Source organism: Acinetobacter johnsonii CIP 64.6, assembly GCF_000368045.1.
GTDB classification, from domain to species: domain Bacteria; phylum Pseudomonadota; class Gammaproteobacteria; order Pseudomonadales; family Moraxellaceae; genus Acinetobacter; species Acinetobacter johnsonii.
In genome coordinates this window covers 594,708-710,050 of record NZ_KB849235.1, presented here as the reverse complement: position 1 = coordinate 710,050, position 115,343 = coordinate 594,708, and the positions used below count along the sequence as shown (strand labels likewise).

Sequence of the window (115,343 nt, the reverse complement as noted above, 5' to 3'; positions counted from 1 at the left end):
TTATCATAATGGAGTACTTCAGAAAAATAACTTTTATGTGAGTATGACTCGTGCTAGAAGTCGTGTTTTAGTAATTTTATGATTCTTAAAAAATTAATAAACTCTAATTTTTAGATTCATATTTTAGCTAATCGAATCACAATAAGTTAACTTTCTTTATGAAACAGCTTTTTCAGCTTATTCACATAGCGTTTAAATGGCCAAGTAAACTGCTTCACAAAACTGTTTGGAATTTTATAGCCGACTGTGCCATATACACTGGCCAAATGATTAGGCATGTAAATCGATTTAAAAATCACGTCATAAAGTGGAATAAAGGCTGCATAATTTTTATCAATCGCAGGCTTTTCAGAAGAATGATGCCAGTGATGAAATTCAGGTGTTGCGATCAGCCAGCGCAGATAGGGAAAGCGAAAACGCACGTTGGAGTGAATAAAAATGGCATGGAAAGAAATAAAGACCAAATAAGCAAAGACAGCAGACGTATGAAAACCTAACAAGAAAATTGGTAAGGTTGCTATAAAACGGGTCATTAACACTTCAACGATGTGTAAGCGTGAAGAGGCTAGCCAGTCCATTTGTTCCGTTGAATGGTGAATGGCATGAAAGCGCCATAAAAAATTCACTTCATGCATCGCACGGTGTAACCAATAGGTGGTGAAGTCCACCACAATCAATAACTCAATAAACTGTAACCAAATCGGTTGTACCTGCACATAGGGCACAATCGGGTTATTGGGAATATGCGTGATCCAATACTGAATAGGCATGACCGTTAAAAACGAAAAAAGCTGAATGCCAATATGGCTAAACATGAAATATTTCATGTCTGTGACCCAGCCAACGCGTAGAATTTTCTGTTCAGTGTTCTTTGCAAAAAATCCTTCAAGTGGTATGAAAACTAAAGCAAGGATGATTAAGGTAATAACGAAATAATCAAAACCTGCATAAAACGGGAGTGCGGGCAATGTCGGTGCTTTGATCAGCCCACAGCCTAAAACAGCCGCTAAAATGGTGATACACAAACCATAAAAACCATATTTATTCTGTTTAATGATCGCACTATAGGTACCAAAAACAGCACTGAGGATGATACCGAACAGTAAGGTATAGTAGAAAACATTATAGTGTTTGCTATATAGCGGGCGTAGCTCTGGTGTGGTGAGCACAGTGGGGAATAAAAAACATAAAGCCGCAAAAATACCCAAAAAGCCTAAGGAAACAGAAAGAAATGCACTGATCTTGCCTTGCCCAGCATTGAGTTGTAGGTTTTCAAATTTTTTTCTAAGTTGATCTGTCATTTTAATTTAATTCTGAATTTTAGGAGTTTTGTCAGAGTTTGCTTGAGGGTGTGAGCATGCAAACAGAGGTTAAATTTTAGCGGTATTACAACTGTTCAGCAATCTTATCTAAAAAGATCAAGTAATCCTTCACGTTTACCTATTTGATTATAAATTCTGATGTTCTATTTCAGAATTTAAGGTTGCAATCATTAAAAAATTAACTAAGATATATCTTAATAATTTAAAGTTGTATCTTAGATATGTCTAGAACACAAAAAGTTGAATCCTTTACTCATTTGGAAATAGCGCCAGTGTTACGTAAACAGCGCCTATTTGAAGCGGGTCAGATGAAACTTTTAGCCTTACATCTCATTTCATTCGCACCTAAATATGGCTATGACCTTATTAAAGAAGTGAGTGAAATTGTGGGAGGGGGCTATTGCCCAAGTGCAGGAACGATCTATCCAACCTTGAATTATTTGGAAGAGCAGCAGTTTGTTCAGGTTGCGTTAGATGATGCTGAACGTAAGCAATACCGTATAACGGCCTTGGGTTTGAAGCATCTTGAGGTTGAGCAAGCAAATGTGGAAAAGATTTTATCTCGTTTCGATACGCGTAAAAAAATTCAAAATAATGAACAATATCTTGACATTAAACGTGCGATGGAAAACCTCAAAGCTTCCTTAAAGCTCAAGATACAACACAGTGAGCTGAGCACTGAACAAATTCGTGTTATTGCAGAACAAATTGATCAAGCAGCGGTGAATATTGCACGTCTCTAGGAAAAAAGAATGAAACAACATGCTTATGAAGTCACACTTAAACACATTGCAGATGCTCAAGGCAACCCGTCGACCTATACCGATATTTTGAGTTTTAACAGCTATAACCACGATGATATTTTTAAAGTGTTACAAGTGATTCAAAACAGTCAAATGCTGGATGATGAAGCAGCGAAATCATTTGCTGTTGGTTTAAAGCTCTTTAGTGAGGTGATGCTAGAGCATAAAAACCTTCCACTCTTTAAAGATTTTATGCCACATTTTGGGCAGTTTATGAAAACTTTAAAACAAACCGTTAAAACGCCAAGCCAAAGCTAATTTTTATTTACTCAGGTCGATTATGTTCAACACGCTCCCCAAAATTCATATCAAACACTTAAATTGGTTAATGCCTTTATTGCTTTCAGGTCTGATGAGTGGTTCTATTTCTGGTTTTAACTTGCTGCTAAATAAAGGCTTAGTGCATAATTTCTTCCATCTTTGGCTCAAAAGCTGGAGCTTATCTTGGTTGATTGCATTTCCTCTGATTATGGTGTTTTTGCCTTTGGTTCGTAAATTTCTAATGCAGTTTGTATCTTTGCCTGATCAGCCACGCAACTGAATACCTGTGTTTTTCATTTGGCCCGAATCGTTCTAAGTAATGCTTGAGAGGGATGTCGAGAGCAGTCGCAGCTTGCTTTTTTTATCAATGATCAGCGCTATCACGTAGCAAAATAGGCTTCACACTATACATAAGTACGGTGTTCTTCATTTCAATTTATTTCTATGATCAAATAGGTCTATGAAACTTGAAAAATATCGCAAGAGTTAGGAATAAATCATGTCACAAACAACGATGCAACAGGTCATTATTACAGAGCCGGGTGGTGTGGATAAGCTGGCATATGAAACAGTGACTATCCCTAAAGCAAAAGCAGATGAGGTCTTGGTTAAGGTCCATGCGTTTGGCATTAACCGTCCAGATATTTTACAGCGTCAAGGTTTATATCCAATGCCGCCTGGGGTAACACAAGTGCCGGGGCTTGAGGTTGCAGGTGAAGTCGTTGCAGTTGGAGCTGAAGTTACCCAGTTTAAATTAGGCGATAAAGTTTGTGGTTTGACCAATGGTGGTGGTTATGCCGAGTATTGTGTAGTTCCACAAAGTCAAACTTTACATATTCCAGAAAATGTAAGCTTTGTGGAAGCGGCGGCTATTCCTGAAACTTTTTTCACGGTCTGGGCCAATGTATTCCAAATGGGTAAAGCCAAAGCAGGGGAAGTGGTGTTAATACATGGTGGAACCAGTGGCATTGGCACCACGGCACTCATGCTATGTAAAGCATTGGGCATTAAAACCTTTGCAACCGTCGGCAGCGATGAAAAAGTACAAGCCATTGCGAATTTGACAGATGCCATCAATTATAAAACCCAAGACTTTGAACACCTGATCAATGAGAAAACGGATAATGCTGGTGTTGATGTCATTTTAGATATGGTGGGTGCACCGTATTTAGAAAAGAATTTGAACTTGCTCCGCCGCGATGGACGTTTGGTTTATATTGCCTTTTTAGGGGGTGCAAAAGCCAAAGAGGTTAAGTTGGGGCAAATTATGATGAAGCGCTTAACCATCACAGGTTCGACCATGCGTGCACGAAATACCGCTGAGAAGGCTGAGATTGCACAAGGTTTACAAGATCATGTGGCACCGTTATGGGCCAAAGGCGATTGCTTGCCGATGATTTATCAAACTTTTGAGTTTGATCAGATTCAAGCAGCGCATGCCTGCATGGACACGGGTGAGCACGTGGGTAAAGTTGTGGTAACAATCCTGTAATATTTCTAGAGTATAAAAAGTAGAGCTGACATCATGTCGGCTTTTCTTTTGCCTAAAATTTTTCCAAAAAATAAAAATAATGTACTGAAAACAGAAAATAATTTCACAAAAATTAAAAAATGATAACTGTTCGACACAACCTGTCAAAACCGTGGTGTAAATTTGAAACTAAATTTAAACCTGACAAATTTACGTGGTTTTAAATGAAAAATAAAACAGAAAAGAGGGTTGTCATGAAAATTTTATCGACATCATATACACATGCGCATGGTTTCCGTGCGCTCAAGCGCTTGCATAAGGCGGTTATCTATAATAGTGTTTTACCTGATGAGTTACATAAGCTATATAAAGCTTTAATTCATTTTGAGCGTTATATAGAGCGTTTAGCGCATCAGCAAACTGTAGTAAAGAAGAAGAAATCTAAAAAACATTGATCGATTTTTTTTTGATAAAAACATGACATAGCTTGAAAGCTGACCGTTTGTCTTTTACTTAATATTATTCAGTGACTTATATTGAATATAATGCTTAGGCATTTAACTATAAATAAAGACACAACATTGATTGTGCAGCGAGGGCAATATGAAGCGTAAAGCTTCAACACATGAACGCCTTGCGGAGCGTTTAGCGAATATTTTGACTAAATTAAATACTGGATATCAATTAGGGGTTGCAGAACTAGCACATGAATTTCAGGTGAGTACGCGAACGATAGAGCGAGATTTTGATCGTCTCAATACGTATTTGCCTTTACTTCAAGATGAATATACCAAGAAGTACTTTTTAGATCCTGTTTATCTTGGGCGCTTTAAGCTACAAGACATTCAGAACTTTGCACAGCTTTCTGGGATTGGTGAGCTCTATCCATCTCTAGATATGTCTTTTCTACGTGGCCTGCTTGATGAGCGTGCAAATCAAGTGTTCTCTGCCAAAGGTTATTATTATGAAAATGCACAGCAATTTGCTGAACATTTTCAGGTTTTTGCGGGCGCGATTCATAAGCGTCAAAAAATCAGTTTTATTTATAATGATCGTTTACGCCATGTTGACCCGTATCGTTTAATTCATCATCAGGGAAGTTGGTATTTGGCCGCAGCTGTAACTGATGAATTACGTGCTTATCGTTTAAGTAAAATAGATCAAGTGGTTGTACATGAGTCGGAGCTTTTCGAGCACCATTTAGAAGTTTTGACCCAATTAGAGCTCAGTGAGGGGATTTGGTTTGCAAAGCATAAGCAAACGGTGAAAATATCGGTGCGACCTGAAGTTGCCTTATATTTTAAGCAACGTCTATTATTGCCAGAGCAACAAATCGTACTAGAAGATGCATCAGGTGGTTTGTTAATTGATTGTCAAATTTGCCATGAAATGCAACTTTTACCTTTGGTGCGTTATTGGATTCCATACATTAAAATTATTGAGCCAGCTCATTTTCAAGAAAAATTAGAACAAGATCTGCAACATTACTTATTACCACCCTTATCGTGATAAACGAATGAGATATTATTTTTAAGAGAGTCAATGTGCTCTCTTTTTTTGTGCATTGCATTATGCTTTTTCTGTAGGCATAAAAAAACCAGCTTAACGCTGGGTTCTTTATATGCACCATACTTAGAAGTATAAGAATGGTGCCCGAGGCCAGACTCGAACTGGCACGCTTTGTGGGCGGGGGATTTTAAATCCCCTGTGTCTACCGATTTCACCACTCGGGCTTTAACAAGATGGAGGCGGAGGTCGGAATCGAACCGGCGTCCACGGAGTTGCAGTCCGCTGCATGACCACTCTGCCACCCCGCCGCGTCTTGTTGATGCGTATATTAGCAAGCTCTGAAAAAAAAACAATAGTGCTTTCATTCGTATGCGCATAAAAACAGCATATAGCGAAAAATATTTAAAATTATCATGTATTATGTGCAAAATTGATTCATATCAACACTTGGAGATGTGCCGTGGCATTAGTTTTAGATGGTCGTGCATTGGCAAAACAAATTGAAGCTGACTTGTTAACTCGCGTTGAAGCGCTCAAAGCAAAATCAGGTCGTACCCCAATTCTTGCGACTATTTTGGTGGGTGACGATGGTGCATCTGCAACTTATGTACGTATGAAAGGAAATGCCTGCCGTCGTGTTGGTATGGACTCACTTAAAGTTGAACTGCCAAAAGAGACCACCACTGAACAATTGTTGGCAGAAATTGAAAAACTGAATGCAAATCCTGATGTTCACGGTATTTTGCTTCAACATCCAGTGCCTGAACAAATTGATGAGCGTGCATGTTTTGATGCAATTTCTCTTGCAAAAGATGTGGATGGCGTAACGTGTCTTGGTTTTGGTCGTATGGCCATGGGTGAGGCAGCATATGGTTCTGCGACACCTGCCGGCATTATGACTATTTTGCAAGAAAACAATATCGAAATTGCTGGGAAGCATGCTGTCGTTGTAGGACGTTCTGCAATTTTAGGTAAGCCAATGGCTGCGATGTTACTTCAAGCCAATGCGACCGTAACGATCTGCCACTCACGTACTCAGAACTTAGCTCACTTTGTGAAACAAGCCGATATTATCGTGGGTGCGGTTGGTAAGGCAGAATTGATTCAAAAAGATTGGATCAAACAAAGTGCAGTGGTTGTTGATGCTGGTTTCCATCCACGTGATGGTGGTGGTGTAGGCGACATTCAGTTGGTCGGTATTGAAGAAGTCGCTTCTGCGTATACACCTGTTCCAGGTGGCGTAGGTCCAATGACCATTACCACGTTGATTCGTCAAACAGTTGAAGCGGCTGAGAAAGCTTTAGCTTAATTATTTTAAGTGGTCTAATGCTGCCTTGAAGCCAGTATTAGATACACGAAAACGTCATTCGCTGTTGTTTGAGTTAAGACTTTATTGTTTATTGAATGTTTCTGCGACTTTTTAAATAGATGGTGGTGTTTAACGAGTTCAGCGAATGACCATGGTTTTGCCTACTTTTGCCAAAACAAAAGTAGGTCTAGCCGAAGGCTAATTCCTCAATCCAAATCTTAGCTGCAAGATCCTGCAGTAAAAGCATAAAAATACTCAACAACTTATGAGCTGTACTTTCCAATTCCCCAAAGCCCCAGATCATTTACTTCAAGCCCTGCATGAGGTGATTCCACAGTGTGAATTGCTTGCGCAACAGCTTCCTGAAACATCTATTTCCCTGTGGCTCATTCCTCCCGTATTTCCAACCGATAAACTGGATGATGAAATCATTCGTCGCATTTGGAATGAAACGCCATATTGGATCTTTTGTTGGGCTTCAGGCCTAGCCATGGCGCAGTGGTTACTGGCAGAGCCTCATCATGTCAAAGATAAGGTGGTGTTGGATTTTGGCGCAGGTTCAGGTGTGGTGGCGATTGCAGCCAAAATAGCGGGTGCAAAACGTGTGATTTGTTGCGATATTGATGCAGTTAGTTTAGATGCTTGCCGTGCCAATGCAGAACTTAATAATGTAGAGCTAGAGTATTTGGATGACTTGTATCAATCTGAACAGGTCGATGTTCTATTGGCTGCCGATGTTTTATATGACCAATGTAATCGATTCTTTTTAGATGAATTTTTAAAGTTTGCACCTGATGTGTGGGTGGCAGATAGTCGTGTTAAAAATTTTAGTCATCCGCAATACATGAAGCTCGATGAGCGTAGTGCCACAACTTGGCCAGATCTAGATGAGTCACCAGAGTTTCGTAATGTGAGTTTTTATCGAACGTTAGATGCTCAAAAAGGGCACTAAGCCCTTTTTTATATTAGAAGGTCTTAAGAGCAGGTATAGCGTACAACATGGAGTGTGCTTGGACGTGCTTCAAGTGACTCACGTGTTGCAATGTTCTCACCTTGGTGTAAGTCTGGTGTGTTGCTTAAACCAAAAGTGGCACGAGTTTGACCAATTTGGCGGCCATATTCGGGAACATCCGCTGCAGTGTTAGGAATTTCATTAATACTTAAAATCGCCAATTTATAATTCTTTTGTGAACCTAAAACTTTTTGGCAAGCACGTTGTAATTTGTTTTCATCGAGTTGCTGATTTTTACGAGCAGCAAGCGTATAAGCAAGGGTAGCGCTCGACGCTGATTGATGTTCAATTTGATAGCCAACATTGCCATTGTATTGGCGAGGCGTGCTTTGACATGCAGATACTGCTAAAACGATACAGCTTAAGCCTAAAAGTTTATACGTATTTTTCATATAAAAAGTTCCTAACATTATTCTTGTTCTTAGTATGCCATACGCGGGTGTAATTCACGATATTTCAATCGATCAAGTTTCGGCAAAAAATTGATCAAACATAAAAAATGCCTTCATTCGAGAAGGCATTTTTATGTCTAGCTTATTAACTTACACACTTACTTTAAGCATCAATGATCGGTAATCATACTGTGCTTTTTGGTGTCTTTCATAAAGATGTAAGTCAGTAGAGATAAACCAATCATGAAGGTGATGTAGTAAAAGAAATAGTTTTCATGTCCTGCATTTTTAAAACTCAACGCTACAAGTTCTGCTGTGCCACCAAAGATGGTATTGGCAATCGCATAAGGTAGGGCAACCCCTAGTGCACGAATATGTGCTGGAAAGAGCTCTGCTTTGACTACAGCATTAATTGCGGTATAACCCGTTACAATCACCATACCACTCATACATAGCATAAATGCGGTTGTTGGACTGCTGGTTGAACCTAGACCGTTGAAAATTGGAATCGTGAACAGTACACCTAATACACCAAAAGTGATCATAATTGGTTTACGACCAATTTTGTCAGACAGTGCACCCACCACAGGTTGTAATAGCATGAAGACAAAGATTGCTGCTGTGGTGATCTCTGTTGCTGTAGTTTTCTCAAAACCTGAGGTGTTAACCAAGTATTTTTGTAAATACGTCGTAAAGGTGTTGAATGCCAGCGTTCCACCCGCAGTCAGCATAATCACAGTGAATGCTTGCTTTGGATATTTGGTAAATAAAGCAAGTGCACTAGATTTTGGGCCACCATTTTTAGCCTGTTCTTGTGCATCTTTTGAAGATTGGGTTTCAACCAAACCACGACGAATCCAGAACACCACAATGGCAAGTACAGCACCAATGAAGAAGGGAATACGCCAGCCCCATTCAGATAACTGTGCTTCGCTCATGGTGCGTTGTAAAATGATCAGCACACACAGCGCCAAGAGCTGACCTGAAATGAGAGTCACATACTGAAAACTAGAGAAGAAACCACGATGGTTTTTTCCAGCCATTTCCGTTAAATAGGTTGCGCTTGAACCGTACTCTCCACCGACACTTAAACCTTGCAATAAACGGGCAAAGAGTAATAAGGCAGGTGCGAGCATACCCACACTGGCATAGGTAGGTGCACAGGCAATAATCAAAGATCCCACACACATTAAAGATACAGACAGAGTAAGACCTGATTTACGTCCTTTACGGTCTGCATAAATGCCCATGATCCACGCGCCAATAGGACGCATCAGGAAGCCCAATGCAAAGACGGCTGCAGCTTGTAAGAGTTTTACCGTGTCATCCCCTTCAGGGAAAAACTGTGGCGCGAAATATAAGGTAAATGCGGCATAGACATACCAGTCATACCATTCAACTAAGTTGCCAGCTGAACCACCGAGAATCGATTTTAAACGGGTCTTTTTATCGATGCTTACTGGAGCAGTTTGGGGAGATAGATCAGTCACAAAAATTTCCCAAAGAGAAGTTCGGGAAATACATCTTTTAACTTTTTAAGTAGAAAAAGTTAAAACAATATATTTTAAGATTAAACAAAAAATTCTGTTTCGTTATACGCCCCTTATCCTTGGACTTCATTCGACTTTAGTCTAGGTGTTAGTATGATTTATATGCTGTTAAGTTTTTCTAATAAATATCTTTATTTTAATGGGAAATTATCATTTTACTTATCTAAAACAAAGTCTTGTAAATTTTTAATGTGTGAATAGTCAATTAAAATACAAGGGGTTATGACGCTTTTTCTTTTGTGAAGAATGTTGTTTTTTTAAAGAGAAAATTATTTTTTAGCTTGGAAATTGGTCGATTTTTCACTGAATAGTCAAAATAAACAATTAAATTGTAAAAACAGATGCGGTGATTAATTTATTTAAAGCAACGAATTTTCTCTGGTTTGACTGGCTTTGGAATATGACAAGGTTGGATTTTGATGTTAAGTTTAGCGTGAAGAACAAAAATAACACAATAACTCAATGAGAGAGGTGAATATGCAAGACACAGATGCCATTTATGATATTGCCGTTGTGGGCGCGGGCATCAATGGGGTGGGCATTGCAAATGATGCTGTAGGGCGCGGTTTAAGTGTTTTCGTCTGCGAAAAAGATGACTTAGCCAGTCATACGTCTTCAGCCAGTAGCAAGCTCATTCATGGTGGATTGCGTTATCTCGAACAAAAAGAATTTCGTTTGGTGCGTGAAGCGCTATTAGAGCGTGAAGTACTGTTAAAAAAAGCCCCACATTTGATTCATCCTATGCGTTTTATTATGCCGCATTTACCTTATTTACGTCCTGCATGGCTGATTCGTTCAGGCTTATTTATCTATGATTATTTGGCAAAACGAGAAACATTAGAGGGTTCAGAGCTTGTTCATTTTAATGTCGACAGCCCGTTAAAAGACACCATTAAGCGTGGTTTCGAATATTCAGACTGTATTGTGGATGATGCGCGTTTGGTGGTGGTTAATGCAATCCAAGCACATGAGCTAGGGGCTCAAATTCGGACACAAACGCGATGTGTTTCTGCAGTTCAGCAGGAGGGTGTGTGGTGTCTAACCTTAGAGCATCAAAAACAACACTACCAAATTAAAGCTCACAGCTTAGTCAATGCAACGGGTGCATGGGTCACAGATTTTATTCAAGAACAACTGTCCCAAACCCCAAAGGCAGGCATTCGATTGGTTCAGGGCAGTCATATTATCGTGAAGCGTTTATACCCGGAGCAGCATGCGTTTATTCTACAAAATGATGATCAACGCATTGTGTTTGTAATTCCTTATTTAGATGAATACAGCCTGATTGGTACCACGGACGTAGAGTTTGAGGGCGATGCAAATCATGTCTACATTACCGAGCAGGAAACTGCTTATTTGATTGATGTGATTAATGATCATTTCAAGCTTCAATTACAGCAAGCAGACGTAATCTCAAGCTTTGCAGGTGTAAGGGCGCTGTATGATGATGCAAGTGCACAAGCCTCTAAAGTGACACGTGATTATGTACTGTCGATGTCTAAACCTGTTGCGGATGAAGCGCCATTATTATCGGTTTATGGTGGAAAGTTAACGACTTATCGAAAGTTAGCGGAAGCGGCTTTGCTACAGTTGAAACGTTATTTTCCACATATGAAGGCGGAATGGACGGCTGAGGAAAAACTCCCAGGTGCGGAAGGTTTTAGTTCAGTCGAGGTTTTATGTGCAGAGTTGATGCATGAAATCAAAGGGCTAGAGTCTCAAACAGCGCATCGTTGGGCAAACAGTTATGGTCGTCGAGTGTGGCATATGCTCGGTGAGAACAAAGATGTACAAACTTTAGGGCAGTCTTTTGGTCATGGTTTGTATCAGCAAGAAGTGGATTATGTGGTGAAACGTGAGTGGGCCATCAGCAGTGAAGATATTTTAAAACGACGGACTAAACTGTATTTAAAATTTGATGCACTAGAAACTCAAGCTTTAGACATCTACTTGCAGGATTTACACCTACGTCGTATGCAAGGGGATGCTGCATAATGTTGATTGCGTTTCATGGTTACACTTGATTTCGTTTTATTAAAAAAGCCGCTATTGCGGCTTTTTTAGATTTAAATTTCGATTCCGCCAAGCGCTTTACAGTCTACAGGTGTCTTCCATTTTACAGCCGTTCCCCAAACGACTGGACGGACAATATGCCAAAGCGTTGGCTGGCATTGTAGTCAATGACGACGTAACACCGACTTGATTGTGCACGTTCAGCAAGACGCGGATAGAGTTCAACTACGCTGCCATAAGTGCTCTTGGCGACTTTGCTGAGCTTTTGATTTCAAAATTGAGTTGAATCGGAGGGGGCTTTGATCGAGTAAACATGAAGTGCTGGCTGAGTTGTTGCTACTTATTTTAGTCGCGATTGGTTGGATAAATTTTGTTGAGTTATAAAGTTTTAAAAGTATAAATAGATTAAAAAAAAGACCGCTTACGCGGTCTTTTTTTTGGCTTAATTTAAAGATTAAGCAGATTGCTTAACAGCATCTAAAAGTTCGTTTTGACGAGCTTTAAGTGCAGCTGGTAGGCGTTCACCAAGTTTGTCGAATAGTTCAGTATGGCTTTCAAGCTCTTTGATCCATTGATCTTTGTCTTGAGAAGTCACAAGGTCAAACTGAGCTTTAGTGAAGTCAGAACCTGTCCAGTTCAACTGTTCATACGTTGGAACTAAACCAATTGGTGTTTCAACTGCATCAGCACGGCCTTCACAACGGTCAATGATCCACTCAAGAACACGCATGTTTTGACCGAAACCAGGCCATACGAAGTTGCCTTCAGCATCACGACGGAACCAGTTCACGTTGTAGATGCCTGGAAGTTTGTTGCCCGCAGCTTTAGCTTTTGCTGCTACTTCTTCACCAAGCTCTAACCAGTGAGAGAAGTAATCCGCCATGTTGTAACCCGCAAATGGAAGCATTGCGAATGGGTCACGACGAACAATACCTTGTTGACCAACAGCAGCAGCAGTTGTTTCAGAGCCCATAGTTGCAGCTTTGTAAACACCATCTACCCAGTCAAATGCTTCTGAAATTAGAGGCACTGTGTCTGCACGGCGACCACCAAAGATGAACGCTGAAATTGGAACACCTGCTGGATTTTCCCAGTCAGCATCGATAGAAGGACATTGACCCGCTGAAACAGTAAAGCGCGCATTTGGATGAGCTGCTTTTTCACCAGCAACATGTGGTTGACCTTTCCAGTTGGTTAGGTTGGCAGGTGCTTCTTTAGTAAGACCTTCCCACCATACTTCACCGTTGTCAGTTACCGCAACGTTGGTATAGATGACATCTTTAGTCAATGTCGCCATGCAGTTCGGGTTGGTCTTGGTATTTGTACCAGGTGCTACACCGAAGAAACCTGCTTCTGGGTTGATTGCGTATAAGCGACCATCTTCACCTGGTTTGATCCAAGCAATATCGTCACCTACAGTTTCAATTTTCCAACCTTCGTAGCCAGCTGGTGGAATCAACATCGCGAAGTTTGTTTTACCACAAGCAGAAGGGAATGCCGCTGCGATGTAGTGTTTTTCGCCTTGAGGATTAGTCACACCAAGAATCAGCATGTGTTCTGCTAACCAACCTTGTTGACGACCCATAGAAGACGCAATACGTAAAGCTAAGCATTTTTTACCTAACAATGCGTTACCGCCGTAACCAGAACCGTAAGACCAGATTTCACGTGTTTCTGGGTAATGCACGATGTATTTTTCAGGGTTGCAAGGCCATGCAACATCTTTTTCGCCATCAGCAAGCGGCGCACCAACAGTATGTACGCAAGGAATAAATTCACCGTCTGTACCAAGAACGTCATAAACAGCTTTACCCATGCGAGCCATTTTAGACATGCTAACTGCTACATATGGAGAGTCAGTTAATTCGATACCAATATGCGCAATATGAGAACCTAATGGACCCATAGAGAACGGTACTACATATAAAGTACGACCTGCCATTGAACCGTCAAACAAACCATTTAGACGAGCACGCATTTCAGCAGGCTCTTCCCAGTTGTTTGTTGCACCAGCATCTTCTTGTTTTTCAGAGCAGATGTAAGTACGACCTTCAACACGAGCAACGTCAGAAGGATCAGAATTAGCAAGATAAGAACCAGGATGCGTTTCTTGGTTAAGCGCTTGCATTGTGCCGTTAGCGATCATCAAGTTGATATAACGTTGATATTCTTCTTCGCTGCCGTCACACCATTCAATTTTCGCTGGTTTTGTTAATTTTGCAATTTCTTCCACCCACGCAATAAGCTTAGGGTGACGAACGAATTCTGGTGCGTTCACTTGGGTCATGGTGAGGCCTATCTCAAATATGTACACGTTTGTACAAAGTACAATCTCAGCAATAAAATTTACTGCAGAGATGAAAAGATGAAAAAAAAGTGGCTGTATTAAAGCATAATTTGATAAAAAAAATAAGACCAAAGGCGTATCTAAATCATGAACAGTTCGATGGAGTTGCTTCATTTTAATTATTAAAAAACAATAGTTTGGTTAGATTTCTTGCTTTTATTTTGTGTATTTATTATATTTATGAGGATTATTCATTTAAGATATTAGTATTAAAATCATATGCTTGCATTTATTTTGTGATTGAGATTTATTATTGATTAAATAAATGGTAGTCATTTGAATTTTACATAACAAAACTGTTAAGTGTTGAATATTTGGACAAAAATAGAGCAATTACTTCAAGTTTAGGTGCAAAATGTCAGAGCAACTCAAACCTTTATCACTTATTTATAATAAAAAATCAGGTTTTCATGCTGCAAATAAAGATGAAGTGTATGAACAGTTGGTAGCAGATCTGAGTACCGCGGGTTTTGAAATACAGTCATTTGAGTTAAGTGAGTGCATGAACTTTGATCAGATGATGCAAGAGATTTTACTACGCCATCGTCAAGCGGAAAATGTAGGGGTCGTGGTTGCTGCGGGTGGCGATGGTACTTTAAATGCAGTTGCGTCTAAATTGATGGGAACGGATATTCCCATGGGAATCTTGCCTCTAGGTACATTTAACTATGTTGCGCGAGTGTTGAATATTCCGTTGGATTTATTAGACGCAGCCAAAGCCATTAGTGAAGGGCAGCCACGTTCTGTACATGTGGCGCAGCTGAATCAACATATCTATCTGAACAATGCTAGTTTAGGGCTTTATCCTTTATTTATTCAAAAAAGAGAACAGTTTAATAAGCATTTTGGACGTTTTCCATTGCATGCGTATACTTCGGCATTGGATGTTCTCATCCGCGACCGTAAAGAGTTAAAACTTGAAGTAGAAGTCGATGGACAGCGCTATCCAGTGAAAACGCCATTGATTTTCTTTGGCAATAATCAACTTCAACTGGCTGAAATGAAACTACGTATTGCCGAGGCGGCGGAAGCAGGCAAAGTGGCGGGCGTGGTAGTAGCAAAAAGTGATAAGCGGACTTTGTTCAAGACCTTATGGCAGTTGATTAAAGGCAATTTGGATCAGGCTTCCGATGTCTATAGCTTTGCAGCAGATGAAGTGATTGTTCATTCAAAGCGCAATAAGCTCACGGTTGCGGTAGATGGAGAAATTGTCACGATGACACCACCGCTGAAAATTACAGTACGTAAGCATGCGCTGAATATCATGGTTCCCGCATGATTTTACATTTGTCAGATTTACACTTTGGGACCGAACGCGAAGCCTGTTTACAGGCCATTCGTCAGTTATGTGAGGAACATTCTTTTGAAGCCGTAGTGGTCAGTGGGGACTTGACCCAACGTGCGCGGTTTATTCAGTTTTATGCTTGTCGGCAGTTTTTAGACAGTTTAAAGCTGCCGTATTTGGTGGTGCCGGGGAATCATGATATTCCGCTGTACCATGTGTGGAATCGTTTTTTCAGTCCCTTTGCACGTTATCAACTGTTTTTTGGGGGGGTGGAAAACACCTTAGAAACTGAACATTTTTATGTCATTGGAGTGAATAGTATTCGTCGGCGTTACCACACGCGAGGGCATATTTCACTGAACCAAATTCAAGAGATTGATCTAAAATTGCAGCAAGCACCTGCGCACAAAATTAAACTGATCGCCGCGCATCAGCCTTTTTATACTCCGCCAGACCATAGTCATGGTGTGAAAGACTGTCCGATGCTTGGTCGTATTGCATTGGAGCAATGGAGCCAACATGGTTTAAATGGACTTTTACATGGGCATTTACACCACGCTGCCGTTTATGATTTGAATCAGATTTATCAACTTGGGGTATCGCATCCAGTGCTGGATATCCATGCTGGAACGGCAACATCTTATCGTTTACATGCGGGTTTGCCCAATAGCCTGAATATTATTTTGCCGAATGCCGATGTACAACATTTGAGCTTTAACGCTGCAACCAATCGCTTCGAGTTGATGCAGCAAAGTATGTCAGATTGAATTGAGTGTCTGAACTTTGATGAGGTTTGCTTAAAAAGAGCACAAAAATATAAAAATATTTTGTGTTTGCCCTTGAAGCGTTTTATTCCATCCCCACAAAAGTGTCATATCAAAATTTTGTTGATGACCTAGGAATAAGAAGTCATCTTCACATCGTAAACAATGGCATTTTGAAAATGTCTATGGAGCTAGAAATGAGCAAAATTCGTCCTTTACATGACAACGTTGTGATTCGCCGCGTAGAAAAGGAAACTAAAACTGCGGGCGGTTTAATTTTGAGTACTTCTGCTGCTGAACAGCCAGCTCAAGGTGAAATTATTGCAGTAGGTAATGGAAAAATTACAGACAATGGCATTCGTGCTTTAGATGTAAAAGTGGGCGACAATGTACTGTTTGGTGCATATGCAGGCACTAAAGTTAAAGTTGAAGGCGAAGAACTTCTTGTGATGAAAGAGTCTGATATTTTAGCGGTTCTTGAAGGTTAATTCAGAACGTTCATTTGCTGTTTAAGCAATACAATTGATTAAAATTTAAGAATATTTGGAGTTTAGTATGTCAGCTAAAGACGTAAAATTTGGTGATTCAGCTCGTTCTAAAATGATTGCAGGCGTAAACGTGCTTGCAGATGCTGTAAAAGTAACTTTAGGTCCTAAAGGCCGTAATGTTGTGATCGACCGTTCTTTCGGTGCGCCGCACATCACTAAAGATGGTGTAACGGTTGCGAAAGAAATTTCTCTAAAAGACAAATTTGAGAACATGGGCGCTCAATTGGTTCGTGAAGTATCTTCTAAAACCAATGACATCGCTGGTGACGGTACAACAACTGCAACTGTACTAGCTCAAGCAATTTTAAATGAAGGCATCAAGTCTGTAACAGCGGGCATGAACCCAATGGACTTGAAACGCGGTATTGATCTGGCTGTTAAAGCATTGGTTGCTGAAATTAAAGCAACAGCAAAACCTGCTTCTGATACTAAAGCGATTGAACAAGTCGGTTCAATCTCTGCAAACTCTGACGAAACTGTAGGTAAACTCATTGCACAAGCAATGGAACGCGTAGGTAAAGAAGGCGTGATTACCGTTGAAGAAGGTTCAGGCTTTGAAGATGCTTTGGACGTTGTTGAAGGTATGCAGTTTGACCGTGGTTATATCAGCCCATACTTTGCAAACAAACAAGACACATTAACGGCTGAACTTGAAAATCCGTTCATCTTGCTTGTTGACAAAAAAATCAGCAACATCCGTGAATTAATTACTGTACTTGAAGCTGTAGCTAAAACAGGTAAACCACTTTTAATCATCGCTGAAGATGTTGAAGGTGAGGCCTTAGCTACACTTGTTGTTAACAACATGCGCGGAATTATCAAAGTATGTGCGGTTAAAGCACCTGGTTTTGGTGACCGTCGTAAAGCAATGCTTCAAGATATCGCAATCTTGACGGGCGCGACTGTAATTTCTGAAGAAGTAGGCATGACTTTAGAACAAGCTTCTCTTCAAGACTTAGGTACTGCGCACAAAATCACTGTGTCTAAAGAGAATACTGTGATTGTTGACGGTGCTGGTGATGCAGCTCAAATTGCTGAACGTGTTACGCAAATCCGCGCGCAAATTGAAGAATCATCTTCTGAATACGATAAAGAAAAACTTCAAGAACGTGTTGCTAAATTAGCAGGCGGTGTGGCTGTGATCAAAATTGGTGCAGCGACTGAAGTTGAAATGAAAGAGAAGAAAGACCGTGTGGACGATGCGCTTCATGCAACACGTGCTGCTGTTGAAGAAGGTGTGGTTGCTGGTGGTGGTGTTGCACTGGTACGTGCTGCAGCTGCACTTGACGGTGTAAATGGTGCGAATGACGACCAAAACGTAGGTATTAACATTTTACGTCGTGCGATTGAAGCGCCACTTCGTCAAATCGTTGCCAATGCGGGTGATGAGCCTTCAGTTGTGATCAATGCTGTGAAAAATGGTGAAGGTAACTTCGGTTATAACGCTGCTACTTCTGAGTATGGTGACATGCTAGAAATGGGTATTCTTGACCCTGCGAAAGTAACGCGTTCTGCACTTGAGCATGCTGCATCTGTAGCTGGTTTAATGTTGACAACTGAATGTATGATTACTGACGTTCCAGAAGACAAGCCTGCAATGCCTGATATGGGCGGCATGGGTGGTATGGGCGGAATGATGTAATCTATACCATATTATTTTAGATGTAAAAAGGCCGCTTAAATGCGGCCTTTTTATTTTTTGTTGATGTGGGATTACTTTGGTGCATAATGCTTAAAGTGGTTTAGTTAGGCTGTTTAAGTAAAATAATTGATTTTTTAGCCATTTTAATCTGAATAAATTTAAGAATTATCATGCTTTGATATTGATATTATGGTTCTATTTATTGAACATTTATATTTGATTTTTATTTATAAGTTATTGAAATTAAAATTATATTATATATTTGTTAGAGTGTTTTGTGCATTTTTTCAGATTTATTTATGGCTATTTAAGCCATTTTAATATTATATCGTTGCGATATTTTTAGGAATGTAATCAAATAGATTAACAATAAAAAACATAAATTATCATTCAAATATGGAAGTAACTAGATTAGAATTCGGGCCAATTTGTATAAATGACCACATTCTAAAATTAAATAATAAATCTCTTATGTCTAACAATATTTATGCTGCATTAGAGCAACTTGGACTGACAGCACAGAAACGTGCGATCCATGTTCAATTCTCAAATACGTCTCTAAATAATCAAGTTTTCCTACAACGTATTGATGGGATGCATAGCCTCAATGAGGGTACTCATCTACAATTGATTTGTCTTTCGACCAACTCCAAAATTCCATTAAAGCAATTTATTGGCTGCCAAACTGCTGTTGATATTGTCACAGACAAATCTGAGTTAACTCGTGTTTCAGGTATTGTGGCCCAAGCAGATATAGGTGCGAGTGATGGTTCTCTTACAATTTATCGTTTGACTGTCAAAGATTCGACAGCCTTATGGAATCATCGTCGTAATAGTCGCGTGTTTATGAATAAGTCGGCTGTGGACGTGATCCAAATCGTGTTTCAAGAATGGGTGCAACGTAGTGCGCTCTTCGCTTTAAGTTTGACTTTGGATAAAAGTGGCTTAACCCAAGATTATGATATTCGTCCATTTATTATGCAGGCCTCGGAAAGCGATTTTGATTTTCTGACTCGGTTGATGAGAAGTGAAGGTATTAACTGGCTGATTGATGAAGCACAACTTAAAGTGCTTAGTTCTAGTGAACAGATACAGCCGCAAAGATTAAGATTAATTGATGATAATTCGCAATTTAACGTCTTAGACCGTCGCAGTATCCGCTTTCATCGCAGTAGTGCCGTAGAAAAAAGCGACTCTATTACTCATTTCGTAGGTCAGCGTTCAATCCAACCGACCTCAGTACATGTACAGCGTTGGCAAGCCGATGTGTTAGTAACTGAAGAAGGGGCGGGAAGTGTTCAAAGCAAGCATAACCATAGTGAAAATTATGACAATGCCAGTTTAGGTTTGGAGCAGGCATGGCATTTTAGCCCTGCATGGATACAGGACTTAAATGGTGAAGATGGTGCGACCAAATCAGGCAATGGTCAGATTGAAAAGTTTAATCAAACCTTAAGTCACTACTACAATGCACAAGCTAAACAATTTAGTGCAACCTCTACAGTACGTGATGCACATGTGGGTTATTGGTTTGAGTTCAATGAACACCCCGAAATAGATCAACACGCAGATGCAGACAAACAGTTTCTAATCACTGCTAAGACTTTTCAAAACCAAAATAATTTACCTAAAGACCTGAATGATCAAGTGGGTGCCTTGCTTCAACAAAGTAATTGGCAGGTAAGTAACATTGCAAACAATAATACAGATGAACGCCAAGCCAATACACTCACGCTTCAACGACGTAACATTGTTACTGTTCCAGAATACAATCCACTACAACATAGAGCGATAGCATCACCACAACGTGCTAAAGTTGTTGGCCCAAGTGGAGAAGAAATCTTTGTTGATGAATGGGGACGCATCAAAGTTCGATTCCTATTTACCCGTAACGAAGACAACACTCATGATGGTGGTGCTGGTTCCAATGATAACGATACGGATTCTGCTTGGGTAGATGTACTGACCCCATGGGCTGGTGAGGGCTATGGGGCAAGATTCTTACCACGCATTGGTGAGATCGTGGTCATTGATTTTTTTGATGGTGATATCGACCGACCATTTGTGGTGGGACGTATCCATGAAGCACAACGCCATCCAACCAAGTTCGACAACAAAGGTAAACTACCTGATACTAAAAAGTTAAGTGGTATTCGCTCCAAAGAAGTTGATGGTGAAGGATTTAACCAACTGCGATTTGATGATACTACCGGACAGATCAGTACCCAACTCCACAGCAGTCATGGTGCAACACAACTTAACCTAGGTAATTTGAGTCATCCTAAAGAAAGTGCGACCAGTGATGGTCGGGGTGAAGGGTTTGAGCTTAGAACAGATCAATGGGGTGCAGTACGAGCTGGAAATGGATTATTACTAAGTACATATCAACAAAACCAAGCCAAAGGTGAACATTTAGATAGTGAGATTGCCAAAAAGCAACTTGAAGGCAGCCAGACCAATAGTAAAGCCTTAAGTGATATTGCCAAGAATCAAAAGACCGATGAAATAGAATCCATTGAGCAACTAAAAGCTTTTGCCGAAGAAATTGAAAAAGATGTTGCCAAGTATAAAAAAGCCATCATGTTACTCAGTTCTGCTGATGGGATTGCCTTAAGTACCCCTGAAGATATCCATCTTTCAGCTACAGGCATCATTAACCATACTGCGGGCGATAGTATTAACCTTAGTACCCAAAAGAATATTTTGGGGCAAGCTTTAGGCAAAGTAAGTCTGTTTGCTGCGCAAGGCGGGATTAAAGCCATTGCAGCACAAGGTAAAGTTGAGATTCAAGCACAGTCAGATGCTTTAGATGTATTTGCCAAACTCGGCATCACGATTTCTTCTACAGAAGATCGGATAGAAATCAGTAGTCCCAAAGAAGTTTTGATTACGGGTGGTTCATCGCAGATTGCTCTGAATGGCTCAGGAATTTTTCCAAAAACGGGTGGGAAATTTGAGGTTAATGCTGGACAACATATGTTTAAAGGTGGAGCTAAAGTTCAGTCCATACTACCAAGTTTTAGTAGTTTAGCTATGAATAAAGAGAATTATTCGTTTACAAATCGCATAGACACTTTTGATGTTTTTAAAGATACTGACTTTTCTGAGGTAAAATATAGAGCCTTACTGAAAGGACAAAAAACTTACAAAGCTGGAGTGTTAGATGAATATGGTAGAACAGAACGTTTTGTAAGTATTGATAATAAACAGGAGGACATACAGGTTGTAGTAGATGAACCAATTTACGAGTGGTCAATTATTGATGAGGATTTTGAAGAACCAGAAAATAATGAGGTAGAAGGTTAAATTTATGAAATTTGAAGTTTTTTTTAAAGATAGAGCTGGGAATCCTGTTGATGGGTTACGCTATAAAGTATCAGTTTTAAATGATGAACAAAAAAAGACAAAAAGAAAACTAGTTGAGTTCACTACAAAGAATGGTAAAGGTAAGGGGGGCTCAATAGTTGGTATAGAGCAATTAGTTTTTGAAGTAATGGATTTTCCGACACCATATAAATCGTGGACGGAAATAGGTTATTTTTCATATAATAAGAGAATGGGTAGAGATGAGAAGAGAACAATAATAGTTAATGTCCCATCAATAATAATAAATACAAAAACATTTCAAAAGCAAGAAGTGGCGGGTAGCTATGAGCGGAGAACACAAGTTATAAACAAAAAATTAGATAAAAATATTTATTTATATCCAAGTATTATAAAACATACAGTTAAATCGGGTGAAAATTTAAATTTTATTGCAAAACAGCATGGTGTTTCTGTTAATGATATTAGTATGAGGAATAAAGGAATTAATGTTAATGCTATTAAAGTAGGGCAAATTATTATCATAAAAGATGAAATAGATGCTAAAAGAAAAGAATTAGCGGACCATAAAAAATATAAGAAGTATATAAAAGAAAAATTTCAAATATCCAAAAATAACTCTAAAGTTGTAGTGGAAATTGAAGTAGATGTGAAAGGGACTCAACTTATGTATGTAAATGTATCTGGAGCAATTGCTGCGGTTATTGGGGTGGGTGCTAGTATCCAAATTGGAGTGGCACGAACACCGAAAGGTCAGTGGGGAATATTTCTTGCTCCTGGGGTATCTGGTGTACAAGGAACTCCTTCTGTTTCTGTAGAAGGAGGTTATTTATTAAGTGAGGCTAAAAGTTTAGATGATTTAGCTGGTTTTGGATATTCTATGAATGTGAATACATATGCATTGGTTGGTGCTTCAACTGTTGCGGCTTCAGGTTTAACTCCAGAAAAAATATTTGATGGAGACTTTAATGAAGGAACCACAATGGGCGGGGGACTTGAAGCTGGAGTTGGTATGGGAGCTAATATTCAACATAACCTTAGTTATACATTTGTCATTCCTTTAACAAAATAGGACTCTTTTAAATGAAGTTTTTGTTTACTGCATTGATATTGACATTGAGCCTAACAGGTTGTGATGTTAATGCGGATAAAGCTAGCGCGGAAGGTCAATATATTGATTTATCTGAAATTGATGAAGTAATAAAGAGTCAAGATGATAATGAAAAGTTAAATTATTTCAATGCTTTATTAGCTAAGGCTGAAGATAATGATCCTATTGCGCAGAATTTAGTAGGGGTTGTCTTTGAGAATGGCTATTTAAATCAAAAGATGGACATTAAAAAAGCAGTTCATTGGTATGAAAAGGCAATTAAGAATAATAATGGGGTAGCTGAAAATAATATGGGGAGTTTATATGCTCATGGAAATGGAGTTAAACAGGACTATGAAAAAGCTTATACTTATTTTACAAAAGCAATGAATAAAAACGTGCCAGAGGCTATTAACTCAATTGGATTTATGTATTTTAACGGATTTTATTTTGAAAGGGATCTTAAAAAAGCATGTGAATATTATGAAAAATCAGCAAACTTAGACTACGGTTTGGGAGCTGCAAATACTGCTAATTGTTATTATGAGGGTTGGGGGGGGATAAAAGATAAACATAAATATTTTGAATACTCTTTAAAGGCTGCTGAAAAAAATTATGCACCTTCACAATTTAATGTTGCAGTTATGTATAAGAAAGGAGAGGTAATAGATAAGTCTATGACGAAAGCTGTCTACTGGTACGAAAAGGCAGTAGAGAATAATGAACCTCGTGCTGCTTATAATTTAGCCTCATTGTATGAAAAAGGTGATGGAGTAGAACAAAATTTTGACCTTGCATATGCTTATTATACTTTAGCGAATGAGTTCGGGTTAGAGATAGCTAGAAGCAAGTTGCTTGAGTTAGAGAGTAAAGTCGTTAAAGAAAATATTCGAATTTTAAAGAATGGCGAGAAAATACAAATTGTAATAGATGATCCTAATAGTAAATGGGAGATTAAGGATGAAGAGGAAGGAAAAAAGTAATAAAGTTGGAACTGTGAAGAATTGATAGTTGAAAAAGCAGCGATAGACGCAAACACCAACTACCAGCTTCAGTTGTGTATGACCAATATAGCGTTCCATTTGAAGGCTTTAGTGTCGTACCACATGATGATGGAAGTTTATTGCTGAATTTTGGTTCGAACTGGAATTTCTATTTTCATAGTTTTAATGCTGGAAAATATTATCATCTCGTTCAATAATTTAATGAGCAGACTGATGAAAAAGTGGTCTGGGTATCATCTGCGCAGTTTGGTCGAAACTAAGATGCATTGTATCAAATTATTAGGCGATAAACTCAGCGCTAGGAATTTTGACAGCTAAGTCAACGAGATTCATGCACGTGTGGCAGTCTTAAATAAATTTACAGAATTAGACCGAGCTCACACCCAAGTTGTCACTTAAATTTGAGTCGCTTAGGGGTATTTTATTTTTTAAATCTTTGTGCAAAAAATTATAGTAGTATCGATGACTATATTAAAAACATGGATGAAACATCAAAAGTAAGTAAAAGTTTAAAGTGGGGTGGAAGATTAGTTTTTGCTTGGGATATTTATGGCAGTGTAAATTCAGTGGCTTAGGTCTATGAAAAAGGTGTTCCAGATGGTACAAGGAAAGAAATTTTAAAACAAACTGGTAAAATTAATGGCGGTCTATTAGGTGCAAGAATTGGAGGGAGCATTGGAACAGCCATCGGTGGTGTAGTAATAGGCGTTGTTGGAGGAACTGTTGGCCTTCCTGTTCTGGCCGTTGTAGGAGTTATAGCAGTTGGAGGTACTCTTATCGGAGGATATGTTGGTGGAGTAACAGGTCAAGCAGTTGTAGAATATGGGTATGAAAGATTAAAATGAATATAAAAGATTTAATAGTTATTTCACTAATATTAAGTATTATCTTTTGGGCTATATTCCATCAAATGGCATCAAAATATATAAATAGTAATGAAATATTAAAGAAGAAAATTTTCGGTATAGATATTTATAAAAATAAATCTATGGATATATCTAATATTGAGTTGGTTATAACAGCAGTTATAATGATTAATGTAATAGATTTTTTTTCTAGAAATTCTTTAGAAAAATTTTTTAAAAATAGAAGTTTCTTAATATTTAGTAATATTAACTTGAAAACAAGTATATGTATTATAGATCACCATAAAAAACTATGGTATTACATTAAAGTATCTATGTTTTTTATGATCCTGATAATAATTTTTACAATTACTTTTTGGAATTACTAGCAATAGATTTTATAAAAAATTCACTTTGAATGAACATTTTTAACAAAATAGGACTCTTTTAAATGAAGTTTTTGTTTACTGCATGGCTTTGTTGCACAAAGATTTCATAACTATATGATTTTAAAAGTTTTGATTATTTTTTGATCCAAAATTAAATTTATTTAAATCAGATGCTTACATATTTATGCAACAAAGCCGACGTGCAGCCTTTATTACGGGTCAGTATCCGATTCGTTCAGGAATGACCACCGTAGGGCGTCCAGGTTCACCTTTAGGGATTAAAGCTGCAACGCCGACTTTGGCAGAAGTGCTAAAACCATTGGGTTATATGAATGGTCAGTTTGGTAAAAACCATTTAGGTGATCGCAACGATAGCTTACCGACGGTACACGGCTTTGATGAGTTTTTCGGTAATTTATATCATTTAAATACGGAAGAAGATTCGGAACAGTATGATTATCCAAAAGATCCTGAATTTGTGAATCAGTATGGAACGCGTGGTGTATTGCATTGTTATTCGTCTAACGATAATGATGAAACTATCGATCCTCGCTTTGGCGTAATGGGTAAACAAAAATGTAAAGACTCAGGTCCTTTAACCCGTAAGCGCATGGAAACGGTGGATGATGAGTTTATTGCAGCCAGTGTTGATTTTATGAAGCGCAGCAAGAAAGCAGATAAACCGTTTTTCGTTTGGTTAAACCCAAGTCGTATGCACATGTTTACCCATTTACGTGACTCACATCGTTATTTGGCGGCGAAAGCCACTTCAGAAGATGATTTATACGGCAGCGGTATGATCGAGCATGATATGCAAGTCGGTGCATTGTTGGACGATATGAAGAAGATGGGTGTGTTGGATAACACCATTATTGTTTATACCACCGACAATGGTCCTGAGCACAGTGCCAAAAATCATGGCGGAACCACGCCATTTCGTGGTGAGAAAATGACCACTTATGAAGGTGGTGTTCGTGTCCCTACAATGGTGCGTTGGCCGGGACATATTCCTGCTGGACAGGTGAAAACAGGGATTCAAGCCAATATGGATCTGTTCACAACATTGGCAGCCGCAGCGGGTGACTCAAATGTTGTAGAGGAAATGAAAACCAATCGTAAGCAAATTATTGATGGTGTAAACAATATCGACTATTGGACAGGCAAATCAAAAGAAAGTAAACGTGATAACTTCTTGTATTATCATGAGTCGACTTTGCGTGCAGTTCGTATTAATCAATGGAAAGTTCACTTCGAAACCAGTGAAAATTATTACGACCAGTATCAAAAGCAAAAGTTTCCAATTATGTACAACCTTCGTCAGGATCCATTTGAGTCTTTTGATAGTATTAGAGATCGTTCAGACATTATTCAAACCAAACAATGGATCAATGAGCCGATGCAGAAATTGCTTGGTTCGCATATCAAATCGTTAATGGATTATCCACCGGTACAAAAAGCAGCAACTTTTGACTTTAGTGAAGTGATCAAAAATATGCAGAACCAAAAGAAGTAAATTATGAAAAAAGGTAGCTGAAGTAATTTGGCTACCTTTTTTGATGCTTGGATGAAATTTATGCGGTGATATTTAAATAAGCAATTTAAATCATTCAGAATGTTGCGAGTGTCTATTCCAAGGATTTGGTGAGTTTAAAGTTGGACTCAGGTTGATCCGGTACTTGACCTTTATCGCCACGCATTTCAATAAATTGCGCACCAATATAATAAATACGGCTATCACCAGATGAGTCGAGCTGTATCAGTTGATCAGAGCCTGAACCGTACCGGGTTTGTCGGAGACTTTTTATTTAAGTTAGGCCACCTGACCTAACTGGTTAATTTTATCATAGTACATTGCTTCAAAATCAAAAGGTGATACATAATCTAGCGCACTATGTACACGTTCTTTATTGAACCAATCCACCCAGTTTAGTGTCGCAAGTTGTACATCTGCTAAACCTTGCCAATCTGCTTTTAAATATTCAATCACCTCTGTTTTGTATAAGCCATTCACCGTTTCAGCCAAAGCATTATCGTATGAATCACCAGTCGTACCGACTGATGCTCGTAAATTTGCTGCTTCTAAACGATTGGTATAGCGAATAGAAAGATATTGAACACCTCTGTCGGAATGATGAATCACATTCTTTGGCATGCCTCGATCATGCAATGCTTGCTCTAATGCATCGAGCACCATATCTGTATTCATCCGTGTAGATACTTTCCATCCAACAATTGCTCGTGAGAACACATCAATAACAAATGCGGTATATACCCAGCCTGAATGAGTTTGAATATACGTAAAGTCACCCACCCATAGTTGGTTTGGATGATCAGCATTAAAATTACGTTTCACTAAATCATCTGCCCGTTTTTGGTCATCTCGGCTACGGGTGGTTTGTTTGTTCTTACCACGCCAAACACCTTGTATACCTAGCTTTTGCATTAATCGAGCAACAGTACAGCGCGCAATAATATAGCCTTCACGTTTCAGTTTTTGCCAGACTTTACGTACACCATATCGACCTGAACTTTCCTTCCAAATTCGTTTAATTTGTTCAGCATGATGCTCATCATGTAGATCTCGTTTCGCTCGATGTTCTGGATTGTCAGCGAGATCTAAAGTCCGGTAATAGGTTGAAGCTGCAATCGGTAAAATTCTACAAATCGCTTCAACACCATATCGATCTTTATTGTTATGGATAAAATCCACCATTATTTGTGTGGGCGGTCGAGCTCCGCCTGGGCGAAAAAAGCGGCTGCTTTACGTAGAATTTCATTGGCACGCTTTAATTCTTTAATTTCACGTTCCATTTGCCTCATTTTTTCTTGATCAGATATCTGTTGTACTTTAATAGGATTTTGCTGATCTAAATGCTTTTGATGCCAGGCACGAAGTGTTTCAGGAGTACAACCAATCTTAGGCGCAATTGCTGTGATTGCAGCCCAAGTAGAAGGATAATCTTTTTCAGATTCAATCAATAATTGAACCGATCTTTCTCTGATTTCAGGGGTATATTTTAATTTTGTCATCGGGATAGTCTCTCAGAATATTGACTCTCCGACAAACCCGGTACGGTTCAGCCATTCACAAATTGAAATGAACCTTTCACTTCATTCACATAATTATTATTCGATTTGCCTAAAAATTTTTGTTTCAGCACAAAATGATGATCTAAGGTCAGTTCAAGTTCAGTGTCGATCCCAGAACAATCATGACAGGGTAGAATCCCTTGATATGTGCCTACCCAATCTAAGGCATTTGCTGTGTCTGGTGTATCCATCACGGTTGCGCTAGCACTGTCGTCCAGAGATGCCGTGACATTGTGATCTGGTGGAGGATTGTTTTCATTTGGCTTTGAGCATGCAGTTAACATGGTGAAAGATAGGCATAGTGCTAAAACAGTCTTTTGCATATACAGCACCCGATATTATTCATTGTTTAGTTTTACCTTACAGTAGTGCAAGAAATGAATCTGTGAAGATCTGTGAGTGCTTCTGTATCTTCAATAAAGAATACTATTCACGTATTTTTACCTTTAATCTCAAAGACCCTGTTTTTTCTTGAAATATTTGGAATTAAATAAAATATACGTTTATAGATTAATTGTTGTTTTATTGAGCGTCTCGCCGTGTATTTGATCAGCAGCATTGCTAGAATCGGCGCAGATTTTTAGTAATGTGGTATTTTTTGTGTTCGAAAAGCTTGCAGAACAAAGTTTAGCCTTAATGGGGTGGCAGATTGATAATCATTGGGATTTGAATATCGATCAATGTGTGATGATTGCAGCGCCACATACCAGCAATTGGGATGCGCTGTACGCTCGTTTGGCATTAAAGGCCTTAGGTGTGCATGTCCGTATCACTATTAAAGACAGCTATATGAAACTGCCATTTGGGCCATTTGTTCGTGCAATGGGCGGGATAGGTATTGACCGTCGTCCGAAGCATGAAGGTGAACCACGTCCAAGTATGGTACAACTCATGAGTGATCTTTTTAAAGAACACCCTAAGTTGGTGATGTTGGTCACCCCTGAAGGGACACGTGCCAAGCAGGAACAGTGGAAAACAGGTTTTTACCATGTTGCAGTTAGTGCAGGTGTTCCAATTGCGTTGGCCTATATGGACTATGCGAAGAAAAAAACTGGAGTGGGTAAAATTATTTATCCTACGGGTGATTATGAAAAAGATATGGCTGAAATTATGGCATTTTATGCACAAATTTCTGCTAAATTTCCTCAAGATTTCAGTGTCGATACTCGCTATCACAACGACTCAACTGTGTCTTAACTTCAAATTTAAGTCATATGAAATTAAAAAAGACAGCTTTCGAGCTGTCTTTTTTATTGCTAACCGTATTTTAAGGGCTTTGCTAGGGATTGGGTAAAACCCCACCTAGTGACTGGCATGCGGCCGTATAACTTTGTAGCTGTGTTTCAATCACTTCGGGCAGGGGCAGGTCAAAAATTTGATCGCCATGTTGATAGCTTTCTACATAGGATTGGGCTTTTTGTTTGCTGCTGGCAAGCACTTGTTCATGATAACTGGTCATGCTGCTGTGGTCTGCCTGATCGCGTTCTATATTTTGACAGTCAAAAGATTGGAGAAGTTTTTCGGCTTGTTTTATTTCTTTGGATGAGCTTATGGAGCAAGCACTGATAAAGCAAATACTCAGTAGTGCAAGAGGCAGTTTCATATATGGTGGGCGGTGGGTTTTAAGGTGCGCCAATTGTATAAAGATTTGTGAAGCTGGAGGAAGTCTAGTAGTGCCAAGCTGTTTAAAGATAAGCCTATTTTGACACAAAACACACAATTGCTGACCCAAGCCAATGCCAAAGTGCAGAGTCAGGTTTTTATAGCACTACAGAAAGCGATAGCTGATACATAGAAAACAGCCTGAACTAAATAATAAACCCAGTACCGTATGCTTGAACTGCCGCTCCGAAATCTTATAAAACAATTGCGCGCCGAGCATGGCCGGTAGACTCACACTCAAAAGTAAGATGCCCATATAGGGTAAATGTTGCAAGTTTAAATTTCCGCGGAGCAGATAGGTGAGTAAGGTGAATAGCTGAATGGCAAAATTAAAATGCCTTAAAATTGAGCGCTGTTGCTCTTTAGGAAGGTTTTTTAACATGACCCAAGCTGAAGGCAGTGAGCCACAAAAGCCTCCTAACCCACCCAATACACCTCCAAGAAAACCAATACTGCTATCGGCGTATTTTCCAGAGTTTTGAATGAAGTGAATCTGGGGATTAAGTAGCATCAATGGACACCAAAGAATCAGAAAAATTCCTAGAACCAGTTTAAAGGTATGTGCTTGAATGATGTCTAACAGATAGGTACCCAATGGAACGCCAATCAGACCTGCAAGGATATAAGGCGTAACAAGGCTTTTATCAAGTTGAAAGGCAGATTCCGACTTTAAGGAAATTAGGTGACTCCAGACTGAGGCGAACACCACCAAGGGCGCTGCGAGCTGAGGTGCCAAGATCCAGACCCAAAATGACATGGCAATTAAGGCAAATGCAAAGCCCGTGAGTCCCTGTACAAAACCCGCCACCATTGCACCTAAGATAAAGATCAACCAAGTCATATGCGATATATTTAAAATTTTAGCGAGTGTATGGTTTTTCGATCTGTCTACATAGTTTTAGACATGAAAAATGATTGAAACCTTAGCTTGATTTTGAATATGTATATTGATCTTCATACATAGCGTAGCTCAGAACCACACTAATATGCGCTAAGACCACTTTCTTTCGTGATGGTGTCAATCAAAAGGACATAAAAGTGTCTAGATTATGGGGAAACAACCACTTTCTTTTGATATAAACCTGCACGTACAGACCCAGCTTTGGTGTTCTTTATTTGAATCCAAGTGCTTGGAAGTTTTAACTGATTCAAATCTCGGTCGGCTTCCACATAAATATAGCCATTATTTTGAATCATCGGATCCGCCAAGAGGGCTAGTTCTTCCCATAGCTCTAGGCTATACGGCGGGTCTAAAAAGACCAAATCAAACTGTTCTTTTAAGGTAGGTAATGTTTGCTGTGCAGTCGCTACTTTTAACTGGGCACGAGACTTAGGGACTTTAAGGAGTTCCAAGTTTTTTGTTAAAAACTGTGCTTGATTGTGGTCAGGTTCAATTATCACTACTTTTGAGGCACCACGTGATAAGGCTTCAAATGCCAACGCCCCCGAACCTGCACAAATATCCAAAACATTGGTGTTTTGCACATCCCACATGAGCCAATTAAACAAAGTCTCACGTACACGATCAGGCGTAGGGCGTAAACCTTCAATACTGGCAAAAGGCAATTGGCGACGTTTCCAGTCCCCTCCAATGATGCGGAGTTGGTTTTTCATAATTAGTCTGACTCCACAGGTGCAGAAGGTGGTGTAGCTGAACGGCTTGTATTTGCCGTTGTTGAAGTGGGTGCTGTATTTGAAGTACTGGTTGGTGTAGCTGTATTTGTCCCAGTTGTGGTGGCTGGTGGAGTGCTACCACTTGGTAATTCACCCGGTTTAATCCCCGCCGTCATCAAGCCGCCACTAATTTGATGGTTTTGTGGACGAATTGGATTTTTATGACGTGTGAGCAGCCAGTAGTCTAAGATCGGACGAGCCAGCTGTGCCGCAGAACCACCGTGACGACCATTTTCCCACACTACTGCAATCGCAATTTCAGGGTTTTCCGCAGGTGCAAAGCCAACAAATAAACCGTGGTCGAGCTGACGTTCTGTTAAAAGTGCTTCGTTATAGCGTTTGCCTTGGGCAATACTTTTGACTTGTGCCGTACCAGTTTTACCTGCAATTTTATACATTGGTGTACGAATACCACGTCCTGTACCCGTTTCGATGACATCGACCATAGCATCACGCATTTTTATCCAGTCTTCATCTGTACCATTGAACTGAATTCGACCATCAGGTGCATTGAGGTTTTTATGTGGTTTTGCGCCTTTACTGGTTTGTAAAACATGTGGAATTACATGCGAACCATGATTCGCAGTAATGGCAGTTGCCATGGCTAATTGTAGGGGGGTTGCGGTAAAAGCACCTTGTCCAATACTGACAGAAATGGTTTCACCTTTAAGCCATTTGGCATCGCGAGTACGCATTTTCCATTCAGGGTTTGGATACAGACCTGTGCTTTCACTCGGTAAATCAACACCCGTTTTCTCACCAAAACCAAACTGACGCATCCATGTGTTCATTTTTTCAATGCCCATGCGGAAAGACAGAATGTAATAAAAGGTATCGCAAGAAACAACTTGAGCTTTATGTAAATTGACTACACCATGTCCTGACTTTTTCCAGTCACGGAATTTATGCGAATCGCCCGGAAGGGTAAAATAGCCATGATCGGAAATAGCAGTACCCCAATCAATTAAGCCATAATGAATACCACCTAAACCAAACATCGGTTTAATGGTTGAGCCGGGTGGGTAAGCGCCTTGTACAGCACGGTTATATAGCGGTTGATCGAGGTTATCGCGTAAACCGCTATAGTCGGTATGACTAATGCCGGTGACAAACAGGTTAGGGTTAAAACTTGGACTTGAGACCAAGGCAAGGATTTCACCTGTACGTGGATCCATCGCTACGATTGCACCACGACGACCTGCAAGCTGCTCTGAGGCAACCGTCTGCAAGCCATAATCGAGTGAAAGATATAAGTCATTCCCACGAACGGGTTCTTTGCGACCTAAATGACGTAGTACGTTACCATGCGCATCGGCTTCCACAGATTCATTTCCTGGTACACCATGCAGCAAATCTTCATAGGAATTTTCTACCCCAATTTTACCAATCAGGTTAGTGCCCGCATACAAATCTTTATTGATGCTTTTTAATTCTTTATCGTTAATCCGACCCACATAACCAATCACATGGGCAAACAGCTCACCATGTGGATAGTAGCGCGTCATCTGGGTTTCGATATTAACCCCAGGGAATTGATACTTAACTTCGCTAAAGCGAGCAATATCGTTTTCATTGAGATTAAGTTTAATGGAAACACGTTCAGTTTTACGTGAGGCTTTAATACGACTGTTAAAGCGCTCAATATCATCTGGTGTGAGTTCTAAGATTGGCGTTAAACGTTCAATCGTAGCATCAATATCCGTCACATCCGCTCGACTCATCGTCGCGGTAAAGACAGGATAGTTGTCCGCCAACAGCACACCATTGCGGTCATAAATATAACCACGTGCAGGGGCTAAAGGTTGTAGGCGGATACGGTTTTGATCGGATGCAGTTGAAAACTCGTCAAATTGAACCAGCTGCAAATAGGCATAGCGAGTGACTAAAATCAGCAAGAAGAAAACCACAATACCCATGGAAATAAAGGTACGATTTCGAAAAATGCGCTTTTCTTGTTGGACATTTTTTAAAGGAAAGTGCTGTTTCATACCAAATCGACTTAAACACATGGATAAAGAGGAAAATACCTGCGCGCTATTCTAACGCATGTCACACTGTTTTGATATTTGTTATCGCTGCTTCTGCTTTTCATTTTTGCCTAAATTTTGACTTTATAGACATCAAAAATATAAATTGCTGTATATAAGTGTTTTATAAATTCTGCTACAGTCAAAATCCTGTAAAAAGGGACCAATTACTAAAATAACATTACGGATAATGGTGACAATAATGACAAGAATTTATCCAGTGTTGGCACTTGTTGCCTGTGCAAACGTAGCCTACGCTCAAGATAATTCCTTTTTGCCAGATGCGAAAATTCCTGCTGGCAGTGCTCAAACGTGGAATGTAGGGGCTGGTGTAACGCAGAAATTACTGCACACCAATTTGGAGTGGGTGAATCCTTATGGCATTGCATACGCAAAAGCTGGGGTATTTATCAATGATGATTACCCTGTAGGTGGTCAGCTGGGTTTTAGATTTCCAGTTCATTTTACTGGTAAAGATAAAAATGGCTATTATCTCGGTGTTTACGCAGGGCATATTGACAGCAAGCAATTAGATGGCGAGTACGAATCTCGCCTTGGTGGTGGTGTAGATCTTGCTTATGTGTTACTTAGTCCTGAGCGAATCAGCACTTTCAGTGTGGGGATTGGCGCAGGGGAAAAACTCGAAGCCAAATCGGGCTATGTGGTTGCAGAAACTGAACCGAGACTACAATTTTCCTATACTCTAAGTTTCGGTTTATAGACACAATATCTTTTTTAAAACGCTATATAATTCAGTTAATAAAATTAAATATGGAAGTTATGCATGCTTGAGTACGTCAATCAGTTGTGGCAAACCTTTTTGAATCGACCTGATTTTTGGGCTGTACTCAGCATTATTCCTGTGACTGCTTTTGTGACTTGGGCACACGTTTGGATGGCCCTGAAAATGGTCTTTTACCCGATTACATTTTGGGGGTTTCATATTGGGCCTTTGCCTGTGGGTTGGCAGGGTATTGTGCCCAGAAAAGCGGGGCGTATTTCAGGCATCATTACGGATAACACCTTATCTAAACTTGGTTCTTTGCGTGAATTTTTAGATGCAATGGATCCTGAGGATATGGCGCGAATCATTGGTGAGCAAGTTGGTTTTGAACTTGAGCACCTGATTGATGAAGTCATGATTGACCGTAATGCTGTACTTTGGGAAAACTTACCTTATTCGATTAAGCGTCGAATTTATGCGCAGGCACACAAACAGCTTCCGGCTGTGCTCAGAGAATTAGTGACCGAACTGACCATGAACGTCGAGTCACTTGTGGATATGCGCGATATGGTGGTCAGCCAAATGGAAGGTGACCGCAGACTAATGGTGCGTATGTTCTTGAAAGTGGGTCAGAAAGAAATCAACTTTATTTGGCATATTAGTGCCCTCATTGGGATGTTCTTTGGTATCTTCCAAATGATTGTTTGGTTTGTGGTGCCATGGCATTGGACCGTGCCATTTTGGGCCGCGGTATGGGGCTTCTTAACCAACTGGATTGCGATTTGGATGGTGTTTAATCCAATTGAGCCACACTATGTTCGATACTTACAACTGACTGAATTAACAAAAGATCGTAAGTTTCCATGGATTAAACCTGTGATTCCGCGCATTGGGACTTATAATGTACAAGGAGCTTTCATGAAGCGCCAAGAAGAAGTGTCTGATGTGTTTGCAAGTGTAGTCACAGAAGACCTGATTACGTTAAAATCCATCATGACTGAAATGATGTATGGCAATAAAAAAGACAAGACCCGTCGTATTGTCAAACGTCATATTAATGAAATCATGGAAACGCCATTGGTGAGAACATCTTTGCAGCTGTCTTTGGGGCCACGTGAATACGCAAAACTCAAGACGGACTTGATTGATCGTTCAATTGAAATTACGATGGTGCCTGTATGCGACCCAGCGTTCAATGCGAGCCGTGCACAGAAAATCTATCAAATGTTTAGAGACCGTATTCGAGAGCTAACACCGAAAGAATTTCAAAACTTATTACGTCCTGCATTTCAGGAAGACGAATGGATTTTGATTTTATTGGGTGGGGTAACGGGCTTCATTGCGGGTACAATACATTTGTTTGTAGCTTTCTTATAATTAGATGCTAAAAATATGTCGAATTTGTCGGCATGTACTAAAGTGTCAAATACATTGTTTAAATGAGGATGTTTTTTTATGCGCATTATCTTACTCGGACCACCTGGAGCAGGTAAAGGTACACAAGCTCAGTTGATCTGTAAGCGCTACAATGTCCCACAAATTTCAACCGGTGATATGCTCCGTGCTGCAATTCGTGAAGGAACTGAACTCGGTCTACAAGCTAAAAGCGTGATGGACAATGGTGGTCTTGTATCTGATGAACTGATCATTGGTTTAGTGAAAGAACGTATTGCACAACCTGACTGTGTAAATGGCTGTATCTTTGATGGTTTCCCTCGTACCATTCCTCAAGCCGAAGCGCTTGAAAATGAAGGCATCAACATTGATCACGTGATTGAAATTGATGTTCCTGACGAAGAAATCGTACAACGTCTTTCTGGTCGTCGTCAGCACCCTGCATCGGGCCGTGTTTATCACATCGTTTACAACCCACCTAAAGTGGAAGGTAAGGACGACGAAACTGGTGAAGAGCTGGTACAACGTCCTGATGACCAAGAAGCAACAATTCGTAAACGTTTAGGTTCATACCACACTGAAACTGAACAGTTGGTTGGTTTCTACCAAGGTCGCGCAGCGTCTGGTGAAAATGCACCAACCTATAACAAGCTGAATGGCTTACGTCCAATTGACGAAGTACAAGCAGATTTGTTTGCGATTCTTGATCAAGACAAATAATTGCATGTTTTAAACATGGCAATGTTTTGACATTGAAAGAGCTCTAAGTCATATTAGGGCTCTTTTTCTTGATCCTGTTAAAATGGAGTCGCGTGTGGCACAAGTTGGAATCATTGTTTTAATTATTGTTGTTGCGGCGGTATTAGTAGGTCTGTTTTATATCAGCGTAAAAATGCTACGCGATGTCAGTAAGCAAGAAAAAATGTCGAAGACGCAGCCAGAACGTCAGTTACATCCGAAGTTGCAGCAAGACTTAAAAGATAAATCAAATCAACAATAAAAAAACTGAACTTTAATGTTCAGCTTCTATCGTCTTTGTGGTAATACGTGCTGCACCAAATTCAAAACGATCTGGCCAGTTACACACATCTGAAACAATACACTCATGGCATTTCGGTTTGCGTGCGATACAGCAGTATCGACCATGTAAAATGAGCCAATGATGCGAGTCAACAATAAATTCTTTCGGTATGACTTTCACTAAACGGTGTTCGACTTCAAGCACATTTTTGCCGACCGCTAATCCCGTACGATTGCCTAAACGAAAAATATGCGTATCGACCGCCATCGTCGGTTGTCCAAAAGCAGTATTTAACACCACATTGGCTGTTTTTCGTCCTACACCGGGCAAGGCTTCTAAATCGGCACGGTTGTTTGGCACGATGCTGTTATGTTTTTCAATCAGTATTTTACAGGCTTTGATCACATTCTCAGCCTTTGCATTATATAAGCCTATGGTTTTAATATAGGTTTTTAAACCATCTACCCCTAAGGCATAAATAGTTTCAGGTGTATTGGCGACTGGAAAGAGTTTATCTGTAGCTTTGTTGACACTCACATCCGTCGCCTGAGCAGACAAGGTCACAGCCACCAACAGCTCAAAAGGACTCGAATAATTCAATTCAGTTTTGGGATTTGGACGTTGTGCGCGTAAACGTTCAAAAAAGATTTGGATTTGCTTTTTGGTCATGTTTTTTACGGGTTTTCCGCTTGTCGTTAGCATGCTTTAAGCTCCCTGTAACTGATGAAGCTGTTGGGCTAAGTCATCTAACAACAGACGTTTTTTCGTATCTTCACGCACGCTGAGCTGCTTTTCTAGTTTTTTGATTTGTACACGTAATTTCGCCAACTCAATGGTGGATTTTGCATCGAGCTTTGCTGCCATTTCTGGCTCTTTGTCGAGTATTTGAATATCAGGTACAGCATCGTTCTGTGCTGAAAACTGCGCAAATAGCGCCGTATCAATTTCTGCACGAAACACTGGACCTTTACGGTGTAGACGCTGTTTTTCCTCACGTTGAATGTGTGCGTAATAGCGTTGTCTTAAACCATCTTGTTCAGCTTTACGCAAGATTTCCGTCGGTATGCCGTTTACATCTGGAATAAGGTCAATACAGTCGACAGGACAAGGCGGAATACACAGTTCACAGCCTGTACACAGATCAGTCAAAATACTGTGCATAAGTTTACCTGAGCCAATAATGGCATCTACAGGACAGGCACTAATACATTTGGTACAACCAATGCATTCATCCTCACGAATGATTGCTTTCATTCTCTGTGGGCGGCCATCGGCTTGAATAGGCCAAACACTTTCTTCTGCAATTAATGCTGGCCGATTGAGCAACTGAGCTAATGCATCGGCTACAGGCTGCCCGCCAGGTACACATTTATTGGCTGCTTCACCTTCGCTGATGGCTTGGGCATAAGGCAGACATCCATCACGATGTCCGCAGAGTCCACATTGGGTTTGGGGAAGGAGAGCATCGATATTTTGGATCAGGGAAATGTGCGAATTCATGCGTAAACCAATCCTGCAACTAAATTTGCAGAGATATTAGGAGAAATAGGTAGATCACTGAATTTTACCATGTTTTTTTTGATTAATCCTGTGTTCTAAAATGGTTCATTAACTGCATCATTTTTGAGCAAAAAAAGATTTTAAACCTGTGTTTTTATTGGTATTTTTTATAACCAATTTCTAGGTATATTTTATATAAATAATTGTTATATAAATGATAAATATGTTTTTTTATAGAAATGTGTTGTGAATTGTTGGTAAAAGATATTTAATTGTTTGCGCCAAAATTTAACATTGTTTATAAAATTTGACCAATTTTGATCCATTTTCTGCTGAGGATTAAGCGTTGAAATATAACAGCCTTAATGAGTTTTTAGATTACGTGAAAACACGTGATGAACATCAACCCGAGTTTCTACAAGCGGTAGAGGAAGTCATGACCAGCCTTTGGCCGTTCATTGAAAAAAATCCTCGTTATGCAGACCACGGCTTGCTAGAACGTTTAGTTGAGCCAGAGCGTGCGATTCAATTCCGTGTTTCATGGGTGGATGATCAAGGTCAAACCCATGTAAACCGTGCTTTCCGTGTTCAATACAACTCGGCAATTGGTCCATTTAAAGGCGGTATGCGTTTTCACCCATCGGTGAATTTATCGATCCTAAAATTTTTAGGCTTTGAGCAAACCTTTAAAAATGCGTTAACCACACTGCCAATGGGCGGTGGTAAAGGCGGTTCAGACTTTGATCCTAAAGGGAAGTCTGAAGGCGAAATTATGCGTTTCTGCCAAGCGCTAATGATTGAGCTATACCGTCACCTAGGTTCAAATACGGATATCCCTGCGGGTGATATTGGTGTGGGTGGCCGTGAAGTGGGTTATATGGCTGGCATGATGAAGAAGTTGAGTAATGACACTTCATCTGTGTTTACGGGTAAAGGTTTGACCTTTGGTGGTTCTTTGGCGCGTCCTGAAGCAACGGGCTACGGCACAGTGTATTTTGCTGAAGAAATGCTGAAAACACGTGGCGACTGCTTCCAAGGCAAAACAGTCACGATTTCTGGTTCTGGTAACGTAGCACAGTACGCTGCTGAAAAAGCAATGTATCTGGGTGCAAAAGTCGTTTCATTGTCTGACTCTGCGGGTACGGTATATGTAAAAGCAGGTTTTACCGATGCTTTACTTGCTGAAGTGATGGAATTGAAAAATGTGAAGCGCGGTCGTATTTCTGAGTTTGCGTCTAAGCATGGCTTTGAATACTTAGAAGGTCAGCGTCCATGGTCTATTCCATGTGATATTGCACTGCCATGTGCAACTCAAAATGAGTTAGATCAGGCAGATGCTGAAGTACTTCTTGCAAATGGAGTGATTTGTGTCGCTGAAGGGGCAAACATGCCTTCTACCTTAGATGCAGTCGAAAAATTCGTTGAAGCGAAAATTTTATACGCACCAGGTAAAGCATCCAATGCGGGTGGTGTTGCGACTTCTGGCTTAGAAATGTCACAAAATGCTTTGCGTTTGGGTTGGACTTTTGAAGAAGTCGATGAGCGCTTACATGCGATCATGAAAGAAATTCACCGTAACTGTGTGAAATACGGTACGCAACCAGACGGTACTGTGAACTATGTCAATGGTGCCAACATTGCAGGCTTTGTAAAAGTTGCCGATGCAATGCTCGCTCAAGGCATATTCTAAGTTTATATACACTTAGAAAAATCTCTATAAAAAACCGAGACGATAGCCTCGGTTTTTTTACAGGTCATTGAACGATTACAATAAACCTTTGACTGCTTCACGTTCAATAATCATGTCTTGAATATAAGCATATTTTGATTGGTCAGCCGCAGGGTTGGCAATTTCATAACGTTTAACACGCACGATTTGACGCTCTTTCGGATTGTGGGTGAAGCCATCAATGTGGTTATAGAATAAAGTCCAGTCTTTATCGACCTGTGTCTTTACGCCATTTTCAGCATATTTAATTTCACGAACTTGTAGGCATTCCATACGGGCAACACCTGCAGAACATGTTTTGGTTTCTGGTGAGATTTCTAAGAAAACAGTTTCACCTTGGCTTTGATATTTCGATTCAGCGGTTTGTTTACCCGTGAATACAATTTTTTCACCTTTTGCCGATACCACGGTCAGTGTTGGTGCATCAGGATCATTTAGGTTTAAAACAAATGGTGCTTTACGGTTGTCAAATAAATCTGCTGCGATGCCTTCCTGAGCCATGGCTTTTGGTTCACATGCCATTTGAGTCGCCATCAGGTTACCCGTCACGATTTGATTATTCTCAACTTTCCAACTGGTACCCATACTGTTACAACTGGTTGCAATGCCTAAGCGACCTGCTTGTTTGTCAAAGTTTAAAACCAAAGGTTTAGGCGCATCTGGGATATTCGCGCTCCAATGGTAGTTTGCGAGTGTTTGATCTGCATTTTGTTGTTGTAGTACAGACACAGCCAAATCTCCTACTTTTTGAATATCAGATGATTGGCAAGCAGCCAGTGCGAGTGGGAAAAGGACAATCGCTAAATATTTTAATTTCATGGCTTACAAGTTCTTGATTTAAAATAACAAGATACATGCTATCCGATGTTATTTTTAAAAGAATGGATACATTCAGTTCTTTTGGGTTTCAAAATGTATCCATAAATATTTTTTTGTTAATATATAAGTAAAATTTATACATTAATCAAAACGGTAAATGTCCATGCCCAGTGCACCCATGGTAAAGCTACTATGCACAATATTAAAACGATGACCTGTACCCATCGCAAAGAATATTGGGGCAAAGTGTTCTAACGTTGGGTGGTTACGACGGACAAAAGGAATCGATTCCCAGTCTAAAATGGCGTCAAAGTCCTGATGGCTAAGTTTCGCGACGACATGATTACGAAACGTCGATGCCCACTCAGGTACCGCTTGTGACTGACCATGCCAAGACAACTCGGCTAAGTTATGGGTAATACTCCCTGAGCCAATCAGCAAGACCTGCTGTTCGCGTAGTGGCGCAAGGGTTTGTCCAATTTTATAAATCTCCTCTGCCGACAGATTCATCGGGAGTGAAATTTCCACCACAGGAATGTCTGCATCTGGATACATATGGAGTAAAGGCATCCAAACGCCATGATCACGCGGACGGGTACTGTTTGCATGAGCTGAAAAACCCGCTTCTGCCAATAAATGTAGAATTTCTTCGGCTAGAACAGGTTGACCGGGTGCTGGGTAGCGAATGTCATAAAGCTCAGCAGGAAAGCCTCGAAAGTCATGCCATGTCTCAGGACGGGCTCCAGTACTTACTTCAAGTGAGTTACTTTCCCAGTGAGCGGACATAATCACAATTGCTTGTGGTGTCGGTAAGTTTAGACCCAAACGATGTAACGCAGGCCCAATTTGCTCTGGATTCAACGCAAGCATGGGAGAGCCATGAGAAATGAATAAGCCGGGTAGCGTTTGTAAGTTCATTGTGAAAGCCTAATAAGGGAAGATGAAAAGAATTTTGTCAGATTCTTATCATCTGTGTAATGGGGGAAATATCAACGTATTGTTCCAAAAATGGAACATTGCTTGAGCTTAACCTGCACGATGATAAGGGTGATTATGGTTAATACTCATCGCACGATAAAGCTGTTCAATCAGCATCACGCGAACCATCGGGTGTGGTAAGGTCAGTTTGGATAAAGACCAATGCCAAGCAGCTGCTTTGCGTACTGCTTCAGAGTGACCGTCAGGCCCACCAATAGCAAGCACAATATCATTGCCCTCAAGCATCCATCCTTTCATGGTTTCTGCCAGTTTTTCGGTGCTAAACTCACGACCGCCGACTTCTAAAGCAATCAGCACTTCGTTGCCTTTCAGTGCATTTAAAATGCTATCACCTTCAATTTGACGGTATTTCAAAATATCTGCTTCTGAATCATTTTTACCGCGTTTTGCCATTGGCAGTTCAATAATCTGCGTTTGCACAAAGGGTTGAATACGTTTGAAATAATCTTCAAAACCAGTCAGTACCCATGCAGGCATTTTTTGACCAATGGTCAGAATACGGATTTTCATAATGGGTCATGTATAAAGAGATGATTCATTATAACGGTGAAAGCAAGGCTTTGCAGTGAGACGAAACAAAATGCAATTGAATTCACTGAACTAATGTTGCTTAATTCAACAGATGAGAGGAATAAGAAATACTTGGAATAATAACAATGTGGCTCAAAACTTTAAAAAAACAGGCTTTTTTGTTGATTGTTGTACTGGGTACTTTCACAGGGCAGGTGTTTGCAAGCAACGTCAAAATGGCTGATGAACAAAATCTACAAGTTTATTTGGAGCAAGTGATTGGTCAGGGCAAAGCACGTAACTATAAAAACCTTGATGAACTAAACCGTGTCTCTGCATGGATCAAGGAACAAATGCGCTTATTGGGCGTTCCGTGTCACTATCAAAACTTTACAGCCAATCAGCAAATCTACCGAAATGTAGTGTGCAGTTTAAACGTCGGACGTGTAGACCGCGTGATTGTTGGGGCACATTATGACGTCTTTGGCGATCAAGATGGTGCAGATGACAATGCCTCTGGCGTTGCTGGTGTGATTGAAACGGCGCGTATTTTGGCAGAGCAAAAGTCTAAATTGCCCAACAATGTGGACTTTGTGTTCTATAGTTTAGAAGAACCACCGTTTTCTAAAACTGAACAAATGGGCAGCTATGTGCATGCGAAATCGGTTCAGTCACAAAAAGATAAGATTAAAGGCGTGTATATTTTAGAAATGATCGGGTTCTTTAGCGAACAACCCATCCAAAGCTATCCTGTGGGCTTAAAGTGGATTTATCCAACCCATGGTAATTTTATTGCGACAGTGAGTAATGTCAGTTCACGTGATTTAGGCGCAGGCTATTGTACAGCGATGCAGCAACTTGATCAGTTAGAATGTCAGCGTTTGGTTGCTCCGAGCTTTGCCAACGCTTTTGATTTTTCAGATCATTTGAATTATTGGGAGTTTGATATCCCTGCAGTGATGATTACCGATACGGCATTTTATCGAAATGGTCACTACCATACCAAAGCAGACCGCTTAGCGACGTTGAATTTGTCCAAAATGGCGAATGTGATCGATGGGCTGGTACAGCATTTATTGAAACCTTAATGTATTTTGAGCCATAAAAAACGCAGTTCCCAAGTAGCGAGAACTGCGATAAAAGGTCATCCGTCTGGAGAATCAGATGACCATGCAATTTCAAATCATCAATAAAAAGAAACATACAGCGCGTATCTGTTCTTATTATTTATATCGGGCTTTTTATCGATTTTTCAAGTCTGAGTCATGATTGCAGAAAAGGTTTAATACAAAAATTCAAACCAACTAAGCGAAAATTTGGAGTTTCATTCGTTTCACGTCATGGAATGTAGGCCAATCATATTTCCTTCGCTATCAAAGGCCAGCACAATAAAACCATATTCACCAATGGCCGTTTTTGCTTCATGAATTTTTCCGCCAGACTCAACAAGCTGGCTCGCTTCATTCGCACAATCATCACATGAAAAATAGATTAAGGTACTGTTTCCTCCTGCTGATAGGCCTGGCATTTTCACCAGTGCACCTGAAGCGCCATAGGCTTGCATGTCTGAGGGGAAAGCCCACATTTGCAGTGAATTATCATCCGCTGGTGGGGTTAATTCCGTTAATTGAATATTAAAAACAGATTCATAAAATTGTTTGGCACGAGATAAGTCATCCACATAAATTTCAAACCAGCCAATCGGGTTTTTCATTTTAGTTGTCCTACATGTATCCCTTGATCAAATTATTGTAGGAAATAAAAGCATAAAGATGTGTGGTGTTATCTACAGTAAATTGTAATAAAAAAGAGAGCCGAAGCTCTCTTTTTTTTAAGATGCAGAATTAGTGGCGTGCAGCTTTTTTGCCTTCGTCGACAGCTTTCACAATTGGTGCTTTGACCAAAGGTTCAGGCATAGAGGTCAACGCCAGTGGTAAAATCTCATCAATCGATTTCACCGCTTTAATCTCTAAACCTTCTTTAACATTGTCAGGGATTTCAGATAAATCACGGACGTTGTCTTGAGGAATGAAGACCAGCTTAATTCCACCACGGTGTGCAGCCAGTAGTTTCTCTTTCAAGCCACCAATGCGCATTGCACGACCACCGAGACTGGTTTCACCTGTCATGGCAATATCTGGACGAATTGGGATGCCTGTGAAAGCAGAAACCAATGCAGTTGTTAACGCTAAACCTGCAGAAGGGCCATCTTTCGGTGTTGCACCTTCTGGTAAGTGGACGTGAACATCGGTTTCTTCGAAACGTGTCGACTCGATACCCAATTCATCTGCACGGGTACGCACGACAGTCATAGCAGCGGTAATCGACTCTTTCATTACATCGCCGAGTGAACCCGTGGTAATGAATTTACCTTTACCTTTACCTTTGACCGCTGCAACTTCAATGGTCAACAACTCACCACCCACTGAAGTCCACGCTAAACCGTTAACACGACCGACTTGAGCTTCATCTTCCGCCATACCAAAGTCAAACTTATGTGGACCTAAGTAGTCTGGAAGATTGGCCGAAGTCACATCAACTTGCAGGTTTTTCGCTTTCTTGCTGACCGCTTCTTTTACAACTTTACGGGCAATTTTAGAGACTTCACGTTCTAAGCTACGTACACCAGCTTCACGTGTATAACGTTGCACGATGTCACGAATTGCTTCTTCATGAACAGTCAATTCTTTCGCACGTAGACCATTGTTCTTCATTGCTTTCGGAACAAGGTAACGCTCAGCAATATTGACTTTTTCATCTTCGGTATAACCCGGTAGACGAATCACTTCCATACGGTCAAGCAAGGCTTCAGGAATATTCATGCTGTTTGCAGTACAGATGAACATCACTTCAGACAAGTCCAGATCAAGATCTAAATAGTGATCGTTAAACTTGCTGTTCTGTGATGGATCGAGTACTTCAAGCAACGCAGAAGCAGGGTCGCCGCGGTAGTCTTGCGCCATCTTGTCGATTTCATCGAGCAAGAACAAAGGGTTCTTCACGCCGACCTTTGTTAAAGACTGCACAATTTTACCCGGCATCGCACCGATATAAGTACGACGGTGACCACGGATTTCCGCTTCGTCACGTACGCCACCGAGTGCCATACGTACAAACTCACGACCTGTCGCTTTCGCAACCGATTCACCCAGTGAAGTTTTACCTACACCTGGAGGGCCAACCAAACAAAGGATTGGGCCTTTGAGTTTTTTCACGCGAGATTGAACTGCGAGATATTCCACGATACGATCTTTCACGTCGTCTAAGCCGTAATGATCCGCATCGAGAATTTCTTGCGCTTTGCTTAAGTTAATGCTGACTTTGCTGGCTTTATTCCAAGGCGTATCTAAAATAGCCTCGATATAATTGCGCACCACAGCCGCTTCACTTGATGCAGGTTGCATTGCTTTGAGTTTACGGAATTCGCTTTCCGCTTTTTTACGCACATGTTCAGGCAAATCAGCTTCGGCAAGACGTTTTTCAATTTCAGCAACGTCATCTTCCGCGCCGCCATTCATGTCAGAAAGCTCACGCTGAATCACCTTCATCTTTTCATTGAGGAAGTATTCGCGTTGATTTTTCTCCATTTGACGCTTCACTGAGTCATGTAAAGTTTGCTCAATCTGTTGTTCTTCAGATTGCTGCAATAAATACGTCATCAGTTCTTGTAGATGTGCTTCAAACTCATCGTGTTCGAGGAATTTTTGCTTCACATCAATATTTAGTGGAACACGGGTCGCTACGAAGAATAACAATTGGAGTAAATCGTCAATCTTGTTCGCAGCAGCAACCAATTCACGCGCATTACGCAGTTTTGCTTCAGCATATTGAGCAAACAGAGCACGTAACTCTTGTACACGTGTTTCTTGCGTGGTTTCGTCAATGTGGACTGACATTGGGCTAAGCGCATGTTCTGCGGTTAGATAATCATTTTCATCAATGATTTTTTCTAGCTTTGAACGATGCAAGCCTTCAATTAATACTTTTATACAGTTTTCATCATTTTCATGATTCACAACTTGCACAATCTTCGCGACAGTACCGTATTGATATAAGTTGTCGTGATCAATTTCTTCTGAAAGAGAATCTTTTTGAGCAACTACAAATACTAGATTGTCACTGTTACGAGCCACATCAACTGCATTGATCGATTTTTCACGACCTACAAATAGCGCGATTTGCATGTGTGGATACACCACCACATCACGTAACGCTAAAAGTGGTAATACACTTGGAACCTGAGGCTCTAAGGTTTCTTGATTCATAATAATTTCAGACATGGGCACTCCTAATGAGTGACAACGGTGTTGCCATGTTTTTTATAGTGATGGGTATTTTAAAAAATACAAGGGCAGGTCAAAATAAATTGTATAAAAAATGACTAAACATGTGATTTTTAAGTATTCTCAACAGTCAAAAATGTCAATTTTAGCGCTTGAAGCGTAAATGCTGTTGAGGGGTCAGCAGCCCATCCAAAGGTTGATCCCATGTTTCTCGAATCAAGCGCTGTGGCACCAGTTGAAAGTGATGGGCCAAACCCAAACGAAATGGACGGTGATAGCGTGCAGAAGCCAGGGTTTTGTCGTAAAAACCTCCGCCCATGCCAATGCGTGTGCCATAAGGATCACAAGCCAATAAGGGCATGAGTAGCAGGTCTAAATGTGAAACGTGCTGGCCACGTGTTGCCATGGGCTCTTGCATACCCAGTGGATGGTGGGAAAAGCGTTTATTTTGAAATTGATGACGTGAAATTTTGACCCATGCTAAACGCTGGTTCATATTGCAAATCATCGGTAAATACACCGACTTTTTTTGATGAAAACAATATTCAATGATTTTATGGGTCTGAATTTCCCCAAAGGCATGTAGATAGATCCCGACACGGGTGGCATGTTTGAATTCGGGCACACGTCTTAAACGTTGTAAAATTTGCAATTCGGACTGCTGCTGTTGATAGGCGGAAACTTGTCTGCGTTGTTTGCGAAGCTGTTTTCTGAGTTGGGCAAGTTCAATCGACATGGTGAACGCAGTCCTGAGTATCGAAATAGTGAGTGTGAAAGTGATCGCCAAATTTAAAAGATGGTATCTGTTTATGGCGTAGTCGTTGAACCTTTTTTCAGTTCTTGCAAAATTGGGCAGCAACTGTCGGTGGTGGTTTTACATTCATCCACCCAGCTTGAAAGGCGTTGTTTCAAAGCATTCAGCTCTTGAATCCGTTGATCAATTTTTTCCAGTCGTTGCTGAATCACATCACGGACTTTTTCGCGATCATCCAGTTGCAAATGCAATAGATCTTGAATTTCGCTGAGCTGTAAGCCCGCATCTTTGCCTTTTTGTATAAAGCTTAAAGTTTCAATATCTTGCTGACTATAGTAGCGATAGTTTTGCGTGGTTTCAGGAATACGCATCAGACCGATCCGTTGATAATAACGAATCGTTTCCACATTCACCTGACAGTGTTTTGCCAGCTTGCCGATAGTGAGCATAAAATAATCTCCAAAAGGCTTGACTCAGTACCTAGGTACAGACTTTATGCTAACACAATCAAAAAATAAAAGGTGAGTCAGAATGAGTGAACAACACAAGACTTCTTGCTGTTCCAAACAGAAATTAGCGCCGATGGTGGTGAATATCGATCCTGTCTGTGGGATGACGGTCGCAGAGGACTCTCCTCATGTGTATGAGCATCAATCCGTTCGTTATTTGTTTTGTTGTTCAGGCTGTTTAAAGAAATTTTCGGCCAATCCAGAGGCTTACTTAACATCAGAAAGAGCGCCCAGTGTTTGTTGTAGTCAATCCAAAACAGATATAAGCGATGCTTCATCTCAGGGGAAAGAGGAAAGTGCTGTAGTTACTTCCAAAGGTTGTGGTTGCGGATCAAAACCTGTGTCAGATGCAGAGAAGACCACATTTATTGACCCTGTGTGTGGCATGACTGTAACTGATTTAACTAAACCGCATACCGAGTGGCAGGGACAGGACTACTATTTTTGTAGTGAAAAATGTTTGCAAAAGTTTATTGCAACCCCAGAGGCTTATGTAAAAACTGAAGATGCAGTATCGGTGTCTACTTCTACTGCGGGCTGTTGTGGTTCAACTCCGAAAGAGGCAGAGAAAAAAGCATCCTGTTGTGAGCCTAAGCCGCAAACAGAATCAGACAACAAAGCAAGTTGCTGTGGTGGAGGAAAGCATGAACATACTGCTCCATCTGGATCAGCTGAGTTTATTGACCCCGTATGTGGTATGTCAGTCGATCCTAATACAGAGTTAAAAACGGATTATCAGCAACAGATTTATTATTTCTGTAATCCTTCTTGCTTAGATAAGTTTAAAGGGGATCCTGAGTTTTATCTGATTCCACCCGATCAGCGTCCTGTACCTGAAGGGGCTGCGGATATGGACTATACCTGTCCGATGGACCCTGAAATTGTACAAAAGGGACCGGGGACGTGTCCGATTTGTGGTATGGCACTCGAGCCGATGCAACCGACTTTAGATGATGCACCCAACCCAGAGTTGGTGGACTTTAGCCATCGCTTTTGGATGACCTTGCCACTGACGTTGATCGTGTTTGTACTGGCGATGGGTTCACATATTCACAGTTTCATTTCACCGCATATTCAGCCGTGGATTGAGCTGGTCCTCGCGACCCCAGTGGTGTTGTGGGCAGGTAAACCCTTTATTGAACGTTGCTGGACTTCGTATAAAACCCGCAACTTAAATATGTGGAGCCTGATTGGTGTTGGGGTGTTAGCGGCCTATATTTATAGTGTGGTGGCAACGATTTTCCCAAGTGTGATTCCAATGGAAGCCAAAACTGGGCATGGCGTTGCAGTGTACTTTGAAGCAGCCTGTATGATCGTATCTTTAAGTTTGCTCGGTCAAATCATGGAGTTAAAGGCGCGTGCTAAGACCGCAGACTCACTCAAAGCCTTACTCAAACTGCAAGCCAACACAGCCAAGTTGGTTCAAAATGATCAAGTGGTTGAAGTTGATATTGGTATGGTCAAACAAGGCGATATTTTACAAATTTCCTCGGGCGAGCAGATCCCACTAGATGGTGTGGTGGTTGAAGGCAAAACCTATGTCGATGAAGCCATGATGACCGGTGAACCTGTGCCTGTGAAAAAGCAAGTGCATGACACGGTGATCGGCGGGACGGTCAATCAACAAGGCAGTATTCGTATTCAAACTACGGCGGTCGGGGCGAATACCACTTTGGCGAAAATGATTCAAACGGTAGCAGAAGCACAGCGTTCTAAAGCACCGTTACAACGTTTGGCCGATGTGTTTGCCAAGTACTTTGTCATCATTGTGCTATTGATTAGTGTGTTGACCTTTGCCGCTTGGATGGTGTTTGGTGGGGCGCAATTTGATCTGGCACTGATGTGTGCGGTGGCGGTCCTGATTATTGCCTGCCCATGTGCGCTGGGTTTAGCGACGCCAATGTCAGTAATGGCCACGACAGGGCGTGCAGCGCAGAAAGGGGTACTGTTTAAGGATGCAGAAGCGATTGAAGCTTTAAGTAAAGTGAATACCCTGATTGTCGATAAAACAGGGACTTTGACGGAAGGTAAACCAAGCCTGAAAGAAATTCAGTTGCTCAGCCCAAATGTGGAACAAGCGCAAGTGGAACAGTGGATTGCCTCGATTGAGCAGTATTCTAGTCATCCGATTGCCCAGACTTTGACACAGTTGGTCCCAGCGCAGCAATTGCTTAAAGTGGCAGACTTTGAGGATGTGACTGGTTTTGGCGTCAAAGGGCAAATTGGCGAGCAAACCCTCTATATTGGTAGCCAAAAGCTGCTTGAGCAACTCGGCATTACTTTGGATGATACTTTGCAAAGCCAGTTGAACCAGCAGCGTACGACAGGCAATGTGATCAGTTTCTTAAGCAATAGCCAAGAAGTGCTGGCTTATATTTCTATTCACGATGCGATTAAGGCCAATGCGCAGCAAGTCATTCAACAGCTGATTGATGATGGTGTTGAAGTGGTGATGGCAACAGGTGACCACGAACAAAATGCCCAGTTGGTGGCTAAGGAGTTGGGTATTCAACAAGTCTATGGCAACTGTACACCAACTGAAAAACTGGAGATCGTGAAGAAATATCAGGCTCAAGGTAAGATTGTCGCGATGGCGGGAGATGGCATTAACGATGCACCTGCTTTGGCACAAGCCAATGTCGGAATTGCCATGGGCAACGGAACTGATATCGCAAAACAAACCGCGCAAGTGACCTTGGTTAAAGGTGATATTCGTGGTGCAGCCGATGCGCTACATATGGCGAAACTGGGTGTGCGGAATATGAAACAGAACCTTGCTTTTTCCTTTGTGTATAACGGTTTGGGTGTACCTGTGGCAGCAGGAATTTTCTATCCATTAACAGGGTTATTACTCACCCCAATGTTCGCTGCGGTGGCGATGTCATTGAGCTCATTGTCCGTAGTCTTAAATGCTTTACGTTTACAGAAGAGTAAATAAGCGCTTTTAGATTTTTACACTCTCTTTTCAGTTGAGTTTAAAAAAGCATCTTTTTAACAAAGGTGCTTTTTTTATGATGATTCGTGCTGGAATGAAGCGCAGCACGAATAAATATTGCTTTTTACAAGTGTCTTTTTTGATTCAACTTGATTTAAAGAGCCTTGATCCGGTTAGACCGAGTAAGGTTGTAAAAGACGCAAAATTGATGTATTTGGGCAAGGCATAGCGCTTGAATGAGCGTCATCTCGTAAGACATTTTGAAATTATATAAAACAGGAACTTAAAAAATAGGGGGAACTGCCGTACTATAAGCGGGATGGAGTAAAGGCAGGGTTCAGGGTGAATTTAAAAAATCTAGAAGCATTTTATTGGGTTGTGACTTTAAATAGTTTCAATAAGGCTGCCACAAAATTACAAACGACTCAGCCTGCCGTTTCACAAAAAATCACCTCTCTTGAAAATGATTTAGGTTTTAAAGTTCTCGATCGCAGTTTTAGACAGCTTAAACCCACTCATAAAGGCATGACTCTGTTTAAATATGCTGAAAAGTTTATGCGTTTGGAAACCGATTTGGTGGCTGAGCTGACTGAAAACCAACACCTCACAGGAACAATTCGTTTAGGTGTTTCTGAGACGATCGTTTATACGTGGTTGGTTGAATATATCGAGAAAGTACAAAAAGAGTTTCCTAAAGTTTCTGTGGAAATTGTGGTGGATTTAACCCCAAATTTGCAAGAAGGTGTGCGTACCGGGGATTTGGACATGGCCTTTTTGCTGGGGCCTACTTTGGCTTTCGAGTGTGTAGAGCAGGCGCTGTGTGACTTTGAACTGAGCTTCTTGGCAGCTCCATCTTTTAAAGGTGGTGTGGGTCAAATGTCGTTTAAGGCATTGATGTCTCACACTATTTTAACCTACCCGAAAATTACCTATCCCTATAAAGAGCTCAAGGCCAAAATGAAAGAGCAGGCACTAGATGAGCCACTTTCAATTACCAGTTATTCGCTTGCGACCTTATTGCGTCTTGCGGAGCAAGGTTTGGGAATCGCCGTTGTGCCGACCTTAACGGCGCTAAAGGAAATTACAGATGGTCGTTTAGAGATTTTAAATACCCCGATCCAACTCAAAACCTTTCATTTCACCTCGATTTATATGCAAGGAAATGATGCTGCCTTGAAAGAGAAATTAACCGATGTCGCAGTCACTGTATCTGAAAGTGCAATGAAAAGACTGCTTGAGAAAATTAAAAAATAATTGAGGCGCACGCAGCTTTTTGACAAGTGATGTTTCTTTATCTCAAACCGTAATTTGTTTGAAAAACTATAAAAGCAGCTTATCGTGCCTGATAAGTAAAATTTATCATTAGACATTTAATAAATAAAAAATAATAAAATACAGTTATTTAGTTTTAATAATGGATGTAAAAAGTCGTATTGTTCATCGCGCTTGCCTATGTTCTTATTTCAAATAGAAGATTTGATCCACCGCTTTGGTTGGGTAACAGGGAATCTTTGTCAGTTAAAGGGATTTAAGAACAGAATTTGCAAACAAAATGATGTTCTTGGTTCAACTTGAAAATAGCGTTATTAAGCTCAAATGGACGAGGAACGCATTAAATATGTCTTTATTAAAATCTTCTTTTTTATCAGATCGCCAATGGGCCATTGTTGCTTCAATCTTCATGATGGCAACTTCCGCAATGGGACCTGGTTTTCTAACTCAAACCGCGGTCTTTACTGTGAAATTAGGTGCGGCGTTTGGCTTTGCCATTCTCGTGTCTATTTTGATTGATTATGTAGTTCAGCAAAATATTTGGCGTGTCGTAACACTGACGCAAATGCGTGCCTCGGATATTGCCAATAAAGCTTTGCCGGGCAGTGGTTACTTACTGGCTTTTCTGGTCATTTTGGGTGGCTTTTTCTTCAGTATTGGTAATATTGCAGGTGCGGCTTTAGGTCTCAATGCCTTATTTGGGTTAGACACTAAATGGGGCGGCATTTTAAGTGGTGCTTTAGCCATTTTAATTTTTGCTTCAAGAAAAGCCACGCTGGCCATGGATAAAAGCATGATCGTTTTGGGGTTGCTCAAAATCATCTTGATTATCATTGTTGCTGTCATTGTGATGCCACCTGTGGGCCAAGCTGTTCATCAAACGTTTGCACCCGACCAGATTGATTTTGCTATCATCACCACGATTGTTGGTGGAACGGTCGGCGGCTATATTTGCTATGCAGGCGCCCATCGTTTACTGGATAAAGGCGCGGTTGGCCCTGAAAATATTGATGAAGTCGCAAGAGCTGCAACCAAAGGTATTGTGGTTGTAGGCATCATGCGTTATGTGCTGTTTTTAGCTTTCTTGGGTGTAGTGGTGAGTGGTGCAAGTATTGATTTAGCCAGCCATGATGCCAATCCAGCAGCGCAAGCTTTTCAATATGCCGCAGGGACTTTTGGTTATAAATTATTTGGTCTGATTTTCTGGGCAGCAGGGATCAGTAGTACCATTGGCGCCGCTTATACTTCGGTTTCATTCTTTACCGCATTTAAGAAAAATCTCAGTCCAAAGCAAACCAACTACACCACCATTACATTTATCTCTTTAGCTTTATTACTGTATGTCGTACTGGGCGCAACCCCTGCTGGATTATTGATCTTCGTTGGTGGCTTTAATGGTTTGGTACTGCCGATTGGTTTAACTATTTTTGTTTATGTTGCCGCTTGCCGTAAAGATATGATGGGGAATTATAACTATCCAAAATGGTTACTTATTTTGGGTGTACTCACATGTATGTTGACATGGTGGATGGGCTATATGTCCTTTACCACAGTCTTTAATTATTTAACCAAACTTTAAGCCAGACGACGGTGAAGTGATAAAGGAATTAAGCCATGTTTGTAGATTTAAATAGTGACTTAGGTGAAAGTTTTGGTTCGTGGAAAATGGGCAATGATGACCAAATTCTACCCGTAGTGACCAGTGCCAACCTTGCATGTGGCTTTCATGCAGGAGATCCGCTGGGGATTTTAAAAACACTGCGTAAGGCTGTTGAATTAAATGTCACGATTGGCGCGCATGTATCTTATCCAGACCTCGTCGGTTTTGGTCGCCGTAATATGGATGTGTCACGTGATGAGCTGATTGCCGATGTGCTGTATCAAATTTCTGCACTAGATGGTTTAGCCAAAGTGGCTGGTTCTCAAGTGCAATATGTGAAACCACATGGCGCACTGTATAACACCATTGCATACGATCACGCTCAGGCCGCTGCGGTGATTGATGCCATTAAAATGTATAACCCAGAACTGGTTTTGGTGGCACTGGCAGGTTCCCATTTGGTTGAGCAAGCACGTGCAGCAGGCTTAAAGGTTGTATCTGAGGCATTTGCAGACCGTGCTTATAACAGTGATGGTTCATTGGTTTCACGACGTTTGGACGGGGCTGTTTTACATGACTCAGCCTTTGTGGCACGCCGTGTGGTGTCTATGTTGAAAAATGGCGGCGTTGAGTCGATTGATGGTGTATTTACTGCTATTCAAGCGGATACGATTTGCTTACATGGTGACACCGCGGGTGCTTTAGAGATGTCGGCTGCGATTAAAGCTGAACTGCTAAATCATCATATTGAAATTCGTCCCTTTGTCTTAAAGCATGAGGAAGTACGCAATGTATAAGGATATCCGAGTCGATTCAGCGCAGCTTGAAGCCGCTTTAGCCGCACGTTTAAAAATCCGTGCAGGCTTTGACAAACCAACGGCAGGTATGGCTGCGGGCATGACGCAGGTCAATATGATTTCGGTGCCTAAAGATTGGGCTTATGATTTTCTACTGTATGCACATCGCAATCCGCAAAGCTGTCCTGTTTTAGATGTGCTAGAGGAAGGTGTTTATGCCACAAGACTGGCAGAGAACTCAGATATACGCACCGACTTTCCACTTTATCGCATCTGGAAAGAGGGTGAAATGGTCGATGAAGTCACCGATACGAGTGACATTTATCATGCACATCCTGACTTGGTGACGTTTCTAATTGGCTGTAGTTTTTCTTTTGAAACAGCATTGCAAGAAGCAGGTATTGAAGTTCGTCATATCCATGATCAGACCAATGTACCGATGTATTTGAGTAATATTCAATGTCAGCCTGCGGGGCGTATTTCGGGCAACATGGTGGTGTCTATGCGTCCAATTCCATCCCATCAAATCGCGGATGCCGTCAAAATTACAGCACGGATGCCAAGTGTTCATGGTGCGCCCGTGCATATTGGACATCCTGAAGGTTTAGGTATTCGTGATGTGAATCAGCCAGACTTTGGCGATGCTTCACGTATTGAGGCTGGGGAAATTCCAGTGTTTTGGGCTTGTGGTGTAACTCCACAAGCAGCGGTGATGAACTCAAAAATTCCTTTTGCCATAAGCCATGCACCCGGTCATATGTTCATTACCGACATTCCTGATCGTGCATGGATAGGTTAAGCGGGACCAAAGAATACTTAAAAGGATAGGCACATGCGTTTTTTATCGGTAAACGCGGATTGTTTTCTCATAGAGCTTGCCAGCCTAGAGGAAACATTGGCGTTGTACAATAAATTGCACACGATGCAATTGAATGGAATTAGAGACTTAGTCTCTGCTGCAAAAACGATTTTGGTTTTTTTTAATGAAATCGAAACCACCTTTAAAACACTGGTTGCTTCGATTCAGACTGTAAAAATCGGTTCAGGCGTTGAGCGTAATGTCCAAGAGCTGATTATTCCTATTTGCTATACGGGCGAAGATCTTGCTCAAGTTGCAGAGTTACAAGGGCTTTCAATAGCTGATGTTATCTTGAAGCATCGTCAAAGTGTTTGGAATGTGGCTTTTATTGGCTTTGCACCGGGCTTTGCTTATATGAGCAGTCCTGATCGACCTTTTACAGATATTCCTCGCTTAGCTGTGCCACGTAAAAAAATACCGTCGGGTTCTTTGGGACTGGCAGGACAATATTCAGGGATTTATCCGAAAGACAGTCCGGGGGGCTGGCAATTGATCGGTACGACTGCTGAAAAAATGTGGGATCTAGAGCGTAAAAATCCAGCGCTACTGTTACTAGGAATCACGGTACATTTTGAAGATGTCACACATCAACCGACCACAGTCAGCGTAGCACAGCAAGTCACTCGTACAGCTGAGCCCAAACAATCCATGCCTTTGTTTACGATAACTGCACCGAGCCTACAGATGCTGATTCAAGATGAAGGGCGTTTAAACCAGACCAAGATTGGGGTTGGTGTTGCAGGGGCGATGGATGTATCAGCGATGCACAGTGCAAATCGAATTGTCGGTAACCCAACTCCGACGCCTGTGATTGAAGTTTTAAATGGTGGTTTGAAAGCCAAAATGCATCAGTCCGCAGTCATTGCGGTTACGGGAGCGATTTCAAATATCCACGTGAAATTTAGTGATGGACAAAAGACTGACTTTGGCAGTTATCAAGCGATTGCTCTTGATGAAGGTGATGAATTTCAGATTCAAGCACCGACGGCAGGGCTGAGAAATTATCTGGCGATTCGTGGTGGTATCGATGTGCAGTCTGTGCTGAATAGTGCCTCATTTGATAGTTTGGCCATATTGGGGCCAGAACCTCTAAAAATGGGGGATACGGTTTATCAAGGACAGGTTGAAGTTTCAAATATCAGTAATACTGAAATTGCGAAGTTAAACTTGCCCAAAGTCGGCGATGTGGTAGAGCTCGACATTGTGATGGGACCGCGCACGGATTGGTTCGAAGCGGAGAGCATTGAGCGCTTATGTCAGCAAGCTTGGCTTGTGACCAATGAAAGCAATCGAGTTGGACTGAGGCTTTCAGGTGAACAACCATTGCAACGCAAAATTACCCATGAGTTGGAAAGTGAGGGAACTTGCATTGGTGCTTTGCAGATTCCACCCAGTGGACAGCCTGTATTGTTTATGAATGACCATCCTTTAACTGGTGGTTACCCCGTCATTGCGGCTGTGGCGAAGCACCATAGGGATTTGGTGGCACAGATTCCAGCAGGGTGCCAAATCAAATTTAAAAAAATGACCGAATTTACAGATTTTGAGAATGAATGATGACTACTGAAAAATTATTAATTGCAAACCGTGGTGAAATTGCCGTTCGTATTATTCATGCTTGCCGTGATATGGGTATTAGCTCAGTTGCGTTATATGCCGATGACGATATGGACAGTATGCATGTCGAACTGGCGGATGAAGCATGGGGGCTGGCGGGTGCAACTGCACGTGAAACCTATTTGAATATTCCAGCCATTCTTGAGGTTGCTAAAAAATCTAAGGCGACCATGGTGCATCCGGGTTATGGCTTTTTATCTGAACGTGCTGAATTTGCACAGGCCGTAATTGATGCAGGCTTAAAGTGGGTAGGGCCATCGCCAAGCGCCATTGAAAAATTGGGTGATAAAATTGAAGCACGTAAGATAGCTGCTTCAGTGGGTGCACCTTTAGTTCAAGGTACACAAGACCCTCTAAATAATGCTGATGAAGCACTCGAGTTTGCAAAGCAGTTTGGTTTACCTATTGCGATTAAGGCCGCGTTTGGCGGTGGTGGTCGCGGTTTAAAAGTTGTTTGGAAACTGGAAGATGTAAAAGAGCTGTATGATTCGGCTGTACGTGAAGCACAAGCCGCTTTTGGCCGCGGTGAGTGTTTTGTTGAGCAATACTTAGATCAACCTCGCCATGTCGAAGCGCAAGTGATTGCCGATCAACATGGCAATGTAGTGGTTTTAGGTACACGTGATTGTTCGCTACAGCGTCGTAATCAGAAGCTGATTGAAGAAGCCCCAGCGCCTTTTATCAGCGATGCAATTTATGAAGAAATTTTAACTTCAGCCAAAAATATCTGTCAGGCAGCCAACTATGTCGGTGCGGGTACCGTTGAATATTTGCTAAGCCGTGATGGAAAGCTTTCATTTTTAGAAGTCAATACCCGCTTGCAGGTGGAACATCCTGTTACTGAAGAAACGGCCAAAGTCGATTTGGTGGTTGAGCAAATTCGCGTGGCTCAAGGCCATGAACTTTCAATCAAAGAAACTCCGAAAGCGCAGGGGCATGCCATTGAGTTTCGTATCAATGCTGAAGACCCTGCTCGTGGCTTCATTCCTGCATTTGGTGTATTGAGTTTATTTGAAGCACCATTTGGTCAGGGCGTACGCGTAGACACAGGTGTTCGTACTGGTTCTTTGGTGTCGAGTCATTTTGATTCGCTCATGGCAAAACTGATTATCACAGGCCCAACCCGTGAAATTGCGATCGCTCGCGCTAAACGTGCGCTGAAGCAATTTAAAATTGAAGGGGTTGCTTCGGTTTTAGACTTTCACCGTGCTGTATTAAATGAAGCTGATTTTACCGACACATTTAATGTCCATACTCGTTGGATTGAAAATGATTTTAAACAGGACTTAAAGCCAACGAAACGCAGTATTCCGAATCATCAACAGCCGATGTTACTCAGTTATATTGAAATTGATGGGAAATTACATCGTTTAGGCTTACCTGCGGGTATGTTTGCACAAAACCCTACAATGACGTCTCAAGACCAACCGGCTACAGAAACAGCAGTGAGTGCTGAACACTTACTTGCGCCAATCAATGGCGTAATTAGCGCTTGGAAAGTAGAAAACGGGGAGCAGGTTGCAGAGGGGCAAGTGGTTGCGATTATGGAGGCCATGAAAATGGAAGTTCCTGTACTTGCACATCAAAGTGGGGTAATTCAGTTGATAGCTCAGCAGGGAGCGACCTGTCACGCAGAGCATATTATTGGATCGATTTGCTAAAAAATTAAATCATGTGAATGAGCCTGATGCAGCATTTAGCTAAGTCAGGCTTTTCATTTAGAAATTCTTAATAATTGAGGGCTGATTGGCTTTGTTTTATGGACAAATGTAGTGGAAAAATGGTTCGATAAAGATTTAATAGTCCAATAAAAGCGTTATTTTAAGAGATAGAGAGATTCAATAATCATTTTGTTTGGTAGCTGGAAGACAAGATGAAAACGATAAACTTGAAAAATAAAAATGAAAGAGTATTAGCGATGTATGTAATTATTATTTTAACTAAATAAAGTACTCCGAAGATGCAGCTGCATGTGTCGTTACCCTGAACCCGATGAGTTCTGAGGGAAATATTGTTTTTGGCGATCTGAGACAATATTAAACAGAGTTTAAATATATGTAAAATTAAAATAAATATTTGTATTTAAATAATAAAATACTAAATTCTATGAAACAATACCACATTGTTCAGAAGTATAAATAATTTGCCTACTTTTTAATATTTTCAGCCTACCATTTGCCTACTAAATTTATTTGTAAAATTTAATAAAAAAGGCGAAAAAAACCGATTTTTGAGATGTAGAGCTTATTCGTTGGCATTTAATTTAGGCAGAAGCATCTGCTTTTTATCAACAGTTTTCGATATTTGAAATTGCAGAAAGTACATCAGGGTAGTTACTTCAATATTAGAAAATTACTTATCAAAACAGCTGAATAGTTTTTTCTTTAAATTATTTATTTACAATAAATAATTTAAAGTTATTTGATAAAAAAATTGACTGGAAAGTAAACAAGAATTATTTTAATAACAATTATTATTACTGTTTGTAAATTATGAAAAAGCCCCCTTCAATATCTATGTCTAAAAAACTTTTCCCAATATTAGCAACAACAGGTGTAATTTTCATTTCTAATTCGAGTTTTGCAGAAAACTCAGAAAAGGTTTCTCCATCAGAAAATACTGTACAACAGTTAGAAACAATGACATTCACTGCCTCACGTGCTGATGAAGTCCAAGAAAAATCAAAACAAGTGACAAAGTTAGATGAAAAACAAATTGAACTTTTAAAAAATGGTTCTTCAGGGAATATTGCAACTGTTTTAGCAAAAGCTGTGCCTGGCTTATCTGATTCAAGTCGTACAATTACAGATTATGGACAAACATTACGTGGGCGAAATGCACTTATCTTAGTTGATGGTGTTCCGATGAATTTAACGCGTGATACTTCTAGAGGTCTTTCTTCTATTGATCCGGAAAGTATTCAAAATATTGAAGTTATTCGAGGAAGCAACGCCATTTATGGTAGTGGTGCAGCAGGCGGGATTATATCTATAACAACTAAAGCTGCTGGTGGAGAACCTACAGCTAAAACTGTTATTGGCTTACAAAGCCCTTTAACTAATTTCCGTACAGATGCATTAAGTGGGGATATTCACCAATATTTTACGGGAAGCTTGGATAATTTTGACTATGCATTGGACTTTGGCTATCAACGTATTGGTAGTCCATATGATGCCAGTGGTGATAGAGTTGCTCCAGAACCCAGTCAAGGTGATCTTTATGATGCTGATGCCTATAGCATAGGGGGTAAAATTGGCTATCATATTGATGACAATCAATACCTACAGCTTGCGGCGAATTACTATAATGCAGAACAAGATTCTGATTATGCAGCTGATACGAGCACAAAAAAATATCCTCTTGGTAGTGTACCTGCTCAAGCAATTAAAGGTTTAAAATTAAAAGATCAAAATAAAAATGAAAATCAAATCTATAATTTGACCTATATCAATAAAGATTTATTAGGAAATAAAGTTGATGCACAACTTTACTATCGAGACTTCTTTACTCGCTTCTCACCATTTGATGCGCGTGGTAATGCAAATCGTGGAAAACAAGTCGATCAAATTTACCAAGAAAATAATGTCCTAGGTAGTCGCTTAACAGTCTCGACTCCACTTGAATTCTTGGGTGATACAACTGTAGTTTGGGGCGGTGACTTTAGTCGTGAAAAGAGCGAGATGCCCTTGGATATTTTTGACCCTCAAATTTATGATCAGTCTGGTGGTCTAGAGTTTGTTAAAATTGGGAATCTTATTTATTTGCCTGAGCTCACAACTCAAAGTCTTGGCGGATTTGTTCAATTTAAGCATCAATTTAATGACCAATGGGCTGCTGAGATTGGAACTCGTTATGAAGATAGTTACGCTGAAATCGATAGTTTCATCCCATTATCTCAGTTAGGTAAACCAAACCCTTATACAGTCCAAGGGGGTAAAGTTAAAGCTGATGCATGGTTATATAATGCAAATCTTACTTTCTCTCCAACTGATCAACACTCGATATACGGCTCTTTTAATCAAGGCTTTCAACTTCCTGATGTTGGTTTAGTTATACGTAATGCTGGAGTCGGTTTTAACCTTGCTTCATCATTTTTAGAACCTGTAAAAGTTGATAATTATGAGCTTGGTTGGAAGGGTGATTTTAAAAATATCTCATCTAGTTTTGCCGTATTCCATTCAACCTCTGACCTTGGAGGTGTCCAATCTTTTAACAATGGATTGGTTCTTGCTAGAACAAAAGAGAAAGTTTCTGGTGTTGAAGCAACTATTGACTACATTGATGATGTTAATGTTTGGGGGACTGGGGGGAGTGTAACGTGGATGAAAGGTCGTGAAACTCCACAAAACACGAATAAAGAACAAGATATGACGGGCTTCAGAATCCCACCATTAAAATTGACTGGTTACATCTCTTATAGTCCAACTGATACTTGGACGAATAGACTACAGGCAACTTACTTTGGTGCGAAGGACTACAGGTTGAATGGCGTAAACGGTTTTGGTCGTTATGATGTGAAATCTTATACAACGGCCGACTTAATCAGTAGTTTTGCGCTTAACAAAAAAGATACTGTAACTATTGGTTTAGAAAATATGTTTAACCGAAAATATTACCCACTTTATAGCCAATTGCTAAGATCTGGTGACAACACAAGTCACTTAGTAGCGAATGGAGCAACGTTAAAAGTTTCTTATAGTCATAAGTGGTAGTACCTATCTTTATTTGTGGTTAAAAAAACATGGGTCATTAAAGAATGGCCCAAGTTTTAACGTATAACATTCGTTAGCTTTTAAGGCCCTCTACATAGGGCTTTTTTTTACTTTATAACTATTTATGGATTTGCTTTTGGCAATGCAGAAATTAATTTAGATTCATAATCATCAAGTACCCCATCAATGTTTTCTACCCATTTCGTACCATTGGCAATTTGAGCTGATTTTGTCACCTTGCTATAAATGTGGAGAGGGGCTGTATTCAAGTCTTTCGCATTCACGACATTTGTATCTATTTCTGAGTGAATTTTGATTGATGCAAATCCAGGCTGGAACCATGACCAAAATTTATTAATTTTAATGGTGAGGATTAGATCGGCATTTGCTCGATTGGTTTCATTGTCTGCAATGACTTCATAACCTGATTGTTTAAGTGCATGGGTTGTACGTTTTTGTAATAACTCAGACACGGTCTCCTTTTCTAAAAGAATATCGCCTAACGCTTTTCCGTAGCCATTTCTTTTACGCGCAACAGCTTTTGCTTTTTCTTCAATAGTTGCTTTGGCTAAACCATCCTTTAAAGACGGAATATCAGGTGTGGTGGGTTTGTCTTGGAATGTTCTATTATCTTCGACCAGCGCGATAATTGCTTTCTTAGAACTCGACACTTCTTGAGAGGATGCTGAAGTATTAGTCGCAGGAACTTGAATCAATCCGCGTGATGTCGCACAGCCTGAAAGAGTGGTTATTAAGAGCCCCATAGCAAGTAACATGGAAGAGCGTTTCATTTAAGATCCCCGAGATTGGTGGTTATTGTAAAAAAGTGCATAAAGTTAATAAGATACGTTATAAAAAAGCTTAACTATTTCATTTTTAGCAGTAATTCAAAAGATTGGTTTGCAGAAGGCTGGGGGATTTTGATTGAATTTTACCAAAAAGTAAATAATAACTATTGTCAAATGAGAATAAAGACGCTGGATTGCGTTACAAATTTGATGGTTAATATTGATAATTGTAAAAAATGAAAAAGCGTTTCGAAAGTGAGTAAATTTATATTGATGCTTAAATGTCATCGGATTTAAATATCCGAAGTGTATGTTTCAGCCATCTTTAGATGGGTTGATGCAATGCTCGGTTTTCTTGAAAAATTCCAATTAAAAACAATCAGTGTGGCATATATAAGTTTGAGTGCTTTATTTCTCTCCGCTTGTCAAAGTAGTGATTTAATGCAAGCTCAACCAACTCACGCAGTACAACTACTCAAACAACAAAAAGTCCAACAACCGAAACGTGTAGTGTTTTTCTTGGGTGATGGAATGGGCATGACCACACTTACCGCTTCCCGCATTTATGCTGTCGGTGAAGATGGTCAGTTAGCAATTGATCGGTTACCTGAGTCTGCCTTTGTTCGTACCTTTTCTGAAGATGCGCAAGTCACTGACAGTGCACCTTCGATGGGTGCTTATATGACCGGTGTGAAGATGAAAAACGAGGTGATCTCGATGCAGACAGGGACAATTGCAGTTGAACCTGATTCAGTAGGGAATAACCAGTGCGGGACTAACCCACAAAACAAAAATAAGCAAAACACACAGACTTTACTCGAATTAGCCAAAGCGAAGGGTTGGGGGACAGGGGTTGTGACCACGACGCGGATCACGCATGCCACACCAGCATCGACTTATACGCATATTTGCCACCGTGATGCTGAAAATGACATTGCATCACAATTAGTACCAAGCTCTAAAGGGGATATCTATCAGCACTATAACCAAAAACTCAAAGATGGGGTCGATGTGGTTTTAGGCGGTGGCAAGCGTCAATTTTTGCCTAAAGATGCAGGTGGAGAACGTACTGATGGGCGCAATCTAATTACCGAGATGCAAAAGGCAGGCTACCGCGTGGTTTTTGATGAAAACCAACTGTCCCAAGTGCAACTGGCGAAAAATGAAAAATTATTGGGTTTATTTAATCACAGCCATTTAAATTACGACTTGGATCGCACCAAGAAAAACTTGGCAGAGCCGAGTCTCAAGCAAATGACGCTGTCTGCTTTAGACATCCTGACGCAAAATAAAAAAGGTTTTTTCCTGATGGTGGAGGGCGGGCGTATAGATCATGCGCTGCATGACACCAATGCCAAACGTGCTTTACAAGACACGATTGCCTTAAATGATGCTTTAGAAGCAACCATTCAAAAGCTTAAACAAAGTGATCCTGAACTTAAAAATACACTGATTGTAATCACAGCCGACCATGATCACACCTTGGTTTTAAATGGTTATGCCAAGCGTACAGGAAAATACGTCGAAGGTAAGGAAACCAGTGTGCTTGGATTGGTAAAAAACTATGATCAAGCGGGCTTTGCTCAAGATATTCATGGTCAACCTTATCCGATTATCGGTTTTGGTACGGGCAAAAAACGCCCCACTCAAAACCGTATGGATGACTTGGTACTGAACTTAAAAGACACTGATGTCTGTCATCCTGTACAAGGGCCAAAGGCACCACAAGGTGAAAAATATAGTTTCACCTATCCTTTGGCTGAAACGGGTTGGTGTACGGGCACTGCTGCGGATGATTTCCAACAAGAAGCTGTGATTCAAACGGGCTATAAAGATAAAGAAACGCATGGCGGTGCAGATGTGTTTTTAGGTGCGATTGGTCAGGGAGCCGATCAGTTCTCAGGTAGCCTTGATAATATTGAGGTCAATCACCTCATTCGTAAGATCACAGGCTTATAGCAGAGGGATATCACATGAAACATACTTTAAAAACCATCCCATACATGATGCTTCTGCTTACAGCGTCGATTTCTTCAAGTGCTTTGTATGCTGCGGACACCACAGTTACACCGACGAAAAGCGTTATATTCTTTTTAGGCGATGGCATGGGACCAACCACAGTGACGGCAAGTCGTATTTATGCTGTGGGGGAAAATGGCAAACTGGCCATGGACCGCATGAAGCACGCAGCACGGATTAAAACCTATTCTGAGGATGGTCAAACCACAGATAGCGCTCCCTCTATGGGCGCCTATATGACTGGGCAGAAAAATAAAAATGAAGTGATTGCCATGACAACAGGAACGGTTGCGGTCGAACCTGAAGAAGGAAAATTGCCGAATGGCAAAAGCTTAGCGAAAGCCATCAACCGTTGTCCAGAACAGGGCAGTAGTATGGTCGCAGGGATGCCTGCGTTAAGTATTTTAGAATTGGCAAAAAAGCAGGGTAAAGCGGTTGGCGTAGTGACGACGACCGAACTCACCCATGCCACACCTGCGGCAACCTATGCACATATCTGTCACCGTGATGCGCAATACGATATCGCGCTTCAAGCTGTTCCAAAAGGTAAAGCTTATAATCCAAACTTATTGGATGGCATTAATGTCCTTATGGGAGGCGGCTTAAATCATTGGACGCCTTATGATGCAGTCTCTAACCCCAAAGGGCGCTTGGATGGTCGTGATTTATTGGCAGAGTTTAAACAGCAGGGTTATCAAACCGTTTTAAGCCAAAGTGATTTGGCACAGACGGTCAATACTCAGAAAATTTTCGGCGTATTCTCCACACAGTCGCATTTAAATTTTGATTTGGACCGACTCAAGAAGAATATAGAGACTGAACCGAGTCTGGCGGCGATGACCAGTAAAGCGATTGATGCACTGCAAGCACAGAGTCATGGACAAGGCTATTTCTTGATGGTTGAGGGTGGGCGTATTGACCATGCGCTACATGCCAATAATGCCAAACGGGCATTGCAGGAAACCAAGGCATTTAATGATGCAATTCAAACTGCACTGGATAAAGTGGATTTGAGCAATACCTTGATTGTAGTGACGGCAGACCATGACCATGTGATGACCTTTAATGGTTATGCCGCACGAACGGGTCAAACGACGGAAACTAATCCAGGTATTTTGGGACTGAGCTATGACTATAATATTGCAAAAGAGCAAAATGCTTACAGCAAAGTGCTGGCTGATGGCCAAGTACATAATCCGGTAATCCTCCCATAAATAACCGAAGTTAAAAGTAGAGGTTAAGCAGCCATTAGAGGTGGCTTTCCTTTGTTAGCTTGATGTGGTCTTTCATGGTTGTAATGCCACAACCAGTTTGTTGCATAATCTTGTACTTCATCCAAAGTATCAAATAAATGCTTGCTCAGCCAACTATAACGTATGGTCCGATTATAGCGTTCAATATACGCATTCTGCTGTGGCTTACCCGGTTGAATATATTCAATACGAATACCGTGCTCAGTAGCCCAGCGCACAAATTCGTGACTGATAAATTCGGGACCATTATCGCATCGGATCACTAACGGTTTTTCTCTCCACTCCAGCAATTGATTCAACGTACGAATAACCCTGATTGTGGGCAATGAGAACCCTGCGTCAATGGCTAGGCCTTCGCGGCGGTAATCATCAATCACATTCAATAATCGAAACTTGCGACCATCGGAAAGCTGATCATGCATAAAATCTAATGACCAAACCTGATTTTCTCGGATTGGTTCTTTCAATGGTTCAGGCGCATGCCGTTTTAGTCTTCTTCTCGGTTTAATACGCAGATTCAGTGCCAACTCACAGTAAATGCGGTAAACCCGCTTGTGATTCCAGCAGCAACTCTCAACATGCCGTAAATACGAGAAGCACAAACCAAAGCCCCAATCGGAATTTTCCTCAGTGAGTTCAATGAGCTGTTCAGCAATGAGTGCATTGTCATCGCTGAGTTTGGCTTGATAGCGGTAGCAGGTTTCACTAATGCCAAATGCTTTACAAGCCAAACGAATACTAATGGCATGCTGGGCAACTGCCTGTTGTGCCATCTTACGCCGGCAAGATGGCTTTACCACTTTTTTGCCATCGCTTCCTGGATGATTTCGGCCTTTAATCGCTCTTCCGCATACATCTTTTTAAGTCTGGTATTTTCGGCTTCTAGCTCTTTCAGTCGAGCCATTAATGATGTATCCATACCACCATATTTGGCACGCCATTTATAAAAGGTAGCATTACTCATGCCGTGTTCACGGCAAAGGGTCGCTACAGGTGTGCCAGATTCTGCCTGTTTCAAGATGGACATGATCTGACTGTCAGTAAATTTAGATGTTTTCATGCAGAATCTCCTGCTCGTATCTTAAGAGAAAATTCTACTTTTAGATCCTATTATTTTTAGGGGGGATTACCCACTGACCTACACCCATTTTTAAGTCGAATTAAATTTAGTTCTCAGGTTTGCTCAGCAAAAGCAGACCTGAGTTTCCTTGCCCAATTTTGAGTGTCTCTATGAAATTTTCATCTTTTAAATTGTCTGCTTTAAGCAGTTGCTTGCTGTTATTGAGCGCATGCAGTCAGCACAGCGTGCCCCAAGCTCCGCAAAATAGCCAGTCGTTAAGCTCGGCTGAAATACCAATAGATCAGCCTATGGCAGCGAAGTTGCAATTACGTGAAGTCGACATGAATGGGGCAAAAACTGAGGATGTGCAATGGTTAAGCTTGAGTGCATGGCCTGAAGTTGCCGCACTGTTGAGCAGTAAAAACAAAGGGCTACAAATCTTAGATGATCAACAAAATGTACTACATCAAATTCAAGGTCAGTTTGGGCGTTTTGATTATCGGATTGGTTCGGAGCGTTTATTGATTGCTGCGTCAAATTTGCAACAACAGCAAATTCAACTGATGAGCATGAACTTAAAAAATAAAGCATGGGACAAACCCAGCTTTATTCCAAAGCGTTCATTTAAGTCTGAAGATGTTTGCTTATATACCGATGCTCAAGGGCTGAGTTTTGCTTTTTTAGTAGGCGAAGAGGGGCTTGGTGAACAATGGTTGGTGGCTCAGCATGAGAAGGCTTTGGTTCAACCACAGTTGTTACGCCGTCTCAGTTTTCCACCTGCTAGTAGTGTATGCAAAGTGAATGATAGCACCGCAGAGCTGTTTATTAATGAAGCGAATGTTGGCGTTTGGGCATATCCAGCTCATTCTGAAGCAGACATGGTGCGTCAGGCGGTGGATCTTGTGCAACCCTTTGGTTCGATTCAAAGTTCACCTTCTACAATTGCGATTGTAGATGATCATGTCGCTGTACTCGATGCAGAAAAACCTTTGCTTTATCGTTATCAAAAGCAAGATAAGCAATGGAAAGCACAGCCACCTTTACAACTAGATATGGTGAAAGAAGCAGAGACTTTGAGTGTTCAAGGTAATTTAACCGATAAATCCTTGCTGATTTTAGATGATAAAACCGTAAAAGTGACGGATGCGGAATGGGAAACCCAGAACCTGACCAAAGTTCAAAATATCATCACCATTCCGGCAGAAGTGCAGACCGAGGGTGTGCCAAGTACAGGTGACGCGGCTGATGATCCTGCGATTTGGCATAACGCTGCACAGCCGAGTCAGTCCCGTATTTTAGCGACAGATAAACAAGGTGGTCTACAGGTTAACGACTTACAGGGCAAAACTGTGCAGTACTTGCCAGTAGGGCGATTGAATAATGTTGATGTACGCCACGGTTTTAAATGGGGCAATCAAACGGTCGATTTGGCTGTGGCATCGAACCGAGATCATAACAGCCTGCATCTCTTTGCGATTCAACCCAAAACGGGCAAGGTTTCTGTGCTCGGCGAGTTAGCAACTACATTGGATGATATTTATGGCATTTGTATGTACCGCGATGCTCAAGGGGAAATCTATGCCATTCCCAACGATAAAAACGGGACTTTTGTTCAATACCACATCACGGCTACACAGCAAAAATTAAGGGCTGAAGAAGTACAACGTTTTTCAGTGAAAACCCAACCTGAAGGCTGTGTCGTAGACGATGCCACAGGGCGTATTTTCTTGGGTGAAGAAGATGTCGCGGTGTGGGTAAAAGATCTCAACCCAAAATCTCAGCTTCCTATGCAGCAGGTGATTGGCGTAGGAGAGGTGATGCATGATGACATTGAGGGAATGGGACTTTATCACGGCAGAAACCAAAGTTATTTGGTGGTTTCAAGCCAAGGCAATGACAGCTTTGTGGTGCTTGATGCCGCAGCACCTTATACGGTTCGTGGCGCATTTCGTGTAGGCATCAATATCGACAAAGGCATTGACGCTGTGTCTGAAACAGATGGACTAGATGTGAGTTCCCTAAATTTTGGTGGCAAATGGAAGCAAGGCATGTTGGTGGTGCAAGATGGACGTAAACGTATGCCTGAAACCAATCAGAACTTTAAATATGTGCCGTGGGAAAAAATCGCTCAAGCCCTGCATTTGGACTAAATAACTCTTTAGTACTTTAGTACCTGAGTGAGTACATGGGCTGCTAAAGAATCACAGCCCATTTTAAAAATATATATGTACTGCACCATGCAGTAAAAAAATTGGAGTGCGTTATGCAAGCAACGATGGATCAAATGTCAGTTTGGATGTTGATTAGCCATGCCAGTGTGTTGGTAAAAGTAGTGATGTTGATTTTGGTTTTATCCTCAGTCGTAAGTTGGTATTTAATCGTGCGTCACGGCATGTTACTTCGTGGACAAGAGCAGCTTTGGAACCGCTTTTTAAAGAATTTTAGACAGCAAAAAGATCTCAATCTTTTACAGCAAGACTACCAACAGCCTGAACAACAAAAAGGAGTTGTCAGCATTTTTCAACATGGGGTTGATGAATACCATCAATTGATCAAAGATGAGCAACTTACTACAAGTGATGTAATTGATGGGGTAGAACGTCGTTTGCTCAGCAGCATCAGTGAAGAAGAAGAAAAGCTTCAGCAAAATCTTACCTTTCTCGCAACAGTCGGTTCAGTCAGCCCTTATATAGGCTTATTTGGAACGGTCTGGGGCATTATGAATGCGTTTATTGGACTGTCTGCCGTTGAACAGGCAACCCTAAATACAGTTGCGCCTGGGATTGCAGAAGCGCTGATTGCAACAGCCATTGGTTTATTTGCCGCTATTCCTGCGGTAGTGGCATATAACCGCTTTTCGGCACGTGCTGACAAGCTTTCCAGTCGTTATTACGGTTTTGCCAATGAGTTGCAAACGCGTATTTATCGTTTGTTGGGGCACACTGAGCGCGCTTCGCGTTAAGGAGCAACAGCCATGATTAAGCGTCCTCAAAAATTAAAACTCAATGCTGAAATGAATGTGGTTCCTTATATTGATGTCATGTTGGTGTTATTGGTGATTTTTATGGTGACTGCACCAATGTTGACGCAAGGCATTCAAATTGATTTGCCTAAAGTGGATGCCAATGTCATGCCCGCGTCACAACAGCAGCGTATTGTCACTCTATCTATTCAAGCCAATGGTCAGTATTACTGGAATATTGGATCAGAAGTGAATACCGAGAAAGTTACGGATCAGGCCATTGATTTAGCCACTATGCAACAAAAACTGGTTCCGATTATTCAAAAAGATAAAAGCTTACAGTTTTATGTACGTGCCGATCAGGATGCTGATTATCAACTGGTTGCACAGGCCATAGCATCCTTGCAAAAAAGTGGGGTAACGAACTTGGGGCTAGTGACAGAGGAACCACAATCATGATGACAACCGTTTCCAAAATTAGGTTTCGTGATCAAGGCCTAGCACTTTCGGTCACGGCTGGATTGCATATTGCGCTAATTGCATGGTTATGTACGGTTGAGATGCATGAAACATTGGCGGAACCCAAGCCGAAAACCATTCAATTATAATTTGTGCAAATACCCCCTCCAGCCAAACAACAACCTGAACCTAAAAAGCCTGAGCCGATAGTCGAAGAAAAACCCTTACATGAGCCTGTCAAGAAACAGCTTGAGAAACCTACTAAAATCCAACCGAAAACCACCAAGAAGTTTGTAGAGTCACAGAGCAACAAAATTGTACCTACAGCGTCTAAACCGACACAGCAAGTCGTGACGGAAAAGCAAACGGCAGTAGCGGAATCTCAGAAAACAGTAGATACGCAGTCTCAAGCGGATATACCAACTCAGACGAAGACCCAGAAATCAGGAGAACCTAAAGCACAAACTCATCCTGAATCATTTGATGTTAAAAATTATCAACCTGTTACAAAAATAGCACCAGCTTATCCTGAACAAGCTTTGGATCGTAAGCTGGAGGGGGATTGTACGGTGGTGTATAGCGTGAACGAAAAAGGACGGGTAGAAAATCCAAAGGCACAAGGCGACTGCCATCCGATGTTTGTACGACCTTCGATTCAGGCTGCTCTCACTTTTAAATATCAGCCTCGTCTCGTCGATGGCAAACCGACCAGTGTGTCGAATGTTAAAAATACCTTCCAATATCGTATTGAAAGTTAATTTTATGTACTAACTCAAACCAGAGCTGGCAGTCCATTCTTTCATATGTCTGTCTAGTTAAATTTGAACTAAATTCTTTTTAGCCTAAATCTTCTTTCTATCAAGAAACGTTTCAAATAGTGTCAGTCTACAGCACATTTTTCCTTGAAACGTTTTATGGAAACGTTCACAACCTACATATATTTAAGGGTTACTGCTTTTGTTTTTATGTGATTAATATTCTTAATGGCTAAATATAGGTCTTCATCATGTTGTTCTACTTGACTGAAAAACTTCGTGTCGATATCTATCAGAAGTCGGAGTATAGGTACGTTTTACGATTGATAGAACCGGTTTATTCAACTTAATGTCATCTCGTGCCATTTTAGCTTCCAAGCATTTAGTTGCTTCTTAAATAAAGTTCTTAAGATCATGTCGAGGTGATATGAAGTGAACAACACTTTTTGAATCAACTACACCATTCTTGCAAAATTCATTACTGATACGATGTTGACCTACTGGATTACAAAATCGTTGATGACCTTTGATGAGTAGTGAGGAATATTTTTTGGGTTATAAGCGTCATCTAAACTCGGGATTAATTCATCTATTTTCTTTGCTTGTATGAAATTACGTTTCAATTGCTCTTTTTGTGCAACAGGATCAACACCTTGATCGATGAGTAATAATAAACGTTTAGCTTCGGTACGCGCTTGTTCTAAGGTGTACACGGCATGCTTACCAATAGTTTTCCTTTTATTTAGGCCATTCGGCATGCGCGTTTCTATAAAATAAGTTTTAGACTGAGTAACTACAATACCAAAGCCAATGGTCATAGAGTCACGATAAAAAACCTTTTTTCCTGATGCTTCTAGAGGGAGACTATCGATAAATGTTTTTGTTAGCTTATGTCTTTGAGCCATTGCACTTTTTAACTGATTGAAACAATACACAGCAATATAGCACAATAATTTTAGAGCCTACCGTAATGCCTACTTTTGATGATTTATGCGGATTGAAGTGAACAGAGCGAGGGAGGAGTTCAGTTATAAGCTTATTGTTATTAAAATAAATAAAGTACTCCGAAGATGCCGCTGCATGTGTCGTTACCCTGAACCCGATGAGTTCAAGGTGGACGCGACGTATACTTGCTGGGTTTCCCACATGAAAGTGGGCATACACTCTAAATATACAGAACACATCCATAAGTTTAAGTATCGGCAGGGGAATAGACCCGCTGGCGAACACCTCAGAGTTGCCTTAAGTATAACGAATCTCACGCTGATGGCAACTCATACACCGCTACGAACTGTAAACAACTGGAGCAAGTGTTGATACTTTATTCAATTAAGTCGAGTTTAAACAAGTTCCGCAACGTCATCGATAATATTTGCCAGTAATCGTTCTGCGTGTGCATACTCTTGCAGTGTTTTATTCATCGACAACACTTCTTGCATTAACTCTAGTGCCACCATAATGATAATTTTACTGGGTTCTACCCGTGGCGCTTTACGGCGAAACTCATCATATTTATCATTTAAAAGCAGAGCTGCACGTTCAAGGTCGGCTTTTTCTTTTTCCGTTGTGACTAAACGAAAGCTATGACCTAAGACACGTAATTCAACGGTAATTGGTTCGCTCATGATTAAACTTCCTCGCCAGCTTCAGTAGGGTGGGCAAGTTGTTGAATTTCTTGCGCGTGATGATCTTGCTCTGTGCCTAAAATAGCCAAACGTTGGATGATGGCTTCGACTTTAGCTTTAGCATGCTCATTTTTTTGTAACAATCTTTCACGTTCTTGCTGAAGTGCTTGGATTTCTTGCTGAGCTTGACGCTGATCATTGTTCATTTTTTCTTTAATTGCACGTAATTCATTACGTTCAGCCAAGATTTCCTGAAAGCGATTTTTTAAATCCGTACAACTTTTTTCCAAACGACTATAACGATCGGCCAAAGCAGTCGCATCAGTGTTTAAGTGTTGATATTGGGTCTGAGCGCTGCTTAATTGCTCAGTTAAATCATCAATTTGTTCTTGTTTCTGGGTAATTAAGCCATTTTTTTGCACAACTTGAGAACGGTGCTGTTCTTCAGCATCCAGTTTAGCTGCATTTAAAGTGCTATTTTCACTTTCAAAATGAGCAAGTCGCGTTTTTAAAACGCCAATATACGCCTGTAGACGCTGTAATTCTTCTAACATATCGTGGTCGCACAGTGCTGCAAACAAAGGTAATATATAAGAAGTATAGAGATTGGATAAACGAATGCAAGACGATATTTCAGGTTGGTCAGAATGGCAGCCAAATTTTTCTAAAATTGAAGAGATTTCTAGCCCAAGTGAGTTACATGGTTTACTCACAGGTATCATTTGTGTAACTCAGGCACCGAGCCGTGAAGAGTGGCAACACATCCTCACGACTTTGGAAATTCCAGAGTTAAGCGAAGAAGCTTTGGCGTTGTTAGCCGATGAAGCAGAAGATGTCGCACATGCACTTTCTGACGATGAATTGGACTATTTACCATTACTTCCCGATGACACTCATACGCTGGCAGACCGTGTACAAGCTTTGGCGGATTGGTGCGCAGGCGTAGTGCTGGGCTTTGGTTTAGCGTCTGGTCATATTCGTCCAGATGAAATGGAACTGATCGAACATTTACAGGATGTGGCGGCAGTTGAGTTTGAAGAAACTGATGATAATGAAGAGGGTGAAGAGAGCTATCAAGAGTTATACGAGTTTGTACGTTTAATTCCTGTGAGCTTATCTGTAGGCCGCAAAAAGATTGCGGTTGAGGAAAGTTCTCTGCTTAAACACTTTCATAACAAGCAACAAATCGATCGTTCTGTAACAGAAGCGAACAATGTTGTAGAAATGTTTACGCCGCATCGCCCAAGCTAATTGGCATAAGACTTGCTGCGCGTACATGATAGGGTGCGCGTGGCACTTTATTCTTTGGTATAAAAAAGACAGATCAAACATGAAACTAACGCAAGTGGATTTTCAGGAACGCCGTGACCGTTTGGCTGCACAAATGGGTCCGAACAGTATTGCCATTATCGCAACCAGTCCAGTGGCGATGCGTAATCGTGATGCAGACTATAAATACCGTACCGATAGCAGCTTCTTTTATCTAACTGGTTTTGCTGAGCCCGAAGCCGTGGCAGTCATTGAAACCTTTGCCGAGGATGATGAAGACGGTTATAGCTACAGTTTGTTCTGCCGTGAACGTGACCGCGAGATGGAAATCTGGAATGGTTACCGCGCAGGTGTGGATGGTGCGGTAGACGACTATGAAGCTGACGAAGCGTATGCGATAGATTTGTTAGATGAAGAAATCATTGAAAAACTCTTAAGCAAAGAAAAATTATTCTATCGTATTGGGCAACAGCCCGAATTTGATGCGCGTGTAGCAAAATGGATCACGACGGCCAATGGCGAGTCACGTCGTGGGACTGCTGCACCTGCACAAGTGATACAGCTCGATCGTATTTTAGATGAAATGCGTTTGTTTAAATCAGAACAAGAAATTGCATTGATGCAAATGGCTTCTGATGTTTCTGCACAAGCTCATACTCGTGCCATGCAAACCGTTAAGCCAGGCATGATGGAATATGCTCTAGAAGCTGAGCTGAATTATGTATTTGGTCAAAATGGCTGTGTGCCGTCGTATAACAGCATTGTCGGTGGTGGTGAAAACGCTTGCATTTTGCACTATGTAGAGAATAACAAAGAGCTAAAAGATGGCGATTTGGTGCTGATCGACGCAGCGTGTGAATATGAATATTATGCTTCAGACATCACCCGTACTTTCCCCGTCAATGGAAAGTTCAGCCCTGAGCAAAAAGCTCTTTATAATGTAATTCTTGATGCACAACTTGCTGCAATTGACGCAGTGCGTGTAGGCAACTCATATAAAGAACCGCATAATGTTGCTGTTCGTATTTTAGTCCAAGGTCTACTTGATCTGGGGATTATGCAAGGTGATATTGAAGAGATAATCCAAAAGGAAAGTTTCCGTCAGTTTTATATGCATGGTACGGGACACTGGTTGGGTATGGATGTGCATGATGTGGGTTCATATAAGCAAGAAGGTGTGTGGCGTGCCTATGAAGAAGGCATGGTCGTGACGGTTGAACCGGGCTTATACATTGCACCTGATGATGAAACGGTCGATGCGAAATGGCGTGGTATTGGTATTCGTATTGAAGATGACATCGTAGCAACCCAAAACGGCCCACTGAATTTGACTGCGAAAGTGGTGAAGTCGGTAGAAGAGATTGAAGCGTTAATGGCGCGATAAATACCATTTACTGTATAAAAGCCGATCATGAGATCGGCTTTTATTTTTTATAAGGTGTTTATGGAGTTGTTAAATAGACAAGTAGAATAGTGTTCTTGCATAAGTCGTTTTTTGAACTGTATTGAAATCACAATGAAAGTTCCCTTTCCTTTTCAAAGGAGAGGGCTAGGGAGAGGATTTATATGAAGAATCATCCCTCATCCTGACGTTCTCACCAAGAGAAAAGTGACATTCAACACTCATTATATTGCCAATAAATGATCGTTTTTTTGACTTTTGCAATAGTTCTAATATTTATAAATAAAAAAATTTAGTTATTTCATCATCATTTTTATTCACAACAGAAATTAGGCAGCATGAAAGATTTATCTGATTTAAAGCATAGGATTCAGGCAAAGACGTTAGATTTAGTTACACAGAGAAATGGGGCTTCAGTGTATCAAGGGCAATCCTCTCAAGGAGAAGTCTTTATCAAAATAGCAAATAATCAAACGGCTAATGATCGTTACTGTGAAATCTTAGACGCTCTCAAAGAATTTCCACTAACACCAAAGGTATTAAATAAGTTTGAATGGGAAGGTTCTTCTATCCTTGTCATGAGTGCCATAGAAGGTAGGCAAGTCGATCAAGTATTAAAAAATTGTACGCGGGTACAGAAAATCTCTTTGCTTGGGAATGCAGGACGAGCTTTGGGCGAACTTCATCGTGCGCTTCCACAAACGCGCATATTGAATATGAGGTTCTGGCAAGATCGTGATGGCTTATCAACACATTGGGTATTGTGGAAGCAACAATTAGAATTAATGATCTCAAAATGGATGTCACGTATAAATCCATTGTCATCTGATTATCATGAGTTTTGCGACCAATTGAATCAGTTACGAAAATACGCTAAAGCGATATGTGAGCCGACACAGCTTCATTTACTGCATTGTGACTATATTGGTCGAAATATCCTTGTAGACAGAGAAAATCGGGTTTCGGGTATTATAGACTTCGAGGCTGCTCGTATTGGAGATGAGGTCTATGATTTAGCTAAAATTATTTGGGTGGATATAGATTTCTCTGATTTAGAATTACGAAATGCTTTTTTAGAGGGTTAGGTATGTACGTATAAGCAGACTGTGCCTAAAATGAAATTTCTATTCTATGTTGGCATTCAATGTCTTGCAGCAATCGCTTGGACAGATAAAAATCCTTCTGCTGATGGGACAAATGCTGTTTTTCGTGCTTCCGCAATTCGAACGTTGAGGATTGTGCTAAAGGAGCTAGAAGCACTTTGATTGAATTCTAATACTGTTTGTTATTCACCAATTAAAATGTCTGTTGTTATTCCAAAGTAGAAATGTCCTACCTTAAAACCAAATAGAAATGTCCTATATGGACATTTCCAAGTCAAGCACAGGATTTAGATTTCGTTGTTCAATCGCTGTTTTCTGTGCACGTCTGCTTGGCATCTTTTGAGAACGATTACGTTTGTTTTGCTGTTCCAGTTCTTCATGCTGTTGTTGGATATGATTCAGAACAGCACTCAACCGTTTATTCTCAACAATCTCTCGCTGATTCAGCTGACTTAATTTATCGAAGAGGCTGTAATTGATCTTTCGGCTATTATGCATGATGGCTACAGTACCATCCGGGTATTCCAGGAACTCAAGATACTTACCGATCAACCTCTGATTTTCTTCGGTGTTTTCCAAGAGATATACGCATTTATCATAAGTAATCGTCAGGCTATTCGTGACTCTGCGGGGTTCACGCCAGGTAAAAATATCATCTAATTGCTCGGCTGTTTCAGTGACAGAGCGGTGTAAGTTCTTAGGATTAAAGGCCATCTTTGCAAACTTGAGATTGAACTGCTCAATAAAGCAGGGCAACCACTTATTCGCATCTGCAATCGAACTGATACCTTCCAGACGCATCTCCTTAATCAGACGATCCTGAAGTGTCCTGTTGGCCCGTTCCACACGTCCTTTGGCCTGCGGTGAATTGGCGAAGATGATATCGATATTCAGGGTGCTGAGTACACGTCCAAACTGGGTAATCTTGGTGTCTTTCTTGCTGCTTTGATTCACTCTAAAGACTGAATGTTTGTCGCTGTAAAACGCTAAAGGCTTACCGTGCTGTTCGACATATAAACGTGTTGAAATCATATAGTCAAAAGTTGATTCTGACTCACAGAAGCGTAAATGCTGTAATTTGCCTGTGGCATCATCAATGAACACCAGTAGGCAGCATTTAGCAGCGCGTCCTTCAAACCAGTCATGGTGTGAGCCATCAATTTGGATCAGCTCACCAAAGCAATCCCGGTTGTAACGAGGCTGATACGGGCGCTTCAGGCGCTTGGATCGAGGAATCCATAAGTCAGCTGCAATCATCCAGGAACGCAGGGTTTCTACTGAAAGATCGAATCCATGCACGGTGGTGAGCTTTTCATGCGCTAAAGTGGGTCCGAAACCATGGAGTTGGTCAGAAATAATATTGAGGCATTTGAGTCTGAGTTCTTCAGGAAGTTTGGAATTGCTGATTTGGCCACGACCGGCATGGGCTAATGCAACTGGACCTTGGGCTTTGTATTTCTGCAGTAAGCGTCTGATCTGACGTTCTGAAATATGAAGTAGCTGAGCAGCCTGGGATTGAGTTATGCGTTGATCGCAGATTTCCTGCAAGACCGACAATCGTTTAAGTTCTTTATCCGACATAGACACCAACATATCAAACCGTCCGCTAAGGAAATCGCAAAAGTGCATATTCTAAAAGCGGACATTTTTACTTTGGAGAAACCGGACATTTCTATTTTGGAGTTACATCAATAATTTCGTATAAGGTGTATTATGTTAATTTTAGAAAATTTAAACATTTACCTTATAATTCAACTGTAGTTCATCCGCACTTCTCCCTCTAATGCCCCAGTTTTCTTTAGGAGTTTCAAATATAGTTATCTCAACATCATTTGAATCAATACCGCATAGATTGTTTATATTTTCGAATAGAGACCTAATAAATGCTTTTTTAGTCTCTTTTGTTCGTCCATCGAACATAGAAATTTCAATAATTATATAAGATTTACTGCGATCTACTGGATATACAAAATTCTTGGATTCTAGTGCGATAAAACGTTGAAACCTTTTCTCTTCAGGGTATTTTAATTCTTTAACTAAAGCCTGATGGATAGCTTTACTTAAATTATCACGATGTAATTCTATTGTTTCATTTAAAGCATAAATTTTTATCTGAGACATTACTTTCTCTAAATTAAAACCCTAATTTTAGCTTAGTTTCTCCCCTATTTAACATAATGGCGCTTATACGCATAACAGATGTAACTCCAAAATAGAAATGTCCGGTTTCTCCAAAGTAAAAATGTCCGCTTTTAGAATATGCACTTTTGCGATTTCCTTAGCGGACGGTTTGATATGTTGGTGTCTATGTCGGATAAAGAACTTAAACGATTGTCGGTCTTGCAGGAAATCTGCGATCAACGCATAACTCAATCCCAGGCTGCTCAGCTACTTCATATTTCAGAACGTCAGATCAGACGCTTACTGCAGAAATACAAAGCCCAAGGTCCAGTTGCATTAGCCCATGCCGGTCGTGGCCAAATCAGCAATTCCAAACTTCCTGAAGAACTCAGACTCAAATGCCTCAATATTATTTCTGACCAACTCCATGGTTTCGGACCCACTTTAGCGCATGAAAAGCTCACCACCGTGCATGGATTCGATCTTTCAGTAGAAACCCTGCGTTCCTGGATGATTGCAGCTGACTTATGGATTCCTCGATCCAAGCGCCTGAAGCGCCCGTATCAGCCTCGTTACAACCGGGATTGCTTTGGTGAGCTGATCCAAATTGATGGCTCACACCATGACTGGTTTGAAGGACGCGCTGCTAAATGCTGCCTACTGGTGTTCATTGATGATGCCACAGGCAAATTACAGCATTTACGCTTCTGTGAGTCAGAATCAACTTTTGACTATATGATTTCAACACGTTTATATGTCGAACAGCACGGTAAGCCTTTAGCGTTTTACAGCGACAAACATTCAGTCTTTAGAGTGAATCAAAGCAGCAAGAAAGACACCAAGATTACCCAGTTTGGACGTGTACTCAGCACCCTGAATATCGATATCATCTTCGCCAATTCACCGCAGGCCAAAGGACGTGTGGAACGGGCCAACAGGACACTTCAGGATCGTCTGATTAAGGAGATGCGTCTGGAAGGTATCAGTTCGATTGCAGATGCGAATAAGTGGTTGCCCTGCTTTATTGAGCAGTTCAATCTCAAGTTTGCAAAGATGGCCTTTAATCCTAAGAACTTACACCGCTCTGTCACTGAAACAGCCGAGCAATTAGATGATATTTTTACCTGGCGTGAACCCCGCAGAGTCACGAATAGCCTGACGATTACTTATGATAAATGCGTATATCTCTTGGAAAACACCGAAGAAAATCAGAGGTTGATCGGTAAGTATCTTGAGTTCCTGGAATACCCGGATGGTACTGTAGCCATCATGCATAATAGCCGAAAGATCAATTACAGCCTCTTCGATAAATTAAGTCAGCTGAATCAGCGAGAGATTGTTGAGAATAAACGGTTGAGTGCTGTTCTGAATCATATCCAACAACAGCATGAAGAACTGGAACAGCAAAACAAACGTAATCGTTCTCAAAAGATGCCAAGCAGACGTGCACAGAAAACAGCGATTGAACAACGAAATCTAAATCCTGTGCTTGACTTGGAAATGTCCATATAGGACATTTCTATTTGGTTTTAAGGTAGGACATTTCTACTTTGGAATAACATATTGAAATTTATCCTTCTTAATCAATACTTTAATTAAAGTTGTTCTAGTGCTCTGAACCCTAGAACGGCTTTTTATTGATTCTTCATGTTCCACGCCTACTATTTAATCAGAGCTCCAGATTTTTCATAAGTTTGCTTAAACAGTGTTCTGAACAAGTTTTGATGAAAATTAAAAAAACTGTCTTTTCAGAAATCATGGCAGGGCACTTTACTGTGAAAGTACGTAAAAACATCCATTTCATTATAAAAAAGAAAATCTTTGATGTAATATAAATCCATTAAAACTTATAGGTATTTGAAGTTTTTTACTTTAGGTACACCATAAAAAGGATAGAAGCATGCAACAAGAAGTCATCATAGTCGGTGGTGGTATGGTCGGACTGAGTCTGGCGTTGATGTTAGCGAAACAAAACATTGCGGTGAAACTTTTAGAGGCGATCAAATACCCAAATTATGATGATGTAAACCTTGCGCCATACCATTCTAGTTTTGATGCACGAAACAGCGCACTGTCTCGTCGTACAGTTCAAATTTACCAAGAACTGGGTTTATGGAGCGCTTTACAAGAACATGCAACGCCTATTTTTGAAGTAAATATCACCGAACAAGGTAGCTTTGGTAAAGCTCGACTCAAAGCAGAACAAGAAAAAGTCGAAAGCTTCGGGCAGGTCATCGAAAATGCATGGCTTGGTCGTGTGCTACTGACGGAAGTTCAAAAACAGCCATTCATTGAGCTGATTGATGGTCTGCAAGTCACTCAACTGACCCAAGATGCCGATATGGCCTACATAGAAGCGAGTCGTGGAGAAGAACAACTGTCATTACAAGCAAAACTTGTCATTGCTGCAGATGGACGTGATTCATTCTGCCGTAAAGCCTTAGGAATAGGCGCTTCGGAACATGATTATGATCAAGTCGCTATTGTGACCACGGTACAAACCTCAAAACCGCACAACCATGTAGGTTTTGAGCGTTTTAGTAGTTTAGGACCATTGGCACTGTTGCCGCTTCCAGGTGAATACCGTCGTTCAGTAGTTTGGCCTGTGAAAAAAGGCACAGAAGGTGAATGGTTGGGCGATGAAAATGATCAACATTTCTTAGATGCCTTACAAGACACTTATGGCGACCGTGCAGGAAAGTTTCAAAAAACAGGTAAGCGTTTTAGTTTTCCATTGTCACAAGTGCTAGCAGAAAAGCAGGCCGTAGGACGTGTGGTCTTAATGGGCAATGCTGCGCATACCATTCACCCCGTTGCGGGGCAAGGTTTTAACCTGTGCATGCGAGATGCGCACGTTTTGGTCCGTTATTTAACGGAGCAAATTGCGCAAAATGCCGACTTGGGCGATGCTGAGATATTGCAAGCCTATGAGGCTTCACGTTTGACCGATCAACAACGCGTGATTAAGTTCTGTGATTCGGTGGTGCGAGGCTTTAGCAATAGCAATCCAATCTTAAAATTTATTCGTAATACTGGTTTGGTCGCGTTTGATACGATTCCAGGCATTAAACCACTCGTTGCCAACTATGCCATGGGGCTAAAAGCATGAGTCATGTTCAAACTGATGTTTTAGATGTGGTGATTATTGGCGGTGGTTTGGTTGGTGGACTGACCGCCTTGCTTTTGGCACAAGGCGGTGTGCAAGCTACCGTATTGGATGCTGCACCTATTTTAGATGAACACAAGACCTTAAGTGTTGCAAACCCACGTGTCTTGGCACTCAGTCAAGCGACGATACACCTACTTAAAACCGTTGATGTTTGGGATAAAATTGCCCGCCAGATGCCGTATAGTGGCATGCAGGTGTGGAATAAAAATGGCTATGGTGAAATTAACTTTGGTCATGCGTCCAAGCAGGAACCACAAGGCGAACAAGCCCTCGGTTCTATGGTTGAGCCAAGTTTGCTTAATTTAGCGATTCAACAGCAGATGCTTGCTGTACTCAACGATTACCGCACCCAAGTTAAAGTTGCGCGTGTCGAAGAAGGTGTTGGGATGTGGTATATCCATTTGGCCGATGGTACGGTGTTGAAAACCAAACTGGTGATTGGTGCTGATGGTGCAAACTCTTTTGTACGGGAACAAGCGTTTATCGATATCGATGTGCTGGATTACAAACAGGCTGGTTTAAGCTGTGCCATTCGTACAGCTCAGCCTCATCAACACGTTGCACGTCAGATTTTTTTAGAAACGGGGCCTTTAGCATTTTTACCAATGGCAAGTTTAAAACCAGAGCAAGCAGGGCATTGGCAGTCTATAGTATGGACGCTCCCCGATGATTATGCAGAAGAATATGCTGCACTTTCAGATGCTGAATTTACCCAGCTGTTAACGCGAGAAAGTCATCACATGTTAGGCGAAGTGTTGGAAGCGACACCGCGTGCCACTTTCCCACTCAAAGCACGTGCTGCACAGCAATATGTTAAAGCGGGCTTGGCTTTAATTGGTGATGCGGCTCATGTGATTCATCCCTTAGCAGGACAGGGGGTGAATATTGGTTGTCTTGATGCGGCTGTACTGTGTGATGTATTACTACATGATCTAGCACGTGGCGTGTGGGCACATGAGCAAACACTGAAGCGTTATGAACACCGCCGTAAAGGACAAAATGATGCCATGATGCATAGCATGTCTGCCATCGGTTGGATGGAAACCACACAACTCTTTCCTTTGGTATGGGCGCGAAACTTTGGTTTGAAACAGGTTGAAAAACTGCCTGTATTAAAAGATGCTTTTATGGCACAGGCCAATGGTTTAGGGTTGCTCAAAGAGACGCGTTATGCTGTCTAAGAACGGAAGTGTCATTTTTTAGGCAGTCGTAAAATAAGATTACGATTTTGATTAAAAAAGATACGATTTTCCGTTGAATAAGACTATGCGAAAGGCTGAGAGCTTGTTAAATTTCAACATAATTGGAAACCAGTAATTCATGGGAACCTAAAATGTCATTTGTGGGGAGATTAAGATGACTGATTCAAATGATTATGATGATGTAGAAGACTCAGCAGTCGACGAAGACGAAGCTCAAGCAGCGGAAAAAGGCGCATCAGATTCTTCTGATAATGCTGCAAGTGATGGTGATGTTGCCGAAGCTGAAACACTTACGGTGACTGCAAAATTAAAACAACGCCAAGCACTTGAAGACGAAGTTGCGGCATTCCTTGCTCGCGGTGGCCGAATTACTGAAGTGCCAACAGATGAGTCTGCGAAAGACTAATAGAGTTAAAACACCACGCCTGACGTGGTGTTTTTTTTTGTTTTTTTAAAACTGATGTCCAAGTCACTTGTGCTTGAATGAGTCCTGTATCGTCGTTAATTGTTGTGCTAGACGAATGGTAGAGAAAAGGACTACTTTTTCAATAGACAGGCTATGCCTGTGATGATTGCGCCAACTGTGGCTAAAAGCATGTCTTGATGCGCGTCCCAAATATCACCTTGTTGCCCATTGTAGTTTTCAGCATCTTCAGGCGATAAGCCCATCGCAATAAACCATTCAATCCATTCGTAAATGAGGCTACTTGCCATCACAAATTGAATGACCAGCAAGAATAGGGTGAGTTTAGAAAGTTGGGGTAACCACACTTGAAACAGACGATAGAAAAATGGGTAGAGCAGTAGACCGTACGCTAAATGTACAAAGCGATCATACATATTACGTGTCCAACCGAAACTCTGGTTGATGTCTAGATTTAAATATTGGATTGACCATTCATTGTAGGGCACATAAGAATACAGATAATGCGCACCGAGTATATGAATCAGCAAAAAACCAATATAAAGCCTAAAACTGATTAAGCTGAGCCCCATTTTATAGAGGCAAAGGATCAGCGTCACCAACATGAATACGGTTCCGACCTGATGCAAAATATAAGAGCTGAGTTCAAGGGGGTGGATCGATGCGAAAGCAATGGCGACAGCGAGTACAATGAGCGCAATCCAATGCGGCTTTTTCAGTTGATAGTCAATGTGAGCTTTCGTTGTTGTACTTTTCAAGATTGTCATCATTTTTATTGGTTTTTCAATTATGCATCTAGGATATTCTTGTTTGCATTATAGATAAAAAAGCGAAGCCGAAGCTCCGCTTTTTTTCAATTTCTAAAAATTAGATTTTAGAAATTAAGTCAGCAACTTGTTTTGCTTGTTCAGCTGCGTTACCTGTATAGGTTGCAGGTGTCATTTCCGCTAAACGTGCGCGGTCAGCAGCAGGCACAGCTTCAAGTTCATTACCATTGACGAAGTCAACCATCATGTCACGTGTCATGGCTTGACCGCGAGTTAATGCTTTTAGTTTTTCGTATGGTTTTTCAACGTTGTAACGACGCATTACGGTTTGAATTGGTTCAGCTAGAACTTCTTGCGCATTGTTCAAGTCTTCATCAATACGTGCAGCATTGAGTTCAAGTTTACCAATGCCTTTTGAACAAGCTTCAAAAGCGATCAAGCTTTGTGCAAAACCAACACCCATGTTACGTAGTACAGTTGAGTCTGTTAGGTCACGCTGCCAGCGAGAAATTGGAAGTTTTTCGCCAAGGTGTGCCAGTACTGCATTGGCTAAGCCTAAGTTACCTTCTGAGTTTTCAAAGTCAATAGGGTTTACTTTGTGTGGCATCGTTGAAGAACCCACTTCACCATCTTTGAGTTTTTGCTTGAAGAAACCAAGCGAGATATAACCCCAAACGTCACGGTTAAAGTCGATCAAAATCGTATTGAAACGACGTAAAGCATCAAATAGTTCCGCCATGTAGTCATGCGGCTCAATTTGAGTGGTGTACGGGTTAAAGCTCAAACCTAAAGACTCAACGAATGCTTGTGAGTGTGCAGGCCAGTTGATGTCTGGGTAAGCAGAAAGGTGAGCGTTATAGTTACCTACCGCACCGTTAATCTTGCCTAAAAGCTCAACTTGTTTGAATTGTTTGATTTGGCGCGCAAGACGATAAGCTACGTTTGCCATTTCTTTACCCAAAGTGGTTGGGCTTGCCGTCTGACCATGTGTACGAGACAACATAGGTTGGTCAGCATGCTTTTCAGACAATGCCACGATTGAGTCAATGATTTGCTGCATAGATGCAATCAATACATCACGACCACTTTTCAGCATTAATGCATGAGACAAGTTGTTGATGTCTTCAGACGTACATGCAAAGTGAATGAATTCACTCGCATTTTTAAGCTCTTCGATGCCTTCAATTTTTTCTTTCAGGAAGTACTCAACGGCTTTAACGTCATGGTTCGTGGTACGTTCGATGTCTTTAATACGGTTGGCGTCGTTTTCAGAAAAGTCAGCAACAATTGCATCAAGTGCAGCATTGGTCGCAGCACTGAAAGCAGGCACTTCAGTGATTTCTGGACGGTTTGCAAGCGCTTGTAACCAACGCACTTCAACAGTCACACGAGCATGGATTAAACCAAACTCAGAGAGGAAAGGACGAAGCGCATCACATTTGCTAGCGTAGCGTCCATCTAATGGAGAAAGTGCGGTTAAAGCGTTCATAGCGATTCCTTAAACTTTGGAATTAAACGTAAAACTAAAAAGCCCGTCGATCATGTGTTAAATCACCTGATACTGTAAACGAGCGAGATCTTGAATATCTTTGAGCAATTTGCGTTTACTAAACACCATGCCCCATGAACTTCCACCGAGCTGACGCCATAAATGTGCCATTTGTAAGCCAGTAAAGAGGGACGCACGAATGCGGTTGGTATGCGATGAATCTTTAAATGCTTCTGCATTGCCCCGCACCATAATGCGTGGGTTAATTTGCCCAGCAGTGTCGACATAGGTTTGTGCGAGGTTGGCAATGATGCTTGGGTGTAAATAGTTATTATCGAAAAAAGAAAGCTGTCTTAAGATTTTTTGTTGGGACTGTTCAATAATTTCAACGAATTTGGGGTTGCTATACACTTTCTTTTCGAGTTGTAAGAGTGCCATGGCATAAGTCATGGGAAGTTTAGCAGTGGATAATTTGGGAATTCGAGTTTTTGGTGAGGTATTAAAGGGTTGGGTAATGCTACTTTCTAAGGTTTTTAGTCCTAAGGAGATGTCCGCCAGCTGATGAAAAAAGTCTAAAGTTTGTCCGCTTTGGTTGCCCTTCGGTCGGATATTTAAACTGGCTTTAATCAACTGTTCTAAATAGAAGTTACCGCTTTCCCCAATACTTTGCTGACCACTCAAGGCAGTCATATGCGTCAGTTGCGCGGACTGAAAAACAGCCGCTAACGCCAAAGCTCTATTTTGACGATCGTTCAAAGTTTGAGGCTGTTGAAACGGTAACTCAGCCATGTCTTAAAATCCTTTAAATAAAATCAGGTTTAGGAGCATTGGTATGATGAATCACGCCACCGCCTAAACAAACTTCACCTGAGTAGAATACGACACTCTGACCCGGAGTCACGGCACGTTGGGGTTCATCGAACTCAACACGTACGCCACCTGGGGTAGTCGGATCATTAAAGATCACACAATCTTGGTCATCTTGGCGATAGCGCGTCCGAGAGGTACAACGGAAACCTGTTTCAGGAATCTGCATTTCACCTGCGACCCAGTCAATCGTTTCACTCCAAAGCGCAGTACTTTGCATCAGTGGATGTTCATGACCTTGACCAATCACCAAACGGTTGTTTTCAATATCTTTATGTAGAACGAACCATGCGCCTTCAGCCACACCTTTCAAACCACCAATACCAATACCACCGCGTTGACCGAGCGTATAGTACATTAAGCCGTGATGTTCACCAACCTCTTTGCCATCATCTAAGACGATTTTTCCAGCTTGTGCAGGTAAGTATTGTTTTAAGAAGTCATTAAAACGACGTTCACCAATAAAACAGATGCCTGTTGAGTCTTTTTTCTTCGCTGTGACTAAGTCATATTGTTCCGCAATTTTACGCACTTCAGGCTTTTCAATTTCCCCTACAGGGAACAACGTCTTATTAATTTCACGGCCATGCACAGCGTGTAAAAAATAGGTCTGGTCTTTGTTTTTATCTAAACCACGCAGTAAAGGTGCGTATTCCTCACCTTTAGAGTTGGTCATAGTTTCGCCGCGACGTGCATAGTGACCAGTCGCAATAAAGTCTGCGCCCAGTTGCATAGCATGATCTAAGAACGCACGGAATTTGATTTCTTTATTACATAAAATATCTGGGTTTGGAGTACGGCCTGCAGCATATTCCGCTAAGAAATGCTCAAATACACGATCCCAATATTCCATAGCAAAGTTAGCGGTGTGTAGCTTAATCCCTAGTTTGTCACAGACCGCTTGAGCATCGGCTAAGTCTTCCATAGCTGTGCAGTATTCCGTGCCGTCGTCTTCTTCCCAGTTCTTCATGAAAAGACCTTCAACTTGATAACCTTGTTGAAGAAGAAGAGCAGCAGAAACAGATGAATCTACACCACCCGACATACCGACGATGACACGTTGTTGCATAGGACTAGGCATCCAAACTTGAAATAAGGGGAGAATTTTGGTGCTCATAAACGAGCGATAAAGGATATTTTTGACCCGCGAGTGCGTCTTGAACCGCTTTAATCACCAATGGACTACGTGCACGGGCCGTTTCGAGTAGTTCATCCAAAGTCATCCATACTGCACCCACGATACCTGTATCGAGTTCAGCGGTTGAACTGTGATGAAGTGACTGCGCTAAAAAGCAGAAACGATAATACGTGCGATCTGGAAACATGGGTGGTGTATAGGTATAAATGCCCAATAACGCATCTATAGACACTTCATGTCCAGTTTCTTCCATAGTTTCACGAATGGCAGCTTCGATGAGTGTTTCACCTGATTCAACATGGCCTGCAGGCTGGTTAAATACAGTGTGTGTCACACCCGCAGTATGCTCTTCTACAAATAGAAATTTTCCGTCTTTTTCAACAACAGTTGCGACGGTGACGTGAGCTGTCCAAGCGGTCATATAAAAGCACCATGGGGTAAAAGGGCTATTCTACAAAATTTAGCCGTGCGTGGCTATGGAGATTTGCTTTGGTTTGAGAAGTGTTAGGAAGCGGTTAAGAAAATAAAAAATGACAAAAGGGCGCTTGTAAGGTAACACCACATAGACATTATACAGCATCGACAAAATATCATGAGGCAGAATGCAAGCCAAGCGAGTGCTGAAATTGGGTTGGTCTGGGGGAAATTTATCGTTTAAATATTTGTCTAACCCAATTTGCCAATTAACTCCACCAATATCTAAGTATATGAAAGAAAATAGGTGCAGAAAAGCAAATAGAATCAATGCGGTCTAGCATTCCGCCATGGCCATGAATGAGTTGTCCCCAATCCTTAACACCACGATCACTTTTAATCGCAGACATAACGAGGCCGCCAAAAAAGCCAAAGATACAAACAACCAATCCAATACAAGCAGCTTGAACATAGCTAAACGGTGTTAACCAAGCCATTGCAGTCCCTAAAGCTGTGGCTAAGAAAATACCACCGAGTAGGCCTTCGACTGTTTTTGATGGGGATAAAACGGGTGCAACTTTGTGTTTGCCAAATAATTTTCCACACACATACTGTAACACGTCAGAGGCTTGAACCACCATAATTAACCAAATGGCTAGCCAAATCGGTTCACCTTTAAACTCTGGGAGTTTCAAATTCAACAATGCTGGAACATGTGAAATACAGAATACGCTGACCATGAGCCCCCATTGAATTTTTGAACTACGTTCTAGAAAATGGGTGGTGTCTTCTTGTTTTAAGCTGGCAATAGGAATTAATAAAAATACATAGAGCGGAATAAAGATTGAATACAGGCCATACCAGTCGGTATAAATCAAATAATATTGATAGGGAATAACAAAATAGAATGCAATCAGTAATGGAAAATAATCGCCCCGTCTGGTCGGCAGTAAGCTAATGAACTCACGTAGGGCAAACAAAGAGATAATTCCAAATAATACAATAAATGCGGTTTTTCCGAGTAAAATTGCAGCAGCAATCACGATGAGCATGACCCACCATGCATTGATTCGTGCATTTAAGTTATCGATAACTGGTGAAGATTGAGAGCCTGCTTTTTGTTTGAGAATAAAACCAACAGTTGAAGCAAAAACTAAAATGCCTGCAAAAATAGCAAATAGGGCATAGGTTTTATTAAGGTTGTCTAACATCATTGATTTTCAACCTCTTTTAATTTTAATAATTGTTTTTGCGCATAATCTATAAAGATGGCCTTATCCATGTCTAAATGTTGCTCTAAAGGGCAACCAAAACATACGGTAGAAAGCAAAGGTAGAGGGATAAATGCGCCTTTGGGCATAACCCGTCTTAAATTTGAAATCCAAACGGGAACAATTTCAATGTCTGGAAACTGTTTGTGCAAATTATATAAGCCACTTTTGAAGGGTAGTAATTCAATATCATCATTTAGATTGCGCGTACCTTCAGGGAAAAAGATAATCGAGTAACCTTGTTCAAGCGCATCTTTAACGGGTTGTAATGGATCAGTATGATCATCTCGGTTACGCTGAATCGTTATACCATTGAAGGTATCTTTAATAAGGAATTGGCGAAAGCCATCTTTCAGCCAATAATCAGAAGCAGCCACAGGCTTGGTTTTCCGTCGCATGATTGTCGGCAAAGATGACCACAGCAGTATAAAGTCGATATGGCTATTGTGGTTGGCGTAATAAATACGCTGTTTGGGCACAGGCTGGCAACCGATCCATAAACTACGTGTACCCGTTAGCAGACGCGCTCCACGCCGTGTAAAAAATGCAATTAAACGGGCGATAGAATGAGTCGCAAAATGACTTTGAGGTTGCTCTAAAGCTGTTTTTTTCTCGTTTTGAAGCGGAGTTTTATTCATTGCATAAACCAATTTTATCAATAATTTCAATGGACTTTTAGCCAGTAGAAAGAGGTTTATTGTGCCAATAATTTATAAATTAGAATCATTAGAACTATATATTGTATAAACAATACAGTTATTTGCAGTTTAAACAAACGGAAACAGCCTGCAAAGCGCAAAGACCAATCTCGACCCACTTTCGATTTTGGTATGAGCTTAAATTGCAGTAATGAGTGATCAAACTGTTGCGTTAAGTCTTCGATGGCTACTGTATTAGATTGTTGCGCAATCACTTCAATGAGTTCAGCATCAAATTTCAACCTGAGTGCTAGGTAATGCTGTATCGCCATCAAACCGAAACATAAAAAAATTAATATCCAAAACTCAAGAGATTGCCAGCTTTTAAGTAGTATAGCCAAAATAGTTAAGACAAACGCGATATAGCCTGAAAATAACAAACCATACGTTGTAGATAAAAGTTTTGCCGCCACATAAAAGTGCATTTTCATGAGGCCGATCCTTTGAGTTTTAACTGATAAGTATTGAGATTTTTGATTTGTACGTCGTTCAGTCTAACCCATGGTCTAGCGGATTGAACTATTTGAATGGCCTCATTTACCTGTGTTGCATGCTGCTGTTGCATAAGCCAAGCGCAGAGAATAGCGTTACTTCTGGAATAACCCAGCGCACAGTAAATTAATACATGCTGTTGTGTGCTCTGGCTTGAAGCTGCTGTCATTAATTGGTTGAACACTTCAACCGCATGTTGAAGTTGGTCGGCCTGTAAAGGAATTAAGTCTAAACTTGAGTATTGAAAATATGAATTTTTTGAATTCACTGGCAACTCTGCAACACAATCAAAAACGGCCTGATATTTTTGTGTTGTAGAACGTGTTGGGATGCGCCCTAAAAAAATGGTCGTGTTTTCAATTTTTAAAATTTGAGAGTCTTCGGGATGTTTCTTTGTCCAGATTCGACTGTTCAACCACGCAAAGATTAGGTAAGGGGCAAATAACATTGTAGCGGCAATGCTCAAACTTCCATCTGCTTGCTTTTGGAAGAAATGAGGGCGAACTAAATAGTAGCTTAAAGCAATGCCAAATAGACTGATTGCTGGATAAAGTAACCATAATCCCCAAGGTTGGAACAGATAGGCCAAGATTAGGAAAAGTAATGTGCCGCATAGGTAATAACTGCCTAACTTTAAATGCTTTGGCGTTAAAGTCTGCAAACCATCTTTTTTAAAGGGTGATTTTGCCGTAATCGGGAACAACCAAAGACATAATGCGCCTACCAATAAACCTGTTGGGATATCGATAAAATGATGTTGCCATGTGGTGAGTACCGATATGCCAATTAAAAATGACCAAAGGTCGACAAAGTATTTCCACTGACCTGAGCTGTGTCTGCGGAAGAAGTCCCAAAGGATGACCAATAAAACGATATGGAGAGAAGGTGCTTGGTTAAAAGGTTTATCAAAACCCATCAAAACATCAAACCATAGGCCAAAAAAGCCATCTAAAGGTGGTCGTTCAAAACTAAATTTGAGTGGAAAAAGAAGAAAGCAACTGATTGAAATTAGCTGTGCGCTAAATAGCCGAAGTGCATGCTGTTTCAGCTCAAATTTATTCCAACATAACAGCAAAGATAGACCGTAAAAAAGATCAATGGACCAATATGGCACGATGCTCCATGACCAAAGCGGGATGTGTTTTTCCCAGTCATAGACAATACTCGGCACATTGGGCAGTTGCGATGCATAGTGATTTGCAAATCCATAAGTGAGAAAGAAAAACGGTGCAAGGAAAATCAAACACAGGATTCCCCATTTCCAAGTGCCTGTTTCTTTTTTCAGTATTTGCATAAAACGTCCACAGATTATTATTTTAAAGTTTTACATGGATGACATGATTCAAAGACTGATCATGTCATCCTGTGATTTTAAAGCTTTTGGGCAACGGACACGGTAAATATTCCAAACTCATCAATACATTGATCTACTTTTTTAAAGCCAGCAGCTTCAACGAGAGCATCCATTTCTGCTTGAGAGCGTAAGCGCATGACCCATGCATCACCTTCACGATGTGAGGTTAAAGCTCTTGCAATAAATTCTTGCTGAGGATGCCAAATTTGACCTGTGTAAATTAAATAACCATCTTTGAGGATGGCTTTGCTTAAGCCTTCCAGTGATTGTCGCAGCAGGTCATTATCACTAAACAATTCATATAAACCAGAAACGACAGCCAACGTCGGTTTCGGTTTAACAGATGCAAGGGATTGTGTATCAAATGCATCGGCTTGAACAAATTCAGCGACATCACTTAAGCCTCGTTCTGCAATCATTTGTTGCCCAGCTTGGACATTAATATCACTATAATCGCGCAATAAAATCGAGTCTGGGCGTTTCGGAAGTTGTGTAACCGCATCTAAAATATAACGACCGTGTCCTGAAGCAATATCCATAATTCTGAGTGGTTTACGTTTTTTGATAAGAATGTCAGCGTATTTCTGCACCAGATGTTCAATGTTCTGTTTACGGACACGAATACCACGCCAACCAATCGCATTGAGATATTGTCGGTCAATGATTTTACCAATTGGGTTGCTACTTTCAGTTTGATTGCGATAAACGAAGTCTAAAGTGCTACCTGAGTCATAGCCTGTATCTTCGCCAATTTTTAAGCCTTTAGACAATTGGCTACCGATTTTCAAATTCTTTTTGGTGATTTCCCAAAATGCATTCTTCATGGATTTCACAGGCAATGGAGAACTTAAGTTTTCAGCAATGGCACAACTTGAACCAATTTTATCTGCATTTAAAAGATCAGGTGCTTGATATTCCACAGCAAAACATTGCTGAATAAAACGACGGATTTTTTCAGTCGCTATATGACGGTCTTTTTCACCCAAAGTATCGTGAAAGAAGCCATCTAATATATGAAATTCTTTTTTGGGATGCGGTAGTTTTTGATAAAACTGTTGCTGCGGTTTTTGGAAGACCACAAAATCTGAGCCTGAACATAAAACTTGTGTTGGAACAAAGATATTTTGTGCATCCGCGACAATACGTTTTGAAGCATCATATAGCCCCAATAACATTCTGACTGAAATCGCTTTGGCAATTTTGGGGTCGGTATCATAGCTTTGAGCACGTTGTTTATCATGCGTGAGCATATTGGCTTTTACATAGCTTTGTATAAAGAAATTGCCACGCAACTTTGCCATCACCCTTAAGCTTGGTTCAGCAAAAGGCACATATAATTTAATATCAAAAGCAGGAGAGGCTAAGCAGAGCGCACGAATTCTAGGTGCATAATCATGCACCCAAGTTGCAGCTAAAACAGCACCAACACTTTGAGCGACTACGGCAATATTTTCCGCAGAAATGGCATATTGCTGTTCAATATGTTGTACGAAAACTTGAATGTCTTTGACACATGCAGAAAAGCTTGGCGCATCACCTCGCTCACCGGGCGAATGACCATGGCCACGTGCATCCCATGCAAAGAAATTGAAATCTGGTAAATTAAGTTCGTTAACTAAATGTGCCATACGCCCCGAGTGTTCATGGCCACGGTGAAAGAGAATAATGGCTTTTTTTGTTGTAGATGGTGTAGCCGTTGCCCAGTGTTGGTAAAACAGTTCGGTCCCATCATGACTGGTAAAAGTGTGTTGACTATTGTTATACATCTATTTTTACTCTGAATAATAAAATTATGAAGAAGTTGTCTTTAAACTATTTTTAATTCGGTTAAATATGGTGAGCAGAAGCAGTAGAGCAATGAGAATAAGAATGCCATTACAAATTCTACTGAGAAGTTGTAGATTTGTACTGATGTACGGAAATATCACAATAATAACAGCAATTAAACTGAGCCAAAAAGCGCGATCACTTTTACCCATTGGGCCATCGTAACGCCGTTCTTGGCCAATAAGTGGCGCCATTACACCTGTATATTCGCTGAGCAGGGCAAGAAAAATGACAAGCAATAATAGTTTTGCATTAATAAAACCAAAGGCAATAAAACAAAGATAGAGTGCAGTATCGGAAATAATGTCACACAATTCATTATAAAAAGCGCCCAAGTTGGACTGCTGTTTAAACTCACGCGCTAACATGCCATCAATTGCATTGAAGGCCATACGAATGAGCATCCACAATGGAAATAACAACAATAACCATGAAATAGGATGAGTCAGATAATAGCAATATAAGAAATAGCCTAAGCAAATTGAAATAAACATCGCCAATAAAGTGACTTGATTTGCTGTAATTCCACATTTATATAACAGTTGTACAAAAGGTCGTAATAGATTTTGAAATGCTGGTTTTAATTGATAGATAGATGGCATCGTTTTAATAATTAATAATAGTTGTTGAAATTTTAGTCAGATTGCACAAGGTTTATCAAGTGCTATTAAAAGGCTAAAAATTAAATGATTTCCTTGTATGAATTTTCGGTGTTTATATTCACAGCATCGTCAGGCAATATGATATGCGAACAAAAAACGCAAAGGCTTTGCAGCAGATTCTAAGAACATTATTGTATTTGTCAAATGCGAGAGAAATACCCCCAATGATTATGACTCTAAATAATGCCCCGATACTTTGACATAGTTTTGTGCTGAATATGGTAAGAATGCCAACTCTTTTTCTGTCAGAGGACGAACTTTTTTGGCAGGACTACCGACATATAAGTAGCCACTTTCCAGCACTTTCCCTGGTGGAACCAGTGTTCCTGCGCCAATCATCACATCGTCAGGAATGATGACATCGTCCAAAACAATGCTATTGATACCAATCAAAACACGGTTGCCGATGGTACAGCCATGTAAGGTGACATGGTGACCAATGGTGACATCTTCGCCAATGATTAAAGGCGAGCCATTTGGTTTATCTGCTTTTTTATGACTAACATGCAGCATTGCATGGTCTTGTACATTCGAGTTTTTACCAATCCGAATATGGTTTACATCACCACGAATCACTGCAAAAGGCCATACAGAAACATTTTCAGCCAATATAACATCACCAATCACTACCGACATTTCATCGATATAGCAGTTGTTGCCAAGCTGTGGAGTGCTGTTCAAATAGGGGCGAATATTTTTAGCCATATTGGTGTACTGCCTTTGCGTAGGTGCCCATTATAAAATAAAAAAGCACCCAGACCGAGGTGTGGATGCTTTAACTTAAGTCTAAGTGTTGCTTAGAATAAGTTTGAGAAGAATTGTTTGATGTGGTCAAGCATACGTGCAAAGAAACCTGCTTCTTCAACATCTTTTAGCGCAACAAGTGGTTTTTCAGCAATCACTTTACCATCAAGGCTTGCTACATATTTACCAACCACTTGACCTTTTTTCAACGGTGCGGTCAGTTTCGGTTGAACCACAAGTTGTGTTTTGATTGCGTTGGCTTGGCCTTTCGGCATCGTTACGTTGAAGGTTTCAGCTAAACCAATTTGTACATCACTTTCTTTACCAAACCACACTTTCGATTTTGCTAAAACTTGGTTCGCAGCTTGAACATTTTTAGTTTCAAAGTTTGCATAACCCCACGCTAAAATTTCACGTGTTTGCGTTGCGCGTTCTTGCATGCTTGGCGCACCAAAAATCACAGAAATCAAACGCATTGGGCCACGTTTAGCCGAAGTTGTTAAGCAATAACCCGCTTCGTCAGTATGACCAGTTTTTAAACCATCGACACTTGGGTCAGTATAAAGCAGGGCATTACGGTTGCCTTGTTTGATACCGTTAAAAGTAAATTCTTTTTCAGAATAAATCGGATAATATTTTGAACTGTCGTGAATGATGTGCTGTGCAAGCGTTGCCATGTCTTTAGCGGTCGAGTAGTGACCTTCAGCAGGCATACCTGTTGAGTTCATGAAGCTGGTATTGGTCATGCCGATACGTTTTGCTTCAGTGTTCATCATGTGAACGAAAGTGCCTTCGTTCCCAGCAATGTGTTCAGCCATAGCCTTAGATGCATCATTACCCGATTGGATGATAATGCCGCGTAACATCTCTAATGCAGTCGCAGTACCATTTAATGGCACATACATACATGATTCCGAACTACTACCACGACACCAAGCAGACTCGTTCATCCGAACTTTTTCATCTTCGGTTAGCTCGCCCGCCAACAACTTTTGCTCAATAATGAAACTCGTCATCATTTTTGTCATTGACGCTGGTGCTAATTTTTCATTTTCATTTTTAGATGCGAGAATTTGCCCAGTCTCATAATCCATCAGCACATATGATTTATTATTTAGTTCTGGTGGTGAGGATAAGACAGTTGCTGCAAATGAAATGCTTGGTACGAGTAATGCCGCAGCAAGGGCGCTTTTTTGAATCATTCTAAGGGGTTCCGATTTCTTTAGTATAAGCACGAGAGCTTTGCATTTTAGGACAAAGTTCTGCCGACTTCTACGGGAGAAATCGGCTTATTTCAAAGATATTGTAACCAATTGGTATTATTTGCTGTAAGTGCTCAATTCTTTACAAATTTCTTGGTTTTTCGCTTTACCTGCTTTTTTCGCATCGGCTTGAGCTTCGGCTAAAATAGGCTTAAATTTTTTCTCTTTACTGAGGCTTTTAAGGTATTCAGTCGGGTTTTTCTGTTGCGGTAGATACTCTTTGGCCAAAGTGTTGTAGCCATTTTCAAACTGACTCTGGTCTGAAACGAGGCTTGGACAAACTTCTGATAGGACGTAAATTGCAGCCAACTCTTGCTGCGTCACTTGTTGCAGTGGAGTCACTTCAATATTTTCGTCTTTATTGGCTGCATGAGCCGAACCAATGGCAATCAAAGAAGAACCACAAACTGCCAAAATCACTTTTTTCATTACATTCAAATTCATTCTAAACCCTAAGTGCATACATGTTGTTGCCATAATAGGATGAGCTTAAACAAATTTTAAGTAAATGTAAGCGCAAAAGTGTATAGAAGCTGTTGAAGTCGCTTCATCGTTTTTACATTTTTCAGTCAAATAAAAAAAGGATGAATAACCCCATTATTCATCCTTTTTTGCGATGTAGATGTAGAACTTGAATTAACCTTCAAAGTTTACAACGTCATCACATACTGATTTTTGTTCTGCTTTGTCTGTACCATTAGCATCTGCACGAGCTTCTTTCAGAATCGACTGGTATTCGCTGTCTGACTGCAATTTTGCATAGGTCATCGACTTATCTGAGTAGTCTTGTAAATAGGTTTGAATTAAAGTTTGAATGTTGCTTTCAATTTTAGGGCCTTGACCCACCAAAGCAGGGCAAAATTCGGTCATGACTTGCGCTGCTGCAATATCTTCTTTCACGATGGTGTTGGCTTCTTCTGTGCTTAATCCCTCTAGTGCAAAAGCAGATTGAGAGATCATGATAGCCATGCCTAATCCGAAGAAATTACGTAATGTTAAGCTTTTAATCATTTTTAAAATCACATATTTATGGTGGATGCGGAGACTCAATATATATATTTTCAATTAGAATTCAATGAAAAGTTCTGACCAGTCATTTTTTAATAAAGTTTTTTGTTTTGGACTTTTTAATCGCCAATGATCATCCTAACGACTTCTAATCTTCAGTTTTGGCAGTCTTTAGGATGATCTGCTTGTTGGTGCAGGAATAATATTTAGGGATAAAAAATGCTTACGATAGGTAAGCAGTGAACTCAATAGCGCTTAGATGAGAGCTATTGGGTTTGATGTTCAAATGATCAAATATTGAGAGCTAAAAAGCACTATAAGCTTCGAATAGCCGTAATCTCATCTTGTGTAATGTTGAGTGACTCTAAGAATTTTTGATGCTCTTCAGGTTCCATCTCTTCAAATTTTTGATGCCACTTAATCATATCTTCTTTTGATAAACCTGCTGCGATCATAATCTCTACCCATTTGGCTTTATTCACGAACTTTTCCTTTAATAAAATGGACTTTTTCAATAACTCAATGATGGCTTTTTGATGAGCTCTTAAGTTATTGATCTCTTGTTCCAATGCCCGAAAATGATTTTCCAAGATCTGCCCTTGGGATATGCTAAGTGGTTCTAAAAGCAAGCGAATATCTGAAATGGATAGTCCGTAAGAACGGTAGGAGATGATGCTTTTAAGACGCTCAATTTCACTTTCACCGTACCACCGGTATCCATTTTCAGCGATTAAGCTTGGTTTTAATAAACCCTGTTTCTCATAATAGAGAATAGTCGTTCTGGATAAACCGAGTTTTTTCGCTAAGCGAGATACAGTAAGCATAGTTTCCATCATTCGTTCATTGTTCCATTAAGCTAAACCCTTTACTTATAGACGGGTCAATCAGGTGAATTCAAAAATATCGCAAATTAAACTGATGCGAACAGAACATTTGCCATGGCTTATTTTACAGCTGTCTTTACGGGTAGCGAGTAACAACAGCTTAGGTGTTTAACTCAGCTCAGCTTGGTTTCAAGTCCATTTAGAAAGCGGATGAATAAGTCTATGGACGTTGTGTTATTGAAAGCCATAAACAGCCTCTATGGGCGAGGTCTTTGAAATTTAAGATTGATTTCAGTTGTGAGCACTATTATTCAGCATAGACAAAAGAATAAGGTTTGGTGCGTATCATGACTGAAGAAAAAATATTGCATGAGGTGCTGAGCAAGGTGCCTGAAGTCACTTTGTTGTTTTGGATCATTAAAATTGCGGCAACAACACTGGGTGAAACAGCGGGGGATGCTTTATCCATGTCGCTTAATCTGGGATATATCGTAAGTACGGGCATCTTCGCCGTTATTTTTGCAATATTCGTTGCAGCACAGATTAAGACCAAAAAATATAATGCATTTTTTTATTGGTCTACAATTATTGCAACAACAACTCTAGGGACAACTATAGCGGACTATGTTGATCGTACCTTAGGACTGGGCTATTTAGGTGGCAGTCTAATCTTATTTGGTTTGCTTATTTTATCTTTATTAGCGTGGTACTACAGCAGCGGGTCAATTGCGGTACAGAGTATTCAATCTTCCAAAAGTGAAGCGTTTTATTGGCTGACCATCATGTTTTCCCAAACATTGGGCACAGCGCTAGGGGATTGGACAGCAGATACGCAAGGGCTGGGCTATACCAGTGCAGCACTTATCTTTGGCGGTTTACTTTTATTGCTGACCATGCTTTATATGTGGACCAAAATCTCTAGAACTTTCTTATTTTGGGCTGCATTTGTACTCACGCGGCCATTAGGTGCCGTACTGGGGGATTTCCTAGATAAGCCCATTAGTCACGGAGGGTTGGATCTGAGTCGATTTGGCGCATCTTTTGTTCTATGTGGTTTTATTGTCTTTTGTTTGGTGGCTTTTAAACCCAAAGCAGCAGCGACCGCTCACTAAATAAGATATCAAGTTGAACATCTGCTCAATTCATGATGATCCATACAAAAATCGCTATTCTTCATTGTGTTTTTTAGTACAGAACATTTTTAAATTTTATGATCTGAATAGAGTTAGCTTTCATTTGAGGGCTATTTCAAGTTTTAGTCATAGAAGTGTCATTTTATAGCTAGAAACTTAAACCTTATTCACCCTCAGATATTTTATACTGCCGTTTAATGTTTTGCGTTTTCACTCCCCAAATGGACGAGGCCGTTCTACTTTGGTGATGCTTAAAACTTTTCATGCTATCAAACACTTCCTGCACCTCCCAGATAAAAGGGTCGTGGCTTTGCTTGACCTCAAAAGAAATGCAGCCTTCTTCTTGATGAGTTAATTCAATATGTGCTGGAAGGAGTTCTATCACCATACGGACTTCTTCTTTAGACACACAGATTAATAGGCCATTGAGTTTAACCATAGGACTCCTTATTGATCTTCGACATTGTTAGCGTTGGTTTGTTTAGCCGAATTCATATCATGTCTGACGCGACTAATCTGGTCATATATGACTTTACGCATTCGGTTTATTGCACCCAGCGGTTTATGTTCAGCTAATGCATGCCATGGTGTAAAGGATAGATTTTCACAAAACTTATTTTGCTCTGGGGTATCAAAAACTTGCTGAGGAATACGAATTGTGGCCACCTTATAGAAAGGAGCTTGGTCTTCTTTCCATTCCGTCATCGAGTCTTCAACAGACATTGAGCTGGATGTCCGAGGTTGTACTAGAAACTCCATGCAGGCATCACGATCTTGTAAGGTCGTTCGAAGTGCCTCTTTTAAAAAGTTCTTTTGAGGAGTAACTGGAATCGGGCTAACAACGCTTGAACATGCACGAGCAGAGTACTTTACCGCTTGACGATGATCGCCGACTCCTAACTGATAGGGCACCATAGACCAGTATCTGGTTTGCAGTGGATTTGAAATTTTATTTCTAGTGTTCAAGGCAATCCAAGTTCCTTTGGCTCCTAATGCAAAAGGGACATGCAGTTTTTTTAGAAATCGATCGCTATTGATATCTTGTATAAATGATAGATAACGAGCGGGGTCATTTACAAAGAATACAGGGTGATTGATCATAATGAAGTCTTGCGTAGCCGCAGGTTCATCTAAAAGGTTTTTCTCTGGCACGGCTAAAAGTTTGATCGCCATGCCGCGTGCATCTTTTTTTATATCCGCCTGTTTTGCATTACTCGATCCATTCGAAAAACGAATCCATGCTTGATAAGTTTTTCCCGGAATAAAAACACCATAAGCCATGTTTTGAGGCAATGTTTCGTTTATCTTAAATTCTGCACGTACGCAACCATGTGCTTTAGGGTGCGCATCACGTAGCGCGATATCTGTGGAATATTGTTTTCGGATCGTCATTTCAATGATGTTCGCGATTTCTTTAACAGTGGCGGCCTCATTTGGATAAAGACTTTCACTTAGAGCATGATCTACATCTGGGTATATAAAATCTTTAGGAGAAGTCAACATTACAGGTGGTGTATTCGCTTCTACGTTAGCGGCGATACCTGTGAGTAATATGGCATGAAAAAGTAGACCTAAACGCATAGGCCTTGCGGAGTTAGGCATTGATTGTCTCCTTGCTCTAAAGCTGGATTTTTTTAATTTTTAGCCTGATGATATGGACTTGTTTAGTCTTATTTAAGACACAGAATTATGATTATATCTGTGGCATTTTTTATTCATGGCTACTGTCTAGAAAAAACTTAATGAGGAGCTAATCTTAGAGGTGCTGAAAATTTGACATTGGTTTAAAATTTGTTCGAAGATGTTTATCTCCCCCAAAACCAATAATGATTATAAAAGAGAACGAGCATGAGCGAAAAAAATCAAAGTCATGAATGTTTAGTCTGTGGGCAGAAATTCCTCATTAAAAACCTCATTCCTATGGGGGCAATACGAAAATCTATTTCCGAAGAAATTTCACATGATTTTCCAGAATGGTCGCCTCAAAGTTATATATGCCAAGCAGACTTAACCAAATATCGAATTCAGTATGTTCATTCACTGCTAAAGTCTGAAAAGGGGGAAGTGACTGATCTTGAATATGAGGTGATTAAAAGTTTGCAAAAACATGAAGTGATCACCAAAAATGTTGAAAATCAGTTGGATCAAAATTGGACTTTAGGGGAAAGGCTGGCAGATAAAATTGCGACCTTTGGCGGTAGTTGGGCTTTTCTCATGTGCTTTGCGACTTTCTTAGCCATTTGGATTGTTGTCAATACAGTGGTCATGGTCACGCATCCTGCCGATCCGTATCCCTTTATTTTATTAAATTTAATTTTATCCTGTATTGCAGCGAGTCAAGCTCCTGTGATTATGATGAGCCAAAATAGACAGGAAGCCAAAGACAGATTGCGCTCGCAAAACGATTATAAAATTAATTTAAAGGCGGAGTTGGAAATTCAACATTTAAATGAAAAACTAGATCATCTGTTGATGCATCAGTGGAATAGGTTAGCCCAAATACAAGAAATACAAATGGATTTGTTATCCGAAATGAGTAAAAAACGCGAATAACTTGGCTCAATATCCAAACACTTAAAAGCATGTTCTGTAATAGTGAGTCATAGCTAGACTCGCTCTCTTAAATTTTTTAACTCATTGCTTTATATTTATTTTTCTATGTAAGAGAAGAGTGGTTTTACAAAATCAAGAGATCTATATGTTATCTTTTTGAAGGCGTACTCACCAGTAAACACTTTAAACGTATGCTTATTCTTCTATTTTTAAGCTCTCTCTTTTGTTCTGCCCATGCAAGAGTAAAGTACTCACCCAGATCAATGATTTCATCTTTTCAGATTGCCTGATCTCAATGTATAGTCTTTCTGCATCGAGGACTCTATAGCTTTTCTTTTCGCTTTAAAAATTTAGTTTTTTCAAGCTACCCATAAATCTACCTGTTTGAATTGCAGATTAAAAAGACGAAGATGAGTGCAAAATAGATGTATAAGGCTTTTACCGACTCATATAGATTGAAGAAGATCCATCAGTGAATATTTTAATAGCTAATGCACATTTGTTATTTAAGTTATTGATTGTATTGAATTGTATTTATTTTATTGATAATGTTACCCGCTAAGTTACCCGTTTTTTTAACATCTATATATAAAATAAAGCCTGCTAAGAGCAGGCTAAATCCTTCGGTTTAAATTCTTCAACTTTTCGCTTCACATAAGACTCATGCCAAAAGACATCTTTCTTATTGATCCGTACTGGTTGCTCAATCTCGCCCAATTTCACTTTATTGTAAAATGCATCCTTCTTAATTGAAAGGAGCTGCATAAATTCTTTCGCTCGTACACGACGATCAATACCCATCACTTCACCTCCAATCTTTTACCTGCTTTGATTTCTTCATCTTCAGCATGCTGAATACGGTATGGTGATAAAACTGACATATTTGCTTCAACAATAACTCGACCATTGAAATTGCAAATCGGAGCTACCACCGGGTAATCCTTGTTACTTATTACCTGCCAAACACTATGATTTAATGCACACGGGTTATTTGTAAAAACAACCTTATCCCCAACCTCAAAAATATTGTGCTGGCGGCGGTATTTGAGCAACTCCTCTTTGATTTCAGTCAAAGTAAATCCATGTGCTACCGCCCTTTTGTAAAACCCATTCAGGTACTCATACCCGCCCAATTGCTCAATTAGATTCACTGGACACCTCCATACAACTTTCTACATCTGCGATGGCTCTTTTCAGGTATTTCTTGTGGCGACTAACCTTTACCGCCACCTTGGCATCAGCCAAACCACCCCAACTTGCCACCAGCTCATGACTTTTGACCAACTGCTTCAATTGCTCAGTATGAAACGAAAGCCCATCCTCCAAACTGCAAAACCCAAATCCCATCTCAACCAGTTCTTTTGATCTTTGAAGTCCATTTTTTTGAAAGTATTTCACTGCATCATTCATGACACCTCTCCTAAAGACTTCACCACACCAAACTTGTCATGCTCTGCGATATAACTGCTCAGCACGTGGTAATACAAATCGGCATTGCAATTAATCTCAAGAATCACACCAGTGCCATTATTTACGCGCTGTCTTAAGGTTGCTTCTAGCTTACGAACAAAGCCACTATGCAAGTGATGTGACTCACTCGTTATGTTGTATAAAGCGCCTGTTTGACCTGCATCTAACACCAAATCAAAAGGCTTCTCTTTATGTAGTTCGCCGATGATGAAATTAGCTACTGCAATGTTTGTTTGTTGAATTTCAGTCATTGGCTTCATTCTCCATATGTGCCGACATTTCTATATAGTCATATGCCCATTCGCGAAGAATTTCATTTTGAATAAATTCGTCTTTTTCAAAGAATCCCAATTTATTCCATTCTTCCTCAGAGATATGCTCACTTAGAAAAGTCTCTTCCTCGTGATTAGCTACAGGAAAACCGATTGACAGCTTTAGTTTGATTTTTATCTGGTTGAAATCAGTCATTGGCTGGCTCCTGTGCTTCGATCATGGCAGTTTCCAATACGGCTTTAGCACCCAACTTAACCCCGTGATAAAAGCCCTTATTCAAAGCATCTTTAAAGTCTTTGGATTTACCATCCCAACCATAAATAATTTGGCATTCCTTAAAAAGGCCGAGTCCTTGGTTGTGCACTATGGCATCGGGGTGAACTTTCTTGACCAAAACATATCCTTCCGGCACCGCTACGGCATTGGCTGCTTGCCACAACTCCCAATCACTTTTAAAATTCCAGCCTGCATACCGATTATTTGGGAATCTTTTCTCGCAATCATCTAAGTCTTTTTTTAATGTTTCATAATCTATGCCTATTTGTTTAGCTTTAAATCTTTCAAACGCCTCTTTTTCGTTTTGAATTTCCATCACACTCTCCTGAGCAAACATCTGCGCAAAATCCTGATTTATTGTGGAAATTGCGCAAATAATTGCTCGAAATATTTATTTAACCACTGGCACAATTGTCAATTGACCGCCTGTTGTTGATTCAACCAATTTAGTGAAATAACCAATTGCATTACCTAATGTTGTTTCATCAGCTTGAGCAGGGCGCTTTATCAAAATATCAATCGCTTCTAAAAGTTTTCGCTTTTCATGCACTTCCATCACGCCACCTCAACCTTTAATAATATTCGTCATCAAGCCATTCACATTCGTCTTCATAGCTCTGATAAAACTTTGAAACACAATCAGGGCAAGCTTCATAAACTGGCCCACACATGCCTTCATCGGGATCACGATATGAACTCAAATAAGGAACAAGATTTCCGCATTTCCTACAGCATTCCCATTGCTCAGGATCTTCTTTTTTGGCTTGAATCGCTGCTTGATGCTCATTCCAGCATTGATCACACATGTTGTAATATTCGGCACCAAAGCTATCGGCTTCTGAACAAATACGGTGAGTAGCCTTAATATCGTGGTGTGTGTAGCAAAATGTTCCCCATTCATCATCGTGAATAGAAACGGATTGTCCTGGTAAATGTGCAGACATTTTTAAGCCTCCTTTCTTAATTGGCTAGTACGTTGACAGCATTTAACACAGTGATGTTTGCTAGATTGACAGGCTTTGAACTCAGTAAGTCCATGCAAGTCGCATTTGCCTTCAAAAGTACTTTCACCTTCGCCAAGTTAATCTGACGATGCACTTCCACAAATTTAGCAATCGCTTCCGAATAATCGGGCTTAATTTTCATTTCAAACATCACGCCACCTCAATCTTCTTATTCAGCGCTTCAATAAATTGCTTGCCGATAAGTAACCAGTGATTTAGAAAATCCCACCAAAGCAACTGGCATGCTTTATTCATTTTTCCGTTCTGCCAAAGCACTATTTGTCTGCGCTCTTTCGGCATTTTGGGATTTATACAAGTGATAGAACCATCAGCATTTGTCTTTGCGGTAAAACCAACAACAGATAGAAACATCGTGAACTGATCCATATGTCTTTTCGGGACTTTTTTCATGCAACCACCTATTTACTTGTGTTTTCAGCAAAATCAATAACGTCCTGAGGTACAGAGCGCTTAGATTGATTTGAAACAGAAAGTTGAACTTTTACTGTGCGCAAAATTTCACGACCAAGACCTGCAACAGAGTCACCAACGGCAGGTTGCATCTGACCACTTTTAACAGCAGTTAATGAGTCCCAAAGTGCATTTTTAAGTTGTTCAGCAGTTAATTGATTGCTCATAATTTCTTTTCCGTGTTTGGCGTTTATTCAATGTGCCTTTCAGTGCTGCGCGTTCTGTAAAATCAAGCCTTTCAGTTACTTCGGTTTCCAATTCATTGAGAAGTAATGCTGACTCATAGAATTCGCCATACTGTTTCTTGGCTCGGTATATCTGGTCATATTTCTGCTTGTAGGCCCTATATTTAGGTGTCCTGCAATACTCAACATGCCTATGCATTCTTTGTTTACGTTTAGCTTTTGCTGTCATTGGATCGTAGGTTCTTTGAAAATACTCAGCCTTTTTTATCTTGAGTGATTCAAGATTTTTTAAGCGGTACTGGCGGTCATACTCGGCCTTTTCAATTTTCTTCTGCTCATCAGTTTTTAGTGTTCGTCTATGAATGCCGTTACACGTGCGAGAGCAAAATAAATAACCTACTTTTCTCAATGTCCTATTTGCTTCGCCATTTTCACGCTGGAATTGGTTGCCACATTCAGAACAAAGGAAGCTACCCAATGCCATTGGTGCACCTATTTATCCGAACCAAACTGCATTTGATGCTTAACAGCCATGGCTTTTTGATGCTCAACATCGTCGGCACAACCTTTCAAAATCAATAGTCCAAAACTGAAAATACTGATCATCAGCAGGGTGCTTGCTGCAAAGTTCTTTACCAACTCAATAACTGGCTTATGTTGTGGCTTGGTTTCTTCCAAGGTCGGTTCTTGGTAGAGGATTGCAGATGTTTGGCTTTTGGTTGTGCCAAACTCAGGTAATTTGCTATGCGATACGCGTTGATTCATAATTAGCCCCGTAAGCGTGCAAGTGTTTACAAAGAGCCCTGATCGCCGTGCAAAGTAATCAGGGATTTTTAATGTCTGTTATTTAGCTAACAGAGCCTTCCAAAATTGTTACGTGTGAATGAACGCCTAATTGAGCTGTTTCAGTGCCATCACCGTTATCAATCACTTTGCCTTCACGAATATAAGTAACTGTGTCTTCCATAGACTTTTCGATAGCTTTTTCTAGCTGATCAAGGTCATACCACATGCGCAAATTGCCATCTTTAATGCGGTAGCGGAAACGAGCAGGTAGGGCATAGTGACTGCCGCCACGGTGAACCTGAATGCCAAATACAATTTGCTCAGGAATATTCAATTTGCCTTCACGACCTGCGCTGGCATCAATGTTTTCGTTATAAGTGATAGATACTTGACCATTGTCAGTACGAACACCTGATTTAAAGTCGACACTGGTTTTTGCAGACAAGGTGCTGACAATTTCATAGAGTTCTGCAGCTGCTGGTTGATTGATGTATGGCATTACATCTTCTAAGAACAGTGCAAAGTCAGACTGAGACATTGATTCACCCGATTTATCACGGATTTTTTTGAACTCAGGTGTTTGTTCGACATTGAAGATGGCTTTATGAGAGCAAAGACGTTGCTTTGCATTAGAACCATATTCATCAACAGGTGTTGCTTCGTGGTAATCAAGAACAGCTTGGATTTTCCCGCCAAGGACATTAACGAAAATGACTGAATTTTTATCAGCGAAACGATTTACGTAACCAATGAAGTCTTTGGCTGTATGCAAGCTTACCGTTTGCTGAAGCTGTAAAGGGCGATCAAGGGTTTCAGGGAAGGTGTGAACTTTACCTTCGCCTGGCACCACAACAAATGGAAGATTCGCATTTGCATATTGTTGTGAAAGCTGACCTGCGCGATAAGCATCTAAATCGTTGTTTTGATTTGTTTCGTTATTCATAAAGCACCTGTTTATAGTGAGGTTGATGGGTTAGGGAAAATTAATTAAGGGATTTAATTTGTGGTTTTGAATCAGCAGGAATGCCTTTCAGATCAATTGGGCCGCTTGACTGAACTTGCTCAAGTTTTAATTTTTGTTGGCGTGGATCTTCACGAACAAGTTGCTGTTCGCCATCTGTAAACAAAAGCGTTGCCTCTTTTTCAAACTTAGGAAGCGTCGACTTGATGTCGTCCGTGATTTTGTATGTGCCAGCGCCATTAGGCTTGATAGTCAAAGTCACACTTACTTTGCTGACCTTGCCTGTGTCTTGTGATGCTTGAAGCGCTTCAGTAAGCAATTGGTCAAGTTCTTGAAGCGAATAACCATGTTGCAAATTGCTAAGGGTTTGGCAGAAGGAGGTTTGTTTTGTCATTGCGGATTACCTTTGTCGAGTGAGTAAAACAATCATTTTGTTTTAAGAACAATAAAACAAATTGTTTTAATCAGTCAAGTAAAAAATAAAACAAAATGATTTTAAGACGAAAAAAAACCGCCAATATGGCGGTTTATGTTTTATAGATGATTACTCGTAAGTTATATTTTTTATCTGCATTGTTGGGTATTCCTGAACATGTCTACTCGGCGGAACAATATCTGTTACAGCGATAATTGCATCTACTTCTGACAGTTCAAATGTCATACGCTTTTCGCCATTTACTGAAAGCAAGTGAAGTAGACCACCAACGACACCAATCAACTCTTTGATGGTTCTTCTACCATCGTTTAGTCGTACTTCAACAAACTCTGTTGGGGTAGGTGTTGCGTCAGGATCGCAAACGATGTACCAACCGCTTCTAATAGCTGGATACATTGAATCACCAGTACCTTTTACAGCATAAGCATTTGGGCCTGCGGTTAATGAAGGAACGTAACCGTCTCCACCATTGCCTAAAAAGCCCATTTCAGTGTAAAAGCCGTCATAACCCATCTTGCTGTATGACTTTACTGGAACCCAGCCACCTGACATAGGGGCTGCATTTGAAGTGTTTCTAGAAATTGATTCAATCCTTGGATCACCATCACCTGTAAGAATCCAACCAATATCAATTTTATGTTTTTGAGAAATTGCGAAAGCTCCCTTTTTGGAAACCCCGCGTTTATCCCAGTTATAAATTGTTTGGGGAGATTCATTAATTGATGCAGCCAAATCAGACCCATTTAAGCTGGTTGCATCATAAATACGCTGCATAGTTGGGTGGATTTCTTTGGTGCTCATTATTAAAACAACCCTTATTCATTAGTTATTCATTTTCTCAGAAAGTACACATTTTGTGTAAAACACTATGATTGACAATTAACAACATAGTGTTTTATTCTTCATGAAACAAAATGTTTTATTGGTGCAAAATGAATCAAATTGAATCTGATAAAAAGATTATCGAATCGCATGGGGGGGCCACGGCACTTGCTAACCTCTTAAGCTACCAAGTTCAGCGTGTTCAAAACTGGAAGACGCGTGGTATCCCTGCGAGTGAAAAACTCAAACATCCAAATCTTTTTTTAAAGAAAAAAGCATCAAAAGTTTCTAAAGCAAGTTTGAGTTAATTGTTTTTTAAAAGAAACGTGAAAAATCAAAGGGATTCACATATGAGCGAACTAACGCTAAGCCGCGAAGCAAAGAATGCTTTACACACAATGATTCATAACACTGCAGGTATCGAACCTAAAGACATTGCTCAGGTGCTCGGTGTTTCTCATAAAACTGTTCTTAATTATGCAAACCCAAATATGGACCAGCATTTGCCAACAGTGAAAGCCATCGAATCAATGATGACATTTACTCGCAATCCAGCATTAGTGAAAGCATGGGCGCATAAATTGGGATTGATGTGTGTACCAGCAAACCAAGCTGAAGAAAAAGAACATCAGGTGAGTGTTTTAGAGCGTCTTCTTCAAATCAATATCAATAACGGTCATGTGAATCAGCATATTGCAGATGTTATGGCAGATGGTGTTGTAACGCCGTCGGAATTGGCAGACACAGTTCAAATCTTGGAAGAGATGGAAGCAAACCTGCGCGGTTTACGTGTGGCTTTAGAAAAAGAGGCTGGAAAATATTTGTCAGCTTTAAAAAGAGAAAAAGCCTGAGAGTTGAGATCAGGCTTTTTCAGTATTCAATTCAGAGGGTAAATCTTTATGAATATGCCAATAAGTATACCACAAGCAATTACAGGTTCAATCAATCACATTGAAATTGCTCAGATTGCTCATACAGAACCGCGCAATGTGAAGCTTTCTATTGAGCGTTTAGCTAATAAGGACGTAATTCAACTACCGCCAATGGCGAAAGTTGAAAACAAACAATCACTTAGCCCTAATCGCTTCTCTGATGCATACGTTTTTAGCGGTGAGCAAGGGAAATTAGACAGCATTACCGTGGTTGCACAGCTTTGCCCTCAATTCACGGCGCTCCTGGTAAAGCGTTGGTATGAGTTGGAAAGCCAAGCTGCAAAGCCTGTCGAACTCAGTCGAATGGATCTAATTCAATTGGCCTTAGCTGCTGAACAAGAAAACCAAGCACTTAAGAACCATGTCGCCGTGTTAGAGCCTAAGGCGCAGGTGATGGATGTGATTGCAGACACGGTAAACACTTATTCAATCCGTGATTCAGCAAAAACTATCGGCATTCAAGAATCAAAGCTCATTGACTTCATGTTGAAGAAGCGCTGGGTATTTAGAGAAAACAGCCGTCACCGACGGTTATGTGCATACGCGCAACGAGTAGAGCAAAAGGTAATGGTAAACAAGGTTTCACAGGTGATTGCATGTGTAGAGGGTGACAAGGTTTACACCCAAGCACGCATTACAGCCTTTGGATTAACAAGATTAACGGCACTCGTTGCTGCTGCGGGGTTATTAAACAAATGAGTCAATTCACTCCTAACAGCTTTCAGGTACCTAACGCCTTTGTAGACGATGTTCTTTGTCAAATTGGGGATGTTGCAGCAAAGCTGTATTTGATCATCTGTCGTAAGACACGTGGCTGGTACAAAGAGCATGATTCGATTTCTCTAAGCCAGTTCCAAAAGATGACAGGCAAGAGCCGTCCTACAGTCACAAAAGCAATTGCTGAACTCATTCAAGTAGGTTTGGTAATTGAGTGCGGATCAACCATCCATGGCAATACTTTTAAGCTGAATGACGAATGTGTTGTTGGTTGGAAAATGTCTTTTCCTAGTAAAAATTCTTTACTACCTGAAAGCACTAGTAAAAAATCTTTACTAGTAAAGAAATTTAACTACGCTAGTAAAGAATCTTTACCACCGCTAGTAAAAATTCTTTACACACAAAAGACACTATCAAAAGACACTCTACAAAATAAAAAAATAAATAAAAAAAGTAAGAGTGTTCCTGAACAACCTAAGGCTGAAAAACCAAAAGCGGAAAAGCAAAATCAATTTGATCCAAAAGCGGTTGAGTTACCAGCGAATGTAAATCGTGATTTGTGGATTCAGTTTGTTGACATGCGCAACAGCATCAAAAAACCACTGACTGAAAACGCCGTGAAGTTGCTGATCAACAAATTAATTGGTTTCGGTGTAGGGGCAAATCAATCCTTGGAATCTTCGATCATTGGCAGTTACCAAAGCGTGTACCCACCGAAGAATACACCCGCACCAGTTCAACAACCTTTGGAGCGCCGTCGTTTTGGCAGCCAAGCAAATCAACCAGCACCAATGCGTGATGTTCAAGGAGAGTGCGCATGAGCAATATCCAGTTGTTTGAACAAGCATTTGCGATTGATTTCCCAGTTGAAGTCGCGGACATGGTTCTTCAGCGCATGAGTGATCTTTACGGATCAGCATTCACGAAAAACTTTGAAGTTTATGCGGATGAAGAACTTCGCCAATTGGCCTGCACAGTCCTAAATGGCCTAACCCCAGCAGATATCGCACGCGGTTTGACGCGGATGAACTCTGAGGAATGGTGTCCTAAGAATTTACCGACATTCCGCAGCTGGTGTGAACAGGGCGGTGATTGGTGGACTGCTGATATGGCGTGGGCAAAGGCTATGCAGTTTGAATCAGATCCACAAACGAAGATCACAACGCTGACCAAGCGTGTACTTGATGAGGTTCGCCATGTGTTGACCGCAGAGGGGCAGAAATCAGCTCACTTCGCTTTCAAAGATATTTATGTGGATTACCTACGCCGTGCTAAGGCAAAGGGTATGACGCAAGAAATGTGGGTGAAGCCTAAGGCTCCAAAGCAGCTCGACAATCATGAGCGAAACCGTACAGGTGTTCCTTGCCCGCCTGAGTTGGCAGCAAGAATAGGGAAGACGTTTAATCGTGTTGGGGGTGAAGTGTGAGCTATAAAGAAGACCATACGATAAATATTGATACTGTGGAAAATGTCATTAAGTTTTCACGCAAGTCTGAACGTGGCACATGCGAACATAAAAATATCCAAATCTCAGCGGAAGAAGATGAGGTGTTGTGCACCGACTGCAATGTTCGCTTAAACCCGGTCTGGTGGATTCAAAAGCACCTTAAGCACCTCAATCGGGCTACAGAAAGAAATAACAGTGTTTTATCTGAGGCACGGGAAATTTATAAAAAACTGGAAAATAAAAATTCATTCATGTGCAAACACTGCCATGAAGTGAATCTGATTGACTTCAAAAGATTACCGAGCAAGGCAGCAATCACGCGCGGAATATCTGTGGTTGAGCAGGATCATGCAGGTATGACTGTGGAGATCGATAGATGAATCAATCACTTTCAAAACTCAATAGCGCTGCTGTGCTAGATCGCGGAATTGGTGTCCTACTGGCTGTTAAGAACACCCCAGTAGCAACGGCATCCGAAATTCAACAACAAGTTATGCCAGATGTGACGAAACGTGCTGTACAGCGCTATTTAAAAAATTTGGTTCAGATGGGGCTTCTGTATGCAAAACACAGTGAAGGCCTAGAAAATCGATATTACCTGAGTGGTAAAGCTAAACAGTTATTTGAGGTGAAGGGATGAAAGTAGGCGACCGCGTAAAAATAGATTTTATTGGTGAATCCGCAACGATTTATTCAGGCAAACGCTTCACTGGATACGGTGTATTAGACCGAGTTGAAGATGGTCGGGTATTTGGGCGTTTAGATGATGGAACGCCTTTTAGTTGCTTTACTGCAGATGTGGAGATTATCCCACTAGTGGATCGCACTGAAGAATTTGAAGCATTTTTTACAGCACAACCATTCTTTAAAAACTTGAGATTTATACACGGCGATAAGCTTTTTGATTTTGACAAAGGCATCGGGTACCGCAATTTAACCGTTCAAGTTGGCTATGTGTGTTTTTGCAAAGGTGATGGGGAGTTTGTATTGAATGACTAAGTATCTCATTGGCATCGATACAGGTGTGAACACAGGCTACGCCGTGGCAGAAGACAATGGTAATGGCGGTGAACTATTTGAAGTTAGATCCTTAACAATTACTCAGGCCATGAGTCGAACGCTTGAGTTTGTTGTGCACTATGGAAAAGAAAACGTTTGTTTATTCATTGAAGATGCTCGGCAGCGCACCTGGTTCACTGGTGGACGTGAGAAAGCCCAAGGTGTTGGATCAGTAAAGCGTGATGCGCAGATTTGGGAGGATTGGTGTAAGGAGCAAGGGTTGAATTACTTAATGATTCATCCAGCAGCCAATGCAACCAAAACAAAGGCTGACGTATTTAAAAAGCGCACTGGTTGGATTGAACGTACGAATGAGCATGCGCGTGATGCAGCTATGTTGGTTTTTAAAAGATTTGCGAAGTTTTGAGGGAAATAGGATGAATGCAGTAGTGGCTGAGAAATTTAAAAACTTTGAGTGGTTGGCGCAAGGCATTACAGCTAAATCGCCTATTTTTGGTCAAGAAGGGCATAGCACTGGGGAAAAGCCTATTGATTACCAGGATAGATTAGGCGCTATTGCTGCAATGGGTAGCCAGCTTGCCAAGTCTGTTGCATCAGTCATTATCTTTGGTGAATGCTCAATGGGTGATTACGAATATATCCGCAATCACTTGGCTAAAATCATGATGGATGCTGCATATGTGGATAAGAAGCGCGAGCCTGAGCAAATTGCGATTTATCACCTTTCATGGTTGGTAGCAAAGATGGTGATGGTTTTTGCGTTAGATCCTGATTATGAGTCTAACTTTACTGCGAAAGGTCGTCTTGAGGTTGTTGCAGGTGTATCTAGTAAGCAGATGTCTTTAAGTGTGTATCGTCACACATGGAAGCCTTATGAAAATCTTATGGTGATTGCGCTTGAGATGGCTATTAAAGAGGCTTCAGATGCGATTGATGAATATCGCCGTGCAACATATTCAGAGTTACGCGCCTAAAATATCGGGTGCATTGCGCCTTTCAAACAATATTTAAGAATAGTTGGCATTATTCTGCTAACTAAGGTATCTTATTTCTATACTGGTCGTATTACGGTTTATCCGAGACCAAGCTTTAAAAGCTCATTCAAACATGGGCTTTTTTAATGCCTTGAGAAATGTTCCGTGAAAGCAATATCAAGGCACCCAATGGCGGCTTAACTTTATTCGTAGTGGTTTAAATTTTAATGCCGCCACCTAGATTCTAAAGAGGGGTGAATAGCGTAGCTCAGTTGGTTAGAGCGGCTTCCTAATACGAGATAGCAGTCGTATGGGTGGAGAACAGCTTAGACACCACCCGCGCAGGTTCAAGTCCTGCCGTATTCATCCCGTCTTTAAAATCAAAGGAGATCCACATGCTCCAATTTATATTATGTTTATTCGGCCTGCATGGTGTGACTGAGATCGATTACACGGTTGACGGTGATGAGATTAAAGTTTGCCGAAAGTGCATGAAAGAAGTTAAGTAAATTAGATTCAAAAACATAAGCCTGATCATTAATTTGATCGGGCTTTTTTATTACCAAAATAAAGCAGGTGTGGAAAATGAATAAGTTTCAGAAAGGTAGTGCAGACAATATCTTGATTGGATTGATTGCAGTCTTCGTTATAGCAATCATACTGATCTTCTTGTTTGCGTGGCCACAATACAAAGTTTGGCAGCAAGGTATGGCAGGACAGGCTCAATTATCAAAAGCACAGCAATCCAAACAAATTGCAATTGAGACAGCCAAGGCTGAGCTTGAGAGTGCGAAATTGCGTGCAGAAGCAATCAAGGTAATGGGTAAAGCAGCACAAGAGTTCCCTGAGTACAGGCAGCAAGAGTTTATTGGTGCATTTGGTGAAGCTTTACGCGAGGGCAATATTAGTCAAATTGTATATGTGCCAACTGAAGCCAATATTCCTGTCTTGGAAGCAGGCAAGCGACCATCTTCTAATTAATCTTTTCCACTTAGCCGAACGTATTACGGCACATAAAACCCCGCTCAATATGCATTATTGGCGGGGTTTTTCTTTTCTTATTGGATGGTCTTATGACAGATAAGGTACAAGCGAAAAAAGACTTAGAATTTTGCACTGCTGAGCTGTCTAAGTACCAAAATTTAAGTCGTTCTGGTTTGACTCGGGATGAGATGCTGGCGATAGATTGAACCGTACCGGGTTTGTCGGAGACTTTTTATTTAAGTTAGGCCACCTGACCTAACTGGTTAATTTTATCATAGTACATTGCTTCAAAATCAAAAGGTGATACATAATCTAGCGCACTATGTACACGTTCTTTATTGAACCAATCCACCCAGTTTAGTGTCGCAAGTTGTACATCTGCTAAACCTTGCCAATCTGCTTTTAAATATTCAATCACCTCTGTTTTGTATAAGCCATTCACCGTTTCAGCCAAAGCATTATCGTATGAATCACCAGTCGTACCGACTGATGCTCGTAAATTTGCTGCTTCTAAACGATTGGTATAGCGAATAGAAAGATATTGAACACCTCTGTCGGAATGATGAATCACATTCTTTGGCATGCCTCGATCATGCAATGCTTGCTCTAATGCATCGAGCACCATATCTGTATTCATCCGTGTAGATACTTTCCATCCAACAATTGCTCGTGAGAACACATCAATAACAAATGCGGTATATACCCAGCCTGAATGAGTTTGAATATACGTAAAGTCACCCACCCATAGTTGGTTTGGATGATCAGCATTAAAATTACGTTTCACTAAATCATCTGCCCGTTTTTGGTCATCTCGGCTACGGGTGGTTTGTTTGTTCTTACCACGCCAAACACCTTGTATACCTAGCTTTTGCATTAATCGAGCAACAGTACAGCGCGCAATAATATAGCCTTCACGTTTCAGTTTTTGCCAGACTTTACGTACACCATATCGACCTGAACTTTCCTTCCAAATTCGTTTAATTTGTTCAGCATGATGCTCATCATGTAGATCTCGTTTCGCTCGATGTTCTGGATTGTCAGCGAGATCTAAAGTCCGGTAATAGGTTGAAGCTGCAATCGGTAAAATTCTACAAATCGCTTCA

121 protein-coding genes, 3 tRNA genes, 1 other RNA gene, 4 pseudogenes and 1 other annotated feature (1 of these 130 only partly in view) are annotated in these 115,343 nt (G+C 40.7%); of the genes and pseudogenes, 64 read left to right on the top strand and 65 right to left on the bottom strand.

The window, feature by feature from the left end; translation table 11 throughout:
- Window positions 1–82: the 3' end of a UvrD-helicase domain-containing protein gene (locus tag F986_RS09340; RefSeq protein WP_004694364.1), read on the top strand. Its footprint begins 1,253 nt before the window's first position; only the last 82 of its 1,335 coding nucleotides appear in the window; the start codon falls outside the window, past its left edge; the stop codon is at window positions 80–82.
- Window positions 83–146: 64 nt separating this feature from the next.
- On the opposite strand, the gene F986_RS09335 is transcribed toward F986_RS09340, so the two are convergent.
- The gene (locus tag F986_RS09335) at window positions 147–1,301 is read right to left on the bottom strand and encodes a sterol desaturase family protein (RefSeq protein WP_004694361.1); all 1,155 of its coding nucleotides are present in this window, start codon (window positions 1,299–1,301) and stop codon (window positions 147–149) included.
- 242 nt (window positions 1,302–1,543) lie between these two features.
- Between F986_RS09335 and F986_RS09330 the strand changes: the two genes are divergently transcribed.
- From F986_RS09330 to F986_RS09305, 6 genes are all read left to right on the top strand, one after another.
- On the top strand, window positions 1,544–2,065 hold the full coding sequence (locus F986_RS09330; RefSeq protein WP_004694358.1) for a PadR family transcriptional regulator: 522 nt from the start codon (window positions 1,544–1,546) through the stop codon (window positions 2,063–2,065).
- A 9-nt stretch (window positions 2,066–2,074) separates the two neighbouring features.
- Window positions 2,075–2,383 (top strand): DUF3861 domain-containing protein, encoded by a 309-nt coding sequence (locus F986_RS09325; protein ID WP_004694357.1) that lies wholly within the window; start codon window positions 2,075–2,077, stop codon window positions 2,381–2,383.
- A gap of 22 nt (window positions 2,384–2,405) precedes the next feature.
- Window positions 2,406–2,666 (top strand): DUF2798 domain-containing protein, encoded by a 261-nt coding sequence (locus F986_RS09320; RefSeq protein ID WP_004694355.1) that lies wholly within the window; start codon window positions 2,406–2,408, stop codon window positions 2,664–2,666.
- 219 nt (window positions 2,667–2,885) lie between these two features.
- Window positions 2,886–3,878: an NAD(P)H-quinone oxidoreductase gene (locus F986_RS09315; protein WP_004694354.1), complete on the top strand. Its 993-nt coding sequence runs from the start codon at window positions 2,886–2,888 to the stop codon at window positions 3,876–3,878.
- A 203-nt stretch (window positions 3,879–4,081) separates the two neighbouring features.
- Window positions 4,082–4,312 (top strand): hypothetical protein, encoded by a 231-nt coding sequence (locus F986_RS09310; RefSeq protein ID WP_406935408.1) that lies wholly within the window; start codon window positions 4,082–4,084, stop codon window positions 4,310–4,312.
- 148 nt (window positions 4,313–4,460) lie between these two features.
- A complete protein-coding gene (locus F986_RS09305; RefSeq protein ID WP_004694351.1) occupies window positions 4,461–5,366 on the top strand; it encodes a helix-turn-helix transcriptional regulator in 906 nt (301 codons plus the stop codon).
- 138 nt (window positions 5,367–5,504) lie between these two features.
- Here the strand turns inward: F986_RS09305 and F986_RS09300 are convergent.
- Both F986_RS09300 and F986_RS09295 read right to left on the bottom strand, forming a co-directional pair.
- Window positions 5,505–5,590, bottom strand: a tRNA-Leu gene (locus F986_RS09300).
- Between the two features lie 10 nt (window positions 5,591–5,600).
- Window positions 5,601–5,674, bottom strand: a tRNA-Cys gene (locus F986_RS09295).
- A 152-nt stretch (window positions 5,675–5,826) separates the two neighbouring features.
- Between F986_RS09295 and folD the strand changes: the two genes are divergently transcribed.
- Window positions 5,827–6,675 (top strand): bifunctional methylenetetrahydrofolate dehydrogenase/methenyltetrahydrofolate cyclohydrolase FolD, encoded by an 849-nt coding sequence (gene folD, locus F986_RS09290; RefSeq protein ID WP_004694349.1) that lies wholly within the window; start codon window positions 5,827–5,829, stop codon window positions 6,673–6,675.
- 265 nt (window positions 6,676–6,940) lie between these two features.
- Entirely contained in the window at window positions 6,941–7,627 is a 687-nt protein-coding gene (locus F986_RS09285; protein ID WP_004694347.1) for a class I SAM-dependent methyltransferase, read from the top strand.
- A 23-nt stretch (window positions 7,628–7,650) separates the two neighbouring features.
- On the opposite strand, the gene F986_RS09280 is transcribed toward F986_RS09285, so the two are convergent.
- Window positions 7,651–8,079: a hypothetical protein gene (locus F986_RS09280; protein WP_004694346.1), complete on the bottom strand. Its 429-nt coding sequence runs from the start codon at window positions 8,077–8,079 to the stop codon at window positions 7,651–7,653.
- Between the two features lie 170 nt (window positions 8,080–8,249).
- Window positions 8,250–9,569, bottom strand: a complete 1,320-nt coding sequence (locus F986_RS09275) for an MFS transporter (protein ID WP_004694344.1) — start codon at window positions 9,567–9,569, stop codon at window positions 8,250–8,252.
- A gap of 537 nt (window positions 9,570–10,106) precedes the next feature.
- On the opposite strand from F986_RS09275, the gene glpD reads away from it, so the two are divergent.
- Window positions 10,107–11,624 carry a glycerol-3-phosphate dehydrogenase gene (glpD, locus tag F986_RS09270; protein WP_004694343.1) on the top strand — a complete coding sequence of 506 codons (1,518 nt, stop codon included), beginning with the start codon at window positions 10,107–10,109 and terminating at the stop codon, window positions 11,622–11,624.
- Window positions 11,625–11,695: 71 nt separating this feature from the next.
- Here glpD and F986_RS18580 read toward each other — a convergent pair.
- Both F986_RS18580 and F986_RS09265 read right to left on the bottom strand, forming a co-directional pair.
- Window positions 11,696–11,907: pseudogene (locus F986_RS18580) on the bottom strand (hypothetical protein); the annotation flags it as partial.
- Between the two features lie 189 nt (window positions 11,908–12,096).
- Entirely contained in the window at window positions 12,097–13,929 is a 1,833-nt protein-coding gene (locus F986_RS09265; RefSeq protein ID WP_004694340.1) for a phosphoenolpyruvate carboxykinase (GTP), read from the bottom strand.
- Between the two features lie 415 nt (window positions 13,930–14,344).
- Here F986_RS09265 and F986_RS09260 point away from each other — a divergent pair, with 415 nt between their 5' ends.
- From F986_RS09260 to F986_RS09220, 10 genes and pseudogenes are all read left to right on the top strand, one after another.
- Window positions 14,345–15,268, top strand: a complete 924-nt coding sequence (locus F986_RS09260; RefSeq protein ID WP_004694337.1) for a diacylglycerol/lipid kinase family protein — start codon at window positions 14,345–14,347, stop codon at window positions 15,266–15,268.
- The gene (locus tag F986_RS09255; protein WP_004694334.1) at window positions 15,265–16,041 is read left to right on the top strand and encodes a metallophosphoesterase family protein; all 777 of its coding nucleotides are present in this window, start codon (window positions 15,265–15,267) and stop codon (window positions 16,039–16,041) included. Before F986_RS09260 ends, F986_RS09255 begins: the two co-directional genes overlap by 4 nt.
- A 194-nt stretch (window positions 16,042–16,235) precedes the next feature.
- Window positions 16,236–16,526 carry a co-chaperone GroES gene (locus F986_RS09250; RefSeq protein WP_004694333.1) on the top strand — a complete coding sequence of 97 codons (291 nt, stop codon included), beginning with the start codon at window positions 16,236–16,238 and terminating at the stop codon, window positions 16,524–16,526.
- Window positions 16,527–16,593: 67 nt separating this feature from the next.
- Complete coding sequence (gene groL / locus F986_RS09245; protein WP_004694331.1) at window positions 16,594–18,228, top strand: chaperonin GroEL; 1,635 nt, start codon at window positions 16,594–16,596, stop codon at window positions 18,226–18,228.
- Window positions 18,229–18,699: 471 nt separating this feature from the next.
- Window positions 18,700–21,534: a type VI secretion system Vgr family protein gene (locus tag F986_RS09240; RefSeq protein WP_017397067.1), complete on the top strand. Its 2,835-nt coding sequence runs from the start codon at window positions 18,700–18,702 to the stop codon at window positions 21,532–21,534.
- A gap of 4 nt (window positions 21,535–21,538) precedes the next feature.
- Window positions 21,539–22,624 carry a LysM peptidoglycan-binding domain-containing protein gene (locus tag F986_RS09235; RefSeq protein ID WP_004694328.1) on the top strand — a complete coding sequence of 362 codons (1,086 nt, stop codon included), beginning with the start codon at window positions 21,539–21,541 and terminating at the stop codon, window positions 22,622–22,624.
- 11 nt (window positions 22,625–22,635) lie between these two features.
- Window positions 22,636–23,625: a tetratricopeptide repeat protein gene (locus F986_RS09230; RefSeq protein WP_004694326.1), complete on the top strand. Its 990-nt coding sequence runs from the start codon at window positions 22,636–22,638 to the stop codon at window positions 23,623–23,625.
- 231 nt (window positions 23,626–23,856) lie between these two features.
- Window positions 23,857–24,045, top strand: a pseudogene (locus tag F986_RS17885) (IS5/IS1182 family transposase); the annotation flags it as partial.
- Between the two features lie 442 nt (window positions 24,046–24,487).
- Window positions 24,488–24,880, top strand: a complete 393-nt coding sequence (locus F986_RS09225) for a hypothetical protein (RefSeq protein ID WP_004694323.1) — start codon at window positions 24,488–24,490, stop codon at window positions 24,878–24,880.
- 184 nt (window positions 24,881–25,064) lie between these two features.
- The gene (locus F986_RS09220) at window positions 25,065–26,393 is read left to right on the top strand and encodes a sulfatase-like hydrolase/transferase (protein WP_004694322.1); all 1,329 of its coding nucleotides are present in this window, start codon (window positions 25,065–25,067) and stop codon (window positions 26,391–26,393) included.
- A gap of 297 nt (window positions 26,394–26,690) precedes the next feature.
- Here the strand turns inward: F986_RS09220 and F986_RS09215 are convergent.
- Both F986_RS09215 and F986_RS09205 read right to left on the bottom strand, forming a co-directional pair.
- Window positions 26,691–27,910 (bottom strand): IS3 family transposase gene (locus tag F986_RS09215; protein WP_115613868.1). Its coding sequence is split into 2 segments (ribosomal slippage): window positions 26,691–27,634 and window positions 27,634–27,910, totalling 1,221 coding nucleotides; the frame shifts between segments, so codons are not numbered across the junction.
- Window positions 27,519–27,635, bottom strand: a sequence feature (AL1L pseudoknot). (Overlaps the previous gene by 117 nt.)
- A gap of 47 nt (window positions 27,911–27,957) precedes the next feature.
- Window positions 27,958–28,293, bottom strand: coding sequence for a copper resistance protein NlpE (locus F986_RS09205; protein WP_004694319.1), 336 nt, complete (start codon window positions 28,291–28,293; stop codon window positions 27,958–27,960).
- Window positions 28,294–28,570: 277 nt separating this feature from the next.
- Between F986_RS09205 and F986_RS09200 the strand changes: the two genes are divergently transcribed.
- Window positions 28,571–29,167, top strand: coding sequence for a 1-acyl-sn-glycerol-3-phosphate acyltransferase (locus tag F986_RS09200; protein WP_010326291.1), 597 nt, complete (start codon window positions 28,571–28,573; stop codon window positions 29,165–29,167).
- 82 nt (window positions 29,168–29,249) lie between these two features.
- Here F986_RS09200 and F986_RS09195 read toward each other — a convergent pair whose 3' ends face one another.
- The 4 genes from F986_RS09195 to mrdA form a co-directional block, all read right to left on the bottom strand.
- On the bottom strand, window positions 29,250–29,573 hold the full coding sequence (locus F986_RS09195; protein WP_004694315.1) for a hypothetical protein: 324 nt from the start codon (window positions 29,571–29,573) through the stop codon (window positions 29,250–29,252).
- A 165-nt stretch (window positions 29,574–29,738) separates the two neighbouring features.
- Window positions 29,739–30,473, bottom strand: a complete 735-nt coding sequence (locus F986_RS09190) for a sulfite exporter TauE/SafE family protein (protein WP_004694312.1) — start codon at window positions 30,471–30,473, stop codon at window positions 29,739–29,741.
- A 206-nt stretch (window positions 30,474–30,679) separates the two neighbouring features.
- The gene (rsmD, locus tag F986_RS09185) at window positions 30,680–31,246 is read right to left on the bottom strand and encodes a 16S rRNA (guanine(966)-N(2))-methyltransferase RsmD (protein WP_004694311.1); all 567 of its coding nucleotides are present in this window, start codon (window positions 31,244–31,246) and stop codon (window positions 30,680–30,682) included.
- 2 nt (window positions 31,247–31,248) lie between these two features.
- The gene (gene mrdA / locus F986_RS09180) at window positions 31,249–33,294 is read right to left on the bottom strand and encodes a penicillin-binding protein 2 (protein ID WP_017396965.1); all 2,046 of its coding nucleotides are present in this window, start codon (window positions 33,292–33,294) and stop codon (window positions 31,249–31,251) included.
- Between the two features lie 241 nt (window positions 33,295–33,535).
- On the opposite strand from mrdA, the gene F986_RS09175 reads away from it, so the two are divergent.
- The 4 genes from F986_RS09175 to F986_RS09160 all read left to right on the top strand — a co-directional run bounded on the left by F986_RS09175 (window position 33,536) and on the right by F986_RS09160 (window position 36,452).
- Complete coding sequence (locus F986_RS09175) at window positions 33,536–34,054, top strand: hypothetical protein (RefSeq protein ID WP_004694307.1); 519 nt, start codon at window positions 33,536–33,538, stop codon at window positions 34,052–34,054.
- Between the two features lie 63 nt (window positions 34,055–34,117).
- On the top strand, window positions 34,118–35,434 hold the full coding sequence (locus tag F986_RS09170) for a DUF445 domain-containing protein (RefSeq protein WP_004694304.1): 1,317 nt from the start codon (window positions 34,118–34,120) through the stop codon (window positions 35,432–35,434).
- Between the two features lie 78 nt (window positions 35,435–35,512).
- On the top strand, window positions 35,513–36,172 hold the full coding sequence (gene adk, locus F986_RS09165; RefSeq protein ID WP_004694303.1) for an adenylate kinase: 660 nt from the start codon (window positions 35,513–35,515) through the stop codon (window positions 36,170–36,172).
- A gap of 94 nt (window positions 36,173–36,266) precedes the next feature.
- A complete protein-coding gene (locus F986_RS09160) occupies window positions 36,267–36,452 on the top strand; it encodes a hypothetical protein (protein ID WP_004694300.1) in 186 nt (61 codons plus the stop codon).
- Window positions 36,453–36,464: 12 nt separating this feature from the next.
- On the opposite strand, the gene nth is transcribed toward F986_RS09160, so the two are convergent.
- Together nth and F986_RS09150 are read right to left on the bottom strand one after the other, a co-directional pair.
- The gene (gene nth / locus F986_RS09155; RefSeq protein ID WP_004694297.1) at window positions 36,465–37,175 is read right to left on the bottom strand and encodes an endonuclease III; all 711 of its coding nucleotides are present in this window, start codon (window positions 37,173–37,175) and stop codon (window positions 36,465–36,467) included.
- 3 nt (window positions 37,176–37,178) lie between these two features.
- Complete coding sequence (locus F986_RS09150; protein ID WP_004694294.1) at window positions 37,179–37,973, bottom strand: RnfABCDGE type electron transport complex subunit B; 795 nt, start codon at window positions 37,971–37,973, stop codon at window positions 37,179–37,181.
- 346 nt (window positions 37,974–38,319) lie between these two features.
- Between F986_RS09150 and gdhA the strand changes: the two genes are divergently transcribed.
- A complete protein-coding gene (gdhA, locus tag F986_RS09145; RefSeq protein ID WP_004694293.1) occupies window positions 38,320–39,663 on the top strand; it encodes an NADP-specific glutamate dehydrogenase in 1,344 nt (447 codons plus the stop codon).
- Between the two features lie 75 nt (window positions 39,664–39,738).
- Here the strand turns inward: gdhA and F986_RS09140 are convergent, their stop codons facing one another.
- The 3 genes from F986_RS09140 to rlmH form a co-directional block, all read right to left on the bottom strand.
- A complete protein-coding gene (locus F986_RS09140; protein WP_004694290.1) occupies window positions 39,739–40,521 on the bottom strand; it encodes an META and DUF4377 domain-containing protein in 783 nt (260 codons plus the stop codon).
- 141 nt (window positions 40,522–40,662) lie between these two features.
- Window positions 40,663–41,439, bottom strand: a complete 777-nt coding sequence (locus F986_RS09135) for a dioxygenase family protein (protein WP_004694289.1) — start codon at window positions 41,437–41,439, stop codon at window positions 40,663–40,665.
- Window positions 41,440–41,547: 108 nt separating this feature from the next.
- Entirely contained in the window at window positions 41,548–42,030 is a 483-nt protein-coding gene (gene rlmH / locus F986_RS09130) for a 23S rRNA (pseudouridine(1915)-N(3))-methyltransferase RlmH (RefSeq protein ID WP_004694286.1), read from the bottom strand.
- Window positions 42,031–42,176: 146 nt separating this feature from the next.
- On the opposite strand from rlmH, the gene F986_RS09125 reads away from it, so the two are divergent.
- Entirely contained in the window at window positions 42,177–43,118 is a 942-nt protein-coding gene (locus F986_RS09125; RefSeq protein ID WP_004694285.1) for a M28 family peptidase, read from the top strand.
- Window positions 43,119–43,363: 245 nt separating this feature from the next.
- On the opposite strand, the gene F986_RS09120 is transcribed toward F986_RS09125, so the two are convergent.
- The 4 genes from F986_RS09120 to F986_RS09105 form a co-directional block, all read right to left on the bottom strand.
- Window positions 43,364–43,744, bottom strand: coding sequence for a VOC family protein (locus F986_RS09120; protein WP_004694283.1), 381 nt, complete (start codon window positions 43,742–43,744; stop codon window positions 43,364–43,366).
- 130 nt (window positions 43,745–43,874) lie between these two features.
- The gene (gene lon, locus F986_RS09115) at window positions 43,875–46,310 is read right to left on the bottom strand and encodes an endopeptidase La (protein ID WP_004694281.1); all 2,436 of its coding nucleotides are present in this window, start codon (window positions 46,308–46,310) and stop codon (window positions 43,875–43,877) included.
- A 148-nt stretch (window positions 46,311–46,458) separates the two neighbouring features.
- Window positions 46,459–47,049, bottom strand: a complete 591-nt coding sequence (locus F986_RS09110) for a 5-formyltetrahydrofolate cyclo-ligase (RefSeq protein WP_004694280.1) — start codon at window positions 47,047–47,049, stop codon at window positions 46,459–46,461.
- A gap of 71 nt (window positions 47,050–47,120) precedes the next feature.
- On the bottom strand, window positions 47,121–47,516 hold the full coding sequence (locus F986_RS09105; RefSeq protein ID WP_004694277.1) for a MerR family transcriptional regulator: 396 nt from the start codon (window positions 47,514–47,516) through the stop codon (window positions 47,121–47,123).
- Between the two features lie 82 nt (window positions 47,517–47,598).
- Between F986_RS09105 and F986_RS09100 the strand changes: the two genes are divergently transcribed.
- The 9 genes and pseudogenes from F986_RS09100 to F986_RS09065 all read left to right on the top strand — a co-directional run bounded on the left by F986_RS09100 (window position 47,599) and on the right by F986_RS09065 (window position 61,368).
- Complete coding sequence (locus F986_RS09100; RefSeq protein ID WP_004694276.1) at window positions 47,599–50,514, top strand: heavy metal translocating P-type ATPase; 2,916 nt, start codon at window positions 47,599–47,601, stop codon at window positions 50,512–50,514.
- 73 nt (window positions 50,515–50,587) lie between these two features.
- The gene (locus F986_RS18425) at window positions 50,588–50,740 is read left to right on the top strand and encodes a hypothetical protein (RefSeq protein WP_004694274.1); all 153 of its coding nucleotides are present in this window, start codon (window positions 50,588–50,590) and stop codon (window positions 50,738–50,740) included.
- A 113-nt stretch (window positions 50,741–50,853) separates the two neighbouring features.
- Window positions 50,854–51,765 (top strand): LysR family transcriptional regulator MumR, encoded by a 912-nt coding sequence (gene mumR / locus F986_RS09095; RefSeq protein ID WP_004694273.1) that lies wholly within the window; start codon window positions 50,854–50,856, stop codon window positions 51,763–51,765.
- Window positions 51,766–52,107: 342 nt separating this feature from the next.
- Window positions 52,108–53,362: pseudogene (locus tag F986_RS09090) on the top strand (NRAMP family divalent metal transporter).
- A gap of 35 nt (window positions 53,363–53,397) precedes the next feature.
- Window positions 53,398–54,180 carry a LamB/YcsF family protein gene (locus F986_RS09085; protein WP_004694269.1) on the top strand — a complete coding sequence of 261 codons (783 nt, stop codon included), beginning with the start codon at window positions 53,398–53,400 and terminating at the stop codon, window positions 54,178–54,180.
- The gene (locus tag F986_RS09080) at window positions 54,173–54,979 is read left to right on the top strand and encodes a putative hydro-lyase (RefSeq protein WP_004694267.1); all 807 of its coding nucleotides are present in this window, start codon (window positions 54,173–54,175) and stop codon (window positions 54,977–54,979) included. Before F986_RS09085 ends, F986_RS09080 begins: the two co-directional genes overlap by 8 nt.
- Before the next feature lie 33 nt (window positions 54,980–55,012).
- Window positions 55,013–56,596 (top strand): 5-oxoprolinase subunit B/C family protein, encoded by a 1,584-nt coding sequence (locus F986_RS09075; RefSeq protein WP_004694265.1) that lies wholly within the window; start codon window positions 55,013–55,015, stop codon window positions 56,594–56,596.
- Window positions 56,596–58,317: an acetyl/propionyl/methylcrotonyl-CoA carboxylase subunit alpha gene (locus tag F986_RS09070; RefSeq protein ID WP_100222793.1), complete on the top strand. Its 1,722-nt coding sequence runs from the start codon at window positions 56,596–56,598 to the stop codon at window positions 58,315–58,317. Before F986_RS09075 ends, F986_RS09070 begins: the two co-directional genes overlap by 1 nt.
- An 831-nt stretch (window positions 58,318–59,148) precedes the next feature.
- Window positions 59,149–61,368, top strand: a complete 2,220-nt coding sequence (locus tag F986_RS09065) for a TonB-dependent receptor (RefSeq protein WP_004694262.1) — start codon at window positions 59,149–59,151, stop codon at window positions 61,366–61,368.
- 122 nt (window positions 61,369–61,490) lie between these two features.
- Here the strand turns inward: F986_RS09065 and F986_RS09060 are convergent, their stop codons facing one another.
- A complete protein-coding gene (locus tag F986_RS09060) occupies window positions 61,491–62,144 on the bottom strand; it encodes a YajG family lipoprotein (RefSeq protein ID WP_017396967.1) in 654 nt (217 codons plus the stop codon).
- Window positions 62,145–62,498: 354 nt separating this feature from the next.
- On the opposite strand from F986_RS09060, the gene F986_RS09050 reads away from it, so the two are divergent.
- Both F986_RS09050 and F986_RS09045 read left to right on the top strand, forming a co-directional pair.
- Window positions 62,499–64,115 (top strand): alkaline phosphatase, encoded by a 1,617-nt coding sequence (locus F986_RS09050; RefSeq protein ID WP_004694259.1) that lies wholly within the window; start codon window positions 62,499–62,501, stop codon window positions 64,113–64,115.
- A gap of 14 nt (window positions 64,116–64,129) precedes the next feature.
- A pseudogene (locus tag F986_RS09045) lies at window positions 64,130–65,374 on the top strand (alkaline phosphatase); the annotation flags it as partial.
- Between the two features lie 38 nt (window positions 65,375–65,412).
- Here the strand turns inward: F986_RS09045 and F986_RS09040 are convergent.
- A protein-coding gene (locus F986_RS09040; protein ID WP_115613870.1) for an IS3 family transposase occupies window positions 65,413–66,488 on the bottom strand; the annotation gives its coding sequence in 2 pieces (ribosomal slippage) (window positions 65,413–66,236 and window positions 66,236–66,488; 1,077 coding nt in all).
- A 170-nt stretch (window positions 66,489–66,658) separates the two neighbouring features.
- Here F986_RS09040 and F986_RS09030 point away from each other — a divergent pair.
- From F986_RS09030 to F986_RS09015, 5 genes are all read left to right on the top strand, one after another.
- Complete coding sequence (locus tag F986_RS09030; RefSeq protein ID WP_004694254.1) at window positions 66,659–68,638, top strand: phytase; 1,980 nt, start codon at window positions 66,659–66,661, stop codon at window positions 68,636–68,638.
- Between the two features lie 113 nt (window positions 68,639–68,751).
- Window positions 68,752–69,450: a protein TolQ gene (gene tolQ / locus F986_RS09025; RefSeq protein ID WP_004694253.1), complete on the top strand. Its 699-nt coding sequence runs from the start codon at window positions 68,752–68,754 to the stop codon at window positions 69,448–69,450.
- A gap of 12 nt (window positions 69,451–69,462) precedes the next feature.
- Entirely contained in the window at window positions 69,463–69,909 is a 447-nt protein-coding gene (tolR, locus tag F986_RS09020) for a protein TolR (RefSeq protein WP_004694251.1), read from the top strand.
- Window positions 69,906–70,058: a hypothetical protein gene (locus F986_RS18420; RefSeq protein WP_004694250.1), complete on the top strand. Its 153-nt coding sequence runs from the start codon at window positions 69,906–69,908 to the stop codon at window positions 70,056–70,058. The genes tolR and F986_RS18420 overlap by 4 nt, the downstream gene beginning before the upstream one ends.
- A gap of 3 nt (window positions 70,059–70,061) precedes the next feature.
- Window positions 70,062–70,667, top strand: a complete 606-nt coding sequence (locus F986_RS09015) for an energy transducer TonB (protein ID WP_004694247.1) — start codon at window positions 70,062–70,064, stop codon at window positions 70,665–70,667.
- A gap of 494 nt (window positions 70,668–71,161) precedes the next feature.
- Here the strand turns inward: F986_RS09015 and F986_RS09010 are convergent, their stop codons facing one another.
- The 4 genes from F986_RS09010 to F986_RS09000 all read right to left on the bottom strand — a co-directional run bounded on the left by F986_RS09010 (window position 71,162) and on the right by F986_RS09000 (window position 72,843).
- Complete coding sequence (locus F986_RS09010; protein WP_004694246.1) at window positions 71,162–71,569, bottom strand: Arm DNA-binding domain-containing protein; 408 nt, start codon at window positions 71,567–71,569, stop codon at window positions 71,162–71,164.
- Window positions 71,570–71,721: 152 nt separating this feature from the next.
- Window positions 71,722–71,905: non-coding RNA, 6S RNA (gene ssrS, locus F986_RS17875), on the bottom strand.
- Between the two features lie 99 nt (window positions 71,906–72,004).
- The gene (locus F986_RS09005) at window positions 72,005–72,289 is read right to left on the bottom strand and encodes a cell division protein ZapA (protein WP_004694243.1); all 285 of its coding nucleotides are present in this window, start codon (window positions 72,287–72,289) and stop codon (window positions 72,005–72,007) included.
- Window positions 72,290–72,291: 2 nt separating this feature from the next.
- Window positions 72,292–72,843 (bottom strand): hypothetical protein, encoded by a 552-nt coding sequence (locus F986_RS09000; protein ID WP_004694242.1) that lies wholly within the window; start codon window positions 72,841–72,843, stop codon window positions 72,292–72,294.
- Between the two features lie 64 nt (window positions 72,844–72,907).
- Between F986_RS09000 and F986_RS08995 the strand changes: the two genes are divergently transcribed.
- From F986_RS08995 to F986_RS08985, 3 genes are all read left to right on the top strand, one after another.
- Window positions 72,908–73,540, top strand: coding sequence for a UPF0149 family protein (locus tag F986_RS08995; RefSeq protein WP_004694240.1), 633 nt, complete (start codon window positions 72,908–72,910; stop codon window positions 73,538–73,540).
- A 79-nt stretch (window positions 73,541–73,619) separates the two neighbouring features.
- Window positions 73,620–74,942: a Xaa-Pro aminopeptidase gene (gene pepP / locus F986_RS08990; protein ID WP_004694237.1), complete on the top strand. Its 1,323-nt coding sequence runs from the start codon at window positions 73,620–73,622 to the stop codon at window positions 74,940–74,942.
- A 356-nt stretch (window positions 74,943–75,298) separates the two neighbouring features.
- Complete coding sequence (locus tag F986_RS08985; RefSeq protein ID WP_004694235.1) at window positions 75,299–76,045, top strand: phosphotransferase family protein; 747 nt, start codon at window positions 75,299–75,301, stop codon at window positions 76,043–76,045.
- Window positions 76,046–76,318: 273 nt separating this feature from the next.
- Here the strand turns inward: F986_RS08985 and F986_RS08980 are convergent, their stop codons facing one another.
- Both F986_RS08980 and F986_RS08975 read right to left on the bottom strand, forming a co-directional pair.
- Window positions 76,319–77,644 carry an ISNCY family transposase gene (locus tag F986_RS08980; protein ID WP_080631517.1) on the bottom strand — a complete coding sequence of 442 codons (1,326 nt, stop codon included), beginning with the start codon at window positions 77,642–77,644 and terminating at the stop codon, window positions 76,319–76,321.
- Between the two features lie 150 nt (window positions 77,645–77,794).
- Window positions 77,795–78,184, bottom strand: coding sequence for a tautomerase family protein (locus tag F986_RS08975; protein ID WP_004694234.1), 390 nt, complete (start codon window positions 78,182–78,184; stop codon window positions 77,795–77,797).
- A 186-nt stretch (window positions 78,185–78,370) separates the two neighbouring features.
- Between F986_RS08975 and F986_RS08970 the strand changes: the two genes are divergently transcribed.
- From F986_RS08970 to F986_RS08955, 4 genes are all read left to right on the top strand, one after another.
- A complete protein-coding gene (locus F986_RS08970) occupies window positions 78,371–79,696 on the top strand; it encodes an ISNCY family transposase (RefSeq protein ID WP_080631517.1) in 1,326 nt (441 codons plus the stop codon).
- Window positions 79,697–80,084: 388 nt separating this feature from the next.
- Window positions 80,085–81,293, top strand: a complete 1,209-nt coding sequence (gene ubiH, locus F986_RS08965) for a 2-octaprenyl-6-methoxyphenyl hydroxylase (protein ID WP_004694232.1) — start codon at window positions 80,085–80,087, stop codon at window positions 81,291–81,293.
- Complete coding sequence (locus F986_RS08960) at window positions 81,290–82,534, top strand: FAD-dependent monooxygenase (RefSeq protein ID WP_004694231.1); 1,245 nt, start codon at window positions 81,290–81,292, stop codon at window positions 82,532–82,534. Before ubiH ends, F986_RS08960 begins: the two co-directional genes overlap by 4 nt.
- A 175-nt stretch (window positions 82,535–82,709) precedes the next feature.
- Window positions 82,710–82,961: a hypothetical protein gene (locus F986_RS08955; RefSeq protein ID WP_004694228.1), complete on the top strand. Its 252-nt coding sequence runs from the start codon at window positions 82,710–82,712 to the stop codon at window positions 82,959–82,961.
- A gap of 131 nt (window positions 82,962–83,092) precedes the next feature.
- On the opposite strand, the gene F986_RS08950 is transcribed toward F986_RS08955, so the two are convergent.
- From F986_RS08950 to F986_RS08875, 16 genes are all read right to left on the bottom strand, one after another.
- The gene (locus F986_RS08950) at window positions 83,093–83,749 is read right to left on the bottom strand and encodes a DUF2238 domain-containing protein (RefSeq protein WP_004694227.1); all 657 of its coding nucleotides are present in this window, start codon (window positions 83,747–83,749) and stop codon (window positions 83,093–83,095) included.
- Window positions 83,750–83,846: 97 nt separating this feature from the next.
- Window positions 83,847–85,235 (bottom strand): adenylosuccinate lyase, encoded by a 1,389-nt coding sequence (purB, locus tag F986_RS08945; RefSeq protein ID WP_004694225.1) that lies wholly within the window; start codon window positions 85,233–85,235, stop codon window positions 83,847–83,849.
- A 57-nt stretch (window positions 85,236–85,292) separates the two neighbouring features.
- Window positions 85,293–86,024 (bottom strand): high frequency lysogenization protein HflD, encoded by a 732-nt coding sequence (gene hflD, locus F986_RS08940; protein ID WP_004694223.1) that lies wholly within the window; start codon window positions 86,022–86,024, stop codon window positions 85,293–85,295.
- Window positions 86,025–86,037: 13 nt separating this feature from the next.
- A complete protein-coding gene (mnmA, locus tag F986_RS08935; protein ID WP_004694222.1) occupies window positions 86,038–87,171 on the bottom strand; it encodes a tRNA 2-thiouridine(34) synthase MnmA in 1,134 nt (377 codons plus the stop codon).
- 4 nt (window positions 87,172–87,175) lie between these two features.
- Window positions 87,176–87,661, bottom strand: coding sequence for an NUDIX hydrolase (locus F986_RS08930; RefSeq protein WP_004694219.1), 486 nt, complete (start codon window positions 87,659–87,661; stop codon window positions 87,176–87,178).
- Between the two features lie 262 nt (window positions 87,662–87,923).
- Window positions 87,924–88,868 carry a phosphatidate cytidylyltransferase gene (locus F986_RS08925; protein WP_004694216.1) on the bottom strand — a complete coding sequence of 315 codons (945 nt, stop codon included), beginning with the start codon at window positions 88,866–88,868 and terminating at the stop codon, window positions 87,924–87,926.
- Window positions 88,865–89,563 (bottom strand): lysophospholipid acyltransferase family protein, encoded by a 699-nt coding sequence (locus F986_RS08920; RefSeq protein WP_004694214.1) that lies wholly within the window; start codon window positions 89,561–89,563, stop codon window positions 88,865–88,867. The genes F986_RS08925 and F986_RS08920 overlap by 4 nt, the downstream gene beginning before the upstream one ends.
- Window positions 89,564–89,619: 56 nt before the next feature.
- Window positions 89,620–90,054 (bottom strand): hypothetical protein, encoded by a 435-nt coding sequence (locus F986_RS08915; protein WP_004694212.1) that lies wholly within the window; start codon window positions 90,052–90,054, stop codon window positions 89,620–89,622.
- Window positions 90,051–91,409 (bottom strand): phosphatase PAP2/dual specificity phosphatase family protein, encoded by a 1,359-nt coding sequence (locus tag F986_RS08910; protein ID WP_004694211.1) that lies wholly within the window; start codon window positions 91,407–91,409, stop codon window positions 90,051–90,053. The genes F986_RS08915 and F986_RS08910 overlap by 4 nt, the downstream gene beginning before the upstream one ends.
- A 77-nt stretch (window positions 91,410–91,486) precedes the next feature.
- The gene (locus F986_RS08905) at window positions 91,487–93,235 is read right to left on the bottom strand and encodes a bifunctional alpha/beta hydrolase/class I SAM-dependent methyltransferase (protein WP_004694210.1); all 1,749 of its coding nucleotides are present in this window, start codon (window positions 93,233–93,235) and stop codon (window positions 91,487–91,489) included.
- A gap of 24 nt (window positions 93,236–93,259) precedes the next feature.
- On the bottom strand, window positions 93,260–93,898 hold the full coding sequence (locus tag F986_RS08900; RefSeq protein WP_004694207.1) for a CDP-alcohol phosphatidyltransferase family protein: 639 nt from the start codon (window positions 93,896–93,898) through the stop codon (window positions 93,260–93,262).
- Window positions 93,899–94,126: 228 nt separating this feature from the next.
- A complete protein-coding gene (locus F986_RS08895) occupies window positions 94,127–94,663 on the bottom strand; it encodes a gamma carbonic anhydrase family protein (protein ID WP_004694206.1) in 537 nt (178 codons plus the stop codon).
- 92 nt (window positions 94,664–94,755) lie between these two features.
- Window positions 94,756–95,904 (bottom strand): D-alanyl-D-alanine carboxypeptidase PBP5/6, encoded by a 1,149-nt coding sequence (gene dacC / locus F986_RS08890; protein WP_004694204.1) that lies wholly within the window; start codon window positions 95,902–95,904, stop codon window positions 94,756–94,758.
- Window positions 95,905–96,021: 117 nt separating this feature from the next.
- Window positions 96,022–96,408 carry an MCR_0457 family protein gene (locus F986_RS08885; RefSeq protein ID WP_004694202.1) on the bottom strand — a complete coding sequence of 129 codons (387 nt, stop codon included), beginning with the start codon at window positions 96,406–96,408 and terminating at the stop codon, window positions 96,022–96,024.
- 192 nt (window positions 96,409–96,600) lie between these two features.
- Window positions 96,601–96,975 carry an MCR_0457 family protein gene (locus tag F986_RS08880; RefSeq protein ID WP_017397073.1) on the bottom strand — a complete coding sequence of 125 codons (375 nt, stop codon included), beginning with the start codon at window positions 96,973–96,975 and terminating at the stop codon, window positions 96,601–96,603.
- A 311-nt stretch (window positions 96,976–97,286) separates the two neighbouring features.
- The gene (locus F986_RS08875; protein ID WP_004694198.1) at window positions 97,287–97,808 is read right to left on the bottom strand and encodes a MerR family transcriptional regulator; all 522 of its coding nucleotides are present in this window, start codon (window positions 97,806–97,808) and stop codon (window positions 97,287–97,289) included.
- 335 nt (window positions 97,809–98,143) lie between these two features.
- Between F986_RS08875 and F986_RS08870 the strand changes: the two genes are divergently transcribed.
- Entirely contained in the window at window positions 98,144–98,908 is a 765-nt protein-coding gene (locus tag F986_RS08870; protein WP_004694196.1) for a COG4705 family protein, read from the top strand.
- Window positions 98,909–99,092: 184 nt separating this feature from the next.
- On the opposite strand, the gene F986_RS08865 is transcribed toward F986_RS08870, so the two are convergent.
- Both F986_RS08865 and F986_RS08860 read right to left on the bottom strand, forming a co-directional pair.
- The gene (locus F986_RS08865; protein ID WP_004694195.1) at window positions 99,093–99,368 is read right to left on the bottom strand and encodes a putative quinol monooxygenase; all 276 of its coding nucleotides are present in this window, start codon (window positions 99,366–99,368) and stop codon (window positions 99,093–99,095) included.
- Window positions 99,369–99,376: 8 nt separating this feature from the next.
- The gene (locus tag F986_RS08860) at window positions 99,377–100,531 is read right to left on the bottom strand and encodes a catalase family protein (protein ID WP_004694193.1); all 1,155 of its coding nucleotides are present in this window, start codon (window positions 100,529–100,531) and stop codon (window positions 99,377–99,379) included.
- 246 nt (window positions 100,532–100,777) lie between these two features.
- On the opposite strand from F986_RS08860, the gene F986_RS08855 reads away from it, so the two are divergent.
- The gene (locus F986_RS08855; protein WP_004694190.1) at window positions 100,778–101,482 is read left to right on the top strand and encodes a DUF1003 domain-containing protein; all 705 of its coding nucleotides are present in this window, start codon (window positions 100,778–100,780) and stop codon (window positions 101,480–101,482) included.
- A 603-nt stretch (window positions 101,483–102,085) separates the two neighbouring features.
- Here the strand turns inward: F986_RS08855 and F986_RS08850 are convergent.
- The 16 genes from F986_RS08850 to F986_RS08780 form a co-directional block, all read right to left on the bottom strand.
- Complete coding sequence (locus F986_RS08850; protein WP_004694187.1) at window positions 102,086–102,283, bottom strand: helix-turn-helix transcriptional regulator; 198 nt, start codon at window positions 102,281–102,283, stop codon at window positions 102,086–102,088.
- A complete protein-coding gene (locus tag F986_RS08845) occupies window positions 102,283–102,633 on the bottom strand; it encodes a hypothetical protein (protein WP_004694186.1) in 351 nt (116 codons plus the stop codon). The genes F986_RS08850 and F986_RS08845 overlap by 1 nt, the downstream gene beginning before the upstream one ends.
- Window positions 102,620–102,892, bottom strand: coding sequence for a hypothetical protein (locus tag F986_RS08840; protein ID WP_004694183.1), 273 nt, complete (start codon window positions 102,890–102,892; stop codon window positions 102,620–102,622). Before F986_RS08840 ends, F986_RS08845 begins: the two co-directional genes overlap by 14 nt.
- Complete coding sequence (locus F986_RS08835; protein WP_004694182.1) at window positions 102,889–103,203, bottom strand: hypothetical protein; 315 nt, start codon at window positions 103,201–103,203, stop codon at window positions 102,889–102,891. The genes F986_RS08840 and F986_RS08835 overlap by 4 nt, the downstream gene beginning before the upstream one ends.
- Window positions 103,196–103,420: a DUF7167 family protein gene (locus F986_RS08830; protein ID WP_004694180.1), complete on the bottom strand. Its 225-nt coding sequence runs from the start codon at window positions 103,418–103,420 to the stop codon at window positions 103,196–103,198. The genes F986_RS08835 and F986_RS08830 overlap by 8 nt, the downstream gene beginning before the upstream one ends.
- Window positions 103,413–103,817, bottom strand: coding sequence for a hypothetical protein (locus tag F986_RS08825; RefSeq protein ID WP_227555142.1), 405 nt, complete (start codon window positions 103,815–103,817; stop codon window positions 103,413–103,415). Before F986_RS08825 ends, F986_RS08830 begins: the two co-directional genes overlap by 8 nt.
- A gap of 75 nt (window positions 103,818–103,892) precedes the next feature.
- Window positions 103,893–104,057 (bottom strand): hypothetical protein, encoded by a 165-nt coding sequence (locus F986_RS18415; RefSeq protein ID WP_004693792.1) that lies wholly within the window; start codon window positions 104,055–104,057, stop codon window positions 103,893–103,895.
- A 16-nt stretch (window positions 104,058–104,073) separates the two neighbouring features.
- Window positions 104,074–104,445: a hypothetical protein gene (locus tag F986_RS08820; RefSeq protein WP_004694176.1), complete on the bottom strand. Its 372-nt coding sequence runs from the start codon at window positions 104,443–104,445 to the stop codon at window positions 104,074–104,076.
- A 16-nt stretch (window positions 104,446–104,461) separates the two neighbouring features.
- Complete coding sequence (locus F986_RS08815; RefSeq protein WP_004694175.1) at window positions 104,462–104,656, bottom strand: hypothetical protein; 195 nt, start codon at window positions 104,654–104,656, stop codon at window positions 104,462–104,464.
- A complete protein-coding gene (locus F986_RS08810) occupies window positions 104,656–104,916 on the bottom strand; it encodes a hypothetical protein (protein WP_004694173.1) in 261 nt (86 codons plus the stop codon). Before F986_RS08810 ends, F986_RS08815 begins: the two co-directional genes overlap by 1 nt.
- An 8-nt stretch (window positions 104,917–104,924) precedes the next feature.
- On the bottom strand, window positions 104,925–105,143 hold the full coding sequence (locus F986_RS08805; protein ID WP_004694172.1) for a hypothetical protein: 219 nt from the start codon (window positions 105,141–105,143) through the stop codon (window positions 104,925–104,927).
- Window positions 105,121–105,645 carry a hypothetical protein gene (locus F986_RS08800; protein WP_004694170.1) on the bottom strand — a complete coding sequence of 175 codons (525 nt, stop codon included), beginning with the start codon at window positions 105,643–105,645 and terminating at the stop codon, window positions 105,121–105,123. Before F986_RS08800 ends, F986_RS08805 begins: the two co-directional genes overlap by 23 nt.
- Before the next feature lie 8 nt (window positions 105,646–105,653).
- The gene (locus F986_RS08795; protein WP_004694168.1) at window positions 105,654–105,926 is read right to left on the bottom strand and encodes a hypothetical protein; all 273 of its coding nucleotides are present in this window, start codon (window positions 105,924–105,926) and stop codon (window positions 105,654–105,656) included.
- 82 nt (window positions 105,927–106,008) lie between these two features.
- Entirely contained in the window at window positions 106,009–106,890 is an 882-nt protein-coding gene (locus tag F986_RS08790; protein ID WP_004694167.1) for a DUF2303 family protein, read from the bottom strand.
- Window positions 106,891–106,930: 40 nt separating this feature from the next.
- Window positions 106,931–107,302, bottom strand: a complete 372-nt coding sequence (locus F986_RS08785; protein WP_004694165.1) for a hypothetical protein — start codon at window positions 107,300–107,302, stop codon at window positions 106,931–106,933.
- 150 nt (window positions 107,303–107,452) lie between these two features.
- Window positions 107,453–108,145: a LexA family transcriptional regulator gene (locus tag F986_RS08780; RefSeq protein ID WP_004694164.1), complete on the bottom strand. Its 693-nt coding sequence runs from the start codon at window positions 108,143–108,145 to the stop codon at window positions 107,453–107,455.
- A gap of 131 nt (window positions 108,146–108,276) precedes the next feature.
- Between F986_RS08780 and F986_RS08775 the strand changes: the two genes are divergently transcribed.
- The 12 genes from F986_RS08775 (at window position 108,277) to F986_RS08725 (ending at window position 114,237) form a co-directional block, all read left to right on the top strand.
- The gene (locus tag F986_RS08775; RefSeq protein ID WP_004694161.1) at window positions 108,277–108,474 is read left to right on the top strand and encodes a helix-turn-helix domain-containing protein; all 198 of its coding nucleotides are present in this window, start codon (window positions 108,277–108,279) and stop codon (window positions 108,472–108,474) included.
- 42 nt (window positions 108,475–108,516) lie between these two features.
- Window positions 108,517–109,017 carry a phage regulatory CII family protein gene (locus tag F986_RS08770; protein ID WP_004694160.1) on the top strand — a complete coding sequence of 167 codons (501 nt, stop codon included), beginning with the start codon at window positions 108,517–108,519 and terminating at the stop codon, window positions 109,015–109,017.
- A 48-nt stretch (window positions 109,018–109,065) separates the two neighbouring features.
- Entirely contained in the window at window positions 109,066–109,797 is a 732-nt protein-coding gene (locus F986_RS08765) for a phage antirepressor KilAC domain-containing protein (protein ID WP_004694158.1), read from the top strand.
- The gene (locus F986_RS08760; protein ID WP_004694155.1) at window positions 109,794–110,636 is read left to right on the top strand and encodes a replication protein; all 843 of its coding nucleotides are present in this window, start codon (window positions 109,794–109,796) and stop codon (window positions 110,634–110,636) included. Before F986_RS08765 ends, F986_RS08760 begins: the two co-directional genes overlap by 4 nt.
- A complete protein-coding gene (locus tag F986_RS08755) occupies window positions 110,633–111,241 on the top strand; it encodes a hypothetical protein (protein WP_004694154.1) in 609 nt (202 codons plus the stop codon). Before F986_RS08760 ends, F986_RS08755 begins: the two co-directional genes overlap by 4 nt.
- Window positions 111,238–111,642: a hypothetical protein gene (locus F986_RS08750; RefSeq protein ID WP_004694152.1), complete on the top strand. Its 405-nt coding sequence runs from the start codon at window positions 111,238–111,240 to the stop codon at window positions 111,640–111,642. Before F986_RS08755 ends, F986_RS08750 begins: the two co-directional genes overlap by 4 nt.
- Window positions 111,639–111,902, top strand: a complete 264-nt coding sequence (locus F986_RS08745; protein WP_004694150.1) for an IclR family transcriptional regulator — start codon at window positions 111,639–111,641, stop codon at window positions 111,900–111,902. The genes F986_RS08750 and F986_RS08745 overlap by 4 nt, the downstream gene beginning before the upstream one ends.
- Window positions 111,899–112,261 carry a hypothetical protein gene (locus tag F986_RS08740; RefSeq protein ID WP_004694148.1) on the top strand — a complete coding sequence of 121 codons (363 nt, stop codon included), beginning with the start codon at window positions 111,899–111,901 and terminating at the stop codon, window positions 112,259–112,261. Before F986_RS08745 ends, F986_RS08740 begins: the two co-directional genes overlap by 4 nt.
- Entirely contained in the window at window positions 112,254–112,688 is a 435-nt protein-coding gene (locus F986_RS08735; protein WP_004694146.1) for a hypothetical protein, read from the top strand. Before F986_RS08740 ends, F986_RS08735 begins: the two co-directional genes overlap by 8 nt.
- Before the next feature lie 10 nt (window positions 112,689–112,698).
- Window positions 112,699–113,256 (top strand): hypothetical protein, encoded by a 558-nt coding sequence (locus F986_RS08730; protein ID WP_004694144.1) that lies wholly within the window; start codon window positions 112,699–112,701, stop codon window positions 113,254–113,256.
- A gap of 256 nt (window positions 113,257–113,512) precedes the next feature.
- Window positions 113,513–113,622: transfer RNA gene (locus F986_RS18245), tRNA-OTHER, on the top strand.
- A gap of 219 nt (window positions 113,623–113,841) precedes the next feature.
- Window positions 113,842–114,237 carry an SPFH domain-containing protein gene (locus F986_RS08725; RefSeq protein WP_004694142.1) on the top strand — a complete coding sequence of 132 codons (396 nt, stop codon included), beginning with the start codon at window positions 113,842–113,844 and terminating at the stop codon, window positions 114,235–114,237.
- Between the two features lie 244 nt (window positions 114,238–114,481).
- Here the strand turns inward: F986_RS08725 and F986_RS08720 are convergent.
- The coding region (locus tag F986_RS08720) for an IS3 family transposase (protein ID WP_004694138.1) at window positions 114,482–115,343 on the bottom strand (862 nt) is incomplete at its 5' end.

Coding starts and splice junctions, on each gene's coding strand:
- F986_RS09335 (WP_004694361.1), bottom strand. CDS start 1,301: ATGACAGATCAACTTAGAAAAAAATTTGAAAACCTACAACTCAATGCT.
- F986_RS09330 (WP_004694358.1), top strand. CDS start 1,544: ATGTCTAGAACACAAAAAGTTGAATCCTTTACTCATTTGGAAATAGCG.
- F986_RS09325 (WP_004694357.1), top strand. CDS start 2,075: ATGAAACAACATGCTTATGAAGTCACACTTAAACACATTGCAGATGCT.
- F986_RS09320 (WP_004694355.1), top strand. CDS start 2,406: ATGTTCAACACGCTCCCCAAAATTCATATCAAACACTTAAATTGGTTA.
- F986_RS09315 (WP_004694354.1), top strand. CDS start 2,886: ATGTCACAAACAACGATGCAACAGGTCATTATTACAGAGCCGGGTGGT.
- F986_RS09310 (WP_406935408.1), top strand. CDS start 4,082: ATGAAAAATAAAACAGAAAAGAGGGTTGTCATGAAAATTTTATCGACA.
- F986_RS09305 (WP_004694351.1), top strand. CDS start 4,461: ATGAAGCGTAAAGCTTCAACACATGAACGCCTTGCGGAGCGTTTAGCG.
- F986_RS09285 (WP_004694347.1), top strand. CDS start 6,941: ATGAGCTGTACTTTCCAATTCCCCAAAGCCCCAGATCATTTACTTCAA.
- F986_RS09280 (WP_004694346.1), bottom strand. CDS start 8,079: ATGAAAAATACGTATAAACTTTTAGGCTTAAGCTGTATCGTTTTAGCA.
- glpD (WP_004694343.1), top strand. CDS start 10,107: ATGCAAGACACAGATGCCATTTATGATATTGCCGTTGTGGGCGCGGGC.
- F986_RS09265 (WP_004694340.1), bottom strand. CDS start 13,929: ATGACCCAAGTGAACGCACCAGAATTCGTTCGTCACCCTAAGCTTATT.
- F986_RS09260 (WP_004694337.1), top strand. CDS start 14,345: ATGTCAGAGCAACTCAAACCTTTATCACTTATTTATAATAAAAAATCA.
- F986_RS09255 (WP_004694334.1), top strand. CDS start 15,265: ATGATTTTACATTTGTCAGATTTACACTTTGGGACCGAACGCGAAGCC.
- F986_RS09250 (WP_004694333.1), top strand. CDS start 16,236: ATGAGCAAAATTCGTCCTTTACATGACAACGTTGTGATTCGCCGCGTA.
- groL (WP_004694331.1), top strand. CDS start 16,594: ATGTCAGCTAAAGACGTAAAATTTGGTGATTCAGCTCGTTCTAAAATG.
- F986_RS09240 (WP_017397067.1), top strand. CDS start 18,700: ATGTCTAACAATATTTATGCTGCATTAGAGCAACTTGGACTGACAGCA.
- F986_RS09235 (WP_004694328.1), top strand. CDS start 21,539: ATGAAATTTGAAGTTTTTTTTAAAGATAGAGCTGGGAATCCTGTTGAT.
- F986_RS09230 (WP_004694326.1), top strand. CDS start 22,636: ATGAAGTTTTTGTTTACTGCATTGATATTGACATTGAGCCTAACAGGT.
- F986_RS09225 (WP_004694323.1), top strand. CDS start 24,488: ATGAATATAAAAGATTTAATAGTTATTTCACTAATATTAAGTATTATC.
- F986_RS09220 (WP_004694322.1), top strand. CDS start 25,065: ATGCAACAAAGCCGACGTGCAGCCTTTATTACGGGTCAGTATCCGATT.
- F986_RS09205 (WP_004694319.1), bottom strand. CDS start 28,293: ATGCAAAAGACTGTTTTAGCACTATGCCTATCTTTCACCATGTTAACT.
- F986_RS09195 (WP_004694315.1), bottom strand. CDS start 29,573: ATGAAACTGCCTCTTGCACTACTGAGTATTTGCTTTATCAGTGCTTGC.
- F986_RS09190 (WP_004694312.1), bottom strand. CDS start 30,473: ATGACTTGGTTGATCTTTATCTTAGGTGCAATGGTGGCGGGTTTTGTA.
- rsmD (WP_004694311.1), bottom strand. CDS start 31,246: ATGAAAAACCAACTCCGCATCATTGGAGGGGACTGGAAACGTCGCCAA.
- mrdA (WP_017396965.1), bottom strand. CDS start 33,294: ATGAAACAGCACTTTCCTTTAAAAAATGTCCAACAAGAAAAGCGCATT.
- F986_RS09175 (WP_004694307.1), top strand. CDS start 33,536: ATGACAAGAATTTATCCAGTGTTGGCACTTGTTGCCTGTGCAAACGTA.
- F986_RS09170 (WP_004694304.1), top strand. CDS start 34,118: ATGCTTGAGTACGTCAATCAGTTGTGGCAAACCTTTTTGAATCGACCT.
- adk (WP_004694303.1), top strand. CDS start 35,513: ATGCGCATTATCTTACTCGGACCACCTGGAGCAGGTAAAGGTACACAA.
- nth (WP_004694297.1), bottom strand. CDS start 37,175: ATGCTAACGACAAGCGGAAAACCCGTAAAAAACATGACCAAAAAGCAA.
- F986_RS09150 (WP_004694294.1), bottom strand. CDS start 37,973: ATGAATTCGCACATTTCCCTGATCCAAAATATCGATGCTCTCCTTCCC.
- F986_RS09140 (WP_004694290.1), bottom strand. CDS start 40,521: ATGAAATTAAAATATTTAGCGATTGTCCTTTTCCCACTCGCACTGGCT.
- F986_RS09135 (WP_004694289.1), bottom strand. CDS start 41,439: ATGAACTTACAAACGCTACCCGGCTTATTCATTTCTCATGGCTCTCCC.
- rlmH (WP_004694286.1), bottom strand. CDS start 42,030: ATGAAAATCCGTATTCTGACCATTGGTCAAAAAATGCCTGCATGGGTA.
- F986_RS09125 (WP_004694285.1), top strand. CDS start 42,177: ATGTGGCTCAAAACTTTAAAAAAACAGGCTTTTTTGTTGATTGTTGTA.
- F986_RS09120 (WP_004694283.1), bottom strand. CDS start 43,744: ATGAAAAACCCGATTGGCTGGTTTGAAATTTATGTGGATGACTTATCT.
- lon (WP_004694281.1), bottom strand. CDS start 46,310: ATGTCTGAAATTATTATGAATCAAGAAACCTTAGAGCCTCAGGTTCCA.
- F986_RS09110 (WP_004694280.1), bottom strand. CDS start 47,049: ATGTCGATTGAACTTGCCCAACTCAGAAAACAGCTTCGCAAACAACGC.
- F986_RS09105 (WP_004694277.1), bottom strand. CDS start 47,516: ATGCTCACTATCGGCAAGCTGGCAAAACACTGTCAGGTGAATGTGGAA.
- F986_RS09100 (WP_004694276.1), top strand. CDS start 47,599: ATGAGTGAACAACACAAGACTTCTTGCTGTTCCAAACAGAAATTAGCG.
- F986_RS18425 (WP_004694274.1), top strand. CDS start 50,588: ATGATGATTCGTGCTGGAATGAAGCGCAGCACGAATAAATATTGCTTT.
- F986_RS09085 (WP_004694269.1), top strand. CDS start 53,398: ATGTTTGTAGATTTAAATAGTGACTTAGGTGAAAGTTTTGGTTCGTGG.
- F986_RS09080 (WP_004694267.1), top strand. CDS start 54,173: ATGTATAAGGATATCCGAGTCGATTCAGCGCAGCTTGAAGCCGCTTTA.
- F986_RS09075 (WP_004694265.1), top strand. CDS start 55,013: ATGCGTTTTTTATCGGTAAACGCGGATTGTTTTCTCATAGAGCTTGCC.
- F986_RS09070 (WP_100222793.1), top strand. CDS start 56,596: ATGACTACTGAAAAATTATTAATTGCAAACCGTGGTGAAATTGCCGTT.
- F986_RS09065 (WP_004694262.1), top strand. CDS start 59,149: ATGAAAAAGCCCCCTTCAATATCTATGTCTAAAAAACTTTTCCCAATA.
- F986_RS09060 (WP_017396967.1), bottom strand. CDS start 62,144: ATGTTACTTGCTATGGGGCTCTTAATAACCACTCTTTCAGGCTGTGCG.
- F986_RS09050 (WP_004694259.1), top strand. CDS start 62,499: ATGCTCGGTTTTCTTGAAAAATTCCAATTAAAAACAATCAGTGTGGCA.
- F986_RS09030 (WP_004694254.1), top strand. CDS start 66,659: ATGAAATTTTCATCTTTTAAATTGTCTGCTTTAAGCAGTTGCTTGCTG.
- tolQ (WP_004694253.1), top strand. CDS start 68,752: ATGCAAGCAACGATGGATCAAATGTCAGTTTGGATGTTGATTAGCCAT.
- tolR (WP_004694251.1), top strand. CDS start 69,463: ATGATTAAGCGTCCTCAAAAATTAAAACTCAATGCTGAAATGAATGTG.
- F986_RS18420 (WP_004694250.1), top strand. CDS start 69,906: ATGATGACAACCGTTTCCAAAATTAGGTTTCGTGATCAAGGCCTAGCA.
- F986_RS09010 (WP_004694246.1), bottom strand. CDS start 71,569: ATGGCTCAAAGACATAAGCTAACAAAAACATTTATCGATAGTCTCCCT.
- F986_RS09005 (WP_004694243.1), bottom strand. CDS start 72,289: ATGAGCGAACCAATTACCGTTGAATTACGTGTCTTAGGTCATAGCTTT.
- F986_RS09000 (WP_004694242.1), bottom strand. CDS start 72,843: ATGTTAGAAGAATTACAGCGTCTACAGGCGTATATTGGCGTTTTAAAA.
- F986_RS08995 (WP_004694240.1), top strand. CDS start 72,908: ATGCAAGACGATATTTCAGGTTGGTCAGAATGGCAGCCAAATTTTTCT.
- pepP (WP_004694237.1), top strand. CDS start 73,620: ATGAAACTAACGCAAGTGGATTTTCAGGAACGCCGTGACCGTTTGGCT.
- F986_RS08985 (WP_004694235.1), top strand. CDS start 75,299: ATGAAAGATTTATCTGATTTAAAGCATAGGATTCAGGCAAAGACGTTA.
- F986_RS08980 (WP_080631517.1), bottom strand. CDS start 77,644: ATGTCGGATAAAGAACTTAAACGATTGTCGGTCTTGCAGGAAATCTGC.
- F986_RS08975 (WP_004694234.1), bottom strand. CDS start 78,184: ATGTCTCAGATAAAAATTTATGCTTTAAATGAAACAATAGAATTACAT.
- F986_RS08970 (WP_080631517.1), top strand. CDS start 78,371: ATGTCGGATAAAGAACTTAAACGATTGTCGGTCTTGCAGGAAATCTGC.
- ubiH (WP_004694232.1), top strand. CDS start 80,085: ATGCAACAAGAAGTCATCATAGTCGGTGGTGGTATGGTCGGACTGAGT.
- F986_RS08960 (WP_004694231.1), top strand. CDS start 81,290: ATGAGTCATGTTCAAACTGATGTTTTAGATGTGGTGATTATTGGCGGT.
- F986_RS08955 (WP_004694228.1), top strand. CDS start 82,710: ATGACTGATTCAAATGATTATGATGATGTAGAAGACTCAGCAGTCGAC.
- F986_RS08950 (WP_004694227.1), bottom strand. CDS start 83,749: ATGATGACAATCTTGAAAAGTACAACAACGAAAGCTCACATTGACTAT.
- purB (WP_004694225.1), bottom strand. CDS start 85,235: ATGAACGCTTTAACCGCACTTTCTCCATTAGATGGACGCTACGCTAGC.
- hflD (WP_004694223.1), bottom strand. CDS start 86,024: ATGGCTGAGTTACCGTTTCAACAGCCTCAAACTTTGAACGATCGTCAA.
- mnmA (WP_004694222.1), bottom strand. CDS start 87,171: ATGCAACAACGTGTCATCGTCGGTATGTCGGGTGGTGTAGATTCATCT.
- F986_RS08930 (WP_004694219.1), bottom strand. CDS start 87,661: ATGACCGCTTGGACAGCTCACGTCACCGTCGCAACTGTTGTTGAAAAA.
- F986_RS08925 (WP_004694216.1), bottom strand. CDS start 88,868: ATGATGTTAGACAACCTTAATAAAACCTATGCCCTATTTGCTATTTTT.
- F986_RS08920 (WP_004694214.1), bottom strand. CDS start 89,563: ATGAATAAAACTCCGCTTCAAAACGAGAAAAAAACAGCTTTAGAGCAA.
- F986_RS08915 (WP_004694212.1), bottom strand. CDS start 90,054: ATGAAAATGCACTTTTATGTGGCGGCAAAACTTTTATCTACAACGTAT.
- F986_RS08910 (WP_004694211.1), bottom strand. CDS start 91,409: ATGCAAATACTGAAAAAAGAAACAGGCACTTGGAAATGGGGAATCCTG.
- F986_RS08905 (WP_004694210.1), bottom strand. CDS start 93,235: ATGTATAACAATAGTCAACACACTTTTACCAGTCATGATGGGACCGAA.
- F986_RS08900 (WP_004694207.1), bottom strand. CDS start 93,898: ATGCCATCTATCTATCAATTAAAACCAGCATTTCAAAATCTATTACGA.
- F986_RS08895 (WP_004694206.1), bottom strand. CDS start 94,663: ATGGCTAAAAATATTCGCCCCTATTTGAACAGCACTCCACAGCTTGGC.
- dacC (WP_004694204.1), bottom strand. CDS start 95,904: ATGATTCAAAAAAGCGCCCTTGCTGCGGCATTACTCGTACCAAGCATT.
- F986_RS08885 (WP_004694202.1), bottom strand. CDS start 96,408: ATGAATTTGAATGTAATGAAAAAAGTGATTTTGGCAGTTTGTGGTTCT.
- F986_RS08880 (WP_017397073.1), bottom strand. CDS start 96,975: ATGATTAAAAGCTTAACATTACGTAATTTCTTCGGATTAGGCATGGCT.
- F986_RS08875 (WP_004694198.1), bottom strand. CDS start 97,808: ATGATGGAAACTATGCTTACTGTATCTCGCTTAGCGAAAAAACTCGGT.
- F986_RS08870 (WP_004694196.1), top strand. CDS start 98,144: ATGACTGAAGAAAAAATATTGCATGAGGTGCTGAGCAAGGTGCCTGAA.
- F986_RS08865 (WP_004694195.1), bottom strand. CDS start 99,368: ATGGTTAAACTCAATGGCCTATTAATCTGTGTGTCTAAAGAAGAAGTC.
- F986_RS08860 (WP_004694193.1), bottom strand. CDS start 100,531: ATGCCTAACTCCGCAAGGCCTATGCGTTTAGGTCTACTTTTTCATGCC.
- F986_RS08855 (WP_004694190.1), top strand. CDS start 100,778: ATGAGCGAAAAAAATCAAAGTCATGAATGTTTAGTCTGTGGGCAGAAA.
- F986_RS08850 (WP_004694187.1), bottom strand. CDS start 102,283: ATGGGTATTGATCGTCGTGTACGAGCGAAAGAATTTATGCAGCTCCTT.
- F986_RS08840 (WP_004694183.1), bottom strand. CDS start 102,892: ATGAATGATGCAGTGAAATACTTTCAAAAAAATGGACTTCAAAGATCA.
- F986_RS08835 (WP_004694182.1), bottom strand. CDS start 103,203: ATGACTGAAATTCAACAAACAAACATTGCAGTAGCTAATTTCATCATC.
- F986_RS08830 (WP_004694180.1), bottom strand. CDS start 103,420: ATGACTGATTTCAACCAGATAAAAATCAAACTAAAGCTGTCAATCGGT.
- F986_RS08825 (WP_227555142.1), bottom strand. CDS start 103,817: ATGGAAATTCAAAACGAAAAAGAGGCGTTTGAAAGATTTAAAGCTAAA.
- F986_RS18415 (WP_004693792.1), bottom strand. CDS start 104,057: ATGGAAGTGCATGAAAAGCGAAAACTTTTAGAAGCGATTGATATTTTG.
- F986_RS08820 (WP_004694176.1), bottom strand. CDS start 104,445: ATGTCTGCACATTTACCAGGACAATCCGTTTCTATTCACGATGATGAA.
- F986_RS08815 (WP_004694175.1), bottom strand. CDS start 104,656: ATGTTTGAAATGAAAATTAAGCCCGATTATTCGGAAGCGATTGCTAAA.
- F986_RS08810 (WP_004694173.1), bottom strand. CDS start 104,916: ATGAAAAAAGTCCCGAAAAGACATATGGATCAGTTCACGATGTTTCTA.
- F986_RS08805 (WP_004694172.1), bottom strand. CDS start 105,143: ATGAGCAATCAATTAACTGCTGAACAACTTAAAAATGCACTTTGGGAC.
- F986_RS08800 (WP_004694170.1), bottom strand. CDS start 105,645: ATGGCATTGGGTAGCTTCCTTTGTTCTGAATGTGGCAACCAATTCCAG.
- F986_RS08795 (WP_004694168.1), bottom strand. CDS start 105,926: ATGAATCAACGCGTATCGCATAGCAAATTACCTGAGTTTGGCACAACC.
- F986_RS08790 (WP_004694167.1), bottom strand. CDS start 106,890: ATGAATAACGAAACAAATCAAAACAACGATTTAGATGCTTATCGCGCA.
- F986_RS08785 (WP_004694165.1), bottom strand. CDS start 107,302: ATGACAAAACAAACCTCCTTCTGCCAAACCCTTAGCAATTTGCAACAT.
- F986_RS08780 (WP_004694164.1), bottom strand. CDS start 108,145: ATGAGCACCAAAGAAATCCACCCAACTATGCAGCGTATTTATGATGCA.
- F986_RS08775 (WP_004694161.1), top strand. CDS start 108,277: ATGAATCAAATTGAATCTGATAAAAAGATTATCGAATCGCATGGGGGG.
- F986_RS08770 (WP_004694160.1), top strand. CDS start 108,517: ATGAGCGAACTAACGCTAAGCCGCGAAGCAAAGAATGCTTTACACACA.
- F986_RS08765 (WP_004694158.1), top strand. CDS start 109,066: ATGAATATGCCAATAAGTATACCACAAGCAATTACAGGTTCAATCAAT.
- F986_RS08760 (WP_004694155.1), top strand. CDS start 109,794: ATGAGTCAATTCACTCCTAACAGCTTTCAGGTACCTAACGCCTTTGTA.
- F986_RS08755 (WP_004694154.1), top strand. CDS start 110,633: ATGAGCAATATCCAGTTGTTTGAACAAGCATTTGCGATTGATTTCCCA.
- F986_RS08745 (WP_004694150.1), top strand. CDS start 111,639: ATGAATCAATCACTTTCAAAACTCAATAGCGCTGCTGTGCTAGATCGC.
- F986_RS08740 (WP_004694148.1), top strand. CDS start 111,899: ATGAAAGTAGGCGACCGCGTAAAAATAGATTTTATTGGTGAATCCGCA.
- F986_RS08735 (WP_004694146.1), top strand. CDS start 112,254: ATGACTAAGTATCTCATTGGCATCGATACAGGTGTGAACACAGGCTAC.
- F986_RS08730 (WP_004694144.1), top strand. CDS start 112,699: ATGAATGCAGTAGTGGCTGAGAAATTTAAAAACTTTGAGTGGTTGGCG.
- F986_RS08725 (WP_004694142.1), top strand. CDS start 113,842: ATGAATAAGTTTCAGAAAGGTAGTGCAGACAATATCTTGATTGGATTG.